Here is a 115,343-nt window from a genome sequence, read left to right on the forward strand (position 1 = left end):
TTATGATAAGCTGCTGCTGCCTTAGAACCACGTTTCAACTTAGAAGGATAAAGTCCCAAACGAAGGGTTCCCCCCATGTCCTCAACATCAATCTGATCACGCATGATATCGATGATCGGATATTTTGTATCAGGATCAAGCTCTGCTGAATTAGCCCCTTCAAGTCCCAAAACATGACGGGCAAACTCGATACAAGTCAATTGCATTCCCAAGCAGACTCCCAACATTGGTACATCATTTTCTCGAGCATAGCGAATCGCTTGAATCTTACCTTCTGTCCCACGTTGACCAAAACCACCTGGAACGATAATTCCATCAGCGTCATCTAATAGTTCCGCTACATTATCAGCTGTCACATCGTTAGCATTGACCCAATCAATCTTGACTTCTGTATCATTGGCATAACCAGAGTGTTTCAAGGCCTCTACGACAGAAATGTAGGCATCTTGCAACTCGACATACTTACCAACAAGAGCAATTTTGACTTGTTTTTTTAGATTCATAACCTTATCAACCATAGCTGACCACTCTGTCATATCTGCTGCCGGTGCATCAATCTTCAAATGGTCACAGACGATTTGATCCATGCCTTGAGCTTGCAGATTAAGCGGAATTTGGTAAAGATGATCTACGTCTAAGGACTCGATAACTGCTTCTGGTGCCACATCACAGAACTGGGCTAGTTTGTTTTTAATCCCTTGTCCTGCTGGTTTTTCTGTACGAATGACTAACATATTTGGCTGGATTCCCAAACCTCGCAATTCTTTGACAGAGTGTTGAGTCGGCTTGGTCTTCATTTCTCCAGCCGCCTTGAGGTAAGGAAGCAAGGTTGTATGGATATACATGACATTTTCTGCACCCACATCAGACTTCATCTGACGAAGCGCCTCTAAGAATGGAAGGGACTCAATATCGCCAACTGTTCCACCAACCTCTGTAATAATAACATCAGAGTCCGTCGTTAGAGCGGCACGCTTGATTTTTTCTTTCAAGGCATCTGTAATATGAGGAATGACTTGGACAGTTGCTCCCAAATACTCTCCACGACGTTCCTTGCGAAGAACTTCACTGTAGATTTTACCAGTTGTCACGTTGGAATATTTGTTGAGATTGATATCGATGAAACGTTCGTAGTGACCCAAGTCCAAATCTGTCTCAGCCCCATCATCTGTCACAAAGACTTCCCCGTGCTGATAAGGACTCATGGTTCCCGGATCGATATTGATATAAGGGTCAAACTTTTGAATGGTTACCTTCAAACCACGATTTTTCAAGAGCCGTCCTAGGCTCGCCGCAACGATCCCTTTTCCAATAGACGACACCACACCACCAGTTACAAAAATATATTTCGTAGACATAGATTCCTCTTTCTAAAATGCTCAAAACCCTGTTTCCTAGAAGGGGAGATCGGAAACAAGATCTTCATCAAATACTACAATCCAAGATAAAAGTTCCCGGAAAAACAAAAATAGCTCCCTAATAACTAGGGAGCTCCGACCTCTAAAAGAGGTGCCCGAACAATATCTTACCTCAATTTGGTACATTTGTCAAATGTCATTCTTTACTAGATTTATAGTTCTACTGCAGAAAAGAAAACAACAAGGAGATTTCCTTGTTGTTTGGTATTATTCTTCTTCTTCCTCAGAATCCTCGTCATCTTCTTCAACAAGATCAACATCTTCCCCAAGATCATCTGGTGCGATTTCGTTGATTTCGGCGTCGTAGGCTTCTACTTCGTTCTTCTCATCGTCTGGATTTTCATCATCATAAGAAAGAGCTGGATCTTCTTCGTAGGCGTCCTCATCCTCTGGATCATCTGCACCGTAATCAATGGCATCAGCATCTCCATCCATAAAGGCATTAACACGTTTTTTCTTAGCCTTAGGTGCTACTTCTTCATCGTCACTTTCTTCAAGAGCAATGATTTCTTCGTCAATTTCATCTACTCCATACCATGAACGAAGGCCCCACTTGTTATCTCCAAGAGAGATGAAGCTACCATCAAAGTTCAACTCTGTATAGAACAAAGGTAGTGCTTCGCGAATATCGCTATTAGAGGTACCAAGATAGTTTTGGATTTCATTGACCAAATCGCTAAAATGCATCTCGTGGTCGCGACCACGTTGTTCCAAGATGGCACGAGCCACCTCAATCATAGATAGTTCACTTTTTTCTTGCCCAGCAAATACTTCTAATTCCAAAGCGTTTCTCCTCTTTTTTTACTACTAATGCCAGAGTATATAAACTCTGGTCTCATTTTATCATGTACTCTTTATTGTACGATAATTTTCTTTATTAGTCAAAGGTTTAGAAGAAATTAATGTGAAATATTTCAGCGAATAAAAAGACCTGGGAGATACACTCACAGGTCCCTTACTTTATTTATAGCTTAAAGCTCGTTTAAAGGTTTTCCAGATACCTAAATCATCTGTTTGAAGGACTAGGCTGGCATACATACGTCCGATAAAGGCTGTTGCAGTCACAGCAAATACAACTGTTATCGCAAGAGAAATCCAAGCCTCGATACTATTTGCATAACCATTAATAGCTCTGAAAGGCATAAAGAAGGTTGAGATGAATGGGATATAAGATCCAATTTTCAAAACCAAATTATCCCCAGAAGCCCCTAAGGCGGTTACCCCTATAAAACCTACCATAATTAAGAGCATCAAAGGAGACAAGGCCTTACCAGAGTCTTCAGGTCGAGAAACCATAGAACCTAAGAAGGCAGCCAAGACAACGTACATGAAAAGACTAACCAAGACAAACAACAAGGTGTTCAGAGAAAAAGCTTCTCCCAAATGACTTAGAATACCTGAATTAGCCAAGAAAGGCATATCCTTAAAGAATAAGATAGCTCCAAGTCCGCCTACAACATAAATACCAATATGAGTCAAAATGACAAGAAGTAAGGCAATCATACGTGCGTAAAAGTAGTGACTAGCACGAATACTTGAGAAGACCACTTCCATAATTTTTGTCCCTTTTTCACTGGCTACCTCTTGAGCAGTGACACTGGCATAAGTAATCAAGATCATATAGAGGAAGAAGCCTAGTCCTGCTGCCGCAAAGGTTTGGACCATCTTTTTACTTTCCTTAGATTCATCAATCTGCTCTGAGAATTGAATCGTTTGTGCCAAGTGCTGTTCCTGTTCCTGAGATAAATGTGCCTCCGAACGATTGAGTTGGTATTGAAGCTCATTCAACTTAGTTGTCACAGCTAACTTAATGCCACTCTCTAGTGAAGTTTCACCGTGATAGACTGCCTTGAGAATACTACCTTCTTGATCAATGGTCAAATAACCTTTTATTTTTTCATCCTTGATGGCTTCTTGGGCGCTTGCTTCATCCTTATAGTCAACATTAATGCCATTGGTCGATTTAAGACTCTCTGTTACAGCAGGCACCGAACTAACTACAGCCACCTTATTATTCTGAGCCAGAGAGGAACCTTGAAGATAGCCAATTCCTCCAGATAAGCCGATAAAGAGAAAGGGCGAGATTACCATAAAGAAGAAACTCCAGGATTTGACATGACGTAGATAAGTTTCTTTGATTACAACCAACATATTTCTCATACTTCCACCCCTGATTCTAGTTTAAAGATTTCATCAATTGTCGGAGCTTGCTGGTCAAAGGTCGCGATATAGTGTCCTTGAGTCAAGATAGCAAAGAGCTCCTGTCCAGCATTTTCGTCATCTAGGATGAGCTTCCAAATTCCCTGCTTGGTCAAGCTAGCATGAATGACATGTGGGAGTTTTTCCAAGTCTTCCTGGCTCCTTTCACTTGCAACAAAGAGTCGCGTTTTGCCGTATTGATTACGAACATCTTGGACTGGTCCATGCAAGACGACACGCCCATCACGAATCATAAGGATATCATCACATAGCTCTTCGACATTGGTCATGACGTGGTCTGAAAAGATAATGGTTGCACCACGTTCTTTTTCTTTGAGGATAACCTGCTTGAGCAATTCAGTATTGACTGGATCCAGGCCACTAAAAGGTTCATCTAGAATGATCAGATCTGGTTCATGCATTAAAGTAATGATCAGCTGAATCTTTTGTTGATTCCCTTTTGAGAGACTCTTAATCTTGTCTGTCAATTTTCCCTTGACTTCCAGCTTCTCCATCCATTGAGGGAGTTTTTCTTTGACTTCTTTGGCATCCATGCCTTTTAACATTGCTAGGTAACGAACTTGCTCTAGAACTGTCAACTTAGGCATGAGACTACGTTCTTCGGGTAGATAGCCAATCCGAGCATAGGTTTCCTGACGAATTTCCTGGCCATCAAACTGAATTTCTCCTTGATAATCCAAAAATTTCAAAATACTGTGAAAAATGGTTGTTTTCCCAGCTCCATTTTTCCCAACTAGACCTAAAATTCTTCCAGGCTGAGCTTGAAAGTCAACGCCAAACAAGACTTGTTTGGAACCAAAACTTTTTTCAAGATTGCGGACTTCTAACATAATCCACCTCCTACTAATCTTACCCTCATTATACTCCTTTTTTTAGTCATTACAAGGATTTATGTACATTTTTATTAGTAGAATTTACTAGGTGTTTTTTATATCAAAACGAATAAGATTCAACTTCATTATTCTTTCCAATATTCGGTATTTACAAAGACAAAAAAATCCATCCCTCAGGATGGATTTTAGACTGTTAACGCACTTCTGCATTCACTTTTTCTTCAAGTGATGCTTGGATTTTTTCCATGTAGCGTGCGACTTCTTCGTCGGTCAAGCTATCTTCTGGATTTTGGAAGGTCAAGCTGTAGGCCATGGACTTCATACCAAGTCCTAGTTTTTCACCTGAGAAGACATCGAAAAGTTTGATATCTGTCAAACGTTTCACGCCAGCAGCTTTGATGGCGTCTACCACATCTTGGTGAGTCACTTCTGCTTTGAGGAGAAGGGCGATATCACGGCTGACTGCTGGGAATTTAGTAATTTCCACAAAGGCTTCTGCTGGTTGAAGGGCTGCCTCAATAGCCGAAAGGTTAAGCTCGGCTACATAAGTTTCAGGGATATCATAAGCCTTAGCAGTGACTGGATGCACTTGCCCAAGGAAACCAAGAACTTGGTCGCCGAGTGAGATCAAGGCTGTACGTCCTGGGTGAAGACTCTTAATCTCTTGCGTTGCTGTATAGGTCGCTACAAGACCCAAACGAGTAAAGAGTGCTTCAAGGATTCCCTTAGCATAGAAGAAGTCAACAGGAACAGCTGCTGTTTGGAAGTCTTTTTCAGCGACTAAACCAGTCAAAGCAAAGGCGAAACTGTTGATTTCATTTGGCAAGTCTTCTTTTGGGTTACCTGTTTGTTCAAAGACTTTTCCAATCTCATAAAGAGCCAAGTTTTTATTCTTACGCGCTACGTTGTAGGCAACTGTATCTAAAATACCTGAAACCATATTTTGACGGAGGACCGAACGATCCACAGTCATTGGCCACATGAGCTCTGTCAAATGAGTTGGTTGAATGGTAAACTCAACCGCTTTTTCAGGAGTTGTCAGTGCATAGGTGATGATTTCAGTTAAGCCTGCCCCTTCTGCAATGGTACGAACTTGACGGCGCAATTTTTGTGTCGCTGTTAATTCACCTGCTGTACCATCGTCTTTTGGAAGACTGGTTGGCAAACGGTCATATCCATAGATACGAGCGATTTCTTCAAAGAGGTCTGCTTCGATAGTGATATCCCAACGGCGACGTGGAACGCTAACTGTGAAGGATTCTGCATTTCCAGAAAGGCCAAATCCTAGACGACGGAAAACATCCTCTACATCCGCGTAGGAAAGCTCAGTACCAAGGACACGGTTAACGTCTGCAAGAGTTGAAGAAACTTCCACATCAGATGTATCCAAGTGGCCTGCTGAAACGATACCCTTCCGCACGGTCGCACCAGCCAATTCCGCAATCATACTTGCTGCCGCATCAAGGGCTTCATTAACGGTTGCCACGTTGATTCCCTTTTCAAAGCGAGAAGATGATTCTGAGCGAAGATTGAGGCGACCACTTGTCTTACGGATAGATTTGCCATTGAAGACAGCAGCTTCAAGAACTACACGAGTAGACTTTTCAGAGATTTCTGTAGCTTGTCCGCCCATGACACCTGCAAGGGCAACAGGTTTATCAGCAACAGTAATGACTAAGTCAGTTGTTTCCAACTCACGCTCTTCCCCATCCAAGGTCACTAATTTCTCACCAGCACGTGCTTCACGCACACGGATGTCGTTTCCTTCAAAGGTATCTAAGTCAAAGGCATGCATAGGCTGACCAAAGTAAAGCAGGATATAGTTGGTCACGTCGACGACATTGTTAATAGGACGAATACCTTCGTTCATGAGGAGGTTTTGCAACCATTGTGGACTTGGTGCGATAGTCACATTGTCCAAGATACGAGCTGCATAGTAAGGAGCCTTGTCCGTATCAATGCTGACAGAAAGAGCATCCGCTGCAACTTGGTCTGTTTCTGTTAAAGTAAATTCTTTAAAATTGACTGACTTGTCATAGATAGCTGCTACTTCGTGCGCCACGCCACGCATAGAGAGGGCATCTGCACGGTTTGGAGTGATGGAAAGTTCGATGATTTCATCATCCAAGTCTAGATAGGAGAAAACTTCCTCACCTGGAACTGCATCATCTGGCAAGATTTGGATTCCATCTGCAAATTCTTTCGGTACAACAGAGTCAGAAATACCCAACTCACCAAGTGAACAGATCATCCCTAGTGACTCTAAGCCACGGATTTTCCCTTTTTTGATTTTGTAGTTGTCCGCAATGCGAGCACCTGGAAGAGCCACCATGACCTTGATGCCTGCACGCACATTTGGTGCTCCACAGACGATTTGACGGGCTTCTTCTTCACCCACATTGACTTGGCAGACATGCAAGTGTGTTTCGGGCACATCTTCACAAGACAAGACCTCACCAACGACAATTTTTGAGAGACCAGCAGCAGGTGATTCCACACCTTCTACCTCGATCCCTGTAGTTGACATTTTTTCAGCCAACTCTTGTGATGGTACATCAATGTCCACCAATTCTTTTAACCATTTATAAGATACAAGCATAATTTAATTCTCCAGAATGACAGTTGTCACTCTAGTTTTTTTCCTTTCCTATCATTTCATTAGAAGAATTATCTTCTTACCTTAATTTCTTTTTCAGTAACCAATCCGTATCTACCTTTTGCCCAACCATAAAACGATGTTGGCTAAATTTTTCAAAACCATATCGATTATAAAATGCTTGAGCTTTTGTATTATGCTCCCAAACACCTAGCCAAGCCCAGGAAAAACCATTTTTTTCTGCAAGTTCCAAAGCGAATTCAAATAGTTGCTTACCAAGTCCAAATCCTTGATATGTTTGTAGCACATAGAGACGTTGAATTTCAAAAGCGTTCTCTAATTCTCTCTCGGTTTGAGCATTTCCCCAGTTGACTTTGAGAAAACCAGCTATCTCCTCTTCATGCATAATGAAATAGGTTTCAGAGTCAGGATCTTCCAACTCAGTTGACAAAACTCTCAGATTATAAGCCTCTTCAAAGTATTCCTGTAACTGCTCTTCCGTATTATCATGAGCAAATGTTTCACGAAAGGTTTGTTTGGCAATTTTTGCCAACACCTCAACATCTGCTATTTCCACTTTTCTAATCATTATTTAAACTGTTCTGAGAAGCGGATATCTCCTTGGTAGAATCCACGGATATCGTTGATTCCGTAACGAAGCATAGCTACACGCTCTTGACCAAGACCAAAGGCAAAACCAGAGTAAACAGTTGCATCGATGCCACTCATCTCAAGGACACGTGGGTGAACCATACCGGCACCCATAATCTCGATCCAACCAGTTTTCTTACATACGTTACAGCCGTCTCCTCCACACTTAAAGCATGAAACATCCACCTCAACAGATGGCTCTGTGAACGGGAAGTAAGATGGACGCAAACGGATTTGACGCTCTTCACCAAACATTTTTTGCACAATCAACTGGAGGGTTCCTTGAAGGTCAGCCATAGAGATGTTTTTCCCAACAACCAAACCTTCGATTTGGTGGAACTGGTGACTGTGGGTTGCATCATCCGTATCACGGCGGAATACACGTCCTGGTGAGATCATCTTCAAAGGACCTTTTGAAAAATCATGGGCATCCATAGCACGCGCCTGAACTGGAGACGTGTGAGTACGAAGCAAGATTTCTTCTGTGATATAGAAAGTGTCCTGCATATCACGAGCTGGGTGATCCTTTGGAAGGTTCATACGTTCAAAGTTGTAGTAGTCTTGTTCTACTTCAAAACCATCCACTACTTGGTAACCCATCCCGATGAAGATATCTTCTATTTCTTCACTAGTTTGTGTGAGGACGTGACGGTGACCAGTCGCAACTGGACGACCTGGAAGTGTAACATCAATGCTCTCACTTGCTAGTTGAGCTTCCACTTTCTTTTCTTCCAAGAGCTTAGCTGATTCTTCAAATGCAGCTGTCAAAACATCACGAGCTTCATTGACGTGTTTCCCGATAACAGGACGCATTTCTGCAGAAACATCTTTCATCCCTTTCAGGATTTCAGTAAGGGAACCTTTTTTACCAAGGACAGAGACGCGCAATTCTTGCAGCTCTTTTTCATTTTCAGCAGAAATCTGCTTCAAGCTAGCTAGCGTTTCTTCACGAAGCGCTTTTAATTGTTCTTCAATAGTTGACATAATTCCTCCATCAGTCACTCGTAAGATAAAAAGAAAACCACATGTCAAAAACTCCACTCGGAGCGTTGACACGCGGTACCATCCGTTTTTATCTGACAAGCCAGACCTTTATTTCTGAATCCATAGGCAAGTGAATTCACCCAGCTTTCATATAGAGAACTTTCAGTCACGGCTCTCCTCCCTGATATACTTCCCCTGAGATACTAGTCTTGCAGATTCCTATTTAATTATTATTCATTTTATCAAATTTCAAGCATTCTTGCAAGGTGTTTTGCGACTAATCAACATAGTCTCCACCTTCAAAGCCATAATACTCTTCCAGACTGAGGCCACTTGCAGCGATTTCTTTGGCTTCTTTGCCAACATAGCGAAGGTGCCATTCTTCAGCCATATAACCCGTTTCTTTTTCCTTACCTTTAAGGTAACGAACGACAAAGCCATAGTCTGCGGCGTGGTCTAAAAGCCATTGAGCAGCCTTTTCTTCTGTCACTAAATCTCCATTTGTTCCTATTAGGTCAAAGGCAAGGCCAGTTTGGTGTTCACTGTAACCAGGTCTTGCAGAATAACGGTCAGCCTCAGCCTTGCCATCTTTATCTACATAGTTTTGATAAAGCTGAGTTTGAGTTTCATAACTTCTAAAACCACTATAGTTGTCGCTAATCGGGAATCCTGCTTGTTGCATAGCTGCAATGAGTTTCAACAGTTCTGCTTTAGCGGTAGGATTTTCCCCTGGATTATAGTCTTTTGACATAGGATAATGCTTATTAGCGACAACAATCTCATCGTACTTGCCTTGAATGCTGTAGTGATCTCCTTTGTCTACTACTTCTGCTTTCTTTTGACTAGCTGCCTGAGACTTACTTCCCGCAGTTCCTTCTTGGACAGTTTTTTCTTCCGTTGAAGTCTGAGTTTCTGAAGTTGCTGGCTTTTCTTGTGAGCAAGCCGCTAATGTCAAGGCTAATAATCCTGATAATACAAGATATCTTTTCTTCATCTTTAATCCTTTCATTTTACTATCTGGTTTAAAGTTTCTGATAATGTCGCAATCAAGTTTTCCAGTCTCCGATCTTTAACGTGATATTCCTCAGCAACCATTTCTTCCCATGGGACCCACCAAACTGGACCACGACCATTAAGACCATGTCCCTTCATATCACCCTCTCGTCTCGGAAAAATATGCCAGTGGACATGGGCATCTCCATTTCCCAACAACTCTACATTCATCTTTTCAGCAAAAAAGGCCTTAGAGACAGCTTCCTGAACTAAGCTCATTTCCTCTAAAAAGCGGAATTTGACAGTTGGATGCAGATGATGTAATTCTGTCACATGTTCTTTTGCCAGGAATAAAGTATAGCCTTCAAAATACTGGTGGTCTCCGATGACAACATAGCCTGTTTCCAGTTCTTTTACAAAGTAGGGATTTTCCCCTGCCTTAATCAATTCAATTCGTTGGCAAATCAAGCACATCTTAGTCTACCAATCCACTCTTGAGATAAGCATCCACCATACGCTCAGTAGCAACTACAGAATCGATATGAGTACGCTCATAAGAGTGACTAGATTCAATACCAGCTCCGAGAAGGGCGTGTTTGACTTCTGCTCCAGCTGACATAGCTGCAGAAGCATCTGAACCATAAAATGGATAGATGTCGAGTTTAAATGGAATGTCTTGGTCTTTTGCTAGGGCAACCAGATGTTGACGGAATTCATAGTGATAAGGGCCTGAAGCATCTTTGACACAGATAGACACTGTGTACTCATCCGTCTGCTGGTCATCTCCCATTGCTCCCATATCTACTGCTAGATATTCAACAACTTGACTTGGGATACTTGAGTTAGCACCATGCCCCACTTCTTCAAAGACTGAGAAGGCAAAATGCGTAGTGACAGGAAGTTCAATCCCTTCTTCCTTATAGACTTTAAGGAGATTTAGAAGGATAGCTGCACTGACCTTATCATCCAAATGACGCGATTTGATAAAGCCTGTCTCAGTTACGACAGTTCGTGGGTCAAAGCTGATAAAGTCACCAACCTCAATACCAAGTGCGCGTGTTTCTTTTTCATTGGTCACTTTTTCATCCAAACGTACTTCCATATTGTCCTGCGTGCGTTCAGCAGTGCCAGCGTCCTTGTATACATGACAAGAAGTCTGGTGGATCAAAATGGTACCTGAAATAGTCTTACCTGTACTAGCCACATGAACTGTACAGTTTTCGCCTTCAATCATGTTCCAAGGATAACCACCGATACGATCCATTTTGAGACGACCGTCTACTTTAACAGTACGAACGATAGCTCCCAAAGTATCCACATGGGCAGTCACATAGCGCTGTTGCTCGTCATTTTTTCCTTTGACAGTAACGTTGACACCACCTTTGGCAGTACGGATTGGTTGATAACCTAGTTTTTCAAGAGTCTCAACCAAATAATTCGTAATTTCACGCGTAAAACCTGTTGGCGATGCGATAGCAGTTAGTTCTTTGATATATTCTACAGTTTGATTCATTTCTTCACCTCTTGCTACCATTATATCATTTTTTACATCTTAGTATGTGTGAAAATAGAAAACTAGGATAATTTGAATACAAAAGTATTTTATGGTATAATAAGAGCAGTTCTTAGGAAGAAAGGAAAAAATATGAATAAATTTTTCAAAATGACGCTTTTCTTAACTCTACCGCTGGCATTCTTGTTGGGATGTTCAAAACAGTCATCAACAACTTCTAACTCTTCAAAAGTAGAGTCAACTGAGGTAAAAACCACTGAGGCTGAAACAAGTGAAAAGAAATCAGAGCTAAAAACTGTAACTTTTGTAAACGATTCTCAGCCTGGTGTCCAGTCAACATTGACCTATACAGTTGACGGTGATAACGTTGTGAAACAAACTGCTCACAATGTCGCTGACCCCGAAGTCCTAAACAATACTGCAGATGATTTAAAAAATCTTGTCGAAGAAACCTACAAAGGATATAAGGGCCTCAAGGGGGTAACTTTATCTGTCGAGATTAAAGATGGTAAAGTCGTACAAGATCTTGAGATTGACCTTTCAGTTGCAAGCATTGACGAACTTAGAAAAGCTTTACCAGAAGAATACTCAGGTGTTGGGAAAAACGTTAGCTTTAAAGCCTCTAAGAAAATGTTAACAGACCTTGGTTATAAGGAAAAAACGAACTAAGAGTAATAGAAAAAAACTTGGCCAACGCCAAGTTTTTTTATTCCATCTCAAAAGCTTCACTCTTTTGCTTATTTGGAAGAACAAGGGAAAGTAAAATCCCAATAATCGCTGGTACTAACCATGGTAAGGAAGCCTTAGCAAATGGTAGAGCATTCACAATGTTTGCAAGGAAGGTCACTTCAAATGAACTTCCTAAGACACTAGCTACGGCAATAGCTGTAACAAGACCCATCGTCAATTGCATGCCTGGTTTTGAAAGTGGTACAAACTTGTTCACAATCACAATCATAACAATCACAATGGTAATTGGATACAAGATAACTAGGACAGGGATAGAATATTTGATGATTGCATCAAGACCAAGGTTGGCAATTGCAAAACCAATCAAGGTAAAGACAGTCGCATAAACCTTATAGCTGAGTTGTGGGAAACGTCCGTTAAAGAACTCCGCAGTTGAAACAATCAAACCTACAGTCGTTGTGAAGCAAGTTACTGTTACCATGGCTGCTAGGAATAATTGAGCTGTTGAACCAAAGATTTCTTGGGTCGCTTGTGACAAGATATAAACCCCTGGAGTTCCACCCTTCATCGCTTCTTCTGTCATTGGGAAGTGATTTCCAAGGAAACCTAGGCCAATGTATAGGGCACTAAAGCCAAGTGCTACGACAATTCCGACTACCCAAATGGTTGAGATGTACTCTTTTTTACTCGAAAATCCAAGTTGTTTCAAGGTTTCAACCGCGATTACACTAAAGGCAACAGATGCGAGAGCATCTAGAGTATTATATCCTTCAAGGAATCCTGCTCCAAATGCTGAAGCTTGATAAGCTGCTGTAGCTACTTGTGGAGCATTCCCACCATATTTAAAGGCTCCAAGAATTACCAAGATGATAATTAAGAGGGCAAAAACTGGTGTCAAAACCCGACCGATACGATCCAAAATCTTTGAAGGACTAAGCGCGATTAAGTATGCTGCTACAAAGTAGATAAGGGTAAAGACAATCAAGCCTAGACCTTTGTCAGCATCTGCCAAGAGGGGACTAATCCCTACTGCATAAGAAGTTGTTGCAGTACGTGGAATGGCAAAAAATGGACCAATCGACAAGTACAAAACTGCTAGATAAATCGTTGCAAACCAAGGGGAAATCTTTGTAGAAATCTCATAGATATATCCCTTAGGATTTAAGGTCCCGATGATCAAGGTCAAGACCGCAAGTCCGACACCCGAAAGTACAAATCCTGCAATGGCAGGGAGAAAGCGTTCCCCAGATTGAGCACCTAGGGTAGGGGGGAAAATCAAATTACCCGCACCAAAAAATATTCCAAACAGGAGTAATCCTGTTAAAGCACCTTTTTTAGCCATAAACTCTCCTTATAAAAAATAAAATACTTTCTTAGTATAACATGATTAAAGGCTTGAAAAGGCTATCTCGGAAAAATTTTAAAATGTTTTCAATTTTCTGATTTTTAGAGAAAATAAATTCTCTTTAAAACCTTTCTTATTTTCGGTCTTAAAGGGAGATTTTCTTATTCTAAGGCATCCATGCCACCTTGGACATTGATAACCTCATATCCTTGTTCTGCTAAAAATTGACAAGCGCGTGCTGAACGCATTCCTGATTTACAAATCACGTAGTAAAGATTATCCTTATCTAGTTGTTTATAAGTATCAGCTAATTGGCTGAGAGGTAAATTACGAGCGCCTTCTAAATGAAGAGTCTCAAATTCCTCTACTTCTCTCACATCTAATACAGAAAGCGACTCTTTCTGGTATAGTTGGTAAAAATCATTAAAAGTAATTTCTTTCATTTTTCTTCTCCGAGAATTTTTTGAATTCTTTCTTTCAAGTCAGGCAAAACATCTGCTTCAAACCAAGGATTTTTTTTCATCCAGATTTGGTTCCGAGGTGACGGGTGCACCAAAGGGTAATAATCAGGCAAATAATCTTTAAATCGATGCACACGGTCTGTCACCTTGCCACTAACTTTCTCATGTAGATAGTAGGCTTGGGCATACTGACCAATCAAGAGCGTCAATTGAATATCTGACAATTCTTTCAAAAGTTTAGGGTGCCATTTTTCTGCAAAACCAGGTCTGGGAGGTAAGTCACCAGATTTCCCATGTCCTGGAAAATAGAAATCCATGGGCATAACTGCAAAGTAACCTGACTTGTAAAAAGTATCCTCATCCACACCCAACCATTCTCGCAAACGATCCCCACTTTTATCCTTCCAGTAAAGTCCTGCTTCTTGGGTTTTTAGACCAGGTGCCTGCCCAATGATATTGATACGAGCAGTTTTTGGAGCAGCAAAGAGAGGTTCGATTCCTTGCTCAGTATAGTGTTGATTTTGTGGGTCAGCCATGATGGCTTGTTTGATTCTTTCGATTTGAGACATCTACTCTCCCTCCAAAAAGAAGTCTAAGCATAACATCTCAGACATCTATAGCATTATTTGATCAATTCATAGATAGCTTCAGCGTAGATGGCTGCTGCACGGAAAAGATCATCCAAGGCGATAAATTCATTGGCTTGGTGCATGGTATCGATAGAATCTGGGAACATAGCACCATAGGCTACACCACGTTCTAAGAGACGTCCGAAAGTTCCGCCTCCGATAACTTGTTCATGCCCTTGAAGACCTGTTTGTTTTTCATAAACATTTAACAAGGTTTGGACAAGCGGATCTTCCATTGGTACATAGTGAGGTGTGTGTCCATGTTCAGAAAGGCTAACTGAAGCAACCGGCAAGGCTTCAAGAACTGACTTGATTTGCTCTGGACTTGTTCCTTTTGGATAACGGAAGTTAAGGGCAATGGTATTGTCAGCACTTGTTTCATTAAAGCGGAAGACACCAGCATTCATAGAAAGGGCACCCATCTTTTCATCCACATGAGCCACTTTCAAGTTTTTCCCTTCGTGGTCATTCAAAAGAATCTTACCAGCAATGTCAAGGAAGTCTTTTGCAGGTCCTTCAAAGGCAAATTGGCTGAGGAAGAGGGCAAGATAAGTCGCACCATTGACACCTGAAGCAGGCATAGCACCATGAGCAGATTTACCGATAATCGTAACCTTGTACTTACCGTTCTCTTCTTGAATGTCTCCTCTAAGCTTGTGCTCTGCAACAAAAGCATCTAGTTTCGCTTGCAAGTCAGCCAAGTCACCTGAAACCACTGCTGTTGCTGATTCTGGCACCATGTTTTCACGCAAACCACCTGTGAAGCTGTGAAGACGAGCTGCACCCTTGTTTTCACCAGCAAAGTGGAGGTATTCTGTGATATTTCCTTTTTCACCATTGATGATAGGGAATTCAGCATCTGGAGAGAAACCAAAGTCTGGTTTTGCTAGTCCTACATGGTCAAAATAGTAGTCCATGTCAGCCCAGCCTGATTCTTCATCAGTTCCGACAATAAAGCGAACTTTTTTAGAAGTTGGAAGGCCAAGCTCTTTAATGATTCTCAAACCATAGTAACATGCTGTAGTTGGACCCTTGTCATCTGAAGCTCCACGCGCATAGAGGCGGCCATCCTTGATAGTTGGCGTGTAAGGATCAGTATCCCAACCGCTACCAGCTGGCACGACGTCCATGTGGGCAAAGATTCCGAGAACTTCTTCCCCTTCACCAAACTCAAAATGTCCTGCATAGTTGTCGACATTTTTTGTTGGGTATCCATCACGGTCTGCGATTTCAAGGAATTTCTCCAAAGCTTTTACTGGACCAGGTCCAAATGGGTGCTCCGCATCTGCCTTACTGTCATCACGTTCTGAGTTGATTTCCAAAAGGCTAAATAAGTCAGCCAAGAGGGCTTCTTTACGTTTTTCTACTTCTGCTGTAAAATCAATAACTGTCATTTTTACTTCCTATCTTTTTTCGATAATTTCATCTACTGGCAAGCGGTAGCTTGGTTCCAACTTCTCGTCTGTGTATCCTACTGTGATCAAAAGTTCTGGACGGAAGCGTTCTTCAACTTCCAAGACTTCATTAGTTTTTGATTTATCAAAACCAAGGATAATGTTTGAACCGATTCCCTGGTCAGTCAATGCAAGGACTAAGTTCATCGCAACCAACCCTGCATTAAGGGCTAGGTAGTCACTGATTTGTTGTTCATTGTAATGCGCAAACTCTGCTGGAAGATTTTTCATAAAGTACTGAAGCTGTTCTTCTGAGAAGTTCTTTGCTCCACCAACACGGGCAATCTTGCGTGCTCGTTTAGCTAGGTCAGTATCTGTAAACAAGGCAATGGTTACAGGGGCAGATGCTACTTGCTCAAAGTTTGAACCGTAAGCCAATTTTGCTAGTTCAGCATTTTTCTCACGAACCACAACAAACTTCCAAGGCTGACTGTTGTGAGCACTCGGTGCCAAGGTTGCGATTTCAATAGCTGTTCGAACATCCTTGGGATCAACTGGTTTATCAATAAAATGCTTAGTCGCATGACGTTTTTTATTTAACTCAAGAAATTTCATAATTGATTTCCTTTTCTATTTCTACTGCTTCCATTTTACCACATTCTGAAAGAGCTTGCAGAGATTTTTCATTAGTGGCCTAAATTATCTTTTTCTTTTCTGATTTAAATTTTAGATTACAAACTCAAACTGAAAATTATAATATTTTTCTATCACTTCCATAAAAAATATATATTGGATATCTAATTGATTGTCTGGTAAGCTAGATACCATTAAGTAAAGGAGACACACATGAAAAAATTATTCTTATTATTAGCCATTAGTCCCTTGTTGGTGGCCTGTGGACAATCTAAACAGGATAGTACTTCAACTTCCACTGCTAGCCCTAAAACCATTGTCGTAGCAACTGCTGGAGACATTCCACCTTTTGATTTTGAAAAAGATGGTCATTTGACTGGATATGATGTTGAAGTTTTAAAAGCGGTCGATGAAAAACTAGATCAATACAAGATTGAATTTCAAAAAACAGCTTGGGAGAGTATCTTCCCTGGAGTTGATGCTGGTCGTTACCAAGCTGCTGCCAACAACTTGAGCTTCACCAAAGAAAGAGCCGACAAATATCTCTACTCCCTACCAATCGCAAAAAATCCTTTGGTTCTCGTGAGCAGAAAAGACAAGGCTCTTACCTCTCTTCAAGACATCGCTGGTAAAACAACCCAGGATGACACTGGAACTTCTACTGCCAAGGTTGTTACGGACTGGAATCAAAATCACTCCGACAATCCTGCCACCATCCAATACTCTGGTGAGGATGTCGCTAAACGCCTGACTGACCTCGCCAATGGTGAATTTGATTTCCTAATCTTTGACAAAATCTCTGTTCAAAAAATTATCCAAGACCGAGGATTAGACTTGAACGTAGTCGACTTGGAGAACAATGACAATCCAAACAACTACATCATCTTCTCAAGCGACGAAAAAGAATTTAAAGAACAATTTGACAAGGTTCTCAAAGAACTCTACCAAGATGGAACCCTTGAAAAACTCAGCAGGACCTACCTCGGTGGTTCTTATCTACCAGATGCATCAGAATTAAAATAAAAGGATTGGCTAGGCCAATCTTTTTTTCTAGCAAAAAATATGTCAAAAATAGTTGACATTTTATTTTCAAAAGAATATACTATAGTCAAATATATGTGACACAATCTAAAAAGGAGGAAGCATGAATCGTGTGAAAGAATTCCGCAAGGAACTGGGCATGTCCCAGCTTGAGCTCGCCAAGGATATCGGTGTCTCGAGACAAACCATCAATATGATTGAAAACGACAAGTACAATCCAACCCTGGAACTCTGTCTCAATCTCGCCCGCAGCCTCCAAACTGACCTCAACAGTCTCTTTTGGGAGGATGATTTTTAAAAAAGGAGCAAACTCATGAAAAAAGAAACCTTTACTGAAAAACTGATCAAACGCACATACGGCATTTCTGAGCCCCTTGACGAATACAAACGGCGCGAGGCCGATCGTATCGGTAACCAAGTCTTTATCATCCTCTTTTATCTGATGATTTTCGGAAATCTTATTCCACTCGTTCTAGCCTATAAATTTCCTCAACTAGTGGCTCTGGTCTATCCTCCTCTGATTTTAGTGATTGCCCTCATCGCTGCTAGCTATCTCACCTACCAAATGCAAAAAACAGGGATTACAACTATTGAACCAGATATGCTGAGTGAGAAAGAAAGTAAGCAACTACACTACCCAGGTCTTAAAGCAGGTTTGTTCTTTGGTCTATGGATGTTTTTTATAACTCCTCTTCTCAGTATACTCATAGGTGAAAGTCCGGACTATTTTAATTCTCTTCTCACTATAAGAAATGGTTTAGCAAGCATTCTCGGTTCTATCTTCTTCGGAGCAAGCATACAGTTCCTCATCTCCCGTCGCATTACAAGAGCTAAAAAAGAGCAGGATAAGGATTAGGAGAAAGCTTATGAAATCACTAGTAACGTTAATTACCTATCATCTTTTGTTCAGTTCTCTACTCGCCTTCATCATCATTTCAGGGAACTTGCCCATCTACGAAATAGTCCTTGTTCTTGTCTTTGTTCCAGCACTCAACAAAGGACTGACTTATCTAAAGATAGATTCCCAAAAAACGCGCATACTCAACTTAGCACTATGCTTTATGATTATATCCTTGCCACAACTGACGGTTATTTCAAGCGATTGGAAATATTATTTATTATTAATTATCGCTAGCCTTTCTTTTACCACTTATCTTTATTATCTCTATCAATTCGTAAAAGAAACAAAATAACATCGTTCATTTAGGAGAAATCACCCATGAAAAAAGAAGACTTAACAACTCGCTTACTTCGAAATTTCTTTCATATACATGGGCCTTTTGACGAATGCCGTCAAGAGGTTATCTACAAGGCTTGCGCCCGTTCCATGATCCAAATCTTTTACTCTTCCTTCTTTCTCTTCCTGTTCTATATCTTGTTCGGACGCTTTATCGAAATTGTTCGATTGCTTATGCCCTACCTCTATTTTGGACTCATTCTGTTCATGAGTATAAAAGCTCAAAGAGCCGTACAAGAGCTTCATCTTGAAAAGGATGACAAATCAGAAATCATCTACAAAACCTACAGCAAACGCCAAATAAAAGTTCGTAGTTGGCTGGTATTTATAAGTATTGAGATTGGCTTATTTGCTCTGTTGCTCTTTCATAAACTCTTCGTTCAACAGATGTCCCTTTCAACTTTCTTGGAAAAAATCATCCAAACAGAGATAATGATCCCCTTACTGGTCTTTGGTCTTAGTATTGGAGCAATCTTTGGGACTATGGTCTACTGCTTTTTATCACTACATAAGGAAAAGTAAGAAACTACTTGGATTATTGTTTATAAGCAGATGGACAAAAGCTCACTTTATTGCAAAAACTCAGTAAATATTTTCATGATAAAACGCATAATATCAATCTTTTTGAATTCCTGACATTATGCGTTTTATGATTTTAAAGACAGTTTGCCTCATTCCTTTTACAAAACGAAAAAGCCATTCTTTACAGATGGTTTTCTAGCAACCGAATCGGTACGCACTTTTCAAGTTGTGTACGGACAAAGTCTTATTTTAACTTGCTGTGTTGTTTTAAATGATTCCAAAACTTATTTTTTGTATGATTATATCAGAATATTTTAAAAATGAAAGGGATTTCTATGGAAAATGATGTGTTTTTTGATTATTATTTAAAATCACTTAGGTTTCATTTTGGTGATAGGTGTAAGGATATTGGATTTATAGAGTTTTTTAAAGATAAAAACAATTGTTTTATTACTATAGAGGATTATGTTTTGGAATCATTTGTAGTATTGTCAAATATTTTGAGTGAGGAGAGGATTGTGTTTTCTTGTGGAATTATTTATAGTAAGGGGGTAGTTACTGGAGTAGAAGTATGTATGAGTGTATTAGAGTTAGAAAGACTAAATAATTTGTTTAAGATATAGTTTTGAAGAATACAAAAAAGATAAGGGAAGCTGTCTAAATGAGATGTGTAGGTTGATAGTATCAATGTTTCCTAGTTTTAGAGCTGTCTTGTTTCGAATGGTTCCAAAATACTTCTCAAACTAAATATAGAATAAACCCCTAACACTTCTCCGTGCTAGGGGTTCTTTTAGTTCCTTAAATATTTCACATATTCTACTAATACGTAGATGAGGATTATTAAACAAATGATAATCTCTAACCAAACGACAAGGTTAAGGACCGGAAACTGCAGAATGCCTTGGGACATTTTCAATGAAGTTGCTGTGATGATGGTTGGAAAGGTTAGGGCTGAGAAGGCTGGTTGGAAACCTTGTTTTAAAATCCTTGGCAAGCGACTAAGGACAAAGAAAAAGAAGGTCTGTGATGCAAGGATCATAACTAGTAAAATCCAACTAGGAAGACTGTATCCTCCTACTCTCACTAATGCTGCCAAAAGAAGAGAAAATGGAGCACAATAGATTCCTTCTTGTCCCAGCAAAGCGAGCGGTAATGGATTTTTCCTTAAATCTTGATAAATTAGAGGGTAAAGGATAAGAGTTAAGATAAAACCAAAAATCCAAGCTCCATAGGCAATCCCAACAATGCCCACCACTGGGTAGGTCAAGGTTGCTACTGCTATTCCTACATAAAGAACCGTCCAAGTTGGTGTTGCACTGGCCCTTTGTTTAACCAAGGCATAGTTCTTTGTAAAGTATAAGATGAGGTAAACATCTAGAAGAAAAGCAAACCACCAGAGAATCTGTGCAACAATGCTCATGTTCGGGGGTAAAATTCGTAATAAATACGTCGATAAAATCATCCCTGCCATGGGAAAGGTTGCCATTCCTGACAAAACAGGGGCTTTCTTTAATTCTTGCTTACTTTCATGCCAGTTATTGAGGTGGCTCACCAAAAAATAAAACCATAAAATCAAGCCTGACAAACTAAAGATGTGTGATAAAAGCGGAAAAATATCCAAGATGAGATTTCCTGCTCCAGCCAATCCCAATAAGCAACCTGAAAAGGCTAAGGGGAGTTTTTTCATACCAACCTCCGAAAATGACGTTACTATCAGTATAGCATAAATAAAGCTCAGCTAGACAAGGCTTCATAAATTTTTTTGGCTATAAAACGATTGTCCCCTTTTAAAATACTCACTAACAATAATGATTAAAATAAATTCATCAAAAAAGTACCTATCACTTGATAGGTACTTTTTTGACATTTCATTCTATAGCTTGGTTAGCCTTTAAAGGTAACGATTGTTGCACCACTTCCACCTGCATTTTGCGGCGCATAACCAAAGCTCTTAACCTGCTTGTTTCTTTGGAGATATTTGGTTACTCCTTCACGGATGACTCCTGTACCGATACCATGGATGATGTCCACTTGAGCCATGTTGTTGAGTAGGGCTTGATCGATAAAGGCATCCAAGGCTTCCATAGCTTCCTCATAACGTTTGCCACGAAGGTCTAGTCGAGCCTGTGGACCTTTACCACCTGCCCGTTTGACAACGTTGACTTGTTTTTTCTTGACTGGCGCTTCTTGCTGAGCCTGAACCAAGTCAAACTCTTTTTCTTCAAGCGTCATCTTAATCAAGCCAACTTGAGCTTCCCAGCGACCATCCTTGAGTTGATTGGTCAAGGTACCTCGTTGACCATAGCTTAAAACGATGATATCATCTCCAATTTTTGGAGCTCGTTTTTTCTTAGCCTTTTGAAGGATCTTGTTTTTAGAAAGATCTACTTTTTCAGGTGCTAACTTCTTGAGTTTGGCCTTGGCTTCGATAATTTCATGTGGTTTTAGTTGAGATTTGCTGTGAAGATTTTTAAGAATATCATCACTTTCTGCCAGAGCTAAGTCAACAATCTCCGAAGCTTGCTCACGCGCCTTATTGAGTTCTGTTTCCTTCTCACGATTGAGCTCGTTGTAGAGTTTTTTAAGCGCACGGTTCATCTTGAGGTTTTCTTGCTCTACTTGGCGAATATTCTCAAGACGTTTACGGCTTTCAAGCGTCTGCTCTTCCAATTGTTCAATAATGCGATTGACATCATTGTCTTGATTAATCTGCTTGCTGGCATCGCCTACAATGACATCTGACAAGCCGAGACGTTTAGCAATCTCAAAGGCGTTGCTTCGACCAGGTACGCCTTGCATAAAGCGATAGGTCGGGCGCAAGCTAGCTGTATCAAACTCCATGCTGGCATTTTGAACATAGGCAGTTTCAATTCCGTAGGCCTTGAGTTCAGGATAATGAGTGGTTGCCATAGTCTTGACCTGACGTAAACGCAAGTCTTCTAGGATAGACATGGCAAGGGCTGCACCTTCTTGGGGGTCTGTTCCTGCTCCAAGCTCATCTAGTAACAAGAGCGAGTTTTGGTTAACCTTACCGAGAATATCAACGATATTAGTCATGTGACTAGAGAAGGTTGAAAGACTTTGTTCGATGGATTGTTCGTCTCCAATATCCGCAAAGACCTCCTCAAAAATCCCCACACGACTTCCCATATCCGCCAAAATCGGCAAACCTGACTGGGCCATCAATTGCGTCAAACCTAAGGTTTTAAGCATAATGGTCTTACCACCCGTATTGGGACCAGTGATGACGATGGCTGTTAGATCTTTACCAAAGTGTACATCATTAGCAACAGCATTTTGCACCAAGGGATGACGAACATGAAGGAGTTGAATCTCCTGTCCTTCAGAGACTTGTGGCACTACTGCTCCTGTCTCTTGGATAAAGCGAACCTTAGCCCGAATTAAGTCCAAATGCCCAATAATCCATGCATCATTTGCGATTTCAGCTGCATGCGGTCTTACTCGTTCAGAGAGTTCCTGAAGGATACGCATCATCTCATAGCGTTCATCTGCACGAAGACTGGCGATTTCTTCGCTCAGCTTGACTACTTCACGCGGTTCGATATAGACAGTGTTCCCGCTGGCAGAAATATCATGAACCACACCAGCAATCTTATTACGATAGGTGTTTTTGACAGGAAGAACCTGGCGACCATTTCTGCTAGCGATGATACCTTCAGTCAACATCTGAGCCTTTTGTTTGAGAAGATCCTGCAAGACGTCACGAACTTGGCTCTCGCTATCATGGATTTTACGACGGATTCGTGCTAGTTCTTCACTAGCAAAATTCTCAATAAATCCAGCTTCATTGATGGCTTGGAGATTGCCCTGCAGATGTGGGAAGTCGTGAAGTTTCTCAAACCAATTTGCCAAGTGGTCCAAGTGTACATTTTCAAGATTATCATAGAAATTTTTCAGTTCACGGCTGGCAAATATGACACGTTTGAGAAGGAGAAATTCCTCTATGTTGAGATCAGCACCCATCTCCAAACGTTTGCAGGTAGCCGCAATATCTTTTGTTGCCGAAATGCTGAAATGAGGATGCTCAACAAAGAGTTCTTGCATCTCCTTCATTTCTGCAAAGGCCTGTCTAATTTTATCAGCTTTATCTGTTGGGACTAGCTCTTTTAACTGTTCTAGTCCTTGTTCCGTCAAAAGATGAGGTTCAAATAAAGCCTTGACCTTGTTAAATTCTAACGTTTCTAGTATTTTAGTATTCATCTTATTTCCTTAGTATTAAAGTTATGGCTTTTCTTATTTTCAACTCTTTAAATCAATCTCTTACTTTTCGAAATTGTAAACAAAAGGCTAGGAATAGTTCCCGCCCTTTTTATCCGATTAATTTAGTTACCCAAAGCTGTTTAATAAAATTAGTTGTGAATGGAATGCTTTGGATGATATGTCTAGCTACAAAGCTATTTTCAAGTGAATTTTGAACAATTTGTAATGGCACAGTCGCGAGAATCGTTAGCATCATCTGGAGGACAAACAAGGTCACACCGATTGATAGCACACCCGCACCGATACGATAGTATTTCCCATCAAGTATCTTACTTGGTACTAGGTTTAGAAAAAGACCAAGCAAACGGCCGATGCAGTAAAAAATCGTAAAGGCCAAGAGGAAGCCGACACCTGCATAAAAAACCTTATCTAGATGGAAAAGTTGATTGGATGGGAAAAAGAAAGTTCCCTGTCCTTCCTGCGGATTAGCATAAGGAATTAATAAATTGAACTTCTGCCCTAAAGCTAGGTAATATTTGCTTGCAAAATAAGCAGAGACAATCGTTGCTACAAGATAATATGCTTGCAAAATAATTCCTCTGCGGTAGCCAATATAAAAGCTCCAAGCAAGGATTAATAAGAGTAGAATGGAAATCATAGGGAATCCTCAATCTTACTCTGCTCTTGTTTAGCCGCAACCACTTTATAACGGAGCGATTCTAACTCTTGCTCCTTATCATCAAATTCAATCTCACGGCTGAGCTGTGTTGACAAGCAGTTAACCGCTAAGAGAATAGCTACTGTCTCATCATCAGCTCCAGGCATTTGTTCTTTGATTGCTTCATACTTTTCCGTCGCAACTTTAGCAATCTCCTCCATGAAAAGATTGTCATGTTCAGTTGTCAGCGTTAATGTTTTTTTCCCAAATGTAAACTTGAATCGATTTAAATTTGCCATAAAATTCACCTCAAGATATTATACCAAATTTCACTTAGTTTGTCAGTTTTTACCAATTCTAGCGCTTTTATGGTACAATAGAGACTATGGCAAGTATCACATTAACTCCGAGTGAAAAGGAAATTCAGGCTTTTATTCAAAAGCATGAACATGCACTCACTCCTAGTAAAAATCCCTATATTCGCTACTTTTTAAAACTTCCTCAAGCCAGTGTTTCCGTCTATACATCTGGGAAAGTCCTCTTGCAAGGAGAAGCCGCTGAAAGCTATGCTAGCTTTTTTGGTTATCAAGTAGCACAAGTAGTTAGCGGGCAAAATTTCCCCTTGATTGGAACAGATGAGGTTGGAAATGGTTCCTACTTCGGTGGTCTGGCTGTAGTGGCGTCATTTGTAACTCCTGATCAGCATGACTTTTTACGAAGACTCGGGGTTGGAGATTCTAAAACACTAACTGACCAAAAGATTCGTCAGCTTGCTCCCCTTCTTAAGGAGAAGATTCAACATCAAGCACTCCTTCTTTCGCCAAGTAAGTATAACGAAGTCATTGGAGAACGCTACAATGCTGTTTCTGTCAAGGTAGCTCTTCACAATCAAGCAATCTTTCTCCTCCTTCAAAAGGGAGTTGAGCCTGAAAAAATTGTTATTGACGCCTTTACCAGCTCACAAAATTATGAAAAGTACCTAAAAAATGAAGCCAATCATTTTCCTAATCCAGTCACGCTAGAGGAAAAAGCTGAGGGCAAGTACTTGGCTGTTGCAGTTAGCTCCATCATTGCGCGTGATCTCTTCCTAGAAAATCTTGAAAACCTAGGACGAGAGCTAGGCTATCAACTTCCAAGTGGTGCTGGAACTGCTTCTGACAAGGTAGCTAGCCAAATCCTTCAAGCATATGGAATGAAAGGGCTCGGCTTCTGTGCAAAGCTGCATTTTAAAAACACTGAAAAAGCTAAGCAACTTCTAGAAAGGTAAAAGTATGAATTATTTTAAAATATTTTTAAAAGAGTGGGGAATTTTCTTCCTGATTATTGCATTAATAGGTCTCAGCCGTCTCTTTCTCTGGAGCAATGTTCGTGTAGAAGGACACTCTATGGACCCTACTCTAGCTGATGGAGAAATTCTCTTCGTTGTCAAACATCTCCCTATCGATCGCTTTGATATAGTTGTCGCTCATGAGGATGAAGGGAATAAAGATATCGTGAAGCGAGTCATCGGATTGCCAGGTGATACCATCCGTTACGAAAATGATAAGCTCTACATCAATAATCAAGAAACCGATGAGCCTTACCTAGCAGATTATCTCAAACGCTTTAAAGAGGATAAACTCCAATCAACCTATACCGGAGATAGCTGGGATGGGAAAAAAGGCGAGTACTTCAGAAGTCTTGCTGAAAAAGCTGATGCCTTTACCTTAGATGTTAACTTCAATACTAGCTTTACCTTCACTGTTCCAGAGGGACAATACCTCCTACTTGGTGATGACCGTCTGGTATCTAGTGACAGTCGACATGTTGGTACTTTTAAAGCAAAAGATATTATTGGAGAGGCGAAATTCCGTTTCTGGCCACTCAAACGTATCGGAACATTTTAAGAACACTAAGAGGCCGAGAAATATAAATCTCAGCCTCTTCTCATTCTATTCTGAATGATAGATTGCATTCAGGAATGTAAAGGAATTATATGGAAGTCTTTTTTACAGGTACGATTGAACGTATTATTTTTGAAAATGTCAGCAACTTTTACCGTATTCTCCTTTTAGATATAGAGGATACCAATGCTGAGGACTTTGATGATTTCGAAATCATTGTTACAGGGACCATGGCTGATGTTATCGAGGGAGAAGAATACACTTTCTGGGGGCAGATTGTCCAACACTCAAAATATGGTGAACAGTTACAAATCACTCGCTACGAGAGAGCAAAACCGACTAGTAAGGGATTGGTCAAGTATTTCTCTAGTAGTCATTTCAAAGGGATTGGTCTCAAAACTGCCCAAAAGATTGTGGAACTCTATGGGGAAAATACTATCGATGAAATCCTAGAACATCCTGAAAAACTTGAGACTATCTCAGGGCTGTCTTCTAAAAGTCGTGAGGCCTTTGTATCTACACTCCGTCTCAACTACGGTACAGAAATGGTCTTGGCCAAACTTGCCAACTACGGAATCCCTAATAAATTAGCTATTCAAATTCAGGATACCTACAAAGAGGAAACTATCGATATCGTTGAAAATTATCCCTACCAGTTGGTAGAAGATATCAAGGGTTTGGGTTTTACCATCGCTGACCAATTGGCGCAAGAATTGGGCATTGAAAGTCAGGCACCTGAACGTTTCCGAGCAGGTCTCATTCATAGCCTTTTAAACGCTTGTATGGAAAGTGGGGATACTTATGTTGAAGCTAGAGACTTATTAGAAAAGACTCTAAATCTACTGGAATCCTCACGTCCTGTAGAACTGGAACCAAGTCAACTTGCTCAAGAATTATCCAATCTCATTGAAGAAGAAAAAGTCCAACAAGTTGACACGAAAATCTTTGATAACAGTCTCTTTTTTGCAGAAGAAGGGATTCACAATCACCTCATTCGTATCCTTGAAAAAGAAGAAACTGATAAACAAGAAACTGAAATCATCCAGGAGCAGATCGCAATTGTTGAGGAAGAATTAGGTATCCAATACGATGCCATTCAAAAACAGGCAATCTGCGATGCTATCCAAAACAAGGTCTTTATCCTGACTGGCGGACCTGGTACTGGGAAAACCACTGTTATCAATGGAATTATTGCCGTCTATGCTCTATTAGAAGGACTGGACCTTCGAAAGAAAAGTAATCTACCGATTCTCCTTGCTGCTCCAACTGGTCGTGCGGCTCGTCGCATGAATGAACTAACAGGCTTGCCGAGTGCAACGATTCACCGCCACTTGGGTATGACTGGTGACGACGACACAAGCCATTTAGAAGATTATCTAGATGCTGACTTTATCATCGTAGACGAGTTCTCTATGGTAGATACTTGGCTAGCCAATCAACTCTTCTCAAATATTTCCTCTACTAGTAAAATTCTCATCGTTGGAGATAGTGATCAGTTGCCTTCGGTTAGCCCAGGTCAAGTTCTGGCTGACTTACTCCAGATTCCAAGTATTCCGCAAACACGCTTGGAAAGAATCTACCGCCAGAGCGAAGAATCAACCATTGTCACACTTGCGAGTCAGATTCGTCAGGGAATCTTACCTGCAGATTTCACTCAGAAAAAAGCAGACCGTTCCTACTTTGAAATCGCTAGTAACCAGATCCCAGCGACCATTGAAAAAATCCTAGACGCTGCCATCAGAAGTGGCATCCCTGCTCGAGATATCCAAGTTCTGGCTCCTATGTATCGTGGTGCAGCAGGAATCGATGCCATCAATCAACTCATGCAAGAACTGCTCAATCCTCTTCAAAAGGGACAGATTAGTTTTGAAGCAAGTCAGTTTCAGTATCGTAGTGGAGATAAGGTCATTCATTTGGTTAACGATGCAGAAGTCAACGTTTTTAACGGAGACCTAGGCTACATCACGGACCTCATTCCTGCTAAATACACTGAATCTAAACAAGATGAAATGATGATTGATTTTGATGGGAACGAGGTTTCCTATCCTCGAAATGAATGGTACAAGATTCGTCTTGCTTATGCCATGAGTATCCATAAATCTCAAGGGAGTGAATTCCCAGTTGTGTTTCTTCCCATCACCAGTGCTAGCAAGCGTATGCTGGAACGTAACCTTATCTACACTGCTATTACTCGGGCTAAAAGCAAACTCATTCTACTCGGTGAACTTCAAGCCTTTGATTATGCGACTAAACATATCGGAACAGCTCGAAAAACCTATCTGATTGAACGTTTCAGCGACTTAACTGAAAGCTCTGAGGAACTAAACGAGCCTATTCTCGAACCCACAAATCAGACTAACCCTCATCAATCTTATAGACTAACTGAAGATAACTGGACTAGTATCCCAGCCATGATTGGGATTAGCCAAGATGACCTTGATGAGTTTTTCGGAAAATAAAGCACCAAAAAAACCACCGAATCCGGTGGTTTTTTATCTTTTCAGATTATTTTACTGTTGCAGTGCTTGTGATCAATTCAACAGCTTTTTTGATTGTGATATCGTGTTTCAACATATCTGCTGAAAGCAAGCTTTGTACTTGGGCAACTTCCATGTTGTAATCTGCAGCCAATTGCTCGATTTCTTTTTGGATTTCTTCTTCAGTAGCGTCAAATCCTTCAGCTTTCGCAACTGCTTCGATAACAAGGTTAGTCTTAGTGCGTGACTCAGCTTCTGCTTCGTATTGTTTGTGAAGGTCTTCTTGAGTAGTTCCAGTGATTTGGAAGTACATGTCAGGGTTGATACCTTGACGTTGCAAGTTTCCAAGGAACTCATTTACTGAGCGGTGAACTTCTTCGTGGATCATTTCTTCTGGAAGTTCTACGATTTCAGCGTTTTCAACTGCTTTATCGATTGCTGCACCTTCAACGGCATCATTGTAAGCTTCTTCTTTAGCAGCAGCTAATTCTTTGCGGTATTTTTCTTTCAATTCGTCAAGAGTTTCAACTTCTTCGTCGATATCTTTTGCAAGTTCATCGTCAAGAGCTGGAACTTCTTTAGCTTTAACTTCGTGGATAGTTGTTACGAATTTAGCTTCTTTACCTGCAAGGTCTTCTGCTTGGTAGTCTTCTGGGAATGTTACGATAACATCAACAGTTTCACCAGCTGAATGTCCAACTAATTGGTCTTCGAAACCAGGGATGAATTGACCTGAACCAAGTCCAAGTGAGAAGTTTTCACCTTTTCCACCGTCAAATTCAACACCGTCGATAGAACCAACAAAGTCGATAACAACAGTATCGCCGTTTTCAGCAGCACCTTCTTTGATCACCAATTCAGCCAAGTTGTTGCGTTCACGTTCGATACGCTCTTCAACATCAGCGTCAGTTACTTCTTTATCTACATCAACTGATACTTCAAGGTTTTTGTATTCACCCAATTTAACTTCAGGTTTTGTAACAACTTCTGCAGTGATAACCCAGTCTTGACCTTTTTCCATAGAAGTTACGTCAATTTTTGGTTGAGCAACTACTTCAAGACCAGCTTCTTTAACAGCTGCTTCATAAGCGTCTGGTAAAAGAGCGTTCATTGCATCTTGGTAAAGTGCTTCTTCACCAAATTTTTGGTCGAAGATAGGACGTGGAAGGTGACCTTTACGGAAACCTGGAACGTTAAGAGTTTTCTTTACTGAGTTAAATACACGGTCCAATTCTGGTTTGATTTGGTCTTGAGAGATAGTGAAAGTCAAGACACCACGGTTTGTTTCTTTGTTTTCAAATGATACAGACATTCTGTCATTTCTCCTTAAAATTTTTAATACAGTCCATTATACCACATAGTAGCGAACTTTTTCAAGTAATGGATGCGCTTTTCGTCCATGCTTCAGTTACATCCTATGTCCCTTAAAATTCATCAGAACCCACCAGATGATGTTGAAAAGCATAAACTGCTGCCTGGGTACGATCACTGACCTCAAGTTTGGCTAGGATATTGGAGACATGGGTCTTGACTGTCTTAAGGGAGATAAAGAGCTCATCTGCAATGCGCTGATTTTCATAGCCCTTGGCAATCAGTTGAAGGACATCGCGTTCTCGCGCAGTTAATTCTTCGTGAAGTTCCATATGATTGCGGTGATATTCTACTTTCTTACTCACCTCTTGTTCGATAGCTAGCTCTCCAGCTGCCACCTTTTGAACAGCATGGAACAATTCATCGGCACTTGATGTCTTGAGCATATAGCCTTTAGCCCCAGCATTCAAGACTGGCATGATTTTTTCATTGTCTAGATAAGAAGTCACAATCAAGATTTTAGCCTCCGGCCATTCTTTGAGAATAGCTAGAGTTGCGTCAATTCCGTTGACTTCAGGCATAACAATATCCATGACGATCACATCTGGACGAAGCTCCAAGGCCATGGAAATCCCTTCAGCTCCATTAGTTGCTTCTCCAACAACCTCTACATCATCTTGTAGTTCAAAATAACTTTTTAATCCAAGACGCACCATTTGGTGGTCATCTACTAATAATAATTTCATTTTATTTCCTTTTGTTAGTCAATCAAGCAAGGGGATCCGAATATCCACTGCCAAACCCTGCTTGGGTGCTGTTAATAGTTGTATGCTCCCTGCCATATCTTCTACTCGTTCTTTGATATTGCGTAATCCATAGCTCAAATCATCTACATCAGCCGGCTCGAAACCTCTGCCATCGTCCACTACTTTCAACTGCAATTCAGTTTCCGTTTGATAAAGATAAACATCTAGACAAGAAGCTTGGGCATGACGGAGAGTATTACTAATCAATTCTTGGACGATACGAAAGACATGCTCCTCAATCTTTTTAGCCAATTCGTCTACCTGATATTTAAAACTGACTTTGAGTTCACTTTTTTCTTCAAGCTCTTTGAGAAGCAACTGAATCCCCTCAACTAGACTCTTTTGTTCCAGTTCAATAGGACGCAAATGCAAGAGTAGAATACGCAAATCTCTCTGGGCTGTCTCCAAAATAGCTGTCACACTCTGGAGTTGTGTCTGCATCTTCTCTTTGTCTAATCTAGAAGCTTGTTGACTGAGTCCTGATAACATCATATGCGCAGCAAAAATTTCTTGGCTAACTGTATCATGCAAGTCACGCGCGATTCGCTTGCGCTCCTTTTCAATTATCTCTTCTTCTTTGACTAAGGCCTGATTGTCTGCTTTTTGAATAGCTTCTGTCAACAAACCAAGCTTTCCTGACAAGTTTCTAAAACTTGCATCTAAATCAGCATCTCCAAGCCTTTTAATATCTTTACCAGCTAGCAGACGTTTAAGATTTGCTTGGATTCTTCTTCTTGAAATTTCGTCAACCATTGTCCAAAATAGGACTAATAAAAAAGCTAGGGCAAGGCTAAACATCAAAGCTAGAAAGAGGACTTTTTCTGTCTTTTCTAAATCTTGGAAGAGAGAAGTCCACTCCAAATCTAAGACCTTAAAAATGCTTCGAAATAGAAAAGCAACAAAGAGAAATGAGGTGAGACCAATTAAAATATACGGTTGTTTTTTCATCCTCGCACCACCTCAACATCTCCCACCATAGTTGTCAAAAGAATCTTAACACTCTTTGGACTCTTGAGATAATCCCTGGTTTCTTGATGGAATTGTTCATTGCGCAAAGCTCGCTTAGGCTGGTCAAAGAAGGTTAAATCTCCGTACAGAGAATTGACGCTTAGACTGACTTCCACATCCACTGGTACAATAATTCTAGTTGTGCCGACTAGTTTTCTCAAGATGATGACATTATCATGATTACTTAAAATCACACGTTCTAGATGAATGGTATCCTTCCCCATGAGACGAAAAAGATTGATATCATCAAAGCGGCAAGTCTGGTAGCTTGAGAAGTGATGAAGATTCCCAAACCAGCGATTTTTCTCCCTCTTTACCGTCACTACTTCCTCAAAAACCAGATTGGTATCTTCTTTTTCTTGGTTCATCATAGGATAAAGCAAGAATAGGCTGTAAATCAGAGCTACAAAGATAGCTAAAATGACAAAGGGATTGAGCATGATGATAAAGAAAAATAGGATGCTCACCGCCACTAAAATGAAGTTATTCCCCTGTCTTCCAGTATAGTATCGAATCAGCAGTAAAAACAAGAGCAATATCAGTAGAAAACGGGAAAAATGCTCTGATACCATCATAATCAGAGCTCCTGTCAATAAACAAGCTTCAATAAATAGAAAAATTTGGAATTTTCGCATGTATCCGTCCTCTCCATTTAATTGTATCACAAATCCCAAAAGTCACATCCGTCTGAGGAATGATAAAGAGACCGGGACTAAAATCCCGACCTCCTTATAGTTGAACTTTTGCTTCTTTTAATTTTCCATAAAGGAGATAGTCGACCTGCTGCAAATCCTCAATTTTTGCACAATTAAGGGCACACATGATTAGACGTAGGTCTTCCTTCCAGCTTTCAACAATGGAAATAACGACATCAACAGAGTAATTTTCAACCAACTCTAACATGGTGCGTGAAAGCCCAACTGCCTTTGCTCCAAAGACCAAGCATTTGATAATGTCTAGTGGATTGCGAACACCTCCACTTACCAGAAGCTCCATCTTATCTTTCCAGTCTTGGGCATTGATAAGAGCCTGCATGGTCGATTGCCCCCAATCATTGAGGTAGTCCCGTTGACCACTACGACGATTTTCGATATAGGCAAAACTAGTCCCGCCACGGCCAGACAAATCAACCGTACGTATCCCCATTTCGTACGCCTTAGCAATAGTCTTCACATCCATGCCAAAGCCGACTTCTTTTAAAACAAGGGGAACTGAGATTTGCTCAGCATAATCTTTCAGATTGCTTTGCCACAATCTAAATTGACGCTCACCTTCTGGCATGAGCAATTCCTGCATGACATTAACGTGAACTTGCAAGAGAAGAGGGTTCATTTCTTTCACTGTTTGTAATCCTAGTTCTACAGGTTTGTCCAAACCAATATTGGTTCCAAGTAGAAGATTAGGGTGACTAACTTTGACTGAGAAAGAATCGTCCGATGGATCCTTGAGTGCAGCGCTGTATGAGCCCGTCACAAATAAAATCCCACAAGCATCTGCCACCTGAGCCAATTTTTGATTAATTTCTCTGCCCTTGTCACTCCCACCCGTCATGGCATTGATATAAAAAGGAAAGTCCCATTTTCGCCCTACAAATTCTGTCGAAAGATCAATTTCATCTAAGTCATATAAGGGTAGCGAAGAATGAATCAGTTCAACTTCATCAAAACTATTATAAGTACTGTTTTGTTCAAGGGCATAGCGGATGTGTTCATCCTTCCGATTTATCGTCATGTCCTATCCTTTCTTGATACAAGAGCTCAATCCCAAGATCAGCCCAGCGTTTTTTCAGTAATGTTGTCGAATCTTGGTAAAAGCTGAGGGCTATCCCACAGTCTCCACCACCAGCACCACTGCTTTTAGCAACAGCTTTTAAGTCTTGGCTAGCATTTTTTAATTGCCTAAGCAAAGGTGTGTAAATATCTGAACTCAAGCCTTCTAAAAGTTGGCTGGCTTGTTCCAGCAAGTCAATAATGGTTTCTTCTTGACCTACCTCCAAAGCCTTTACCAAGTTAGCTACTGTTTCTTTTGAAGCTTGTAAAAAGCTAGAGTTCATATTATCCTTGATTTGCTTGACCATATGACTTGATACAGCCACTTCCTTGGTCCAACCAACCAGAAAATCAAATTTCAACGCTGGTTCAACACTCCTAATAGAAAAGCCCCAGTCACATGCTAATACAGCCTGCAAATCTTCTTTTTCTAGCCATTGTGCCACTTTCTCACGGTCAAATGACTGATAGAGGACGAGGTCTTCTGATACGATACAGGCAATGTCCCCCATGGAGCCATTGTCCCCACGTTTAAGAAGTACTGCACTCGCCAATTTAAACAAGAGTTCTCTGTCAGCTAATCTTTCATAGAAGGCAAGCATGGCCTTGATGACCAAAACAACCACACTACCACTAGAACCCAGGCCGAATTTCTTCCCCTCACGCTCCATTTTCCCACGAATGTCTAAAGAAAAAGGCTGCGGTTCAACTCCTTGGGCAGTTAGATACTCCTCCACCAAGGCAACTGTTTCTTGAATCAAAGCATAAGAAGAATCTGGTCGCATGTCCACACTATAGGTAAACATATCTGAGTAAAGACGATAATCATCAGAGGCTTTAATCTTAGCCATCATATAGATGGGAATAGCCTTGATTAGCGCCAACTGTCCTGGTTCTAAAATGGCATACTCCCCAGCCCAATAGAGCTTCCCACAAGTTTTAACAATCGTCATCTTGGCTCAAATCCTTTGTTTTTGAAACGATTAAGCGATAGCGTTGACCTAAAAGTTCTGATAAGTGTTCCAAGTCTTTTTCTAAACAAAGAACCTTTACATTAGGCCCTGCATCCATGGTAAAGTAGCAAGATTCTCCTCGTTCTCTAAGCTGACGAACAAAATCCATAGCCTCATAACTAGCATCTGTCAGATAAGAGAAGGATGGAGTTGCAGTTTTTGTCGTAGCATGCATAGCCAAGGCGTTCTTCTCTGTCAATTCTCCAACTTTCTTAAAGTCATTTTCCTTGAGGTAGACTAACATATCCTTGTAATCTTGTTCAGATTGACGAATCCACTCATCAAAAGTCGTAGAAGTTTCGACACAAAGCTTCATCCCATCTCGACTGGAAATTGGTTTTTTCTGGTCTTCCAAGACCAACATAATCATAGCTAGTTTCAAGTCAGTCTCAACTGGATAGATCTCTCCACTATCCTTGTCCCAGGCTGCCAAGGGGCCATAAAAACTACGAGATGAAGAACCCGACGCAAACTTAGCTTCCAAGGCCAATTCTCTGCGATTCAGCCCAAGTTGGAAATAGGCATTACAAGCTTTGACCAAGGCAGATAAACCACTGGAACTTGAAGAAAGGCCTGCTGCTGTTGGCATATTGTTCTTGGTATCGATACGAACAAACCCTGCTCCTTCAGGACGGTAGCGGTCAATGATTTTACTCATCTTTTTATGTTCAGCTTCATTTTGCAACTGACCATTGATGTAAAAAGCATCCGCCTTTGCATCTGCTGGTAAAGGAGAAAGGGTCGTCTCCGTATACATATTTTCTAAGGTTAGAGAGATACTGCTAGTCGCAGGAACCATCTCTTTTTCTGCTTTCTTTCCCCAATATTTAATAATAGCAATATTGGCATAGGAACGTACTGTTACAGGCTTTCGATCCATGTCTGAACAGCTCCTTTCTCTTCTAATCTTTCAGCTAAATCTTGAGCTTGGTGATAGTCGGCTACTAAGGCGATGATGCAGCCTCCTAGACCACCACCACTCATCTTGGCACCTAAAGCGCCATGTTCGAGAGCAGTTTCAACCAAGGCATCTGCCTCAGAGCTACTAACTCCAATTTCCTTTAGATTTCCATGTGCTTTGGTAAGAATCTCTCCCAGCTTCACGACATCTTTTGTTTTTATTGCTTCTTCTGCTTGCTGGGTCAACTCTCCTAGCGCATGCAAGAAAGGTAAAGCTTCCTTACCCTTGCTCTCTACAACTTGAATAGCTTCACGAGTATGTCCATAAACTCCAGTATCTGCAATGACCAGATAAGCTGATAAATCCATGGTTAATTCTTCAAAACCAACATTCTTGATAAAACGAATAGGCTGGTCACTAAGGCAGGTCTTAGCATCCAATCCGCTAGGATTCATATGAGCAATCATCTCTGCCCGATTGACTAGGATTTCTAGCACATCATGTGGAAGTTCTGCTTGGTAATAACCAAATACCGCTCGAATGGCTGCAATGCTAATGGCCGCCGAAGAACCCATCCCCCGTTTTTCTGGGATAGCCGAGTCAATTTGACAACGGATGCAAGCATCTTTGATATTTAGATACTCGAGAGAAGCATAAACAGCCATGGACAAGGTGTCCTCTTCAAAAAGACGCCATGGTGTCGCTGCTGGAACCACCCGACAAGTCACTTCAACCTCTAAAAGAGGCAAAGAGATGGCTGGATAGCCATAGACTACTGCATGCTCTCCTATTAAAATAATTTTACTATGTGCCTGACCGACACCAACTTCTTTTGTCATTTAATCCTTCTATCAGACGAAAAGCGTCTTTTTCTAGATAAAATTTTAGAACTTTATTCCTTTCTATTTTATTATATTTTCACAAAAAAAGCGATTGTTTCCTTTCACAATCGCTTGTTTTCATTATTGTACCCACTCACCATTATAGTTGACCTGGTAGCCACCTACTGTGGTATTCACAGCTAGGGCACCTGAACTATAGGCATAGTACCATTTACCGTTAACTTGGAACCAGCCTGTCACCATAGCTCCTGACGAACGAAGATAATACCAAGTATTATCGACATAAATCCAGCCAGTTTTCATATCACCATTTTGAGCATCTAAATAATACCAAGTTGAACCATCTAGATACCAACCGGTCGCCATAGCACCTGATGAACGGAGATAGTACCACTTGTTACCAAGATACTGCCAACCAGTTTGCATTGCAGCGGTTGTTGGATCGAGATAGTACCAAGTCGAATTGTCGTTAATCCAACCAGCACGTCTTTCTCCACCAAGGTAGTCTTTTCCTGAAGAACCTGTTTTTGCTAGGTAATACCATTTAGACTGATCATAAAGCCAACCTGTTTTTAATGAGTGATCTTGATCAAAGTAGTAGTTTGCTAATTTAAGAACTTCTGGGCCTTCAAAGCCTTCACCATGCTTTTTGCCAACAGTTAACGAATACTTAGCCTCTAATTGTTGCCAGCCAACAAACTCTTGTAGTACGCCATCTTTATCAAAATAGTACCACTTGTGTTGAAGACCGATTTCATTAACTGGTTGGTTATCTAATAAATCATCACGATAACCTGTTCCAGGAATTTCTATATATTGCCAGCCAACTACCATTTCTCCTTTATCACCAAAATAGTAAGTTTTACCGTCTATTTTATGCCAATAGATTGCTTTATGGTCATCTTTTATATAATATTTTCTATTGTCCTTATCGACAAACTGTCCACCTGTAGTGTCCGCAAATACTGTATTTGTTGCTAACAGACCAAAGAAAAATACTGCTAGTCCAACTTGCATCATTTTTTTCAAAAATTTCATTCTTGCTTCCTCCAAAATGATTGTAGCAAAGACTAAACTATATGTCAATATATAATGATTTCAAAAAAACAGTTACACAAGGTAAGTGCTTTTCTATTCTTGCATGGTGTAACCCACACCACGCACGGTTTTAATGTAGCTCTTTTGACCTTTTACGTCAAGCTTGCTACGTAGATAACGGATATAAACATCCACAATATTGGTTTCGGTCGCACTTTCATACTTCCAAACACTTTCCAGCAACTGCTCACGAGTTAAGACCTTTTTGCTTCCCATAAGGGTTGCTAAAAGATCATACTCACGCCGAGTCAAAGCGATCATCTCATCGCCACGATAGACAGTGTGGTTTTCTAAATCCATACGCAGATTGCGATAGGATGTAGGAACCTTCATCTGACTACAATGTTGATCAATGAAGTCCCGACCTCGGAAAATCGCTGCAATACGATTGACCAAATCATCGATAATGACTGGTTTATAGATATACGAAACAGCGAAACGCTGGATTGTTTCAAGTTGGCCTTGCAATTCTTCTCGATGATCCAAAATCATGATAACCGACGCTGGCTTGGTGCGACTCAACTTATCTGCAAAATCCTGAGCTGTCATATCCCCTAGATGAGCATTCAGTAAAATCAAGTCATAGTCTGTCTGAAGAGCCATGGAAAGGGCTTTTTGTCCCTCTTCTACCTGATCAACTCGGTATTGCTCTTTTTGGAGTTCCAGACTTAAAAAATGAGCTAGATTTCTTTCTTTCTCAAGTAATAAAATCCGTTTCCCCATGGCTGACCTACTTATTTTTCGTCATACCAAGAGTAGTGGAATGTTCCTTCTTTGTCTTTGCGTTTGTAAGTGTGAGCACCAAAGTAGTCACGTTGCGCTTGAATCAAGTTTGCTGGAAGATCAGCTGAACGGTAGCTATCAAAGTAAGTAATGGCTGCTGAGAATGTTGGTACTGGTACACCAGCTTGAACAGCAAGAGCTACGATGTCACGAACAGATTGTTGGTACTTAGCAGTAACATCCAAGAAGTACTCATCCAAAAGAAGGTTAGGAAGGTCTGCATCACGGTTGTATGCATCTGTAATCTTTTGCAAGAAACGAGAACGGATGATACATCCATCGCGCCAGATAGAAGCGATGTCAGCAAATGGTAAGTTCCAGTTATTCTCTTTAGAAGCTACTCGCAATTGCGCAAAACCTTGTGCATAAGAAATGATTTTTGAGAAGTAAAGAGCTTGGCGGATTTTTTCGATCAACTCAGCCTTGTCACCCTCAAATTTGAAAGCAGCTGGTTTTGGAAGAACTTTGCTAGCATGAACACGTTCTTCTTTGTAAGTAGAGATGTAACGCGCAAATACTGACTCAGTGATAAGAGACAATGGCACACCAAGGTCAAGTGCTGATTGGCTAGTCCATTTACCAGTTCCCTTGTTACCTGCAGCATCAAGGATATAGTCTACAATTGGTCCTTCATGACCTTCATCATCTTTACGGCTCAAGATATCAGCTGTGATTTCAATCAAGTAGCTGTCCAATTCACCCTTGTTCCACTCAGTAAAGATTTCAGCCATGTCTTCTGCTGAAAGACCAAGCAAGTGTTGCATAAGATCGTAGCTTTCTGCGATCAATTGCATGTCACCGTACTCAATCCCATTGTGGACCATTTTCACGTAGTGACCAGCTCCATCAGGACCGATGTATGTTACACATGGTTTTCCATCTTCTGGTGCTTTAGCAGAGATTTCTTCAAGAACATCTGCTACCAAGTCATAAGCTTCTTTTTGTCCCCCAGGCATGATAGAAGGACCTTCAAGGGCACCTTTTTCACCACCAGAAACACCTGTACCGATAAAGTTGATACCTGAGTTCGCCAATTCTTCATTACGACGAATAGTATCTTTATAGAAAGTATTCCCTCCATCGATCAAGATATCACCTTTATCCAAGTGTGGAAGAAGGGCTTGGATTGTTGCATCTGTACCAGGTCCTGCTTGAACCATAAGCATAATACGACGTGGTTTTTCAATAGAGTTTACGAAGCTTTCGATATCATAGCTTGGCACAAAGTTTTTATCAGGATGGCAAGCAATCACATCTTCAGTTTTTTCTTTACTACGGTTATAAATAGCAACTGTATAACCACGAGATTCGATATTAAGGGCAAGGTTACGACCCATTACGGCCATACCAACAACACCAAAGTTAGCTTTTGTCATGTGACACTCCTCTTATTTAATATGTTTTATTTTATCATGTTTATCTGTGAAAAGAAAGAATTTTATAACAATTTAACTAGTAGTCTAAATCATCAGCATGGCCAGAACCATTCCCTACAAAGTAACCTGTCTTACAGTTAAGGGTAAAGAGATAAGTTCCATCTGGTTTATAAAGATTGTAGTAACCATTGCCATTAACAATATTCACACGTTCCAAGATATATTTGTTTCCAGTGATGTATCCACGCGCACGTGATGTCTCAAGAATTCTTTCAAGGACACCATCTGCAAATGTCCAAGCAGGGTTACTGCTGTCATTAACAGCTGATTGATTGTACGGTACTCGGCTCACACCTCTTTGCAAATTAACGCCTTCACTCGATAAGCCACCATTAGTAGATGCAGAAGAATCGCTTATTGAAGTAGAGGGACTGCTTTCTGTAGTTGGACTTGACACTTCCTGGCTCGCTGCTGTTGTCGAATCTGTCGTCGTACTTGCTAGTTGACTCTTACCAAGACTGATTGCTTTATCTAGCAATTTATCAATTTCTGTATTTCCAGTTTTGATATCTGTAAATTTCGCGTCTGCTTTGATTTTTGCGTTTGTATCCAAGACACCATCTGTAATAGCTGGAGTTTCAAATTGAGAATTAACTTCTTGAATTGCTTTTATCTGAGTTTCCAAGCTATCATATTTTGATTTGGCAAGAGTATATTCTCTCGCTCCCTCAAGTTTATCCAGAAGCTCCTTCAATTGATTCAGTTGACTAAACTGGCTATTTTTAAGAGCCGTTTTGTTTTCATCGGTATAGAATGTATCGTAGAGAGTATTAAATTGTTCCAAAACTGACTGATTACTTACCAGACCTGAATCTGCCGCTTTCGTTTGAATTTCTTGAGAAGAACGAGAAATTTGGCGATAAACGTAATATGAACCTCCCAAAATTAAGAGGAAGACTAAAATAATGACTGACAGGATTGCCAATTTTTTCTTACTTTTTGGCTTCTCAATAGGCTGATCAGAACGAGACAAGGGTTGCAGTTGTTCGTCAGTTTCTTCATCAACTACTGCAGCTTGCGAATTAGCAACTTCAGCCATTTCAACAGCATCCAATTCGTCTTTAAAAGGTTGCTCGAGAACTTTTGTTTCTTCAGCATCAACTTCTTGAGCTACAATCTCCGTGGTCTCTGCAGCTACTGCATCTGCAATTGTTTCCCCTTCTGAACTTGATGTATTTTCTTTTTCAGTCGTTTCTCTCACTTCTTGAATCATATCATCCAAGCTTTGAGCAGGCTGGTCTTTTTTTGTTTGTAAATTTTCAAACTTATCAGCTTCGATTTCTTCACGATGTTGTTTAATATATTTGTCCAAGACCGTATCTTCTGGAGTTACACCTGCCTCAACTTCTTCGTTCTTACGAATGGCCTGACCAACCGTTAAATCTTTCGCTTCTTCAAATTCAAATTTAGGTTCTTGCTCACCCTTATGATGGTGGTTACGTCTTTTCTTACTCATTTGCATTCCTTTCTAATTTGACATCTTGTCTTTTCACTCGTTGACCAAAATATTGATATAAATCAACTTTCAAGGTACCGTTATAGAGTTTCCGTTTTTTATCTGCCTGACTACCATATTTACTTTCAAAAGCTTCATCACTAGTCAGGATAAATTTACTCCATGTTTTAAGGGGGGCAAATACTTTTCCCATCTCAGTATAGAGCTTGGTTACTCCTGCATCATCTGACAAGCGTTCTCCATACGGTGGATTCGAAATAATAACTCCATTGATCTTGTCCGTTCGCAAATCCTGCACGCGCATCTGCTTAAAGTGGATATCCTTAGAAACTCCCGCAGCCTGAGCATTTGCCTTCGCAATTTCTACCATACGACCATCAATATCGCAGCCCATGATATCTAGTTCAATCTCACGATTAATCTTCTTGCTAGCTTCCGTACGAATTTGCTGAATTAACCGGTCGCTAACCCAGTTCCAATCCTCGAAAGCAAAGGAACGGCGTAAGCCTGGCGCCATATTACGAGCAATCATAGCCGCCTCAATACAGAAGGTTCCTGAACCGCAGGTCGGATCAATCAAGGGTTTATCAGGATACCAGTTTGATAATTGCAGAATTGCTGCTGCCATGTTCTCTTTAATAGGAGCACCACCTTTTTCAGTACGATAACCTCGTTTGAAAAGACTAGAGCCACTTGTGTCAATCATGATAGTCGCAACATCTTTAAGAATTGAAACCTCTATTTTAAACTCTGGACCATTTTCCATCAGCGGAACACCTTCTGGTCGAGCATAATGTTTCTGCAATTTCTTGACAACTGCCTTTTTAGAAATAGCCTGGACACTAGGTTCGTTATGAAGTTTTGATTTGACACACTTAGCCTTAGAGATTGGGAAACGTGCTCCGAGTGGAAGATAGTTTTCCCAATCTAAGGCAAAAACTCCTTGAAAAAGCTCTTCAAATGTTTTTGCGGGAAAAGTCCCAACAACAATCTTGATCCTATCTGTAGCTCGTAGCCACAAATTAGTTTCGATAATTGTCTTTACATCCCCTTCAAAGCGAACGCGACCATTCTCAACTTGACAATCATAGCCAAGTGCACGCACTTCACGACCTACAACAGCCTCTAAGCCTGCTGCAGCAGTCGCTATTAAGTTAAATGTTTGTTTCATGTCAGTCTTTAAAGACCTTTCTCTTGTTCACCTTTAAAAAATGAGGTTGAGAAAATTTCTCAGCCCCAACCTATATGCAATTTTCTATAAGCCATGTTTTGTTCCAGAAGTGACTAGGACCACTTCTTTCGATAATCATCTGTCTACCACTAACAGCTAGAAGCTGCTAGCAGTCAGAGTACTACGTTCGTTTCCGTGCACTCCATGCCCCGACCAAAATTTGGGTTGCTAGCTTGAGGGGTTTACCGCGTTCCACTCTCTCTGTTTCCAGAGAGACTTCGTCACTGTGGCACTTTCAGAGCTACTAAAACATATCCGAAAACTTAGTCTATTCACTCGCCGTAACGATTTCTCGTCCCTAGGCTTATGGTTTCGCCTAGCACAAACACTACAGGCATCACAGCCTGTGCTAGCATGGACTTTCCTCATAAAAAGATAAACTCTCCACGCGATTATCCAAAAATTGCACAACTGTATGATTCTTAGAAATCAGAATTTTCTACGATTTGTTTGCCAAATACTTCTTTTTCAAGACGATTCAAGCGTTTCAGGATATCAAAATTAGTCATAGAAGTCGTACTTCCAAGCTCAGCAGGTTCAGACGTTACAGATACAGGTGCCGCCTGAGGTTTGTTCGCCAATTGCTCTTTCAATTCTGCGACTTCCAAACGTAGTGATTTAACCAACGCTGCATAGGTTTCATAGTCCTTGATAACGTCATCTAAGAATTCATCTACCTCTGCTTTACTGTATCCACGTACTTCTCTTCCGAAATCCTGCTCAAAAATATCCTTTGCTGTAAAAATAATACTTGCCATGTCTCTCTCCATTCTCAGTTACTAGTATTATTATATAAAAAAAAGCAAACAAAAAGCAAGGTCAAAGCCTCAATTTTCGGAAAAATTTTCGGCCACTTCATTTAAATCCTCAAATGTTAATATTTTTGTCATATAGTTGTCTTTCTTTTTCATCAGTTCGTAAAAAAATCTCATTTTTGTTTCGTTATCTTCGTCGTAAAAAATATAGGCGCCATCCGTATTTTCGAGTAAAAAAATCTGATAATCTCTCAATTGGCCTTTGTGCTCATAAGTTGGATAGGCATATTTGACAAAATCGACCTGTTTAAAATCACTCAATTTGATCTGATTAGCTTCATTCCAATTCGAACCATGTGTCTCAAAGTCAAAAATAGTCGCTAGTTGAAATCCATAGTCTTCTTTCATTTCCTTGGCGACTTCTAAAACCCAATGTTCAAAACCAAGAGTCCCCGTAAAAACGAGCCATTTCAGGCCTTCCTCAACCATTCTTTCCAAATCTCTACGAATAGCTTTTTTGATAATTTTTAAACGAACATCCTTTTCATTAAATAATCCCAAATCAAAAGCTGAGTATCCCAAAACCAAGGCTGTATGCATTTTTTCACCCTTTCTGTTGACCTTTGTGGTATAATAGAGTGATGTTATTGTACCAATAAGGAGGACTATGGTCAACTATCCACATAAACTTTCATCTAAACCAAGCAAAACTTCTCTACCTCAAACTAAAAATTTCGCAAATCGAGGTATGAGCTTTGAAAAGATGATTAATGCTACCAATGACTACTATCTATCACATGGAATGGCAGTCATTCATAAAAAGCCAACCCCGATTCAAATTGTACGAGTCGACTATCCTCAGCGTAGTCGTGCTAAAATTGTCGAAGCCTATTTTAGACAGGCATCAACAACTGACTACTCGGGTGTTTATGAAGGATTTTATATCGATTTCGAAGCCAAGGAAACTAAACAAAAAAGAGCTTTTCCGATGAAGAACTTTCATTCTCATCAGATTCAGCATATGGAACAGGTCCTTGAACAAAAAGGAATTTGCTTCGTCTTAATCCATTTTTCTTCTTATCAGGAAACGTATTTATTACCGGCAATTGACCTCATCCGTTTTTATCGTCAGGATATGGGGAAAAAATCAATGCCGCTTGATTATATTCGAGAGCACGGTTTTGTAATTGAACAACAAGCCTTTCCTCAAATACCTTATCTCGATATCGTCAAACAACATTTACTAGGTGGTAAAACAAATGAATAAACAACTTATCTGGCGCATTGCTAAATATCTAGGAATTGGAATCTTAGCTGCCTTTATCGCTTCGATACTAATCGGTGGAAGTGTCTTCTTCTATTATGCATCTAAAGCGCCTGAACTTACGGAAAGCAAACTAGTCGCAACAACTTCAAGTAAAATTTACGACAGTAAAAATGAATTGATTGCAGACTTAGGTGCGGAGCGTCGTGTAAATGCTCAAAGTAGTGAAATTCCAACAAATCTTGTTAATGCAATTGTCTCTATTGAAGACCATCGTTTTTTCAACCACAGAGGGATTGATAGCATCCGTATCATGGGCGCCTTCTTACGAAATCTTCGAAGCAACGGTCTTCAAGGTGGTTCAACCTTGACCCAGCAGTTGATTAAATTAACATATTTCTCAACATCTTCGTCAGATCAAACTATCTCTCGTAAGGCCCAAGAAGCATGGTTAGCCATCCAGCTAGAAAGAACTGCAACCAAACAAGAAATTTTGACATATTACATCAATAAAGTATACATGTCAAATGGTAACTATGGTATGCAGACTGCTGCGCAAAACTACTATGGTAAAGATTTAAAAGACTTATCTATTCCACAACTTGCACTGCTCGCTGGCATGCCTCAAGCACCGAACCAATACGATCCTTATTCCCATCCAGAAGAAGCTACAGAACGTCGTAATCTAGTCCTATCAGAGATGCAAAAACAAGGTTATCTGACAGCTGAGCAATACGAAACAGCTATCAACACACCAATCACTGATGGTTTACAAAGCCTCAAAAGTAGCAACAGTTATCCTCCATATTTAGACAATTACCTCAAAGAAGTCATTGAACAAGTTGAAAACGAAACAGGTTACAATCTTTTAACTACTGGTATGGATGTCTATACTAACGTGGACCAAGACGTTCAAAAACGACTCTGGGATGTTTACAATACTGATGAGTATGTAAATTATCCTGATGATGAAATCCAGGCTGCTTCTACTATCGTTGACGTTACAAATGGCAAAGTCATCGCACAGCTTGGTTCTCGTCACCAAGCTAGTAACGTATCTTTCGGTATTAACCAAGCCGTTGAAACCAACCGTGACTGGGGTTCTACCATGAAACCAATCACAGACTATGCCCCTGCATTAGAATATGGCATTTATGACTCTACTGCCTACATGCTGAAGGATGTTCCGTACAACTATCCAGGCACTAACATTCCTGTTTATAACTGGGATAGGGGGTATTATGGTAATATTACCCTTCAAACTGCTATCCAACAATCTCGTAACGTACCAGCCGTTGAAACTCTCGATAGAGTTGGACTCGATAAAGCAAAAGGTTTCCTAAATGGTTTAGGCATTGATTATCCAACCATGGTATATGCAAACGCAATTTCAAGTAATACGACCGAATCAGGTAAACAGTACGGTGCAAGTAGTGAGAAAATGGCTGCTGCCTATGCTGCTTTCGCTAACGGTGGTATCTATTATAAACCAATGTACATCAATAAAATTGTCTTCAGTGACGGTAGTTCAAAAGAGTTCTCTGATCAAGGTACTCGCGCTATGAAAGAAACAACTGCCTATATGATGACAGAAATGATGAAAACAGTATTATACTCTGGTATAGGTCGAGATGCTTATATTTCATGGCTTCCTCAAGCAGGTAAGACAGGTACATCAAACTATACAGATGATGAAATTGAAAATTACATTAAGAGATACGATTATGTCACACCTGATGAAAATTTTGTAGGATATACCCGTAAATATTCAATGGCCGTTTGGACCGGTTATTCAAACCGTCTCACTCCAATCGTAGGAGATGGATTTAGAGTAGCTGCAAACATCTACCGCTCAATGATGGCATATCTCTCAGAGGATGATAACCCAGGTGATTGGACAATGCCTGATGGGCTATACCGTAGTGGTGACTATATATTCAAAAATGGAGCTCGTAGCAACTGGATTCCTCAAACTACCCAACAAGCCACAACAGAAGCTGCTACTACAACGACCGAAAATCCAACTTCAGTTGTTGAAACGACTAATCCAAATACCGCACAGAACCCAACTGCTCCAAATACAAATCAAAATCCTCCACAAAATCAAAATTCTCAAAGACAACAATAATCAATAAAAACCTAGGAAACATCTTCCTAGGTTTTTATTTACCAAAAGATGGAGTTAATCACTAACTCCATCTTCTTTTATTTTACATGGTTTGCAAGATCTTCTTGCGCTTTTTTATTAGATTCTTCTTTTTCCTTCTTCCATTTATCTTGAGCTTTTTGATATTCATCAGCAGTTACTGGTTTATCTTGAAGTTCAAGGTATTTGTACAAGAGAGGTTCAGTTGTTCCCTTGTTACCTGAGTAAGCAAATGGAAGCGTAAATGGTACCATCTTAGACAACATTGGACGTCCAGTTTGAGAAGATGTTGGAATAATCAAAGCGCTATCTGTCAACCAAGCTTGAGCTGCAGCATATTTGTCATAACGTTTTGAAACGTCAGTGTTTTCATTTCCAGCTTCAACAACCATCTTTTCGTAGTCTTCCAAACCAACTTGTTTGGCAGCAGCGTTGTTTGTACCTGCATCAAATCCTAGGTAAGTTTTAGTGTTTTCACCGACTGATGGTTTGATAATATCAAGGTAAGTAGATGGGTCTGCAAAGTCTGGAGTCCAACCAACGTTATCTGAAAGGTCCCAATCTTCCCCAGCAGCTGATTCTGCATGGTAGGTAACATTGAGAACTTCATCTTTTTGAAGTTGTTGGATATCAACGACTACGTTATCAGTTCCTAATGTTGCTTCAAGTGATTGTTTCAATGATTGAACACGTTGTACTTTTGTAGTACTTGTTTGGTCAACCGGCATATCCAAGTGAATTGGGAATTGAACACCTTCTGCTTGGAGAGCTGTCTTAGCTTTAGCAAATTCTGCTTTTGCTTTTTCTGGACTGTAAAGACCGTCTTGAGCATCGTCTAGGTTAACATCTTTCCACTCGTCACCATAGGTCACCAATTTTTCTTTAACTAAGTCACCAAAGTTTTTACCATCTGCTTGAACAAATGTTGGTGGTACGAACAAGTTACGAAGAAGTTTGCTTGCTCCACTTTCTCCATTGATTTGAGAAGTATAAGCTGTTCTATCAATACCGAAGGCAATCGCTTGACGGAAGTCTTTGTTAAGGAGAGCTTTCTTAGTAGAAGTTTTTTGTTCGTCTGTAGTCTTAGAAGTATATTTATAAGACTGGCGATCAATATTAGTACCGATTAAGTAAGTTGAAGAATCTTGTGGTGTATATACAATGTTATCCTTAAACTCTTTTTCAACTTCAGGATAACTCGCACTTGTTGGGAAAAGACGAGCCGTTGAGAAACCACCAGCCTTAAAGGTTTCTGCAGGTTTATTTGTATCTTGACCATCCCAGAATGATAGTTTTACTTTATCAATATGAACATTGTCCTTATCCCAGTAGTTTGGATTCTTTTCGAATTCTACTGAAGATTTAGCTACCACTGATTTCAACAAGTAAGGACCGTTATAAAGGATACTGCTTGGATCTGTTGCTTTGGCAAAGTCACTTCCTTTTGAAGTAAGAAATTCTTCATTGACCGGTGCAAGAACACCCATAGTTGTCTTAGAGTTCCAGAAGCTTTCTGGTTTGTTCAAAGTGTATTGAACTGTCTGATCATCAATTGCCTTAATTCCAACTTCTGAGAAGTCTTTAACTTCACCTTTCACATATGCATCAAGACCCTTAATAGAATCTTGGACGAGATAAAGGGCTTCTGATTTATTGTCAGCTGCATATTTAAGACCTGTTACAAAGTCTTGAGCTTTCACAGCAGCATACTCTTCACCCTCAGAAGTGTACCACTTGGCATCTTTACGGATTGTATAAGTGTAAGTCAAACCATCTTTAGATACTGACCAGTCTTCTGCCATAGATGGCACAAAGTTTCCATAGCGGTCATTTTCCATCAAACCGTCAATGACGTTACTAGTGATATTAGCAGTTGCAGCCTTACCTGTTGTCAAATAGTTGAGGTTATCTGGGTCAGTTTCATAAATGTAAGAAAACGTATTTCCACCTTTTGCGCTCGAACCTGAACAAGCTGCCAAAACACCTGACGCTAACAGAGTCACTCCTGCTAAGGCCATTACTTTTGATAATTTCATAATAAACTCCTTTATGACTTTTTATACATTATAATCCCTTTTTAGCTCAGTGTCAATACAATTTTCAGAATTTTTCAAATTGATTTGAAAATATTTTCTTCCTCTATTACTAATATGAAAATCTTTTTAGGAAAATCTCAATCATTGACATTTATCAACTATATCTTTATGATATAATGAAAGAAGAAAGTTGAAAGGAAATACCATGTCAAAAGAAGTTATTGTTGAAAGTTTTGAACTAGATCATACGATTGTAAAAGCACCTTATGTCCGCTTGATTGGAGAAGAGACTGGACCGAAAGGAGATATCATTTCTAACTTTGATATCCGCTTGGTTCAACCAAATGAGGACTCTATCCCTACTGCTGGACTTCATACTATTGAGCACCTCTTGGCTAAGCTAATCCGTACTCGCATCGACGGTATGATCGATTGTTCACCATTTGGTTGTCGTACAGGGTTCCATATGATTATGTGGGGACGTCATTCTAGCGCTGAAATCGCAGCTGTCATCAAGGATTCACTGAAGGAAATCGCTGAAACAACAACTTGGGAAGATGTCCCAGGAACAACTATTGAATCTTGTGGAAACTACAAGGATCACAGCCTCTTTTCTGCTAAGGAATGGGCAAAATTGATTCTCCAACAAGGAATCTCAGACGATGCCTTTGAACGTCATGTCATCTAATAATAAAAAAAGAAACCAGCTTTTGAACTGGTTCCTTTTTTTATTTTCTAAATCTTGATTTAGGCTTTTTCACGAATGACCAAAACACCATCTTCCATGTCAGCTTCTAGGTGTTTAGCCTCAAGGTTATCCAAGTGGAAGTCTGTGACTTTGTCACGGATTTGTTGTTCAACCACACGACGGAGTGGACGAACACCCATGACTTCATCGTAGCCTTCTTCAGTCATGTATTCTTTAGCAGCTTCGCTCACTACCAAGTCAATGTCTTTCTTAGAAAGCGTCTTGTTAACTTCAACCAACATAAGGTCTACAATCTTAGAAAGATCTTCTTTGCTCAAGTGTGAGAATTCGATGACAGCATTGAAACGGTTCAAGAATTCTGGGCGGAAGTAAGGTTTCAAACGATCCATAAGTTCTGGTTTATCAGCATCTTCTGTCAAGTTAGCTTCGTAACCAAAGCCTGCGTTTGAAGTTGCGATAATCACCGTATTCTTGAAGTTGACAGTGTTACCTTGACCATCTGTCAAACGACCATCGTCCAAAACTTGGAGAAGAAGAGTGATGACTTGAGGGTCAGCCTTTTCAATCTCATCCAAAAGTACGATTGAGTATGGATTGCGGCGAACACGTTCTGTCAAGGTATTGTTGTTGTCATCGTATCCAACATAACCTGCAGTTGTACCAATCAATTTAGATACGGCTGTACGGTCGCTATATTCTGACATATCTAAACGGATGATGGCATCTTTAGTACCGAACATATCAAGAGCTAATTGTTTAGCCAACTCAGTTTTACCAACACCAGTAGGTCCTACAAAGAGGAAGCTACCGATTGGACGGTTACCTTCATCAAAACCAGCACGGTTCCGACGGATAGCTTTTGCTACTGCTTCAACAGCCTTATCTTGACCGATAACTTTAGTTTGCAAACGGTGCCCCATATCTTTCAATCGTTCGATATCGGTTGCACCCATTTGTGATACTGGGATACCAGTCATACGTTCTACAGACTCAGCTACATCATTTACAGTAGCTGTAACCTTGTGATCTTCTGTATGATTAGCAATTTGCTTTTCAAGCTCTTCGATACGGACTTTTGCATTTAGAGCTGCTTCGTAATCTTCTTTAGCCGCAGCTTCTTCTTGTTTAGTTTTTTCCGCTTGAATTTCGTGCTCAACTGCATGTACATCTGTAACTGGGTGTTGTGCTGCCAAGTGAGCAGCTGTCACATCCACAAGGTCAATAGCCTTATCCGGCAAGCTACGTTGTGGAATATATTGAACAGAGTAATCAACGGCAGCTTTCAAGACTTCATCTGGCAAAATAACATTGTGGTGTTGTTGATAAAGATCTCGAATACCTTGAAGAATCTTGAAAGTATCTTCAGCAGATGGAGCATTAACTTTTACTTCATTAAAACGACGAGCAAGGGCTGCATTTTTCAAGATGGTATTACGGTATTCATCTTGAGTTGTTGCCCCAATCACTGTCAATTCCCCACGTGAAAGAGCTGGTTTCAAGATATCAGCAAGACCTTTAGACCCTTGACCATCACCTGTGCTACCAGCACCAAGAATTTGGTGAATTTCGTCGAAGAAAAGGATAATATTCCCAGCTTCTTTGACTTCGTTTACCAAGTTTTGAATGTTTTCTTCAAAGCTACCACGGTATTGAGTACCAGCTTCAAGTCCAGAAATATCAATCGAGATGATCTCTTTATTCTTGATAGCTGCAGGAACGTCACCGTTCACGATAGCTTGGGCCAATCCTTCTACTACTGCAGTTTTACCAACACCAGCATCACCGACAAGAACTGGATTATTCTTTGTGCGACGAGAAAGAATTTCAGAAGTTTCTTGGATTTCTTTATTACGTCCAATCACTGGGTCCAACTTCCCTTCACGAGCTTCTGCTGTTAAGTTACGTCCAAGTTTTGCAAGAATCCCATCTTGTTTCATACCTTTACCTTGAACGTACTGAGCTTGTTCACTTCCTTCGCTTGGAAGTTGACCGGTTTGACGATAAATAGCGAATTCTTCAGGTGTTACTTCACGGCCGTTAATCAAGTAACGACGATTTTCTGAACTGTATCCACGCATACCGCCCATCAATTGGTTAAATAAATCATCCATGTTGTTAAAGTTATTAAAGTTGTTATTCATATTTCATACCTCGTTTGTTTTCAAATTTACTTAGTCAAAATAATTTGACTTTCTCTGACCTTTGTTTCAAAAAATTTAGACTAGCTATTTGCTACTCTACGTATAATTTCAGGTTTTTCTTTATCCAATACAGGTTTTTCGATTGGACTTCTAAAAATACTAATGTTAACCATAGGTTGTACCTCTTTTCTAGGTTTTACCCATACTTTGATCTTAAGATAGTATATACAATCATCTTAAAATCAAGGTTTTCTAAGGACTTTCCTTATCCTTATGTTCTTAGTATATCACTTTGGTCAGTTTTAGTCAAGAGGTTTGACCAAATTTGACTAATTTTTTTTAAAAAATTTTATAACAAAAAAACCAGTCAGAGTGACTGGTTTTTGATTTACTATTTATAAATCTTAGCTCAATGCATCATCCATTGAAAGAACTTCGTGGAAGACACGTTGTGTTAATTCAGTTTTTTGTTCTGGAGTGAGGTATTTAGTGTTTACACAGTATCCAGAGATACGTACGATTACGTCTTCACCTGACATGATCTTTTCGTAAACATCGTTCAAGTCCATAACGTTCAAGTTAACGTGTTGTCCACCGTTTTCGAAGTAACCATCAAGGATTGTTACCAAGTTATCAACTTGTTCGTCACGAGTTTTACCAAGAGCACGTGGTGAAACTTGAGTTGTCAATGAGATACCATCAGCTGCATAACCAAAGTCAAGGCTAGCAAGTGAGTTCAAGTTTTGCAACCATCCACCTTTAGCTTTGTTAGATGGGTTAGCACCTGGTGAGAAGAATTCAAGTTTAGACAAGTTCACAGAACCATCTTCGTTGAGGTATACACCTTTGTGGACTGGTGAGTTACCAGTTTGTTTAGAGTAAGCAACGTTAGATGTGATTGTCAAAAGTGATACAGTAGCTTCTGCGTCTTTGTAAAGTTTGTGGCTACGTAGACGAGTTGTGTAAGCTTCGATCAACCATTCTGCCAATTCGTTTGAACGTGGGTCATCTTCACCCCAACGTGGGTATTCACCGATTGTTTCGTAATCGTAGATGTAGCCATTTTCGTCACGGATTGGTTTAACTGTAGCGTACTTGATAGCTGACAATGTATCAACAGTGTTAGCAAATCCACAGATACCGAATCCCATGTTAGCACGTTGTTTAGTTGGCAAGAAGGCCATTTGAACAGCTTCGTAGTTGTACTTATCAGTCATGTAGTGGATGATGTTCAAAGCATCTACGTAAGTGTCAGTCAACCAGTCAAGAGATTTTTCAAAGTTTGCTTTAACTGATTCGAATTCAAGAACTTCGTCGCGGATTGGTTCGATGTCAAATACTTTGTAGTCTTTATGAACATCGTCGTAACCACCGTTCAAACCAGTAAGGAGAGCTTTAAGAACGTTAACGCGAGCACCGAAGTACTGGATGTTGTGACGTTGTTCTTCGTTTTCTGGGTCAAGTGGAGACACACAACATGAGATACAGCTCATTTCACCATATCCATCTTTAGCCATTGTTGTAACACCTTCGTATTGGATTGAAGAGTGTTTGTGACTCATGTGCATACAGTAGCGACGGAAGTTGTATGGCAACTTGTCAGTCCAAAGAACTGTCAAGTTTGGTTCTGGAGAGTTACCGATGTTATCAAGAGTGTTCAAGAAACGGTAGTCCATTTTAGTAACACGGTGACGACCGTCGTTACCCATACCAGCCATAGAAGTTGTGATGAAGGTTGGGTCACCTGAGTACAATTGGTCATAAGCTTTTGTACGAGCAAATTTAACTGTACGAAGTTTCATAACGAAATCATCAATAAATTCTTGGATTTCTGATTCAGTAAATGTACCACGAGCAAGGTCACGTTCTGCGTAGATATCCAATACGATTGGCACACGTCCTAGAGATGTAGCTGCACCGTTGATAACACGGCAGACAGCCATGAAGGCAATGTTTACCCATTGGATAGCTTCTTTAACGTTCATCGCTGGTTTGCGAACGTCAACTCCGTAAAGATCACCCAAGCGTACAACTTGTTGCAATGCTTGATATTGAAGGTTGATTTCTTCACGAAGACGGATTGTTTCTTCATCGATTTCTTCGATTGAGTTCCAATCGTTCACTTTTTCTTGCATCAAGTAGTCTGCACCGTAAAGAGCAAGACGCGCATAAACACCGATGATACGTCCACGTGAGTATGCATCTGGAAGACCAGTTACAGTGTGAGCGTGGCGAGCACGACGGATGTTTGAAGTGTAAGCACGGAAGATACCGTCGTTAACAGTTGTTACATATTTTGTGAAAATTTCGTGAACAGCTGGGTCTGGCTCGTATCCATTTTCTTTCAAAGTAGTTTCAGCCATACGGATACCACCTTTTGGCATGAAGTTCAATTTGAAGAGTTCGTCATTTTGGATACCAAAGATAACTTCGTTTTCTTTGTCGATGAATCCTGCAGGGATGTCAGCGATAGACGTTGGACGAGTGTCCATTGGGAAACGAGTTTCTTCGTAGTGTGCTTTAGTTTCTTCTACGATTTTTTTGATGTGAAGTGAACGCTCTGTTGGTCCTGCAAGGAAGCTTTCGTCTCCATCATAAGGTGTGTAGTTAGCTTGTACAAAGCGTGATACACTTGCTTTTTCTTTCCAGTCAACACCTTTAAAGCCTTCCCAGGCTTTGTCAAAAATGTCCTGTGCTTCAACAACTGTCTTAACAACCATGTTAATGTCCTCTTTTATCTTTCTAGTAACAGTAATCTGTTACATTCATGTATTCAGTATAACACACAGTAAACGATTTCAACAAGTGAAATTACTATTTTTCAACACTTTCTTTTATAATACAGTTGTTATTTTAGTACAAACTGTAGTATATTTTTGAAAAATAATTAGCTATTTCCTATTTTTTCAGAAAAAAGGTATAATAAGGCTAGAAAAACTACTAAAGAAAGGCCATTTCATGCTGATATTTCCACTGATGAATGATTTATCCCGTAAAATTATCCATATTGACATGGATGCCTTTTTTGCTGCTGTAGAAATTCGTGACAATCCTAAACTTAAAGGCAAACCCGTTATTATTGGTAGCGACCCTAGGAAAACAGGTGGTCGGGGTGTTGTTTCAACCTGTAGTTATGAAGCCAGAGCATTCGGCATTCACTCAGCTATGAGTTCTAAAGAAGCTTATGAACGCTGTCCTCAAGCTATTTTTATTTCTGGGAACTACGAAAAATATACTACTGTTGGCCAACAGATTCGAGCTATTTTTAAACGATATACGGATAAAATTGAACCTATGAGTATCGATGAAGCTTATCTAGATGTAACTGAAAACAAGCTTGGTATCAAATCTGCTGTTAAAATTGCTCGTTTAATTCAGCAGGATATCTGGAATGAATTACAATTAACAGCTTCTGCTGGTGTATCATACAATAAATTTTTAGCTAAAATGGCAAGTGACTATCAAAAGCCTCGTGGTTTGACAGTCATTCTTCCTGATGAAGCTGAAGATTTTCTCAAACAAATGGATATCGCTAAATTCCACGGTGTGGGCAAGAAAACAGTTGAAAAACTCCATCAAATGGGTGTATATACAGGTACTGACCTTTTAGAGATTTCTGAAATCACTCTCATTGATCGTTTCGGAAGACTTGGCTTTGATCTATATCGTAAGGCTCGAGGTATAGATAACTCTCCTGTCAAATCAAATCGTATCCGTAAGTCTATTGGTAAAGAAAAAACTTACAGTAAGATTCTAAGTCTAGATGAAGATATTAAAAAAGAGCTAACTCTCCTTTCGGAAAAAGTTGCTCTTAGTCTTCAAAAATATGAAAAAAGTGGTAAGATCGTCATTTTGAAAATCCGCTATGCTGACTTTTCTACTTTGACAAAACGAAAAACACTGAATCAACAAACACAAGACTCTGAAAAAATTGCTCAAAGTATTATCCAACTCTACGAAACACTGAGTGATAAAGACAAGGGAGTCCGTTTATTAGGAGTCACTGTGACTGGATTTTAAAAACCTTGAAGGAATCTACCCTCAAGGTTTTTTCTTATACAAATAATCGAACAAAGCTATAAAGTAGTAACACACTACCGAGTACAATACGGTATTTACCAAACACTGTAAAGTCGTGTTTTTTGACATAGCTGGTCAAGAAACGAATGGCAACCATGCTGACTGCAAAAGCCACTACCATTGCTACCAAGAGCAAGAAGAATTGACCAAAACTCAAGACTTCTCCAGCCTTGATGAATTTAAAAATCTTCAAAGCGCTGGCTCCAAACATAACTGGAATTCCTAAATAGAAGGTAAATTCTGTCACCACTGAACGACTAGTACCGTTTAACAAACCACCAATGATTGTGGCACCAGAACGACTAGTTCCTGGTAAAAGGGACAAAACTTGGAAAAATCCAATATAGAGGGCTGTTTTATAAGGTAATTTATCTAACTCAGTAACTGTTGGCTCAATCGCTTGCGCTTTGTTACGTTTTTCAAGATAGATAAAGGCAACCCCATAAACAATCAACATAACGGCTACTGAAACCTTGTTATGGAAATAGGTATCAAACCAATCATCAAACTTAAAGACTAAGAGAAGAGGAAGAGTCGCCACAAAAACTTTGGACCATAACTGCCAAGTTCTACGAACTTGAACTTTATCCTTACCTGGTTTGAAAGGATTAAGTTTATTAAAGTAGATAACCACAACTGCAAAGATGGCACCAAGTTGAATGACTACGTTAAACAAAGACTTGAAAGCTTCAGTTTGGTCTTTATATTTTACGAATTCTTCCGCTAAAATCAAGTGACCAGTACTTGAAATCGGCAACCATTCCGTAATTCCTTCAACAATACCAAAAAAGATTGATTTTAAAATTTCAAAAAAATACATAGATTACTCCTTTTTCTATCCTCCATTATATCATACTTTTAAAGGCTGTGTTGAGTTTTCTTTAGAAAGCACCAACACTTCCACCACCGCCACCGCCTGAGAAACCACCACCAGAGCTACCGCTTCCGGATGATACAGAAAAGGTACTTGCTGTATTTGCGACACTGGCGTAATGGCTCATTTGCGCTGTTGAATGGTAAAATATACTATGCCAACCATAGGCTACATAGAGATTGATATCTGGATTTTCAACTTTGATCTGGTGAACCTTCATCAAATGACTAACCTTGTCAGCATATCCAAACAAAGTTGCGTACACTAATAGACGATTCCAAACAACAATACTTTCCAATTCAGCCTGATCCAGTCGTGCAATCTCACGTAACATATTTTCAAAACTCGTCCAAAGATAATAGACCTCCGCTCCTACTTCATTTAGAACACCATCACGATTATCTAGTCGAAGCTTCCAATAATAGAAAACAGCCAAAACTAAACCTAGAAAACCAAGTACTGACAAAGGGAGGTAAAAATAAGCATGAACATCTAAACTGTACAAAAACAAACCAAATCCGATAAATAGAGGTAGGATAGTAGAAAGTCCCATACCCACTTGCAAGGCCTTTTCCACACCAGTTAAAGGACGATAGTAATCTGGGAGTCCCAAGAAAGCGACTCGGTCCTTGACCCCTTCTTGCATCTCTTTCAATGATCTTTCAAAAGAATATTTGAGCTTACGACCTTTTGTTTGAATCCGTTTTTCATCAGCAGCTTTGGCTCCACGATAAAGACTGTCAGATACCTTGTAATCTGCGAACAAATCGGAAAGAGTGGTTTCTTTTTTGCCTGAAAAGGCCAGATTTAGGCAGTCTTTTTCAAAGCTTGATAAACCATCTTCTTTTACCAGCCTCAAACCAACTGCGTCTCCCTCTGAAATAATAGAGACATTCCCACGGTCAATCACATCTAACAAGGTAGCTTGAATAAGTTGGTCAAAGGTGAATTTACCTGCTCCTTTGGTTAGAGGACTCACTTCCTCCAAGGAGGTCGAGTAGACAGTCTCTGATAAAACCATAGGCTCTAATTCCATCGGCGGTTCATAGAGACGATGATTTTTAGCATATTCGACTGAAGGAGTGGTTTTTCTTCTATAGATATAATAGAAGCAGATACTCAATAACAAGGAGATGGAAAGTATTGAAGGAAATACCCAAGTAACGAGTTGTTTACTCTGATCTTTTTCTCTAACAATCGACTCTTCTATATTGTTAAACTCTTCTAAACGATTTCCTTTTAAGCCCTGATCTGTAGCGCTAGCAAAATCAGTTCGAGGCCAGTAGGCATGCAACTCAACTCCGCGCTTAGACGGAAGATTGTCTAAACGAATAGTATAGTCATGACCACTCTGTTCAATCCTTCCATCTCTATAGAGTTGCCCTGTGTGGAAAAAGAGTTTTTCGGCCCCATTATCTCCCATCACATGAAACTCAAATTTTTCAATAGATTCTGAACTATCTGTTAAGGGTTGCCAATTTAATTCAGCGATATCATCATATAAAAAAAGAAGATTTTTCAATTGCCAGGTAAGTTCCACTTCGACCCTGTCCCCTTCCTGACCTGGATTATAGACTTTAACAGTATAACCATTCGTTTCTTCTGTCACTTCGCTAATAAGATTTTCGATTTTATGACCATTTTTAGATGCCTCAACCTTTGGCTGAGGATCAATATAAAATCCGCTAGGCATCTTGCCAGCACGTCCAAGCCCCACGATTTGGCCCTTAAAGTCCTCCTCAAACTGATAAACTATCTTCTGTCTAAATTCTGCTGTATTATCTGCATGAATATTCAAATCACCCTTATAGGATAGAATATCGAAGTCTACTGCAAAAACTAGACGAGGTACAAATAGCAAGCAGGTAAATACCAGAACAAGAAGCCATCTCTTTTTCATTTTACACTCCCTTTCATGTTTTTTCACTATTATATCATTTTTTAGAAGTTAAGGTTTACTTGTATTGAAAATCTTACCATTTTTAGATACAATAGAGGGAGCCATTTTTAGACTAGAAATAGGAGAAAACATGAAAAAATTATGCTTATCTATCCTTGCTAGCTTAGCCCTTACTCTAGGACTAGTTAGCCAGGTCCAAGCCGATGAATATTTACGCATCGGAATGGAGGCAGCTTACGCACCATTTAACTGGACTCAAGATGACGACAGTAACGGCGCTGTCAAGATTGATGGAACAAACCAATATGCTAACGGTTACGATGTTCAAATTGCAAAAAAAATCGCTAAAGATCTGGGTAAAGAACCACTCATTGTAAAAACAAAATGGGAAGGACTTGTTCCAGCCCTTACTTCTGGTAAGATTGATATGATTATTGCAGGTATGAGTCCAACCGCTGAACGTAAGCAAGAAATTGCCTTCTCAAGCAGTTACTATACCAGTGAACCAGTACTTTTAGTCAAAAAAGATTCTGCCTATGCAAACGCCAAAACACTAGATGATTTTAAAGATGCAAAAATCACTTCTCAACAAGGGGTTTACCTTTACGACTTGATTTCTCAAATTCCAGGCGCTAAAAAAGAAACTGCCATGGGGGATTTCGCTCAAATGCGTCAAGCTCTTGAAGCTGGTGTCATTGACGCTTATGTTTCTGAACGACCAGAAGCCCTAACTGCTGAGTCAGCAAATGCAAAGTTCAAAATGATTCAGCCTGAACCTGGTTTTAAAACCGGGGAAGAAGATACCTCTATCGCTATCGGTCTTCGTAAGGATGACGAACGTATCAGCCAAATCAATGCTAGCATCGAAACCATCTCTAAAGATGAACAAGTTGCCCTAATGGACCGTATGATTAAAGAGCAACCTGTAGAAGCTACAACTACTGAAGAAAACAGCAGTAATTTCTTTAGCCAAGTTGCTAAAATTCTAACTGAAAACTGGCAACAACTCTTGCGTGGTGCTGGAATCACACTTTTAATTTCAATTATCGGTACCATCGTTGGTCTCGTTATTGGTCTTGCTATCGGTGTTTTCCGTACTGCGCCTCAATCTGAAAATCAATTTATATACGTCATTCAAAATATAGTTGGTTGGATTCTCAATATCTATATTGAAATTTTCCGTGGAACTCCTATGATTGTACAATCTATGGTTATCTACTATGGAACTGCCCAGGCTTTCGGAATCAACCTAGACCGTACTCTGGCTGCTATCTTTATCGTTTCTATCAATACCGGTGCTTACATGACCGAAATCGTTCGTGGTGGTATCCTAGCTGTTGACAAGGGACAATTTGAAGCAGCTACTGCACTTGGTATGACTCATAATCAAACCATGCGTAAGATTGTTTTACCTCAGGTAGTTCGAAATATCCTACCTGCTACTGGTAATGAGTTCGTCATCAACATCAAGGATACTTCTGTATTGAATGTTATCTCTGTTGTAGAACTTTACTTCTCAGGAAATACGGTAGCAACACAGACTTACCAGTACTTCCAAACCTTTACTATTATCGCAGTTATCTACTTTGTCCTCACCTTTACAGTAACACGTATCCTACGCTATATCGAAAAACGGATGGATATGGATACTTACACTACAGGTGCTAACCAAATGCAAACGGAGGATTTGAAATAATGAATCAACCCATTCTTGAAATCAAACACCTCAAAAAATCCTATGGACAAAACGAGGTTCTAAAAGATATCTCTCTCACTATCCATAAAGGAGAAGTTATTTCAATTATCGGTAGTTCTGGTAGTGGTAAATCAACCTTCCTACGTTCTATCAACTTACTTGAAACACCCACTGAAGGTAAAATCCTTTATCACGGTGAAAATGTCCTCGAAAAAGGCTATAACCTCACTCACTATCGAGAAAAACTAGGAATGGTCTTCCAGTCCTTCAACCTTTTTGAAAATCTAAACGTGCTTGAAAATACAATCGTTGCCCAAACAACTGTACTCAAACGTGATCGCTCAGAAGCAGAGAAAGTCGCTAAAGAGAACCTTGAAAAAGTTGGCATGGGAGAACGTTACTGGCTAGCTAAACCTAAACAACTTTCTGGTGGGCAAAAGCAGCGTGTTGCTATTGCTCGTGCACTTTCCATGAATCCTGATGCCATTCTCTTTGATGAGCCTACATCAGCCCTTGACCCTGAAATGGTCGGTGAAGTTCTCAAAATCATGCAAGATTTAGCTCAAGAAGGCTTGACCATGATCGTCGTAACCCACGAAATGGAATTTGCTCGCGATGTATCACACCGTGTCATCTTTATGGATAAGGGTGTCATTGCAGAAGAAGGCAAACCAGAAGACCTATTTACTAATCCCAAAGAAGAACGTACAAGAGAATTTTTACAACGCTATCTTCGATAAGAAAAAAGACTGCCATTGCAGTCTTTTTATATTCCAAAAAATTAAAAGGCAGATTCTTTTCGAACCTGCCTATATCCAAAGACTAATCTTCAAATTTTTCATGATTTTTATTGTAGAAATCAATTAAGCCGAGGGCTGTTTCAAAGGAAATGTTTTTAACTTTTGCACGTCCTTGAGCCAAAGCAATGATAGACATCTCACGCGCATTCGTTTCCTTAGAAATACGATACCCTGTGATCTTCTTATCACGAACCCAGCTAACAACTGCTTCTACTTTTTCAAAGTTAGACTTAGCCATGTTATTCTCCTATTTTTTTCTTTACGCAACTTCATTCTATATGTTTTTATAGTATTTGTCAATTGAAACACATATATTAATAAAGTTATTGCGTTAAGATTATAATTATTTAGCTTTCAAAGCTGATAATATATGGGTTCGAATATCTTCAACTCCATTAGGATTTGCTGGCAAGAATATTGTATTATTTCCTTGTTTATCTGCAAAATTATTCAATGTATCCAAATACTGATTAGTTAGTAGGATTGACATAATTTGTTCTTCAGTTAATTCGACATTGGCTCCTTTTAACTCTTTAATAGAATCAGCAAGTCCATCAACAATTGCTTTCCGCTGCTCTGCGATCCCCACACCATGGAGGCGATCTTTTTCTGCCTCAGCTTCTGCCGCTGTAACGATCTTAATTTTATCTGCTTCAGCCAATTCTTGAGCTGCCACTCTCTTACGTTGGGCAGCATTAATTTCGTTCATTGATTGTTTGACTTCTGCATCCGGCTCAACTTTGGTAATGAGCGTCTTAACGATAATATACCCATACGTTGACATTTCTTCCGCTACTTGTTTTTGAACTTCTAATGCAATTTCATCTTTTTTCTCAAACAATTCATCCAAAGTTAACTTAGGAACAGATGAGCGCAATGCATCTTCAATATAAGATTTGATTTGAGCTTCAGGTCTCATCAATTTATAGTAAGCGTCTGTAACGTTTAACTCATTTACACGATACTGAGTTGCGACATTCATAGTCACAAAAACGTTATCTTGGGTTTTGGTTTCAACCACGATCTCACTTTGTAAAAGGCGTAGCTGCACACGAGCTGCAATTTTGTCAATGCCAAATGGTGCCCGTAGATGAATACCACTATTACTTAACTTTTGATACTTACCAAATCGTTCGATAATTGCAACAGACTGTTGACGAACGACATAAACAGAGCTCACTAACATAGCTCCTACAATAAGCATTAGAATCACTAGAACAAGTAAAACTTGTAAAACCATGGGAATCTCCCCCTTTCTTCACTTACATTATAGCACTCGTATATAGGTTAGGCAAATGATATGATAAAAATTTTATAGGATATTAAACAAGCATATTATATAGAGTTTCATTTCCATTCAAGTTAATATAAGACGGGTCAAATTTCTCCATTCGGTGAATCAAGCCCGCATAATCATGCTTGTTAGCAAGAGCAATACCGATTAAGACTGGTCCTGTTCCCTTGCTGGCACGTTTAATATACTCAAAACGTGTGATGTCGTCATTCGGTCCTAAAATATCATTTACAAACTCGCGAAGTGCTCCTGGACGTTGTGGGAAGTTTACCACAAAGTAATGCTTGATGCCATCATAAATCAAGGCACGCTCTTCCATCTCTGGCATACGGTTGATATCGTTATTTCCTCCAGAGATAATACAACAAATAGTCTTACCCTTTATATAATCTGACAGTACTTCCAAGGCCGCCACACTAGCAGCACCTGCAGGCTCAGCTACAATCCCCTGTTTAGAGTATAGATCTATCAAGGTCTCAGAGATTAAACCTTCATCCACTCCGATAAGCGTTTCAACATTTTTACGGGTTGCTTCATAGGTCAATTGTCCAACCTTCTGCACAGCAATCCCGTCTGCAAACTTATCAATTTCTTTGAGTTTAACCGGACCTCCAGCCTCAAATGCTGCCTTCATGGAACGAGCTCCGTTAGCTTCTACACCCAGAACTTCAATAGCCGGATTCGTTTCCTTTATATAAGTAGAAACTCCTGCAATGAGTCCTCCACCTCCTACAGGCACCAAGACGGTATCAAAATCAATGGATTCTTTTTGCGCTTCTTTTAAAATTTCATAAGCCACTGTTCCTTGACCAGCTTGAACATAGGGATCATCAAAAGGATCAATAAACGTACGATTTTCAACAACTGTATAGTCTTGAGCTGCCTTGGCCGAAGCATCAAAGGTATCTCCTACCAATTTGATAGTTACAAAATCTCCACCAAAGAAACGAACCTGCCCAATTTTCTGTTGAGGCGTTGTAATTGGCATAAAGATTGTTGCAGGAATCTTCATCTCGTTACAAGTGTAAGCAACACCTTGAGCGTGATTTCCCGCTGATGCGCACACTACTCCACGTTCACGTTCTTCCTTAGTCAATTGTGAGATGGCATAATAAGCTCCACGAATTTTAAAAGAGCGGACTCGCTGAGCATTTTCTTTTTTGAGATAAATTTTAGCTCCGTATTTTTCTGATAAATAATGATCGTAGTCAAGTGGTGTATTGGCTACGACACCACTCAGAACCTTGTGGGCCTTCACCACATCTTTTGCACTAAGCATAATCTTCTCCTTGATTCTTTTTCAAGATAAAAAGCGGGTTAGGTACCCCCCAACTCGCCTTCTATTTTTATTCTCAAAAATTAGTTGTAGATTTTGAATGCGTCATCGTCGTTCTTACCAACGAATGGCATTGCTTTACGCAATTCTGCACCAACCTTTTCAATTTCAAGGTTAGCTGCTTGTTCACGGTAGGCAGTTAATTTTGGACGTCCAGCTTTGTAGTCGTTGACAAAGTCATTAGCAAATGTACCATTTTGGATGTCCGCAAGAACGGCTTTCATGTTTTCTTTAACTTGTTCAGTAATCACACGTGGACCTGAAACGTAGTCACCGTATTCAGCTGTGTTAGAAATTGATTGACGCATTTTCTTGAATCCACCTTCGTAGATCAAGTCAACGATGAGTTTCATTTCGTGAAGCACTTCAAAGTAAGCCAATTCTGGAGCATATCCAGCTTCAGTCAAGACTTCAAAACCAGCTTCAATAAGGGCAGTCAAACCACCACAAAGAACGGCTTGTTCACCAAACAAATCTTCTTCAGTTTCTTCTTTGTAAGTTGTTTCCAAAAGACCAACGCGTGCTGCACCAACACCTTTACACCAGTCCATAGCGATGTCTTTAGCATTTCCTGTAGCATCTTGGTATACAGCGTAAAGTGCTGGAACACCAAATCCTTCTTCGTAAGTACGACGTACCAAGTGTCCTGGTCCTTTAGGAGCACACATGAAGACATCTACATCTGCAGGAACTTTGATGAATTCGAAGTGGATGTTAAAACCATGGGCAAATCCAACTGCATTCCCAGCTTCCAAGTTTGGAGCAATTTCTGCTTCGTACAATTCTTGTTGGATTTCGTCTGGTGCCAAAATCATGATAACATCAGCCAATTTAGTTGCTTCTGCTACTGTATAAGTATCAAAACCATCTTCTTTTGCCTTATCAAAAGATTTACCTGGACGAACACCGATGATCACATCGTGACCTGAATCACGCAAGTTTTGAGCGTGAGCATGACCTTGTGAACCATAACCGATAACAGCGATTTTTTTACCATCAAGCGCTGCTACTTTTACATCTTTTTCGTATTCCATTTGAACTGCCATAGTTTTTCTCTCTTTTCTATTATTTATTGCCTGATAGGCTAGATTAACAAATTTAGGTTGGATTTTTAATCGCGGGTAAATCCAGTTGCTCCCGTCCGAGCGATATTCTTGATACCGTATGGTCGAATAACCCGAATCAAAGCTTCACTCTTTTCCGCATTCCCAGTCATCTGAACAGTAATGGAGCTCGGAGCCACATCAACAACAGTTGCACGGAAAGGCTGGATAATAGCTAAAATTTCTGCTCGCTTCTCTGCAGGCGCTGAGACCTTGATCAGAATCACTTCGCGCTCCAAGTGCGGTTTATCTGTGATATCACGGACACGAATCACGTCGACCTGACGGTTGAGTTGTTTGATGATTTGCTCCACCTCATCATTCGATGCAACATCAATGATAATGGTAATTCTAGACACATTAGGATTTTCTGTTGCACCTACCGAGATACTCTCAATATTGACTTGGCGTCTAGACAAAACACCGGTAAAACGATTGAGAACTCCTGACCGGTTTTGAAGTTTGGCTGTTAACATTCTACGCATTAAACTTCACCCCCAACATCTCATGATTACTCTTACCAGCTGGTACCATTGGTAAAACATGCTCTTTACGAGAAATATCTACCTCGATAAACATTGGTACATCTTCCAAGATGACTTCCAAATCCTTCTCTAAGGTTTCAGGATTATCAAATTTATAATTCTTAATTCCATAGGCTTGAGCCATCAATTGGAAATCTGGGAGGCTGTCAAAGACTGACTCTGATGTTCGACCATCGTAGAAGGCTTCTTGCCATTGACGAACCATCCCAAGTGAATGGTTATTAAGCATGATGACCTTGATTGGAATCTTGTAGATGTTCAAGATTGCCAATTCCTGATTGGTCATTTGGAAACCACCATCACCGACAAAGAGCACGACCTCCTTATCTGGATTAGCAATTTTTGCTCCGATAGCTGCAGGAACTCCGAATCCCATGGTTCCTAGTCCACCTGAAGTTACGAGTTGACGCTCGTTTTGGTATGGATAGTATTGAGCTGTCCACATTTGGTGTTGTCCGACGTCAGTTACGACAATGGCATCACCCTTAGTCAATTCACCAATTCGTTCAATAACTGCTTGTGGTTGGACGACACGTTCCTTTTTATCATAAGAACGAACACGATTCTTATCTTTGGTAACTTTTTCAATCCATTTTTCAGTATTGTTACGAACGATTGGCTCCGCTAGCAACTGCTGCAAGGCCTTTTTCGCATCACCAACAACTGGGATATCAACAGCGATAATCTTACCAATCTCTGCTGGATCGATATCAATATGCGCTACTTTGGCATTCTTCGCAAATGTCTTAGGATTACCAGTCAAACGGTCATCAAAACGACACCCAATCGAAATCATAAAATCAGCTTCTGTCATAGCAATATTAGCTGCAAAGGAACCATGCATCCCACCCATTCCCAAAAACAGTGGATGGCTAGTTGCAATTGTTCCCTGTCCCAAAAGACTTGTCACAACCGGAATTTGATAACGCTCTGCAAATTCATTTAACTCCGCAGCAGCCTCTGCATAGCTAATACCACCACCAGCTAACAAAACTGGCTTCTTAGCCTTAGAGAGTTGCTTCAAGATCTTCTTGATTTGCATCTCATTAGGTTCTAGAGTTGGTTGATAACTTGGTAAATCTATCTCTGAAGAATAGACAAAGTCCGTTTCAAGAGCTGAAACATCTTTTGGCAAGTCAATAACAACTGGTCCTGGACGACCGGTAGTCGCAATGTGCACAGCCTCTGTAATCACACGTGGAATATCCGCCGTCTCTCGAACCTGGTAGTTGTACTTGGTAATTGGCATGGTAATACCAACAATATCTGCTTCTTGGAAAGCATCCTTACCGATTCCCGCTCTTGCTACCTGACCTGTGAAGACCAAAAGGGGAACACTGTCACTCATAGCATCTGCAATCCCAGTAATGGCATTGGTAGCTCCTGGTCCACTTGTGACGACTGCGACACCAAGTTTCCCTGTTGATTTAGCATAACCTTCTGCTTCATGAAGACAACCTTGTTCATGGCGACCTAGAATATGGCGGATGCCTTTAAAATTATAAATAGCATCATATAAAGGCAATACAGCCCCGCCTGGATAACCAAAAATCGTATCGATTCCTAGGTCACGGAGCGTTTCCAAAACGAGTTCCGAACCTGACTTTGGTGAGTCTAAAATGAGTTTCTCCATCGTTCCCCTTTCTCTTCTCTAAAAATGACTTGTTTCTATAATACCATTTTTTCAAAAATTTTCAAGACAAAAGAAACAATTTTCTGAATTTTCTATCTAGATACTTTACAATATCAAATAGATTAGAAAGTTTATACGTATTTTTACCTTTTAATAGAAAAAAGGTTGAGACAAAATGTCCCAACCTTTTGATTTTTTACTTATTAAAGTGAGTTAACGTCAACCTTGATACCAACACCTTGAGTAGTTGTGATTGTCAAGCTTGTTACGTAAGTTCCTTTAGCAGTAGCTGGTTTAGATTTTTGGATTGTTTCGTTGAATGCTTTGAAGTTTTCAACTAACTTGTCAGCTTCAAATGAAACTTTACCGATGATAGCTTGTACGATACCTGCACGGTCAGCACGGTAAGTGATTTTACCACCTTTAGACTCTTCAACTGCTTTAGCAACGTCCATTGTTACAGTACCAGTTTTAGGGTTTGGCATCAAGTTACGTGGTCCAAGGACACGTCCAAGACGTCCAACAAGAGCCATCATGTCAGGTGTAGCGATAACTACGTCGAAGTCCAACCAACCGTCGTTGATTTTAGCAACAAGGTCGTCTTCACCAACGAAGTCTGCACCAGCAGCTTTAGCTTCTTCAGCTTTTGCACCACGTGCAAATACAAGAACGCGAGCTGTTTTACCAGTACCGTTTGGCAATACCATTGCTCCACGGATTTGTTGATCAGCTTTTTTCACGTCGATGTTCAAGTTGTATGCAACTTCTACAGTTGCGTCAAATTTTGCAAAGTTAGTTTCTTTTGCAAGAGCTACAGCTTCTTCTACGCTGTATGCTTTTGTGCTGTCGATTTTCTCAAGAGCAGCACGAAGTTGTTTGCTTTTTTTAGCCATTTTCTATTCTCCTTGTAAGTGGTTCAATCGATTTTCATCTCCCACGTCACTTCTCGAAATGATGAAGTCTTGCGGGTTATATAGGGAAGTTATTGATTAGTCAACAACAGTGAATCCCATAGAACGAGCAGTACCTTCGATCATACGCATTGCAGACTCAATGTTTGCAGCGTTCAAATCTGGCATCTTAGTTTCTGCAATTTCTTGTACTTGTGCACGAGTAACTGTAGCAACTTTAGTTTTGTTAGGTGTACCTGATCCTTTTTCAACACCTGCAGCTTTTTTCAAAAGAACAGCAGCTGGTGGTGTTTTAGTAACGAAAGTAAATGATTTATCTTCGTATACTGAGATAACAACTGGAATGATCATACCAGCTTGATCAGCTGTACGAGCGTTGAACTCTTTTGTGAATCCCATGATGTTGATACCAGCTTGACCAAGAGCAGGTCCAACCGGTGGAGCTGGTGTAGCTTTACCAGCAGGGATTTGCAATTTTACAAGTTTTTCGACTTTTTTAGCCATTTTTAAATCCTCCTTTGTGGTTTTGGCGGTAATTTAGAGATTTTTACCTCCCACAAGTATGTTTTACACATACCCTACTATTATACACTAATCTATCTCAAATGCAAGAGAAAAATTCTAATTTTAGAGAAAATTTATTACTGAATTTGACTGTCATTTCTTTTGTGAAAGAGTCCTGAACTACAAATAAAAAACCGCTCTGTTTTGAGCGATTATAAGGGATACTAAATTTAGTAGGAGTCCAGTTTTAAGTACAGGCTTGTCCCTTTTTCAGCACTTCCACTTTCTACAAATCCAAGGGTTCAAAACATTGTCTGGAGGCGTGATTGAAATCAAAGAACTATCTATTTGAATGATTTGTTTCACTTTAACTTCCTTTTCAATAAGAGAGTTACTGCTTGATTAAAACCATTACACCAGTTGTACCATTTTGCTTCATACTCATCTTCAGGCAAGATATGATTTTTTAAATCCAGAATAGAATAAATCTTTCTTTCCTCGCAAGCTTGCATATAGAGATGATATAGTTCATCACCACCATCTTTATCCCACTCAGCAGAAATCGTATTTTGACCTGCTAACAAAGCTTGGTAAGCTCTGTGATGCCCATCTGTAATCAGCAAACAATCTCCAGATGCAAGAACACTAATTGGGTTTATATTTGGCCTCTCTACCGAGTGATAAAGCATCTGGATATAATGCAACTTCTTTTCTGATAAGTATAGTTGAGTCGGATGAAGATCTGTAATATTGACTTTCATTTTTATCTCCTCAAGAAGAGTTAATAACTACTTTTGCTTGCCTGTAAAGCGCCATTGAAAGCGAAGTTTGTCATAAAATGGGAATTCAATGAATAGAATTCCAAGACCCAGACAGAGACTGGCAAGAACATCTGATGGGTAATGAACTCCCAGATAGACTCTGGAAATGATTACGCTTACTAGATAGATTCCCAGTAAAATCTGGAGAATGAGCTTTACAGTCCTATCTTTCACTCTCTGTCCCACAATGATAATTAGAGAACCGATTAGGAGGGTTACTGCTAGCGAGTGACCACTAGGGAAAGAAAATCCTTTTTCTTCGACCAAGTGTAAAATTTCAGGTCGCGGACGTTGATAGAGGTGTTTTAAGGACACAATTAAAATTCCAGCCAAACTAAGATTGCCAGCTACTAAAAGGCTTTCTGACTTCCACTTTTTCAGATAAAAAATAACAGTCAATAGAATTGCCCAAGAAATAACGATTGGTATGTCAATCAGACGAGTAATCCCTCGAAAAATAGTTGTCAATATAGCTGGTAAATCTCCACGGATTGCTGTCTGGATAGACGAATCAAATGGTATCAATTGTTCTGGATAAAACTTAACGACATAACCCAGAATTACAAATAGTAAAAGGGCAAAAGAGCCCTTTGTTAAATATGTTTGTTTATCTTTCATAGTATTTCAAAGTTGGTTTCAAGAGGACAAATAATAACCAGAATGAGATGGCAAAGATGACTCCTTCAATCAAATTAAATGGTAAGACCATTGCCAACAAGTAATTACTAAGTCCTAGAATATTCTCTATATCGAAGTTAGCAAATTTTGCGTACAAAGGTACAGCATAAACGTAGTTTAGAACTAACATGGCTAAAGTAAGACCAATCGTCCCTGCTAATGAAGCTAGGACAAAACGCATGGTTGTACGCTCTTTTTTCCAAATCAGACCAAAAGCAAGAACAAAGACTCCTAAGGCTACGATATTCATCGGCAAACCAATGTAGGTACTAACTCCTTGATTGTTCAAAAGGATTTTCAACAAGGACCGAAGGAATAGTACTCCTAAAGCCGCTGGTAAATCCAAGACTACCAAACCTACAAGAACTGGTAAGATACTGAACTCAACCCTTAAAAAGGGTGCTGCCGGTAGAAGCGGAAAGTCAAAGTACATCAACACAAATGAAAGTGCTGATAAAATTGCAATGGTCGAAAGTCGACGTGTGTTTGTCATAACAGGTTCCTCCAATTTTCTATAAAATCAGAAGAAGTTGGAAAGTTTCTCTCTATCTACTCTCTTAACTATCTCAAAAAACAACCTAAGCTTACAAAGAAACTGGTTTTATTTCTATTATAATGAAGCAGCATAGACAAAGCCATCCTTTCGTCTTCTCCCATCCAGACTATACTGTCGGTTGTGGAATCTCACCACATCAGCTTGCGCTCGCGGACTTATTTGGCTAAGATATTTTAGATTTATCTAGACGTCGCAGTCGAAGATAATACTTAAAGTATATCGAGACAAGACAACGAAGAGAATGCTAAAATAGCTAGTCAAATTTACCGCCGGTCGGGAATCACACCCTGCCCTGAAGACCTTCTAATGATAACAAAAAAAGCTTGCAAGCGCAAGCATTTTATCTCTTATCAGTGTTTATTTCAACTTATCCGTTTCGTAAGTATGAACCAGTTCGAGACCCGCAAAATTTTGTTGACGAAGGGCCTCATAGACAATCATACATACTGTATTGGATACATTGAGGCTACGAACATGTTCATCATTCATAGGAATTCTGAGAGCTTTTTCAGGATGTTCCCGCATAAATTCCTCAGGCAAACCTTTATCTTCACGTCCAAAAAGAAAATAATGGTTTCCTTTTATCGTGAAGTCAGCATCTGAATAGACCTTTTCTGCAAACTTGGAAATCAAGTAGACTTGACCATCCATTTTTTTCATAAATTCATCTAAACTATCATAAAAATAGATCTCAAGTTTGTCCCAATAGTCTAGCCCGGCTCGCTTCATTTTACGATCATCAATCGGAAAGCCCATCGGTTTGATAATATGAAGGGGCGCATTCGTCGCCGCACAGGTTCGTGCAATATTTCCCGTATTTTGTGGAATTTGTGGTTCAAACAATACAATATGATTGGCCATGCCTTGCTTCCTCTCACTAGTGCAAAAAAATAGCCACACTGCCCGGAGTCAAGCTCAGCAAACAGCGTGGTTAAGGCATCGTTAACTTACCTCACAACAGGTTTGAAGTAAATCAGCGAAACTACTTTTTTAGTATAACACTTTCAGCCTGATTGTCAATAGAAATGACTTGATTTTTTCATTTTTTTTACAAGCATATTTACAAAAGTTAAAATTTCAACTTTCAGCAAGCAATATCATAGAATTTACATAGATTAAGAATTTTCTGAACAAGTTTTTTTCATAAGCATATGATGTTTAAAGCAAAATATTTATTCGAATTCCCCTAATCCCTTTATTAAAGAAGGAAACAGTCGGTTGTTGAGTGCATTTTTTTCTAAAAAAAGGTATGATAGAGACATATTGAAAAAGTAGGTTAACTAACTATGAAGATTATTCTTGTCGGAGGGGGAAAAGTAGGTTCTGCCCTCTGTCGTTCACTGGTTGCTGACAACCATGATGTTGTCTTAATTGAACAGAACGAAACTGTTCTAAAATACTTGACCAGCCGTTTTGATATTATGGGAATCGCAGGTAACGGAGCTGACTTTGCTATGTTAGAAGCAGCCAATGTTCAAGATTGTGATATTTTCATTGCCATGACTCAATACGACGAAGTCAATATGGTTTCGGCTGTTTTAGCCAAAAAAATGGGAGCAAAGGAAACCATTGTTCGTGTACGAAATCCTGAATATTCCAACCCTTACTTTAAAGAAAAAAATATTCTTGGATTTTCACTCATTGTAAACCCTGAACTCCTAGCAGCTCGTGCTATCGCTAATATTATAGACTTCCCCAATGCTCTTTCTGTTGAGCGTTTTGCAGGTGGATTAGTCAGCTTAATGGAATTCAAGGTACGAAATTTCAGTAATATTTGTCAGATGTCTATTGCTGATTTCCGTAAAAAGTTTGGCAATGTTATTGTCTGTGCTATCGAACGCGACCACAAACTCATGATTCCTAGTGGAGATATGATTTTAGAAGATAAAGACCGTATCTTTGCGACAGGACATCGTGTCGATATGATGCTCTTCCACAACTATATTAAGTCCAGAGTTGTTAAGAGTTTACTCATCATAGGAGCTGGGAAAATTGCTTACTATCTCTTAGGTATGTTAAAAGACAGTCGTATCGATACCAAGGTTATTGAGGTCAATCCTGAAAGAGCTGCCTTTTTCAGTCAAAAATATCCAAAACTCTATATTGTACAAGGGGACGGAACTGCAAAAGATATTCTCCTAGAAGAAAGTGCCCAACACTACGATGCGGTCGCAACCCTTACTGGAGTTGACGAAGAAAACATTATTACATCTATGTTCTTGGATAGTGTGGGTGTTCAGAAAAACATCACTAAGGTCAATCGAACTAGTCTCTTAGAGATTATCCATGCGCCTGAGTTTTCTAGTATCATCACACCAAAAACCATCGCTGTTGATACGATTATGCACTTTATCCATGGTCGTGCCAATGCCCAATATTCAGATCTTCAAGCGATGCACCACCTAGCAAATGGACAGGTTGAGACTCTTCAATTCCTTATCAAGGAAGCTAACAAGATGACTGGTAAACCTTTGTCTCAATTGAAACTCAAAAAAGATATTTTAATTGCTGCTATTATTCGCAATGGAAAAACAATCTTCCCCACAGGTGAAGATAGCCTTCAAGTCGGTGATAAGTTAGTTGTCATCACACTATTATCAAATATCACCAAGATCTATGATCTGTTAGAGAGGTAAGCTATGAATAGAAGTATGGTACGATTTCTTCTTGCAAAGCTACTCTTGATCGAGGCTGGTCTACTCTTAGTTCCAGTTAGCATTGCTCTTTATTATCGAGAATCGAGTCAAGTTTTTACAGCTCTTTTCTCTACCATCGGAATCCTTGTTGTTCTAGGTCTTCTGGGAATTATCAGTAAGCCTAAAAAACAGCGAATCTATGCAAAAGAAGGGGTCTTAATTGTAGCTCTCTGTTGGATTCTCTGGTCATTCTTTGGTGCCCTTCCATTTGTCTTTTCAGGACAAATTCCCAATATGATAGACGCCTTCTTTGAGATTAGTTCTGGCTTCACAACAACGGGAGCAACCATTTTAAATGATGTTTCTGTCTTAAGCCGTTCCCTTCTATTTTGGAGGAGTTTTACTCACCTTATCGGAGGGATGGGGGTGCTGGTTTTTGCCCTAGCTATCATGGACAATGCAAAAAACAGTCACTTAGAGGTTATGAAGGCCGAGGTCCCTGGACCAGTATTTGGTAAGGTTGTGTCTAAGCTAAAAAATACAGCACAAATCCTCTACATCCTGTATCTGGCAATGTTCGCCCTCTTTGTAGTGATTTATTATCTTGCTGGTATGCCACTCTACGACAGTTTTGTCATCGCTATGGGAACTGCTGGGACTGGTGGTTTCACTGTTTACAATGATGGAATCGCCCACTATAATAGTTCTCTCATTACCTATCTGACGAGTGTTGGGGTCTTGATGTTTGGTGTCAACTTCAACCTCTACTACTATCTCATGCTTCGTCGAGTCAAGGAATTCTTTTTCGATGAGGAGCTTCGTGCTTATCTCTTGATTGTCGTTGTTTCTACCGGCTTAATTACTCTCAATACACTCCACCTTTATAGTGGCGTTTCACAAAGTTTTGAGATGGCCTTCTTCCAAGTTTCTAATATCATTACGACAACTGGTTTCGGTTACGGAAACATTACAAATTGGCCTTTATTTTCTCAGTATATCCTACTGATGCTGATGGCGATTGGTGGTTCTGCTGGATCTACTGCTGGTGGTCTCAAAGTGATGCGTGGAGTTATTCTAGCTAAAATTGCTAAAAATCAATTTTTGTCTACCATATCACCTCACCGTGTTTTAACTCTCCATGTTAACCAAACAGTAATTGATAAGGATACCCAGCACAAGATTCTCAAGTACTTTGTAGTTTACGTCATGATTCTACTCAGTTTAATCTTCATTATCAGTTTAGATGCTGACAATTTAATGATTGTTACGAGTGCCGTTTTCAGTTGCTTTAACAATATCGGCCCAATTCTCGGAACAACTGCAAGTTTCTCAATTTTTAGTCCATTTTCAAAACTCCTCCTATCCTTTGCAATGATTGCAGGACGTCTTGAAATTTATCCAATCATATTACTCTTTATGAAGCGAACCTGGTCTAAGCGTTAGCAATGTTATTATCAAAAAGCACATCCCTCATTTTTTGAGGGATGTTTTTTTCTGTTGATAAGATTTTTAAAAGACAGTTGAGAGTCAAAAAATAACACTTGGGAAAAAGATGATTTTTCATGAATCATTTTAGTTATAATTTTTAAAAAAACGTGGGGGGTTTATATGGAAAAAATGAACAAATCAATCCAACTTCTTTTATTGATTTCCTTGGTCTACTTAGGCTGCTGTAGTTGCTTAGTTTGGCCTGGTATTGCTTTAACACTCAAACAATCCTGCTTTTACTTTTTACTCCTCTTAATGTTATTAGCAGGTATCTGTACATTTATCCACTATCTTTCAGGACATGATCACGTGAATAGTCAGCTACACAATCGTAGTCGATCCTTCTTTTTATTGTATAGCAGCATGGTTATCATTAACCTTGCTGGAGTCTGTTTTATTTTATTTGAAAGCATAAGCACTGACACTCTACTACAAAAAGAAATCGTTGACTTGTTACTCATCTCTTTCTTTTTCCTTTTCGGACTTGATATTGCTACCTTTCTGCCGTTAAACAAATGGAGAAAATTACCAACTCATAAAAAGACAGGCAGGCTAACAACTCTTATCTTTCTTAGTTTATTTTTTCTGCACAATCCTTTAACCATATTTTCTGTCAGTTTTTATATCCTTTTGGGAGTCAGCTTTCTAAACTTTTTATTTCCTAAAACCTTAAGACAAGATTTATCCTTCTATAGTCATTTAATTCGAAACATCTTACTTGTTTTATCTACGCTTATGTTCTAGTAATTAATAGAATTCCTATCCAAAGTATGCTATAATGAAATAAATTTTTTAGGAGATATATGAATGAATTTTTTTAAAGATTATCGTAAACGATTGATTTGGCTAGGAATCTTTCTTGTCGCTATGTGCCTATCGCAAGTTCCTATCGTGACTGTAATGTTACTTCAAAAAACTCAACTTGGATCTATCTGGTCATCTCTAATAGTGGGGCTTGTCTCTACCGCTATTGTTACACTCTTTTTATATGGTGCTCACAAAAGTAAGTTATTAAATCTAAAATCAAAACTCTTTACTATTAATGACGCCCCTCGAATCGCTCTTAGTTATGTAGCCATTATCACAGGAAATCTGATTGGTGCGATTTGGTTACAACTTCTGAAGCAAACAACTACTTCGAATCAAGAGGCTATCAATAGCATCATGTCAGAAAGCTCTCTAATTTCCAGCATTTTCGTGGTTGCAATAGTGGCACCTATTTGTGAGGAAGTTATCTGTCGAGGTATCATCCCTACTAAACTCTTCGAAGGATACGAAAAAATTGGGTATATTTTCGGTTGGTTTCTCTTCACTATAGCCCATATCCCAAATAATCTTCCTTCTTTCTTGATCTATGGATGGATGTCTGCAGTCCTAACTTGGACTGCTTATCGCACCAAACGACTAGAGATGTCTATCCTACTGCACCTAGTGAATAATGGAGTCAGCATTCTATTGCTTATCCTCCTTACATTCCTTATCAAGGTTGTTGGTATAGAGGCTTTTCAATAAATGAAGGTTCCACTACTAATATAATTTAAAATAAAAAGACTAGAAATATATCTAATTTCTAGTCTTTTTGTTTATTCTTTGAGTGATTCCAAACTAAGTTAATGAGGCAGGTAGCTAATCCACTTTTTAACTGTTACCGTTTATTAGATTACGACACAGAGTTTGGCAAATCGATTATATTTGCCAAACGTAGTTAGTAAGGCAGTTAGCTAGTTCGCCGAATAGCGACTAGCGTCCAACAATTAGGAACTTTAGTTCCAATTGTTGGTACTGAGTTACATTTTTTCTTCCAACTCCACATCTGGATACTTGTCCGCAAACCAGCGGAGGGCAAAGTCATTTTCGAAAAGGAAGACAGGTTGGTCAAAGCGGTCCTTTGCCAAGATGTTTCGACTTGAAGACATGCGTTCATCTAAATCTTCTGGTTTAATCCAACGAACTGTCTTTTTACCCATTGGAGTCATGACAACTTCAGCGTTATACTCGCCTTCCATACGGTGTTTAAAGACTTCGAACTGGAGTTGTCCAACAGCACCTAGCATATACTCACCTGTTTGGTAATTCTTATAAAGCTGGATGGCTCCTTCTTGTACCAACTGTTCCATTCCCTTGTGGAAGGATTTTTGTTTCATAACGTTCTTAGGCGAAACTTTCATGAAAATCTCAGGCGTGAAGGTTGGTAGTGGTTCAAACTCAAACTTGTTTTTGCCAACAGTAAGCGTATCTCCAACCTGGTAGGTCCCTGTATCATAAACTCCGATGATATCTCCTGCTACGGCATTGGTCACATTTTCACGACTTTCCGCCATAAATTGGGTGACATTAGAAAGTTTAGCTCCCTTACCAGTACGAGGGAGATTGACACTCATACCGCGCTCAAATTCACCCGATACAATTCGAACAAATGCGATGCGGTCACGGTGTCGAGGGTCCATGTTGGCTTGAATTTTAAAGACAAATCCTGAGAAGTCTTTGTCATAAGGATCAACAATTTCTCCGTCTGTTTTCTTGTGTCCATGAGGTTCTGGAGCAAACTTAAGGAAGGTTTCAAGGAAGGTCTGCACCCCAAAATTAGTCAAGGCCGAGCCAAAGAAGACTGGTGTCAAATCACCTGCAAGAATGGCTTCCTCTGAGAATTCATTTCCTGCTTCATTCAAGAGTTCGATATCCTCTTTCACTTGTTCGTAGAATGGGTTGCTGGCAAAGAGTTTATCGCCATCTTCTAGGCTGGCAAAACGTTCATCCCCTTTGTAGAGTTCCAAACGTTGGTTATAGAGATCATAGAGCCCCTCAAAGGCCTTCCCCATCCCGATTGGCCAGTTCATTGGATAACTTGCAATACCCAAGACTTCTTCCAATTCTTGCAAGAGATCTAGTGGTTCACGACCGTCACGGTCCAGCTTGTTCATAAAGGTAAAGACTGGAATCCCGCGGTGTTTGACAACCTCAAATAATTTTTTGGTTTGGGCCTCGATACCCTTGGCAGAGTCCACTACCATGACCGCAGCATCCACCGCCATCAAGGTACGATAGGTATCTTCTGAAAAGTCCTCGTGTCCTGGAGTGTCTAGGATGTTTACCCGTTTCCCATCGTAGTCAAACTGCATGACAGATGAGGTTACCGAAATCCCACGTTGTTTCTCGATATCCATCCAGTCTGACTTAGCAAAGTTTCCTGTTTTCTTCCCTTTTACAGTACCTGCCTCACGAATCTCTCCCCCAAAATAGAGCAATTGCTCAGTAATGGTTGTTTTCCCCGCGTCCGGGTGAGAGATGATGGCAAAGGTACGGCGTTTCTTAATTTCTTCTTGAATACTCATAAGTTCTCTTTCTTTCTACTTTTTTAATGATTTCAATTTATAATCACTCTTTATTACATCGGACCCTAACATTCCTTTCAACACTCCATTATATCGGATTTTAGAGAGTTTTTCAATTGCTTACACAAGAAAAAGCAGGTCAAGATACTAGACCTGCTCATAAGATTCTTTTATTCAATATTTATTTTGTATCGCTAGTTACAATCTCTTCAAAATTTTATTTTTTCTAGAGCAATTTTCTTTTCCCAACGTTTTTTAAACAAAATATCAAAGAGCACTAAGGCTGAAGAAAGAATGATTGAAACCAGAAGATACTTTATCCATATAGGGGCATCTGGAATAAACGGCGTCGTATTCAAGAGTCCGTAATTCCCACCTGTTACTTGATTGACCCCAACTAGGAAAATGTTGAGAATAAAAGTGTAGGCGATAATTCGATACTTTTTAAGTAGGTTTTTATCGTAGTGATTCATGAGATAGACCAGGGAATTGACCAAGAGAGCATAATGGCCAATCAGGAAAGAAAAGCTGGTAATATGAGGGAAATCATAGGGGTCAAAAACAGGATAGCCTAAAGCAAATACTGCGCCGCTGGCTCCCATAAGGGCAAAATACTGCTTGGTTTTCCATTTGTCAGGTAAGAAAACAACCGCGAACATGGCCAAACGGCAATGGTAAAGAGGCAGGCTGTTCGAAAATGGAATGCTAAAACCTATATACCAAGTATAAAGAGCTAGCAATTGCGCTATTTGAATCCACTTAAACAATCGAACAAATTTGGGATTTTTGTAGTAAGTAAGAGAAGCATAAATAGACAAGGCGAGAAGGCCTATCATAACTCCATACCAAAAAATCGGAATAGGCGGTGGCGTCGTTTGGGTTCTTGTAATAAAATGATGCATAAAGTCTCCTTAAGGTAACGAATTCAGTTGTATATTAACTATTCTTATGTTTATATTTAACGAGTTGATTGATAAGGATGAGAATACCTGTCATCAAACTGGTCACTATCAAATAGTTAAGCAAACTACCATGATCTCCAATCACAGGTGGCTTGCTCATAAAGCCATAATTTCCTCCTGTCAAGAGGTTGGCAAGAAAGATAATGGCATTAACCCCAAAAGTCATCTGGCATATTTTCCAAGTATCCCCTTTTTCAACTTTATAATATCTAACAAGATAAATCAAGCAGTTAGCCAAGAGGGCCCAGTGTCCGAAAACATTGTTCACAGACGAAACATGAGGGAAAGGAAAAGGATAAAAGACTGGATAAACCAAAGCCATGATAGAACCAAAAACTCCCACTAAGGCAAAATATTGCTTGAAAAAGGTCTTATTAGGGGCAAAAAGAATCATCCACATAGCCATGCGACTATGGTAAAAAGGGAGAGCCTCAGATAGGGGCAGACGTGCAGCAATATACCAAGCGTTGATAATGAGCAACTGAATCAATTGTCCCCAATACCAAAAGTTTCTGTAACCTTTAGATGATGCGAAACGAATCGATAAAACAGCTATGATTACCAAAGAAGTAGGTAATAAAAAGTACCAGGCTCCCAAATGAGGAGGAACTGTCTTTTTACTGGTAAAAAGCAACTCCCAAAGCGTCATATGTCATCCTTAACGTGTTCTAGTTGAGTCAATGCTACATCCTTTTTACCAACTAAAAACGACTGTTATTCTTTCTTCTAATTTCAACCATTATATCGAAATAAAAAGTATTTTTCAATTTCTGTTTCTTTTTAGCTTGGCTTGCCTTATTTATAGGAAAATATGGTAAAATAGAACAGATAAAGAATCATCATTTCACGAAAGGATATCCGATGAAAATTACGCAAGAAGAGGTAACTCACGTTGCCAATCTTTCAAAATTAAAATTCTCAGAAGAAGAAACTGCAGAGTTTGCGACAACACTCTCAAAAATTGTTGATATGGTCGAATTGCTCAGTGAAGTCGACACTACTGGTGTCGCACCTACTACAACGATGGCTGACCGTAAAACTGTTCTCCGACCTGATGTGGCCGAAGAAGGAACAGATCGTGATCGCTTATTTAAAAATGTACCTGAAAAAGATAACTACTATATCAAGGTGCCAGCTATCCTAGATGATGGAGGAGACGCCTAATGACTTTTAACAATAAAACGATTGAAGAGTTGCACAATCTCCTTGTCTCTAAGGAAATTTCTGCAACAGAACTAACACAAGCAACTCTTGAAGATATCAAATCTCGTGAGACAGCACTCAATTCTTTTGTTACAATCGCTGAAGACCAAGCTCTTGCTCAAGCTAAAGCTATTGACGAAACTGGAATTGACGCTGACAATGTTCTTTCTGGGATTCCCCTAGCTGTTAAGGACAACATTTCTACAGATGCTCTCTTAACAACAGCAGCTTCAAAAATGCTCTATAACTACGAACCTATTTTTGATGCCACAGCTGTTGCCAATGCAAAATCTAAGGGCATGATCGTTGTTGGGAAAACCAACATGGACGAATTTGCCATGGGTGGATCAGGTGAGACTTCTTACTACGGTGCAACCAAAAATGCTTGGGACCACAGCAAGGTTCCTGGTGGATCATCAAGTGGTTCAGCTGCAGCTGTAGCTTCAGGGCAAGTCCGTTTATCACTTGGTTCTGATACTGGTGGTTCTATCCGCCAACCTGCTGCCTTTAACGGGATTGTTGGTCTCAAACCAACCTATGGAACAGTTTCACGTTTCGGTCTCATTGCTTTTGGTAGCTCATTAGACCAAATTGGACCTTTTGCACCAACTGTTAAGGAAAATGCTCTCTTGCTCAATGCGATTGCCTGCGAAGATGTCAAAGACTCTACTTCTGCCCCTATTCGCATTGCTGACTTTACTTCAAAAATCGGTCAAGACATCAAGGGAATGAAAATTGCTTTGCCTAAAGAGTATCTTGGCGAAGGGATTGACCCAGAAGTTAAGGAAGTCATTCTGAATGCTGCTAAGCACTTTGAAAAACTTGGTGCTATCGTCGAAGAAGTTAGCCTTCCCCACTCTAAATACGGTGTAGCGGTTTACTACATCATCGCTTCATCAGAAGCTTCATCAAACTTGCAACGCTTTGATGGTATCCGTTATGGCTACCGTGCAGAAGATGCAACTAATCTTGATGAAATCTATGTAAACAGCCGCAGCCAAGGTTTCGGTGAAGAAGTTAAACGTCGTATCATGCTAGGTACTTTCAGCCTTTCATCAGGTTACTATGATGCCTACTACAAGAAGGCTGGACAAGTTCGCACCCTTATCATCCAAGATTTCGAAAACGTCTTTGCGGATTACGACTTGATTTTGGGACCAACTGCTCCTAGCGTTGCCTACGACTTGGATTCACTCAACCACGATCCAGTTGCTATGTACTTAGCTGACCTCTTGACAATTCCTGTCAACTTAGCTGGTCTCCCAGGTATTTCTATTCCTGCTGGATTTGTTCAAGGTCTACCAGTAGGACTCCAATTGATTGGTCCTAAGTATTCAGAAGAAACTATCTACCAAGTTGCTGCTGCTTTTGAAGCAACAACAGACTACCACAAACAACAACCCGTGATTTTTGGAGGTGATAACTAATGAACTTTGAAACAGTCATTGGACTTGAAGTCCACGTAGAGCTCAACACCAATTCAAAAATCTTCTCACCTACTTCTGCCCACTTTGGGAATGACCAAAATGCCAACACTAACGTGATTGACTGGTCTTTCCCAGGCGTACTACCAGTTCTCAATAAAGGTGTTGTCGATGCTGGTATCAAGGCAGCTCTTGCCCTCAACATGGACATCCACAAGAAGATGCACTTTGACCGTAAGAACTACTTCTATCCAGATAATCCTAAAGCCTACCAAATTTCTCAGTTTGATGAACCAATCGGTTACAATGGATGGATTGAAGTGGAGCTAGAAGACGGTACAACTAAGAAAATCGGTATTGAACGTGCTCACTTGGAAGAAGACGCCGGTAAAAACACGCATGGTACAGATAGTTACTCTTATGTTGACCTCAACCGTCAAGGGGTGCCTTTGATTGAGATTGTATCTGAAGCAGACATGCGTTCACCAGAAGAAGCTTATGCTTATCTAACAGCCCTCAAAGAGGTTATCCAATACGCTGGCATTTCTGACGTTAAAATGGAAGAAGGTTCTATGCGTGTGGATGCCAACATCTCGCTTCGTCCTTATGGTCAAGAGAAATTCGGTACCAAGACTGAGTTAAAAAACCTCAATTCCTTCTCAAACGTTCGCAAGGGTCTTGAATATGAAGTCCAACGTCAAGCTGAAATCCTTCGCTCAGGTGGTCAAATCCGCCAAGAAACACGCCGTTATGATGAAGCCAACAAGGCAACTATCCTCATGCGTGTTAAGGAAGGGGCTGCAGACTACCGCTACTTCCCAGAGCCAGATCTACCACTCTTTGAAATCTCAGAAGAGTGGATTGATGAAATGCGCACTGAGTTGCCAGAGTTTCCAAAAGAGCGCCGTGCACGCTATGTCTCTCAACTCGGATTATCAGACTACGATGCTAGCCAGTTGACTGCCAACAAAGTCACTTCTGACTTCTTTGAGAAAGCAGTTTCACTTGGTGGTGATGCTAAGCAAGTCTCTAACTGGCTCCAAGGTGAAGTCGCTCAATTCTTGAACGCTGAAGGCAAGACACTGGAACAAATCGAATTGACACCAGAAAACTTGGTTGAAATGATTGCCATCATCGAAGACGGCACTATCTCATCTAAGATTGCAAAAAAAGTCTTTGTTCACCTAGCTAAAAATGGTGGAGGCGCTCGTGAATACGTGGAAAAAGCTGGTTTGGTTCAAATCTCAGATCCAGATATCTTGATTCCAATTATCCACCAAGTCTTTGCCGATAACGAAGCAGCTGTTGCTGACTTCAAGTCAGGAAAACGTAACGCCGACAAGGCCTTCACAGGATTCCTCATGAAAGCGACTAAAGGACAAGCCAACCCACAAGTAGCCCTCAAACTACTTGCCCAAGAATTGGCTAAGTTGAAAGAGAACGAGTAAATATACTTTCGCTAATAGACTTTTCTACTAAAAAATAGAAAGGAGAATAAATGAACAAATTTTTACGAGTACTATTTATTTTAGTTATCGTCGCCATGTTGGGTGCTTCTATTCTACAAATCTTTCTCCCATCATATATGGGAGAGCATTCTGGTTACGGTGTTTCTGCAGGATGGCAAAGAGAAATTGGAATTTGGAATCTAGCTGTCTTAATTATTATTCTTGCCGTTAATATTAAGTACGATTGGTTTTACCTGAGAATTGCCCTTCTTGCCCTCATTATTGGTGGTATAGGAATAGGAACAAATCATTTGTTAAATTTTATTGAATTTCATTCTCCTGTTAATGCGATTGGTGCTATCGAGAATTATATACTCGTATTTGGTTGGATTATAGGGTGGTTTATTGAAAATAAAACTATAAAACTCCAAAACTCTTTATAGACATAAATTTAGCAAAAACTATTTTTGTACTCACATAGTTAGGAGACATATGAAAAAGTTATATACTCTTATCACTACTTGCTTGCTTCTTCTATTTGTGACACCCCTACAATCCATCGATGCAGGTGTTGGACATTCTCGAAGTGGTAGCTCTAGTCGCAGTAGCTCACGAAGCAGTAGCAGTTCTCGAAGTAGTAGCTCTAGCCGAAGCCGTTCAAGTGGTAGTTCTTCTTCTAGAAGCAGCTATCGTTCTGGTGGTAGTTACTCGAATTTGGGAGATTCTTTAAGCACTGGCATGAACATTCTGATTATGTTTGGTGTCGGAGGTTTCATACTCTTCATGCTTATCAAATATCTGAATGACCAGAATTCATCATCTGGTAAATCTTATGGAAGTTCTACTAGCTACCAACCACAACCAACTATCCATCGTCGAGTTGAAAATAATATACAAGCCATTGATCGACTTAGATACTATGATCCAAACTTTGATGCCTCTGCTTTCACTTCATGGGCTAAAGAAGTTTATATCCAGTTGCAGGCTGCTTGGACTAAAAAGGATTGGAACTTGGTGCGTTCTCTTGAAAGTGTTAGTCTCTATACTCAACACAGTGCTCAACTGGAAGACTATATCCAATCTCAAACAACGAATGTTTTGGAACGCGTTTACGTTGAAAATGTCCGAATCAAAGATTTCAATAGTAATCCAGATGGAAATGATACTTTAGTCGTCATCTTATCATCTACCTTGAGAGACTATGTCATCGACGACAAGACTCGTAAGGTTATTGAGGGAGACCCTCAAAAAGATCTATTTACAGTTTATCAAATGAACTTCATCCGTAAACATGGCAGTCAAACTGAAAGCTCTGTCCAAGATGAAGCCGTTAGCGACCGCTGTCCAAACTGTGGTGCTCCACTGAAAATATCAGCTATCAGCAAATGTGACTATTGCGGATCTGATATCACCCGTAGTCCTAACCAATGGGTTCTTGACACCTATGACGTTGTGGATGAAGACGAACTATATAATTAGGAGGAAATTATGGGATTTATTCGTATGGCCAAAGAGCAAATTAAGGGAGTTGTTGATGTTGCCAAAACTGCTGGTATTAATAGTTTTAATGACAGTAAATTTAAGGAAGCCGTTGTACTTCCCGAACACGTATCATCAGAAGCATTAGCTGTTAAAGGAATTCTTCTTACAAAAGACCCTGACGGAGTTTCTAGACAAGGTAATCAACATACAGGACTTTTAACAGATGGTTCTGTCGTAATTGTGCCACAAGGTTATGTTGCTATCCTTGTAAATAATGGTACTTTCCTTGGTGATGTCTTAGAAGCTGGTAGCCATGAATGGCGCTCTGGCGACAACGCTTGGCTTCTAGAAAAAGGTGGAATAAGAGGAACTTGGGAAAACTTCAAGCACCGCTTTTCATTCGCTGGTCAAGTCGTTACTCAACAAGAAATCATCTTTGTCCGTGTCCAACCGATTGCGGGTAATAAATTTGGTACACAAAACGCTGTAGAATACTTCAGTGAACGTTACCAACAATTGCTCAATATCCGTTTCTATGGTTTGTTTGATATCAAGATTTCTGACCCAGTACTTTTCTACGTTAGCTCGATCAGTCAACAAATTGACGAACATAAACCATTTACACTCCAAGATATTGCTCAAGGAACTCTTCGACAAAATATTTCTCCTAAAATTGCGATCGCAATTGCCAAATTTACTAATGAGTACCGAGTTGATATCTATAGCCTAAATGCTAATCAAGATACCTTCAATGAAATCGCTAAACAAGAAGTCAACAAGGTATGGACTGGTCTTTACGGTATTGAAGCAACCAATATCCTTCTTGAGGATTTGAGCTACGACCAAGAAAGCTTGGAACTTGTTCGTAAACTTGATAGCGAACTCGTTGCTATGAAATACAATACCATCGAAATTGAAGAACGTCGTGCTCGTAACGAAGCTCTTATTGCTGCAGCTAATAACGAAGGTAATGGCAATGGTATGAACATGTTTATGGGTATGAATCTCGGTCAAACTCTCGGTGGCCAACTCACCCAACAAGCTCAACCTGTTAACCCAAATCAAACTGTTCCCCCAGTACAACCCGCTGATCCAAACCAAGCATTTACTCCGGTACAAACTGCAAGTCCTGAGCAAGTTGCTAGCCCAGTAGAGACTGTTAGCCCTGAACAAACCGCTAACTCAGTAGAATCTACTAATCCAGAAATGACAACTCCTGCACAAGAATCTACAACTCAAGAAGCAACAAGTTCTGCACAGGAATCTACTAGTCCTGAACAAACTACCAACTCTAAACAAACCGCTAATAAAAACTTCTACATCGAAGTCGATGGTAAGTACGTATTGGTAACCAAAGACGAAGAAGGAAACATCGTTCCTGTCAACTAATTTCACTTCCCTGATATTTGAGAAATCTTACGACTTATGATACAATAAAGAGTAAATTATTTTATTAAAGAGGTAAAAACATGATCGAAGCAAGTAAATTAAAGGCTGGTATGACCTTTGAAACAGCTGACGGAAAATTGATCCGCGTTTTGGAAGCTAGCCACCACAAACCAGGTAAAGGAAACACTATCATGCGTATGAAATTGCGTGATGTCCGTACTGGTTCAACATTTGAAACTAGCTACCGTCCAGAGGAAAAATTTGAACAAGCGATTATCGAAACTGTGCCAGCACAATACTTGTACAAAATGGACGATACAGCTTATTTCATGAACACTGAAACTTACGACCAATACGAAATTCCTGTTGTAAATGTTGAAAACGAATTGCTTTACATCCTTGAAAATTCTGAAGTTAAAATTCAATTTTATGGAACTGAAGTAATCGGTGTAACAGTACCTACAACTGTTGAATTGACAGTTGCTGAAACTCAACCATCTATTAAAGGTGCTACTGTTACCGGTTCTGGTAAACCAGCTACAATGGAAACTGGACTTGTCGTTAACGTTCCAGACTTCATCGAAGCAGGACAAAAACTCGTTATCAACACCGCAGAAGGAACTTACGTTTCTCGTGCCTAATCTCTAGAAAGAGGTCATTCTATGGGAATTGAAGAACAATTAGGCGAAATCGTTATCGCCCCACGTGTACTTGAAAAAATCATTGCAATCGCTACAGCTAAAGTTGATGGTGTCCACTCTTTTTCAAACAAATCAGTGTCTGACACCCTTTCAAAACTTTCACTCGGCCGTGGCGTCTATCTAAAAGAATCTGAAGAAGAACTAATAGCTGATATCTATCTCTATCTTGAGTATGGTGTCAAGGTTCCTAAGGTTGCAATGGCTATTCAAAAAGCTGTCAAAGATGCCGTTCGTAATATGGCTGATGTTGAACTCAATGCTGTGAATATTCACGTTGCTGGTATTGCACCAGATAAAACACCAAAACCAGCATTAAAAGATTTGTTTGATGAGGACTTCCTCAATGACTAGTCCATTATTAGAATCTAGACGCGAACTACGAAAATGTGCTTTCCAAGCACTGATGAGTCTTGAATATGGTTCTGATATTGAAACTGCTTGTCGCTTCGCTTATACTCATGATCGAGAAGACGACGAGGTAAAACTCCCTAGCTTCCTAATCGATCTTGTATCTGGTGTTCAAGCTCAAAAAGAGGAACTAGACAAACAAATCACTCAGCATTTAAAGTCTGGTTGGACGATTGAACGTTTAACCTTAGTTGAAAAGAATTTATTGCGTTTAGGAGTTTTCGAAATCACTTCCTTTGATACTCCTCAACTTGTAGCTGTGAATGAAGCTATTGAACTTGCAAAAAGCTTTTCAGATCAAAAATCAGCCCGTTTCATTAACGGACTGCTCAGTCAATTTGTAACTGAAGAAAATTAAATATAAAAAGTGTTTGATAGATATCAAACACTTTTTATTTGTCTCCTCAAATGCTATCTAAAAAAACGATTATAGATTAAATTAGAAAGCAACAACCAGATGAAATCTGCATGAATGAGAAAGTTAATAAAACTATGGCACAGGATGGTGATTTTTAGATTCTTTGTCCATCGGTAAACTAAAGCAAAGAAAAGACCGGAAAAACTATAAACCATCAAACTGATGGGGTCGCGATGGGACAATACCAAATGACTGAGCCCAAATATAAGAGCTGATAAGATGACATCCAAGTAGTATTTGGACTGGGGAAAGAAGGTGTTCATAAAATATCCCCTATGAACAATCTCCTCCAATATAGGCCCCAAAATGACAACGGAGATAAAAGAGAAGCAAGTCGTTAAAATAGTAGATTGCTCACTGAAGGATAGGACCGAAAGAAGGTCTTCAAAGATATAGTTGTTATTAATGAAGCGACTAAACTGTAAGTAAAAAGCACTTAACAACTGACGGACAAAATAAGTAGCCACTAGACTAACTACAAGGTAAAAGAATCTGGATTTTTTCGAGCCCCTTTTCTCAAAAATATAGAGCATTTTTTTCTTTTTAAGCCAATAGATAAATAGCCCTAAAAGAGCTAGTTGCTCTACTGCTACAATAATAGAATAGCCATCCATACCCCAGACAAACATCTTAGCCAGATAAAGACTACTGAAATCTAGTAGATAAATTGATAGGAATACCAGTAATGTATAGATTCCCAAATGCCCTAGTTTTTTCATACTCACTCCCAAAAATGTTTGTTGACTTATTTTTATAGCACACGCATCCCTTGTTATATTAACAGATATTTTTACAAGAGTCAATTTTTCATACTGAAATGTATTTTATAGAATCGAAAAAGCTAGAACTATATCTTAGTCCTAGCTTACTTTTTAATATTTTCTAAAGCGTTGGTAACGTTCCTCAATGAGTTGATCTAATGGAAGTTTCCCAAGTTCATTGAGTTTTTCCTGAAGTTGTTCTTTGACTTGCTTGATTAAATCTTTGCTTGATAGACCTACCTCAGAGATAACCTTATCTACAATCTTCATATCTAGCAATTCGAAAGAAGTAATTTTCATCAACTCTGCAGCTTCCATGGCACGACTGCCATCCTTCCAAAGGATAGAAGCAAAACCTTCAGGACTGAGAACTGCATAGATAGAGTTCTCTAACATCCAGACACGGTCAGCTACGGCAAGAGCGAGGGCTCCACCAGAACCACCTTCACCAATAATAATAGCGATTATCGGCACCTTAAGATCGCTCATCTCCATGAGGTTACGAGCAATAGCTTCACCTTGACCACGCTCCTCTGCTCCGACACCAGGATAGGCACCTGCCGTGTTGATAAAAGTTACAACAGGACGGCCAAATTTTTCAGCCTGCTTCATCAAGCGAAGGGCTTTTCGATAACCTTCCGGATGAGGTTGTCCAAAGTTACGGTTAAGATTATCTTGTAAGCTTTTACCTTTTTGGATTCCAACAACAGTTACTGCTTGGTTTCCCAACCAACCGATACCACCAATAACAGCACCATCATCTCGGAAGGAACGATCTCCATGCAATTCAACAAATTCATCAAAAATTCCTGTCGCAAAGTCCAAGGCAGTTAAGCGGGTTTGTTCACGTGCTTCTCTGACGATTTTTGCAATATTCATCAACAATCCCCCTTATGTAACCTTACTAATCGTGCAATCATATCTGGCAATTCTCTCCGTTTAACAATCGCATCCACAAAGCCATGTTCTAACAAAAACTCTGCCTTCTGGAAATCCTCTGGCAAATCTTCCCTTACGGTATTTTCAATGACACGACGTCCAGCAAATCCTACCAAACTTTGAGGCTCTGCCAAGATAATATCACCTTCCATGGCAAAGGAAGCTGTAACACCTCCGGTTGTTGGATCTGTTAGGATAGTCAGATAAAAGAGACCTGCATTGGAATGACGTTTAACTGCTGCAGAGATTTTAGCCATCTGCATCAAACTCATGATTCCTTCTTGCATACGTGCTCCACCAGATGCTGTAAACAAGACGACTGGTAATTTTTCAGCTGTCGCGTATTCAAACAATCGGGTGATTTTCTCACCAACGACCGTTCCCATAGACGCCATGATAAAGTTGGAATCCATGATTCCGAGGGCTACCTTTTCCCCCTTGATCAAAGCATTTCCTGTAACAACAGCCTCATCAAGCCCTGTTTTTTCACGCATAGAGGCTAATTTTTTCTGGTAGCCTGGAAATTCCAATGGATCCTGCGTCTCAATCCCAGTAAACATCTCTAAGAAGCTTCCCATATCGATGGTCAAAGAAAGACGCTCTTGAGCTGAGATACGGAAGGTATAGCCACAGTGAGGACAAATACGCTCACTCCCTAGATCTTTTTGGTAAATGGTGTGTTTACAACCTGGACATTTTGAGAAGAGTTCGTCTGGAACCTCAGGTTTAGCTTGGGGCTTTTCTCTAAGTGAACGATTGGGATTAATTCGTATATATTTATCTTTTTTACTAAATAGAGCCATACATCCCCCTTTTCAGTCTCATACTCTTTTTATATTATTCTTTTTCTTGATAGTGTGGTAAGAAAGTTTCCATCAAGAATGAAGTATCGTAGTCTCCTGCTATCACTCGACGATCAGAAATCAAATCGAGCTGAAAATCAGCATTGGTGACAACCCCTTCAATTTCGAGTTCATAAAGAGCTCGTTGCATTTTCATGAGTGCATCAAATCGATTTTCACCATGAACAATAATTTTAGCAATCATACTATCATAGTATGGCGGAATGCTATAACCAGGATAAACTGCTGAATCCACACGCAAGCCCACACCACCACTTGGTAGATAAAGATTGGTAATCTTCCCTGGGCTTGGTGCAAAATTAAAGGCTGGGTTTTCTGCATTGATACGGCACTCAATGGAATGTCCTTTTAGAACAATGTCTTCTTGTTTCAAAGTCAATGGTTGACCCGCTGCGATACGGATTTGTTCCTTGACAATATCTACACCTGAAACAAATTCGGTTACCGGGTGTTCCACTTGGACACGCGTATTCATCTCCATAAAGTAGAATTTGCCACTTGCTTCATCTAGTAGGAATTCAATCGTACCAGCATTTTCGTAGCCTACAGACTCCGCTGCACGAACTGCCGCAGCACCAATTTCATTACGAAGGGTTTTTCCAATAGCAATCGAAGGACTTTCTTCTAAAACCTTTTGGTTATTCCGTTGAAGCGAACAGTCACGCTCACCAAGGTGAATAACATGTCCCATTTGGTCAGCAAGAATCTGTACTTCAATATGGCGAGCAGGATAAATCACACGCTCAAGGTACATAGCTCCATTACCAAAGTTGGCTTTGGCTTCTCTAGAGGCTGTTTCAAAGGCTGACACGAGATCTTCTGCTTTTTCAACCTTACGAATCCCTTTTCCACCACCTCCAGCTGAAGCTTTCAGCATAACTGGATAACCAATTTTTTCAGCAATAGCAAGAGCCTCTTCTGCTGTATGGACCTCTCCATCTGATCCTGGAATGACAGGCACATTGGCCTTAATCATTTGAGCACGGGCGTTAATTTTATCTCCCATGACATCCATGACACGAGCTGATGGTCCGATAAATTTGATCCCAACTTCTTCACACATGGTTGCAAATTTGGAATTTTCACTTAAAAAACCAAATCCAGGGTGAATAGCTTCAGCTTCAGTCAAGACTGCAGCTGATAGGATGGCATTGATGTTCAGATAAGATTCTGTAGCCTTCCCAGGGCCGATACAGATAGCCTCATCAGCCAAAAGCGTGTGGAGAGCTTCCTTGTCAGCAGTCGAATAGACAGCGACTGTTGCAATTCCTAATTCTCGTGCCGCACGAATAATACGAACAGCGATTTCACCACGATTGGCAATTAAAATCTTACGAAACATGGAAAACCTCCCTAGTTTCCAATAGCAAAGGTTAGAGTACCGCTTGCTGCAAGCTTACCATCTACTTCTGCCTTCGCTTCTACTACGGCGATTGTGCCACGACGCTTGACAAAAGTTGCTGTCATGACAAGCTGATCACCAGGAACAACTTGTTTCTTAAACTTAACCTTATCCATGCCAGCATAGAAAACAAGCTTCCCTTTGTTTTCAGGTTTTGATAATTCCAAGACACCTGCTGTTTGTGCCAAAGCTTCCATGATCAAGACACCTGGCATTACAGGATAGGCTGGAAAGTGTCCGTTGAAGAAAGGTTCGTTAATCGTTACATTTTTAATAGCAACGATTGTATCTTCACTGACTTCCAAGACACGATCCACTAAGAGCATGGGATAGCGGTGGGGCAAAGCTTCTTTAATTCCTTGAATATCAATCATTTGATACGTACCAAGCCTTTCCCGAACTCAACCATTTCTTCATTGGCAACAAGAATTTCTGTTACGACACCATCTTTAGGTGCTGGAATTTCGTTCATGACCTTCATGGCTTCAATGATAACCAAGGTTTGGCCTTTTTTAACAGTATCACCAACTGAAACAAAATTAGGTTTATCAGGTCCGGCAGCCAAGTAAGCAACTCCGACAAGTGGACTTTCTACAAGGTCTCCTTCAGCTACAGACTCAGTAACACTTGATTCTGAAGCTGCTTCTGCAGCTGGTGTTGTAGTTGGAACTTGTGGTGCAACTGTAGGTGTAGTTGCTGGAACCACAGGTTGAGGTGTTGGACTTGTTTCTGCAACAAGTTTTGCTTCATTCTTACTGAAGACCAACTCATCCGTTCCATTTTTATAAGAAAATTCTTTCAAGCTTGACTGGTCAAATTGTGCCATCAAGTCTTTGATTTCATTTAAATTCATCTTTACTTATTCTCCCAACGTTTGAAAGCAAGAACTGCATTATGTCCACCAAATCCAAAGGTATTTGAGATAGCATAAGGAATTTCACGTTCCACTCCTTGCCCATAAATTACGTTTGCTTCAATGTAGTCTGACACTTCTGTGGTTCCGGCTGTCATTGGAACATAGTTGTTACGAATTGCTTCAATTGTTGCAATAGCCTCAACTGCACCTGCTGCACCGAGCAAGTGGCCTGTAAATGACTTGGTTGAAGATACAGGTACTTCCTTACCAAGAACCGCTACGATAGCACCACTTTCTCCCTTTTCATTAGCAGGAGTTGATGTACCGTGAGCATTGACATAAGCTACTTGGTCTGGTGTGATTTCAGCTTCATCCAAGGCAAGTTTGATAGCTTTAATAGCACCTTGGCCTTCTGGATGTGGTGAAGTCATATGGTAGGCATCACAAGTGTTCCCGTAACCAACGACTTCCGCTAGGATAGTTGCTCCGCGTTTTTCAGCATGTTCTAAGCTCTCAAGAACCAACATCCCTGAACCTTCACCCATGACAAATCCATTACGGTCTTTATCAAATGGAATAGAAGCACGTGTTGGATCCTCTGTTGTTGAAAGAGCTGTTAAGGCTTGGAAACCAGCGATTGCAAATGGAGTAATTGAGGACTCTGATCCACCAACTAACATGATATCTTGGAAACCAAATTTGATAGAACGGAAGGCATCTCCGATAGCATCATTTGATGAAGCGCAAGCTGTGTTGATAGATTTACAGATACCATTAGCACCAAAGCGCATAGCTACATTTCCTGCAGCCATATTTGGCAAGGCTTTTGGAAGTGTTAATGGTTTAACTCGTTTTGGTCCTTTGTCGTGAAGTCGGAGGACTTGGTCTTCGATTTCTCTGATTCCACCGATACCAGATGCAACGATGACACCAAAGCGGTCTTTATCAAGTGCTTCTACGTCAAGATTAGCATGGTCAACTGCTTCTTGAGCTGCATACAAGGCATATAAAGAATAATCATCGAAACGATTGGTATCTTTTTTTACAAAATATTTGTCAAAAGGAAAATCATTAATCTCTGCTGCATTATGAACGTCAAAAGTACTGTGATCAAACTTGGTGATTTCACCAATCCCAATCTTTCCATTCTTTAAACTGTTCCAAAATTCTTCTGGCGTATTCCCAATTGGAGATGTTAATCCATAACCTGTTACTACTACACGATTTAGTTTCATTTTCATACCTCTATTTTAACTCTTATTGCATGGTAAGTCCACCATCAATTGCAATGACTTGTCCCGTTAGATAATCTTGGCTTGCAAGAAAGGCTGTGACCTCTGCCACTTGCTCAGCTTGACCAAATTGTTTCATCGGAATTTGTGCCAGCATGGCATCTTTTACCTTATCAGATAGGACTGCAGTCATATCTGATTCGATCATTCCTGGTGCAATGGCATTGACACGTACATTACGGTTGGCTACCTCACGTGCTACTGATTTGGTAAATCCAATTAGACCAGCCTTAGAAGCAGCATAGTTTGCTTGACCGATATTTCCCATCAAACCAACGACACTGGACATATTGATAATGGCCCCTTCACGAGCTTTTATCATCTGCTTCAAGACTGCTTGCGTCATATTGAAGGCTCCCGTTAAATTGACTTTCAAGACCTTCTCAAAATCTTCTTCTGTCATCTTCAGCATGAGAGTGTCTTGAGTAATCCCGGCGTTATTCACTAGGACGTCAACTGAACCTAGTCCTTCAATGGCTTGGTCCACCATTCGTTTTGCATCCGTAAAATCAGAAACATCACCAGAAATAGCAAGGACCTTCACCCCGTAAGGTTTAAATTCGTTTAGAAGCTCCTCGGAGATTTCACCACGACTATTCAAGACAACATTGGCTCCCAAGCTGGCAAATTTATGAGCAATGGCAAGACCAATTCCTCGACTTGAGCCTGTAATAAAGACATTTTTCTGTTCTAGTTTCATTTTTCTCCTTTCAGAACTTCTACCATTTTATCTAATTTTCTAAGAGTGCTTGTAAACTTGCTTGATCTTCCACATTTGCAAGTTGAGCAGTTTTATCAATCTTTTTAACAAATCCTGACAAGACTTTCCCAGGACCAATTTCGATAAAACGAGTCACACCAGCTTCTTGCATGACTGAAATGCTTTCATAGAAACGAACAGGTTCCTTGACTTGACGAGTCAAGAGTTCTGCAATTCGTTCTTTTTCCATGACTTTTGCTTCTGTATTACCAACAAGTGGACAAGCAAAGTCGTTAAACTCAACATCTTCTAGGACTTGAGCTAATTTTTGACTAGCAGGTTCCAATAAAGCTGTATGGAAAGGTCCAGAAACATTTAGCGGAATTAAGCGTTTTGCTCCTGCTTCTTGCAAGAGTTCAACTGCACGATCCACAGCAACCACCTCACCACCAATAACAATTTGACTTGGGGTATTGTAGTTAGCTGGAGTCACAACGCCAAGTTGAGAAGCTTCTTGACAAGCTTGTTCAATAACTTCAACTGGAGTATTGAGTACGGCTACCATTTTACCAGATCCAGCAGGTGCCGCTTCTTCCATATAAGCACCACGTTTAGCAACTAGAGCCACCGCATCTTCAAAATCCAAGGCGCCACTAGCTACAAGGGCAGAATATTCACCAAGAGACAGACCTGCCACTATATCTGGTTGGTAACCTTTCTCCTTTAGTAGTCGGTAAATGGCAACGGATGTAGCCAAAATAGCTGGTTGTGTGTAACGAGTCTGATTTAGCTTCGTTTCATCGTTATCAATCAAGTCACGAAGATTATAACCTAAGACTTGGCTAGCTTGGTCGATTGTTTCCTTGACGATAGCATATTGGTCGTATAGTTCACGACCCATTCCAAGGTACTGGGCTCCTTGACCTGCAAATAGAAAGGCTGTTTTAGTCATTTCTTGTAACTCCTGCCCAACGAGCGGCTTCTTTTTGAATTTTCTCAGCTGCACCATAGTAGATATCTTTTAAGATTTCTTCAACAGTTTCTTCTTTAGAAACCAAACCTGCAATCTGGCCGGCCATAACTGAACCACCATCCACATCACCATGGACAACAGCTTTAGCTAGAGCTCCCGCCCCCATTTGCTCAAAGATTTCCAAATCTGGATTTTCTTGTTTGAAGGCATCTTTTTCAGCTTGTTCGAAATCACGAGTCAATTGATTTTTGATGGCACGAACTGCGTGTCCAAAGTGTTGTGCTGAAATCGTTGTATCAATATCACGAGCTTTTAAAATTTTAGCTTTATAGTTTGGATGGGCGTTTGATTCTTTAGCAACTACAAAACGAGTTCCTACTTGCACAGCTTCCGCACCAAGCATAAATCCAGCAGCAGCTCCCTCACCATCTGCAATACCACCAGCAGCGATAACAGGAATTGAAACAGCCGCTGCAACTTGACGAACCAAGGTCATGGTTGTTAATTTACCAATGTGTCCACCGGCTTCCATACCTTCACAAATGACAGCATCTGCACCGATTTTTTCCATACGTTTAGCCAAAGCTACGCTAGGAACTACAGGAATAACGGTGATTCCTGCTTCATGAAATCGCTCCATATATTTACTTGGGTTTCCTGCACCAGTTGTGACTACCTTAACCCCTTCTTCAATCACAAGGTCCACAATATCATCAACAAATGGAGACAAGAGCATGATATTGACACCAAAAGGCTTGTCTGTTAAAGATTTAATCTTATCGATGTTGGCTTTAACCACTTCTTTAGGTGCGTTTCCTCCACCAATGATACCGAGACCACCAGCTTTTGAAACAGCTCCAGCCAAATCGCCATCTGCTACCCAGGCCATTCCACCTTGGAAGATAGGATATTTAATATTTAATAATTCAGTGATACGTGTTTTCATATTGCCTCCATAAGTCTTGCTTACGTAATAGTTCGACTTTATTATAATTTGACGGTCAAACTATTACCTAAACAAGAGGGAGCGGGTCTCCCCTACTCCTTCTTTATTTATTCTAATTATTTAGTTTGCTCTTCAACGTAAGCAACCAAGTCGCCAACTGTTTTCAAGTTGTCTTCAGCTTCGATTTGGATATCAAAAGCGTCTTCGATTTCTGAGATTACTTGGAACAAGTCCAATGAATCTGCATCCAAATCATCAAAAGTAGATTCAAGTGTTACTTCTGATGCATCTTTTCCAAGTTCTTCAACGATAATTTCTTGTACTTTTTCAAATACTGCCATGATAGACTCCTTTAAAATAAATAGTTTTTTTATAACAATGTGATCACCACATGATTACCTAAATTGTAACAATAAGTGTGCCCCATGTCAAACCTCCACCGAAACCTGACAAGAGAATTTTTTGGCTACCATCCAAATGGATGAGCCCTTCTTCTACACACTCAGAAAGTAAAATCGGGATACTTGCCGCACTAGTATTTCCATACTTCATCATATTAGCAGGAAGCTTGTCACGATCGACACCGATTTTTCTAGCCATCTTATCTAAAATTCGAATATTAGCTTGATGAAGCAAGAGATAATCGAGTTCATCTGCTGATATTGGACTTTTTTCGATGGTCTGTTTAATAGATTTAGCCACGTCTCGAATTGCAAAGTCAAAAACTGCTCTCCCATCCATTTTCAAGAAAATATCTGGTTCTTCTTGAATCGAAAATGGTGAAATCAATCCTGTCTGTCCATAAGTGAGACACTCACCACGAGAACCATCGCTATTGAGACTTTCAGCTAAGAAATGTTTTTGGTCACTTGCCTCAAGTAGTACACCACCAGCTCCATCTCCGAACAAGACAGCTGTTGAACGGTCAGACCAATCCAAAGATTTTGACATGGTCTCACTACCGATAACAAGACCCTTTCGATATGTTCCTGAAGAAATGAACTTTTCTGCAGTCGATAGGGCAAAAACAAATCCACTACAAGCAGCTGTTAAATCATAGGCAAAAGCCTTATGAGCGCCAATCTTTGCCTGAACACGAGCTGCGGTTGAAGGCATCATCGAGTCAGGTGTCATCGTCGCTATAATGATGAAGTCTAGCTCTTCAGCAGAAATCCCTGCCTTCTCTATAAGTTGTCTTGCAACCTCTGTAGCCAAATCTCCTGTTGATTTCGTCTTAGAAATATGGCGTTCTTTAATCCCTGTCCGACTTGAGATCCATTCATCACTCGTATCCATGACCTGAGCCAAGTCTTCGTTAGTGATAATCTGCTCTGGAGCATAATGAGCGACCTGGCTTATTTTTGCAAAAGCCATTACTTCAAATCCTCCAAAAAGTGATAAAGATTAGTCAAGCCTTTTCCCATAACTTCAATCTCTTCAGGACTCATGCCCTCGATAATTCTTTCGACCATGGCCTTATGGAAACGTTTATGAAGACGGTGAACGAGACGACCTTTCTTTGTCAAATGCAGATGTACTACACGACGATCTTGATCTGAGCGGATACGTTCGATGTATCCTTTTCTCTCCAAATTATTTAAACTCGTTGTCACAGTCCCTAGAGTTACCATCAACTCTTTGGACACTTGACTTGGAGTCACTTCTGGATACTTACCGATAACATCAATCGTGTGCATTTCTTTGATAGAGATGTCTTTGAAACGACTACCTCGCAAACTTACTTCCTCGATCACTAGGACGTTGTTAAAAATTGATGTTAAATAGTCATTGACTTGTTGGTAGTCCATTTCTCTTCCCTCCTTTATCAAAAAAAGTTTAATAATCAAAACATTTGACAAAAAAAGTATATCAAACTTCAAAGAATAGTGCAAGTATTTTTTATTTCCCGATAAATTTTGGACGTCTTCTTTCAGAATGTGCACGAACACCTTCTTTAAAATCTTCCGTATAGGATAGTGATTTTTGTAGTTCCAATTCAAGTTGAGCATATTCATGCCATTGCTTGAACTCACTTTCCCAAACAAGTTTCTTAATCGCAGCATAGGAATTTGAAGAGCCACGTCTCAACTTCTTCAACAATTGTTCTCTAGTTTTTTCTAATTGTTCACTAGTACATAGACGATATAGAGCTCCTGCCTCCATTGCCTTTTCAGCGGTGAAAGCTTCTCCAGTCATAGCTAATTGAGTTGCTATAGTTGCACCGAGCGATCTTGTCAACAAGAATAAGCCACCTGCGTCAGGAGCCAATCCTACACCTACAAAAGCCTGGATAAATTTAGACTTGTCAGATGCGATACAGAAATCAACTGCCAAGGCCATATTGGCTGCAGCTCCAGCAACTGCTCCATCCACCTCCATGATAACAGGCTTAGGAATCTGTTTAATCTTATAAGAAATAGTATTGACCAATTCAGCAATTCGAGTTAAGGAATCAATATCATCCTCATCGACAGCACGTTTCATTTCAACTAAATCACCACCGACAGAAAACACCTTACCAGCAGCATTGATGAGAATAAATGAAACAGAATCGTCTTTTTCAGCTAATTCCAGTGCTTCTAAAATTTCTTCACACATAGGAATATGGAAACCATTTGCCACCTCGGGACGATTTAAAGTAATCACCGCTAAATCGTCTTGAATTTGAAAGATAATATGATTCATAGCCACTCCTTTAATTTAAAAAGCTGATTAAATTATTTTATCTTCAAAGTATATCTTTTTCTTTTTAGTTATACAAGTAAAAATTGTATAAAAGTGTATCAGCCGATTTTTAAAGAGTCTTTTCTATACTAAAAATAACTAAGTTAAGCTAATCAGGTCCAGACCTCTAATAAGATGTAGCCTTTCCTATTGTAGATTGAAAAAAGCCCTTCTTTCTGCTATAATCGTATAAAATACAAACTGAGGAGTTTTTATGAAGGTTGTAAAATTTGGGGGAAGTTCACTCGCCTCTGCAAGCCAATTGAAAAAGGTTTTAAACATTGTAAAAAGTGACCCTGAACGTCGTTTTGTAGTTGTATCTGCACCAGGAAAGCGCGATGCTAAAGATACCAAGGTTACGGATGCTTTGATTAAATATTATCGTGATTATGTAGCAGGAAATGATATCAGTGCTAGTCAAAATTGGATTATCGATCGTTACGCTGCAATGGTTAGCGAACTAGGACTTAAACCAGCTGTTTTAGAACGAATCTCTAAAAGCATCCGAACTCTCGCTACCCTTCCAATTGAAAACAATGAATTTCTTTACGATACCTTCCTTGCTGCAGGGGAAAATAACAACGCTAAACTCATTGCAGCTTACTTTAACCAAAATGGATTAGAATCTCGCTATGTTCATCCACGAGAGGCTGGTATTGTTGTTACAAGCGAACCTGGAAATGCTCGCATCATTCCTTCAAGTTATGATAAAATCGAAGAGCTCAATAATGGAACGGAAGTCCTGGTTATTCCGGGATTCTTCGGTGTGACTAAAGAGAATCAAATCTGTACCTTCTCACGTGGTGGATCAGATATTACTGGTTCAATTATCGCAGCTGGAGTTAAAGCTGACCTTTATGAGAACTTTACTGATGTTGACGGAATTTTTGCTGCCCACCCTGGTATCATTCACAAGCCACACTCAATCCCTGAATTGACTTACCGTGAAATGCGGGAATTGGCCTATGCAGGTTTCTCTGTACTACATGACGAAGCACTCCTTCCAGCCTACCGCGGAAAAATTCCTCTTGTTATCAAAAATACCAATAATCCTGACCATCCAGGTACTCGCATCGTTCTGAAACACAGTAGTGATGAATTCCCAGTAGTGGGGATTGCTGGTGATTCTGGTTTTGTCAGCATCAATATGTCTAAGTACCTCATGAACCGCGAAGTTGGTTTTGGTCGTAAAGTACTTCAAATTCTAGAAGACCTGAATATTGGTTGGGAACACATGCCTACAGGTATCGATGACCTTTCTATCATCCTTCGAGAGCGCGAGCTTACACCAATCAAAGAGGAAGAAATCCTCCGTCAATTAGTTCAAAAAGCTGAAGTTGACCATGCTGAAATCGAACATGACCTGTCTATCATAATGATAGTTGGCGAAAAAATGAAGCGCCATATCGGGGTAACTGCTACAGCCACTCGTGCCTTATCTGAAAACAATATCAACATTCAAATGATGTCACAAGGTTCTAGTGAAGTTTCTATCATGTTCGTTGTCCACAAAGACCAAGAAAAAGCGGCTCTTAAGGCTCTCTACCAAGCATTTTTCGGCGAAAGTAAGGAAGACTAAACATGGCACAATCTCTCAATAAAGTCGTTGACTTACAAACTACTGGAACTTCTTACCTCTCTATACAAGGAAAAGTTGGAAAATTTCTGGTAGGAGACCAAGCCTTGGAGTTTTACTCGGATCGCAATATTGAGGATTATATTCAAATCCCATGGTCTAGCGTTAATCAAATCGGAGCCAATGTTTCAGGCCGTAAGGTTAGTCGTCATTTTGAAGTTTTTACAGACCAAGGAAAATTCCTCTTTGCCTCAAAAGACTCCGGAAAAATTCTTAAAATTGCTCGGGAAAAAATCGGAAATGAAAAGGTTGTGAAGCTTCCGACCTTACTCCAAATCATCGGTCGTAAAATCAAAAATCTATTTGCAAAAAAATAGAAAGTTTAGTATAATCATAGAAACGGATAAGTAGGTTATCCTCTTCTTCCAGAAAGTCTGCGGATGCTGCGAGCAGATAGGAGAGATAGGTGAAATTCTACCGTTGTTTTAAATCAAATACAGAATCAAGTGCACACCTGTGAAGTTGGATGGAACCGTGGCTCTGCCACTCCAACGCTTTGTCAGGTGTGCTTTTTCATAAAGGAGTTTATATGCTAGATATCAAACGTATTCGTACAGACTTTGATGCTGTCGCAGAAAAATTGGCTACACGTGGTGTAGATGCTGCTATCTTGAACGAGATGAAAGAAATCGATGCTAAACGTCGTGACATCTTGGTTAAGGTTGAAACTCTCAAGGCTGAGCGTAACACTGTCTCTGCTGAAATCGCCCAAGCTAAACGCAACAAGGAAAATGCCGACGACAAGATTGCTGCCATGCAAACCCTATCTGCTGAAGTCAAAGCACTAGATGCGGAATTAGCGGAAATCGATGCTAAATTGACAGAATTTACCACTACTCTTCCAAACATCCCTGCTGATAGCGTTCCAATTGGTGCCGATGAAGATGATAACGTAGAAGTTCGCCGTTGGGGAACTCCTCGTGAGTTTGACTTTGAACCAAAAGCCCACTGGGATCTCGGAGAAGATCTTGGTATTCTTGACTGGGAACGTGGTGGAAAAGTCACTGGAGCTCGTTTCCTCTTCTATAAAGGCCTCGGAGCTCGCTTAGAACGTGCCATCTACAACTTTATGCTAGATGAGCATGGTAAGGAAGGTTATACTGAAGTCATCACCCCTTACATGGTTAACCATGATTCTATGTTTGGTACTGGTCAATATCCAAAATTCAAGGAAGATACTTTTGAATTGAAAGACACTAATTATGTCCTCATTCCTACAGCTGAAGTTCCTCTAACTAACTACTACCGTGATGAAATTCTTGACGGAAAAGACTTGCCAATCTACTTTACTGCTATGAGTCCATCATTCCGTTCTGAAGCTGGTTCTGCTGGTCGCGATACTCGCGGTTTGATTCGTTTGCACCAATTCCACAAAGTTGAAATGGTTAAATTTGCTAAACCTGAAGAATCATACGAAGAACTAGAAAAGATGACAGCTAACGCTGAAAACATCCTTCAAAAACTCAACTTGCCATACCGTGTAGTTGCTCTTTCTACAGGAGATATGGGCTTCTCAGCTGCTAAGACTTACGACTTGGAAGTTTGGATCCCAGCACAAAATACCTACCGTGAAATCTCAAGCTGTTCAAATACAGAAGATTTCCAAGCACGTCGTGCCCAAATCCGTTATCGTGACGAAGCAGATGGTAAGGTTAAACTTCTTCACACCTTGAACGGTTCTGGACTTGCAGTTGGACGTACCGTTGCGGCAATTCTTGAAAACTATCAAAATGAAGATGGTTCTGTCACTATTCCAGAAGTCCTTCGTCCATACATGGGTGGAGCTGAAGTTATCAAACCATAAAATAAACAAGAGGAAGCATAACTTCCTCTTTTACATTTCATGTAAAAAAACAAGTAGAAAATCTTTCATTCTACCTGTTATTTTTATATTCTCTAGTAACCACCCATCATTGATGGATCCATAGCTGGAGCAGGGGCTACTGGTTCTGGTTTGTTAGCTACAACTGCTTCGGTTGTCAAGATGAGACTTGCTACTGAAGCGGCATTTTGAAGGGCTGAACGACTTACCTTAACAGGATCGATAATTCCTGCTTCAATCATGTTAACCCATTCACCTGTTGCAGCGTTGAAGCCTGTTCCAAGCTCTGCATGCTTCAAACGATCGATAACGATTGAACCTTCATAGCCTGCGTTGTAGGCAATTTGGCGAACCGGCTCTTCTAAGGCACGAAGAACAATGCTACGTCCTGTTGCTTCATCACCTGTCAATTCTAAAGCTTCAACAGCTGGAATGACATTCACTAAGGCAGTACCACCACCTGCAACGATACCTTCTTCAACAGCTGCACGAGTCGCATTAAGAGCATCTTCGATACGGAGTTTCATTTCTTTCAACTCAGTTTCAGTTGCAGCACCAACCTTGATAACAGCTACTCCACCTGACAATTTAGCCAAGCGTTCTTGAAGTTTTTCACGGTCGAATTCTGAAGTTGTTGTTTCAATTTGAGACTTGATGACAGCGACACGGTTAGCAATTGCTTCAGGATTACCTGCGCCTTCTACAATAACAGTGCTATCTTTATCTACAGACACTTTAGCTGCTTGACCTAAAGCTTCGATGGTAGCATCTTTCAACTCAAGACCAAGGTCTTCGGTAATAACAGTTCCACCTGTCAAAATCGCAATATCTTCCAACATCGCTTTACGACGGTCACCGAAACCAGGAGCCTTAACAGCAACTACGTTGAAAGTTCCACGAATCTTGTTCAAGACAAGAGTTGGAAGAGCTTCACCGTCAACGTCATCTGCAATAATCAAGAGCGGACGGCTACTTTGAAGAATACTTTCTAGAAGTGGCAAAATTTCTTGGATGTTTGAGATTTTCTTATCAGTGATTAAAATGTATGGATTTTCAAGGTCTGCAACCATTTTTTCATTGTCAGTGACCATGTACTGTGATAGATAACCACGATCGAATTGCATTCCTTCTACAACTTCAAGCTCTGTTTCCATACCACGTGATTCTTCAATAGTGATAACTCCATCTTTACCAACTTTTTCCATGGCTTCAGAGATGTATTCACCCACTTTTTCAGAGCGAGAGGATACGGCAGCGACTTGTGCGATTGCTTCCTTGCTTGATACTGGAATGGCATTGTTCTTCAAGGCTTCTACAGCAGTTGCAACTGCTGCTTCAATCCCACGACGGATACCGATTGGGTTTGCTCCTGCTGTAACGTTCTTGATTCCTTCACGAACGATGGCTTGGGTCAAGACAGTTGCAGTGGTTGTCCCGTCACCAGCAATATCGTTGGTTTTAGAAGCTACTTCTGATACCAATTTGGCACCCATATTTTCAAAATGGTCTTCTAGTTCAATTTCTTTAGCGATTGTCACCCCGTCATTGGTAATCAATGGTGAACCAAATGATTTTTCAAGAACGACATTACGTCCTTTAGGGCCTAAGGTTACTTTAACTGTATCAGCTAGGATATCAACCCCACGGACCATTGCTGAACGTGCATCAGATGAAAATTTAATTTCTTTTGACATACTTACTTCCTCCTATTATTCTTCAACGATTGCTAAAATATTAGCTTCACCCACGATGATATATTTTTCATCACCATCTTTGACATCAATACCTACATGAGCTTCAACTAAAACTTGATCTCCAACTTTTACACTTGGAGCAACAAGTTCACCACTCAAGGTGCGAACACCTTGTCCAATAGCTACTACTTTAGCTGTTTTTGTTTTTTCTTGGGCTGATCCTGCAAGGACAAAGCCACCAACTGTTTGTTCTTTTTCTTCAATTTTCAAGACCACGCGGTCTCCTAATGGTTTCAACATCTGCTTTCCTCCATAAGATAATCATATTATTAGCACTCTTTGTATACGAGTGCTAAACCATAGTTCTATTGTATCACTTAGTCAGAAATAGTCAAGAAAAAAACACCTCAAAAATGAAAGAGATGTTCCTTTAATATTAATTGAGAATCGTCAACTTTTGATTGAAATCATCGATAACCTTTTGGAGATTGATCCGCCCGCGGTAGATACCATATCCAAAAACCACCATTCCTAATATTCCAATCAAGGCAAGTAAAATTCCGAAAATTAAGAGTGGGAGGAAGGTTTTATGAAAAAGATAAATCAATACCACACCAATACTAGCAGTGATAAAGAGCAAACTGAACCAACGACCCAAATTTTCAAGCATGTGGCGTTGATACTTAATTTCTGTTTCATATCCATTAACAAGTTCTTGTTTTGTAACCATGAAAATCCTCCTGATAAAAATTGAGAATGAAGTGTAAGAGAAGGAGATTAGTCTACTTCATTCTCAAAATTTTTACTAGTAAATATTGGGTTCTCTTGACCTTAGTAATTAAGATGTGGGTCAAAGATACCTAGAGCAACACCAATTAAGGCAACAACAACTAGAATTAACATGACTTTGTTTGGTGAAACTTTTTTCTTAGACATCAACCACCAGCAAATAGTGATGAAGGTTGCTGTCAAGAGACCTGGATAAACACCATCAATCTTTTCTTGAATTTTAAGGAAGGCTTCTCCATTAGCATTTTTGAATTCGAGTGCTGTTGTAACAGAGACCCAAGTCGCTGCTACGGCACCAATAACCATACCACCGACAACGCTGATTGCTTTACGAAGAGCTTGTCCTTTTGGTCCTACTAGGAATTCAACGGCTTTATCCCCTAATTGATATCCTTTGAAGAAGGCAAAGCGCATACCAAAGTAGACTAGGAAGTTCCATACGACGATGTAGAAGATAGCACCAGCGACGTTACCACCTTTAGAAAGACCAAGTGCAATCCCCAAAAGAACTGGAATCAAGGTACCAACGATCAAAGAGTCACCAATACCAGCGATTGGTCCCATCAAACCGGCACGCATCCCATTGATGGTTTCACCATCTACTGCATCTCCATTTGCACGTGCTTCTTCCAAACCAGCTGTAATCCCTACAACAAGAGATCCAAGTTGCGGTTCAGTATTGAAGAAAGCAGTATAGGTTTGCATAGCATCTTTTTGTTCTTCTTTTGTATCATACATTTCTTCTACGATTGGAAGCATAGAAGTCAAGTACCCAAAGGTTTGCATGTGTTCTTGAGAGAAACAAGTCAAATGACCATAATACCAATGATGAAATGCTTTTGCTAATGTTTTCTTTGAAATTTTCTTTCTATCAGCCATTTTAAATATCCTCCTCATCATCGTCTACGTAAACAGCCCCAGCTGGAACAGCTTTCATAGATTTGATTACTTCAAGTTCATAGTAGATTACTGCAAAGATCAATGAAACAACCGCACTCGCTACCAAGTTCAAGCCGAGAGATTTAGCCAAGGTAAATCCAACAAAGAATGGAATGAAGTCAGTTGCTTTTGTAACAATTTGTTTCAACAAGATAGCAATACCGACACATGGGAGAAGAGCTCCGACTGTAAAGAGAGCTTTCATCCAGAAACCATCCATAGGAAGGTAAAGTTTCATCAAATCAACCATGTTTTCACCATATTTAGTGATAATCATAGTTGGAAGGAAAGAGAAGAGGAAGTGAGAGATCCATGGGTAAACCCAGTCAACTGCGTAGAGTTTTTTGAAGTTTCCTTCTTCAACGGCTTTCCAACCAATGTGTTGCCAAAGCAAGTTCATGGTAGCTGTTCCGTAGAAAAGAACAGTACCGATTGTCCCAACGGCCGCACCGATTGGGGCTGCAGCTGCTGCAATTCCAGCTTCATCTGTGATGTGATTTGCATGCACAAACAAGATAGCAAGAGGAACACCGATATAAGAAATGGCACGAACATCCGCAGATACGGTTCCACCAGGTGTTACCAAGGCGATATAAACGACTTGAAGGGCAACCCCTACCATAATACCGGTTGTCACATCTCCAAGAATTAAACCTGAGATCAACCCACCAATCAAGGGACGACCGAGTGTATAGTTCCCGATACTGGAACCTCCCATACCAGGCATTGAAGACAAGCTGGCGAAAACTGCAAGCAAGATTGCTTGAATCCATGAAATTGTCATAACAAACGCTCCTTTTTGTTTGTAAATTTATTTACCTAATTAATAAAATTGTTAGGTTTAAAAGCCAAATTTAGATTTGAAATCATCCCAGTAACCAATCGAAACATCAGGCAACAACTGGAATTTCACCTTATAGCCTGCTGCTTGAATGGCTTGGAAGGCTTCTGCTTCTTCCTGTGTGATGGATTGGTTATTACCCAATTTCACTGCACCAGGACGATCATTTGCAGGGCCTACGATGATTTCTTTAACATCCCCTGGAACAAAACCTTGGTCCACCAAAATTTCCTTCATATCGATTGGATTTTTGGTGATCAAGAAGTAACGACTATCTGATTCTGTTACTTTTGCTGATTTTTCTTTAAATGCTTCTTTTGTCCATACAAAGGTTTTTTTGTCTGATGCGCCTTTGTAAGCTTGGATCAAAACCTTGTTTGATGCTGCTGCATCGTTTACGGCAATCAAACCATCACATGGTTTTTCTTTTGCCCAGCGTGTGACTGTTTGACCGTGAATCATGCGGTCATCAATCCGTACAAATGTTACTACCATAAGGTACCTCCCTATTAAATATCGTCATCATCTTCTTCAGCACTAGTGGCTGAAACTTCAAAAGGCTGTAGTGCAGTTCGTGCTTCTGATAAGATGGTGGCTGACAAATCGTCTCCATCCAACACATCCTTCATCACTACTGCTGTTAAAGCCATGGTAAGATTCATTCCACCAAGGATCAAAGCTTCATCTAGCTTCCCAACTTCTTCTAGGACAGTTGCTGCTGTGGTTAGTGGACTACCGCCTACAATATCTGCCAAGACCAGTACAGAATCATCTGCTGTCAATTCTAAAATGCTTTCTCTAAAATCAACTGCAAAATCATCGACCGACTTTCCTTCTTTGAGTCCAACTGCAATGACCTGGTTCATCTTATCACCAGCAAACATAGCTAGTGATGTTTTTAGGCCTTCTGCCAATCCTCCATGACTGACTAAAATGAGGTATTTCATTTTGCTACGCCTCCTTTATTTGACTCTATTGTAGATTATTTGAAAGCGTTTTTACATTGTCAAATGTCACATTATAAACATGACATTTAGCAATAAAAAAATGACATCTGTCACTTGACACGATGTCATCTTTTTTTCTTTAAAATCCTACCTGGAGACTACTTTCAATCTCCCTTTGAATTTGCGGCAGGCGGTTCTCAACATCTTGATTGCGCAAGGCATTGCCAATCAAGTAGTCCAGTTTTTCTAACACTTCTTTCGAGACATTCTTGGGACTACTTTCTACAGCTTGTTCCATGATTCGGTTCAAGGTCTGATTGGTTAAGGAATCTGCCCCAAAATCATCCACTTGCAGAAGGTCTTTACTAGAACGACTCTTGACTACATCAGGCATGACAGAAATCCCTTGAGATTCAGCAAAAAGAGTTTGTTGGATTTCTGGATCCTCTGTCAACACTTGCATCAACTCCCAAGCCAACTTTGAATGAGGAGTCCGAGCAGACATGGCAAAAGAAGTCGTCGTAACCAAGGTCGCCTTAGTGGTTTTTGACTTAGCAGGCATAGGAATACAGGTCCAGGTGAAGTTTGAATATTTGGAAACATGATAGGGATAAGGTTTATAAGTCCTATATTGAGCCAAAGTCATGGGGTAAAACGCTACTTTCCCCTGGTCAAAATCTTTGGAACTCACCTTATAATTTTTATTTAACTCTTCCAATTTTTGCAGAAAAGTCAAAGATTCTTTGACTTCTGGAGCCGTAAGTTTGAGCATCCCACCTTGAAAGAGACTACCCCCATTTGCTGCCAAAGCTTCTTTCCAGGTGTATTCTGTACTCCCAAACTGATCCAATTGACCATCTCCATTGGTATCTTTGGTTAGTTTTTTACAAATTGTATAGAACTCTTCCAAGCTCCAACCTTCTTTGGGAACCTCAATGCCTTCTTTATCCAGCAAATCTTTATTGACACACATCAAAATAGGATTACTTTCATATGGCAAGGCATAGGTTTGCCCCTGATAAACACCTGATTCAAATGCAACAGGATAAAAAGCAACTTGGTCTTCTTTATTCATATAGCCGTTTAACTTTTCTAAAACGCCACGTGCCGCCAATAAGGACAAATCTTTCTCAGAAACCATAAACACATCAGGGGTCTTTCCTGATACAATTTTTTCTGAGAGCCAGTTTGAATATTCCGACTGCGGAATTCCATTTTCATATTCCACACGGACATTAGGATGGGACTTTTCAAATTTTTGGATCGCAAGATCCAATGCATGAGAACGTTGACTGGTCGGTACATCCCAACTAGAGCCTGCATAAACTCCTATATGAAGGACGGTCGGTTGCTGTTTCCACCAATAAAAACCAGCACTCAAAGAGAGCATAAAAAGGAGACAAATCCCTAAACAAAGTTGCTTTCGCTTCAATTTCATTCCGTATTTCCTTTTGAAAAATCACGTCGGGTCACTCCTGTTTGGACTGACCAAATCGCTAATTGCGTTCGATCTCTTAGGTTTAATTTCGACAAAATCGTTGATAAGTAATTACGAACAGTTCCTTCTGATAAGAAGAGTTTAGCCGCAATCTCTTTATTTGACTCACCATAGCCAATCTCTTGGATAATGCGCCATTCCGTCGTGCTCAAATCCTTAACGTTATCCTCATCCACAGCAATAGAGAAATTTGATTTGGCCATTTGCGAGAAAATTTGAAAGACCTTGCTTGCGATATCAGGGTTGATCATTGCTCCTCCCTGATGCACCACCTTAATAGCTTCATAAAGCTCCTCTGTCGAGGCTCCTTTTAAGAGATACCCTGAAGCACCATACTTGAGCGCACTATAGATAAATTCATCATCGTCAAAGGTTGTTAAAATAATAATTTTGATATCCGGATAGTGCTCTTTTACTTCTTTTGTAGCCAAAACCCCATCCATGCCTGGCATCCGAATATCCATTAAGATTAAATCCGGATGCGAGTGTGGAATGCTAGACAAGACATGATTCCCATCTTCCACTGTGGCTACCACTTCAATATCTGAGTAGGCCGACAAAATAATTTTCAGAGATTCTCGAATCAAGGACTGGTCATCCGCCACCATTACTTTTATCATCATCTATTATCTCCCTTCTTTATATTTTGGTAAACTAACACGTGTGAAAAATCCATCGCGACTTTCAAATTGAAGCTGGCCTCCTAGAATTGAAATACGCTCCATCATCTGTTTGAGTCCGTAGCCATAGGTCAAGGTTTCAAACCCAACTCCATTATCCTGCAACTCAATCATGTAATCTTCTTCGTCCTCAAAAAAATGGAGGTCCATGTGGCTGGCATGACCGTGGCGAACCGCATTAGTCATAGACTCTTGTATCACACGAAAGATTGTATCTTCAATCATGACGTCCATATCGACATCGATCCATTCATAGTTGAGATCAACTTGCAAGTTTGAAAGAATTTGGTACTCGCGGATTGTCTTTTCTAAAGCATCTTTGAGAGTTCGCTCCTCAAGGGCTCCTGGACGAAGGCGATTGAGAGAGCCTCTCACATCCTGGATTCCTTCACGGACGACTTCTGATACGTTTTTTACCTGCTCTTTGGCACGACTTGGATTGATATCAATCAAGACCCCGACAGCATCTAAACCTGCTGAAATCCCTGTTAACGCGTGTCCCAAGGTATCGTGAATCTCCCGAGCAATCCGCTTGCGCTCCCGATCCTCTGCAATCTTCTCAGATAAGGCCATATAGTTGTTCAACTCGGTATTAACCTTGGACACCATGGCCAGCTCTTGTTCAACTTCATGGTTTTCCGCAAGGACATTCATGATATAAAATAAAAGTGAAATAATGAAGAGTACCATATTCAAGGCGTAGAGGGAATTCTTTAAGAAAAAGGCCAAAATACGGATAGATTCAGGATAAAAATGAATATAGGTATCAAGAGAAGGAATTGGGAAGAAAAGCGAAAAGACGTCTGAATTGGTTACAAGGAGCATCAAGAAGCTCACTAGGATAAAGGCAAACCAATACTTCCGATCTCTCTTGGTATTCAACTCTTTGGAGCCATAGAAGATATCTGCAAAAACCAAGAGAATGAGCCCGTTATAAGCTATGTTCTGAACCCACATCAACAGTAACATCAGGAGAATCTCTAGAAGATTCCTCTTATCAAAAATGGACCATCGACTTGTTTGAGGTCTATAACGACTCATTGAGATTAAGGCAATCCCAGCAAATAAGATTGCTGACAACCAAAAAGTCGTAGATGGAGCAAAAGGAATACGCTCTAGGCGCTCCAATAATAGAGAGGCTTGGCGTTGAGCAATGATATAGTTGGTTGCTTGAAGATAGATGATGCTGTTGAGCATAACAGCAATAAAATTCACGACCATAAGAATGGCCAAACTGTATCGAACACCTCTAAACTTTCTCATTACTGCCACCCATTCACATCAAACTGATCAATGTTTTCCTTTGTCATCATTTCAACTGGAATGATCACCTCTTTGGTATAGCTCTTCCCTTCAGAAATATCTTGGATAACTTCCATAACACGGTCTCCCATCTTCAAGGGAGATTGAGCAACGGTTCCCACTACATCATCCGTCGAGTGCAACAAGGATTTCATATCTGGTGAGCCATCGATTCCATAAATTGCAATGGACTGGCTATTTCCTTGCTCCTTAATTGCAGCTAAAGCTCCTATAGCCGAGCGGTCATTTAAGGCAACCAAGGTATCAATTTCAATCCCTGATTGTAAAAAATTCTGGACAGCCGGCATGGCGATCTCCGTTTGCCCCTTGGTTTCTAGTTCCGATACAATCTGATAAGAACTGTGCCCCTCTATAGTGTCTTTAAACCCCTGAATCCGCGTATCTGCTGAGACAGTCCCTTTATGCTCCAAAAGGAGGACTCGAGCGCTAGAAGAACGTTTCATGAGCTCTTTAGCAATCATTACTCCCGCTTGGTAGTTATCAGATACAATACTTGCATCGGGCTTAAAATTTTTCAATTGGGTATCGACTGCAATGATTTTAATTCCTTGTTTTCTAGCTTTTTCAAGAGCAGTTAAAATGGACTGGCTATCCCCCTTGACCGGATTGATCACAATCACATCAACTTTTTGAGCACAAAAATCATCAATCTGCTGGCTCTGCCTTTCTTCATCCAATTCTGGATCTCGGACGCAAACAAGAGCTCCTCTTTCATCGGAAATTCGACTAATTTCCGAATGAATACTTTTATAGAACTCATTGTTCATGGTCATATAGGTTACACCAATTTTAGTCTGATCCTTGATGCCACTTGTTTGACAACGGCCAAAAATCCAAAAGAGAATACAGACAACTGGAATCAGCAGTAATATACGCTTTATCATCCATTTCAACAATTCTTTTTTCTCTTTATTTTCCTTCAAATTTCATTCCTTTTCTGAAAATTTTGAATATATATTACTTTATTCTACTACTTTTTCAAAAAAAATGCTTGATTTTATTGTACAAGGACATTTATTTGACCTATTTTAAGAAGTAATTTCCGAACAATAAAACTAGAAACAATAGAAAAAGCCAGTCTATAAACGAACCAGCTTTTTTCTATAATTGATTCTAGAAAGGAAGCTCCTCCTCTTCCAAAACCAGATCTGCTAAGTCTTGACCAGCATTATTTTCACGCATAGCACGTTGAGCACGACTTTCCAAAAGTTGGAAGCCTGTAGCGAGAACTTCGGTCACATAGTTGGTCTGACCATTTTTCTCGAACTTACGGGTACGAAGCTCCCCATCGACAGAAATGAGACTGCCTTTAGTCGCGTAGCTAGCTAAGGTTTCAGCAAGTTTCCCCCAAACAACAATATTGATGAAGTCAGCTTCACGTTCCCCATTTTGGTCCTTGAAACGACGATTAATAGCAATAGTCGCACGAGCCACTGACTTGTCATTGTTGGTTTTGTGCAATTCTGGTGTAGACGTTAAACGTCCAATCATAATAACTTTATTATACATTTTTCATCCTCCTACTTATCTATTCGAAGGAAAAGAAAAAAAGTTACAAGATTTGTAACTTTTTTAAAAATAATATTAATCTCTATGAATCATAAATCCAGTTGCTTGTTGATTGGCCATGATGGTCATATCTGTGATTTGTACTCGTCGTGGTTGACTGGTCACATAAACTACAGTATCTGCGATATCTTGCGCCTGTAAGGCTTCAAGTCCCTGATAGACCGTCGCCGCCCGTGCCTCATCTCCATGGAAACGAACTTTTGAAAAATCAGTTTCTACAATTCCTGGCTGAATAGTGGTCACCTTGATATCTGTCGCAATGGTGTCAATCCGAAGCCCGTCTGAAAAGGTTTTGACTGCAGCCTTGGTTGCTGAATAGACTGCTGCACCAGCATATGCGTAAATCCCTGCAGTAGAACCCATATTGATAATATGCCCTTGATTAGTTGCTACCATGGAAGGCAAGAGACAGCGTGTAACCGCCATTAAACCCTTGACATTGGTATCCAGCATGGTCAATATATCCAACTCTTCATAATCCTGATAAGGAGCCAAGCCTAGAGCCAGTCCAGCATTATTGACCAAGATATCAACCTGACCAACAGTTTCTAAAATTTCTGAACAAACAGTTTTTACCATGCACATATCTGTAACATCTAACGGAAAGGTCCAGATTTTTTGATTTGGAAAGGCTTCTGTAAACTCGTTTTTTAGAACCTCGAGTCTTTCTGTTCGACGCCCTGTGAGTACAACATTCTCACCTTTTTCTAGATAGGCACGCGCAATTGCTTCACCAATACCTGATGTTGCACCTGTAATGACTACATTTTTTGCCATCTTATTTCCCTCAAGCAAAGATTATAAACCACTTTTAGTGATTAAGCAGTCCAGTGTGTAGCTGGGTCAAAGGGTGTTCCAACTACCTGGTCGTCTGATAATTCAATGACACCACGTTTTTGGGGAGCATTTGACAAGGCAAGTTCACGAGGACTACACATCATACCAAAACTCTTTTCCCCACGAAGTTCCCCTGGGAAAATGAGATTGCCTTTTGGCATCATGGTTCCAGGAAGAGCAACAATGGTTTTCAAACCAACACGTGCATTGGGAGCACCAGCAACGATTTGTACTGTTTTGTCATTCCCAACAGCAACTTGGCAGATATTGAGGTGGTCACTATCTGGATGCGCAACCATTTCTACAATCTCTCCAACCACAAATTTGGGTTCCTTGTCGTTGATGATTTCTTCAGCAAATCCTTCTTCTTGCAATTCTTGGTTCAAACGTGCTACTTGGTCGTCAGTTAAAAAGACTTGACCGCGCTCAGCGATCTCAAACATGCTAGAAACTTCAAAAATGTTCCATGCGACAGTTTCACCAGTTTCTTTTAGGAAAACACGCGCTACATTACCTTTACGCTCAACATCTAGCTTGGCATCTCCACTGTTTTTCACGATGACCATAAGGACATCGCCGACATGTTCTTTATTATATGTAAAAATCATTCTTTTCTCCTATTTCAAACTTGCTAAAAAGTCATTGATTTGCCCCTTGGTTTTACGGTCACGATTGACAAAACGTCCAATCTCCTTGTCCTTGTCTAAAACAACAAGACTTGGAATCCCGTATACATCCCAAAGTTTAGCAAGTTCCATGTACTCATCTCGGTCTACCCGTATAAAAGTGAACTCCGGATTTGCCTCTTCAATCTCTGGCAAGGCAGGATAGATATAACGGCAATCGCCACACCAATCCGCAACAAAAAGGAAGACCTTCTTGCCATCCTGCTCTACTAGATTTGCTAATTCTTCTATACTTTTAGGAGAAATCATAAGACTTCCTCCTCGTAGATGAGATCTTCATCTTCATAGACAAAGGTATAGTGACGACCATCTTCAAAAATGACACCACCAACAAGACGTTCTAAGCTACTTTCGTATACTTGAACATAGAGAGTCCCAATCTCACCCATTTCTGAGAAATAGTCACGCACAATAGCAGTTAACTCTTCCTGTGTCTTCATGAGTTTATGATCATCAGCTACTTTCTTAGCACCAAAGGCAAGCGCTCCAAGCCCTGCCACGACTAAACCTGTTTTAATAATATTTTTCGTTTTCATGCTAACATTGTAACACAAAAAGGCTCAAGGAACAATGAAAAAGAGAGTGGGACAGAAATCGGTAAATCGTTAGAATTCGATTTCGTCGTCCCACCTCCGCACAGTTGAGTAGGGCTGTAAAAGCTGATGAAATTAGCGTAGTAGAGCCCACTCAACCACTGCGTCTTGCTCGACAATCCAAAGACAATTGAGAGGCTAGGACTTTTGTCCCAGCCTCCTTTCTAATTTCTAAACATTAATAATTTCTCTCGCCAAACAAACCTTCTGGTAAATCATGGAATCCCTTGCCTGCCTTGAAGTTTTCAAATTTACCTAGTAAGAACTGGTAGGCATCCAAGCGACTCTCGTAGCGAATCATGGCATCTTTAGCGCGCTCATCTTGATCTTCTTCATAGACCTTTTGACTTTCCTTAAGAGCCATTTCGTTGATCATAATCTGGGTATTAACCCAGGCTTCAAATTCCTTCATAAATTCTTGCTCGTAACTCATTTTTTCTCCTTATTCTAATCCACGGAAAAAGTCTGTATCAATCTCACGGTAGGGTTGGATGTCCTGAACATATTCCAAGACTCCTTGAAACTCTCCTGCTTGATCGTGGACAGCTGCGTAAGTGACATGGACAAACTTCCCACGTGATTCTGACTTGAACCACATCTCGTACTTGTCTTTTTTCCCTTCACGAAGACCTTGCATAATCGCTTTGACCTTCTCCAAATATTTTGGTGGATGGCATAGTTCGACATTTCGTCCAACCTGAGACGGTGTCCGCTTGAAAATCATTTCATCCGCTGGAGTATTGTCATTATAATACTGGAAGATATCATCCTTATTAACAAAGGTAATCTCCATAGGTAGATGGTTGAGGATTAGATTTGCCTGTTCAACTGAGAGATAGCCATTGCCAAAAGCCTGCTGGCTATTGCGATCTAGCACCGATTCCTTTTCCTTTGGTGTAAAGGTGATAGTAAACTGACCTTCTGGTGTATCAATCACTTGCTGAACTTGTCCATCTACAGTTTCTGGCTGAGTTGGTTCTTCTACACTTTTTTCCTCAACAAAAGGTTGACGTTCAGGAACCCATTTCTCAGACGGACGGATAATAGCATATCCATAGGCATCACTTTCCTCAGCAATCTGAATCCAGTCATCCTGGGTAAAGGATTCAAGCAGAATCATGAGAAGGATTGATTCTTCCTTAAAAATCATACTTTCAAACTCTGTCGCAAAAGCTTCAAAAGCTTCCTTCACAGCGGAAATTGGCACTTCTGGGAGCGACTTAGTTGCCACTAAGGCTGTTTGAAAGAGATCCCTAATCTGATCATCCACTCCCCACATGACTTTGGGAGGTGAATCATGCCCATAA

Annotated in this window: 117 protein-coding genes, 1 other RNA gene and 1 riboswitch (2 of these 119 cut by a window edge); of the genes, 31 read left to right on the forward strand and 87 right to left on the reverse strand. The window is 40.1% G+C overall.

What is annotated here, in order from left to right; genetic code table 11:
- The 10 genes from NML75_RS01760 to NML75_RS01805 form a co-directional block, all read right to left on the reverse strand.
- A protein-coding gene (locus tag NML75_RS01760; RefSeq protein ID WP_004252126.1) for a CTP synthase crosses the window boundary here: on the reverse strand, nucleotides 1-1,358 show its 5' portion. It extends 250 nt beyond the left edge of the window; the window shows 1,358 of its 1,608 coding nt (coding positions 1-1,358); its start codon is at nucleotides 1,356-1,358; its stop codon lies beyond the left edge, outside the window.
- Nucleotides 1,359-1,625: 267 nt separating this feature from the next.
- The gene (rpoE, locus tag NML75_RS01765) at nucleotides 1,626-2,201 is read right to left on the reverse strand and encodes a DNA-directed RNA polymerase subunit delta (RefSeq protein WP_004252124.1); all 576 of its coding nucleotides are present in this window, start codon (nucleotides 2,199-2,201) and stop codon (nucleotides 1,626-1,628) included.
- Nucleotides 2,202-2,378: 177 nt separating this feature from the next.
- Nucleotides 2,379-3,578: an ABC transporter permease gene (locus tag NML75_RS01770; RefSeq protein WP_025170548.1), complete on the reverse strand. Its 1,200-nt coding sequence runs from the start codon at nucleotides 3,576-3,578 to the stop codon at nucleotides 2,379-2,381.
- The gene (locus tag NML75_RS01775; protein ID WP_070677103.1) at nucleotides 3,575-4,468 is read right to left on the reverse strand and encodes an ABC transporter ATP-binding protein; all 894 of its coding nucleotides are present in this window, start codon (nucleotides 4,466-4,468) and stop codon (nucleotides 3,575-3,577) included. The genes NML75_RS01770 and NML75_RS01775 overlap by 4 nt, the downstream gene beginning before the upstream one ends.
- Nucleotides 4,469-4,664: 196 nt before the next feature.
- Nucleotides 4,665-7,070 (reverse strand): phenylalanine--tRNA ligase subunit beta, encoded by a 2,406-nt coding sequence (gene pheT, locus NML75_RS01780; RefSeq protein WP_070677102.1) that lies wholly within the window; start codon nucleotides 7,068-7,070, stop codon nucleotides 4,665-4,667.
- A 76-nt stretch (nucleotides 7,071-7,146) separates the two neighbouring features.
- Nucleotides 7,147-7,656, reverse strand: coding sequence for a GNAT family N-acetyltransferase (locus tag NML75_RS01785; RefSeq protein ID WP_070677101.1), 510 nt, complete (start codon nucleotides 7,654-7,656; stop codon nucleotides 7,147-7,149).
- Nucleotides 7,656-8,702: a phenylalanine--tRNA ligase subunit alpha gene (pheS, locus tag NML75_RS01790; RefSeq protein ID WP_070677100.1), complete on the reverse strand. Its 1,047-nt coding sequence runs from the start codon at nucleotides 8,700-8,702 to the stop codon at nucleotides 7,656-7,658. The genes NML75_RS01785 and pheS overlap by 1 nt, the downstream gene beginning before the upstream one ends.
- A gap of 277 nt (nucleotides 8,703-8,979) precedes the next feature.
- Complete coding sequence (gene ldcB / locus NML75_RS01795; protein WP_004252109.1) at nucleotides 8,980-9,696, reverse strand: LD-carboxypeptidase LdcB/DacB; 717 nt, start codon at nucleotides 9,694-9,696, stop codon at nucleotides 8,980-8,982.
- A gap of 11 nt (nucleotides 9,697-9,707) precedes the next feature.
- Nucleotides 9,708-10,169, reverse strand: coding sequence for an HIT family protein (locus NML75_RS01800; RefSeq protein WP_004252106.1), 462 nt, complete (start codon nucleotides 10,167-10,169; stop codon nucleotides 9,708-9,710).
- Between the two features lies 1 nt (nucleotide 10,170).
- The gene (locus tag NML75_RS01805; protein WP_004252105.1) at nucleotides 10,171-11,208 is read right to left on the reverse strand and encodes a M42 family metallopeptidase; all 1,038 of its coding nucleotides are present in this window, start codon (nucleotides 11,206-11,208) and stop codon (nucleotides 10,171-10,173) included.
- Between the two features lie 132 nt (nucleotides 11,209-11,340).
- On the opposite strand from NML75_RS01805, the gene NML75_RS01810 reads away from it, so the two are divergent.
- Complete coding sequence (locus NML75_RS01810; RefSeq protein WP_004252101.1) at nucleotides 11,341-11,877, forward strand: DUF1307 domain-containing protein; 537 nt, start codon at nucleotides 11,341-11,343, stop codon at nucleotides 11,875-11,877.
- Nucleotides 11,878-11,914: 37 nt separating this feature from the next.
- Here the strand turns inward: NML75_RS01810 and brnQ are convergent, their stop codons facing one another.
- From brnQ to NML75_RS01835, 5 genes are all read right to left on the reverse strand, one after another.
- Nucleotides 11,915-13,240 (reverse strand): branched-chain amino acid transport system II carrier protein, encoded by a 1,326-nt coding sequence (gene brnQ / locus NML75_RS01815; RefSeq protein ID WP_254733588.1) that lies wholly within the window; start codon nucleotides 13,238-13,240, stop codon nucleotides 11,915-11,917.
- A 164-nt stretch (nucleotides 13,241-13,404) separates the two neighbouring features.
- Complete coding sequence (locus NML75_RS01820; protein ID WP_006152169.1) at nucleotides 13,405-13,686, reverse strand: rhodanese-like domain-containing protein; 282 nt, start codon at nucleotides 13,684-13,686, stop codon at nucleotides 13,405-13,407.
- Nucleotides 13,683-14,273, reverse strand: a complete 591-nt coding sequence (locus NML75_RS01825) for a uracil-DNA glycosylase family protein (RefSeq protein WP_254733589.1) — start codon at nucleotides 14,271-14,273, stop codon at nucleotides 13,683-13,685. Before NML75_RS01825 ends, NML75_RS01820 begins: the two co-directional genes overlap by 4 nt.
- 53 nt (nucleotides 14,274-14,326) lie before the next feature.
- A complete protein-coding gene (gene pepV / locus NML75_RS01830; RefSeq protein ID WP_254733590.1) occupies nucleotides 14,327-15,727 on the reverse strand; it encodes a dipeptidase PepV in 1,401 nt (466 codons plus the stop codon).
- A gap of 9 nt (nucleotides 15,728-15,736) precedes the next feature.
- Nucleotides 15,737-16,342 carry a nitroreductase family protein gene (locus NML75_RS01835; RefSeq protein ID WP_254733591.1) on the reverse strand — a complete coding sequence of 202 codons (606 nt, stop codon included), beginning with the start codon at nucleotides 16,340-16,342 and terminating at the stop codon, nucleotides 15,737-15,739.
- 231 nt (nucleotides 16,343-16,573) lie between these two features.
- Here NML75_RS01835 and NML75_RS01840 point away from each other — a divergent pair, with 231 nt between their 5' ends.
- The 6 genes from NML75_RS01840 to NML75_RS01865 all read left to right on the forward strand — a co-directional run bounded on the left by NML75_RS01840 (nucleotide 16,574) and on the right by NML75_RS01865 (nucleotide 19,783).
- Nucleotides 16,574-17,383 carry an amino acid ABC transporter substrate-binding protein gene (locus tag NML75_RS01840; RefSeq protein ID WP_254733592.1) on the forward strand — a complete coding sequence of 270 codons (810 nt, stop codon included), beginning with the start codon at nucleotides 16,574-16,576 and terminating at the stop codon, nucleotides 17,381-17,383.
- 121 nt (nucleotides 17,384-17,504) lie between these two features.
- Entirely contained in the window at nucleotides 17,505-17,699 is a 195-nt protein-coding gene (locus NML75_RS01845; RefSeq protein ID WP_001082478.1) for a helix-turn-helix transcriptional regulator, read from the forward strand.
- 15 nt (nucleotides 17,700-17,714) lie between these two features.
- Nucleotides 17,715-18,257: a DUF3278 domain-containing protein gene (locus NML75_RS01850; protein ID WP_004252080.1), complete on the forward strand. Its 543-nt coding sequence runs from the start codon at nucleotides 17,715-17,717 to the stop codon at nucleotides 18,255-18,257.
- A 10-nt stretch (nucleotides 18,258-18,267) separates the two neighbouring features.
- Nucleotides 18,268-18,594 carry a hypothetical protein gene (locus tag NML75_RS01855; protein ID WP_025170547.1) on the forward strand — a complete coding sequence of 109 codons (327 nt, stop codon included), beginning with the start codon at nucleotides 18,268-18,270 and terminating at the stop codon, nucleotides 18,592-18,594.
- Nucleotides 18,595-18,620: 26 nt separating this feature from the next.
- Entirely contained in the window at nucleotides 18,621-19,160 is a 540-nt protein-coding gene (locus NML75_RS01860; RefSeq protein ID WP_004252078.1) for a DUF3278 domain-containing protein, read from the forward strand.
- Between the two features lie 320 nt (nucleotides 19,161-19,480).
- Entirely contained in the window at nucleotides 19,481-19,783 is a 303-nt protein-coding gene (locus NML75_RS01865; RefSeq protein ID WP_247921830.1) for a hypothetical protein, read from the forward strand.
- A 167-nt stretch (nucleotides 19,784-19,950) separates the two neighbouring features.
- Here the strand turns inward: NML75_RS01865 and NML75_RS01870 are convergent, their stop codons facing one another.
- The 4 genes from NML75_RS01870 to zapA form a co-directional block, all read right to left on the reverse strand.
- Nucleotides 19,951-20,847: a TDT family transporter gene (locus NML75_RS01870; protein WP_254733593.1), complete on the reverse strand. Its 897-nt coding sequence runs from the start codon at nucleotides 20,845-20,847 to the stop codon at nucleotides 19,951-19,953.
- 197 nt (nucleotides 20,848-21,044) lie between these two features.
- Nucleotides 21,045-23,381: an endonuclease MutS2 gene (locus NML75_RS01875; protein WP_254733594.1), complete on the reverse strand. Its 2,337-nt coding sequence runs from the start codon at nucleotides 23,379-23,381 to the stop codon at nucleotides 21,045-21,047.
- A 109-nt stretch (nucleotides 23,382-23,490) separates the two neighbouring features.
- Nucleotides 23,491-24,039 (reverse strand): CvpA family protein, encoded by a 549-nt coding sequence (locus NML75_RS01880; RefSeq protein ID WP_254733595.1) that lies wholly within the window; start codon nucleotides 24,037-24,039, stop codon nucleotides 23,491-23,493.
- Nucleotides 24,036-24,338 (reverse strand): cell division protein ZapA, encoded by a 303-nt coding sequence (gene zapA, locus NML75_RS01885; protein ID WP_004252047.1) that lies wholly within the window; start codon nucleotides 24,336-24,338, stop codon nucleotides 24,036-24,038. Before zapA ends, NML75_RS01880 begins: the two co-directional genes overlap by 4 nt.
- Nucleotides 24,339-24,424: 86 nt before the next feature.
- On the opposite strand from zapA, the gene rnhC reads away from it, so the two are divergent.
- The 3 genes from rnhC to recD2 all read left to right on the forward strand — a co-directional run bounded on the left by rnhC (nucleotide 24,425) and on the right by recD2 (nucleotide 28,381).
- Nucleotides 24,425-25,306 carry a ribonuclease HIII gene (gene rnhC, locus NML75_RS01890; protein WP_254733596.1) on the forward strand — a complete coding sequence of 294 codons (882 nt, stop codon included), beginning with the start codon at nucleotides 24,425-24,427 and terminating at the stop codon, nucleotides 25,304-25,306.
- 4 nt (nucleotides 25,307-25,310) lie between these two features.
- The gene (gene lepB / locus NML75_RS01895) at nucleotides 25,311-25,925 is read left to right on the forward strand and encodes a signal peptidase I (RefSeq protein ID WP_223333567.1); all 615 of its coding nucleotides are present in this window, start codon (nucleotides 25,311-25,313) and stop codon (nucleotides 25,923-25,925) included.
- Nucleotides 25,926-26,014: 89 nt separating this feature from the next.
- Nucleotides 26,015-28,381, forward strand: a complete 2,367-nt coding sequence (gene recD2 / locus NML75_RS01900; protein ID WP_254733597.1) for an SF1B family DNA helicase RecD2 — start codon at nucleotides 26,015-26,017, stop codon at nucleotides 28,379-28,381.
- Nucleotides 28,382-28,427: 46 nt separating this feature from the next.
- Here the strand turns inward: recD2 and tig are convergent, their stop codons facing one another.
- The 16 genes from tig to NML75_RS01980 all read right to left on the reverse strand — a co-directional run bounded on the left by tig (nucleotide 28,428) and on the right by NML75_RS01980 (nucleotide 43,408).
- Complete coding sequence (gene tig / locus NML75_RS01905) at nucleotides 28,428-29,711, reverse strand: trigger factor (RefSeq protein ID WP_247912737.1); 1,284 nt, start codon at nucleotides 29,709-29,711, stop codon at nucleotides 28,428-28,430.
- Nucleotides 29,712-29,823: 112 nt separating this feature from the next.
- Complete coding sequence (locus NML75_RS01910) at nucleotides 29,824-30,456, reverse strand: response regulator (RefSeq protein WP_254724477.1); 633 nt, start codon at nucleotides 30,454-30,456, stop codon at nucleotides 29,824-29,826.
- 18 nt (nucleotides 30,457-30,474) lie between these two features.
- Nucleotides 30,475-31,464: a sensor histidine kinase gene (locus NML75_RS01915; RefSeq protein ID WP_254733598.1), complete on the reverse strand. Its 990-nt coding sequence runs from the start codon at nucleotides 31,462-31,464 to the stop codon at nucleotides 30,475-30,477.
- Nucleotides 31,461-32,159, reverse strand: coding sequence for a cell wall-active antibiotics response protein LiaF (gene liaF, locus NML75_RS01920; protein WP_049494206.1), 699 nt, complete (start codon nucleotides 32,157-32,159; stop codon nucleotides 31,461-31,463). The genes NML75_RS01915 and liaF overlap by 4 nt, the downstream gene beginning before the upstream one ends.
- Nucleotides 32,160-32,253: 94 nt before the next feature.
- Nucleotides 32,254-33,255 (reverse strand): type 2 isopentenyl-diphosphate Delta-isomerase, encoded by a 1,002-nt coding sequence (gene fni, locus NML75_RS01925; RefSeq protein ID WP_254733599.1) that lies wholly within the window; start codon nucleotides 33,253-33,255, stop codon nucleotides 32,254-32,256.
- The gene (locus NML75_RS01930) at nucleotides 33,233-34,246 is read right to left on the reverse strand and encodes a phosphomevalonate kinase (protein ID WP_254733600.1); all 1,014 of its coding nucleotides are present in this window, start codon (nucleotides 34,244-34,246) and stop codon (nucleotides 33,233-33,235) included. The genes fni and NML75_RS01930 overlap by 23 nt, the downstream gene beginning before the upstream one ends.
- Nucleotides 34,233-35,186: a diphosphomevalonate decarboxylase gene (mvaD, locus tag NML75_RS01935; protein WP_254733601.1), complete on the reverse strand. Its 954-nt coding sequence runs from the start codon at nucleotides 35,184-35,186 to the stop codon at nucleotides 34,233-34,235. Before mvaD ends, NML75_RS01930 begins: the two co-directional genes overlap by 14 nt.
- The gene (mvk, locus tag NML75_RS01940) at nucleotides 35,168-36,046 is read right to left on the reverse strand and encodes a mevalonate kinase (RefSeq protein ID WP_049494210.1); all 879 of its coding nucleotides are present in this window, start codon (nucleotides 36,044-36,046) and stop codon (nucleotides 35,168-35,170) included. The genes mvaD and mvk overlap by 19 nt, the downstream gene beginning before the upstream one ends.
- A 123-nt stretch (nucleotides 36,047-36,169) precedes the next feature.
- Nucleotides 36,170-37,087: an N-acetylmuramoyl-L-alanine amidase family protein gene (locus NML75_RS01945; RefSeq protein WP_254733602.1), complete on the reverse strand. Its 918-nt coding sequence runs from the start codon at nucleotides 37,085-37,087 to the stop codon at nucleotides 36,170-36,172.
- 93 nt (nucleotides 37,088-37,180) lie between these two features.
- Nucleotides 37,181-37,870 carry a response regulator transcription factor gene (locus NML75_RS01950; protein WP_235083846.1) on the reverse strand — a complete coding sequence of 230 codons (690 nt, stop codon included), beginning with the start codon at nucleotides 37,868-37,870 and terminating at the stop codon, nucleotides 37,181-37,183.
- Between the two features lie 11 nt (nucleotides 37,871-37,881).
- Complete coding sequence (gene gndA / locus NML75_RS01955; protein ID WP_006150418.1) at nucleotides 37,882-39,306, reverse strand: NADP-dependent phosphogluconate dehydrogenase; 1,425 nt, start codon at nucleotides 39,304-39,306, stop codon at nucleotides 37,882-37,884.
- 76 nt (nucleotides 39,307-39,382) lie between these two features.
- Nucleotides 39,383-40,822 carry a cell division site-positioning protein MapZ gene (gene mapZ / locus NML75_RS01960; protein ID WP_254733603.1) on the reverse strand — a complete coding sequence of 480 codons (1,440 nt, stop codon included), beginning with the start codon at nucleotides 40,820-40,822 and terminating at the stop codon, nucleotides 39,383-39,385.
- Complete coding sequence (locus NML75_RS01965; protein WP_254733604.1) at nucleotides 40,815-41,993, reverse strand: THUMP domain-containing class I SAM-dependent RNA methyltransferase; 1,179 nt, start codon at nucleotides 41,991-41,993, stop codon at nucleotides 40,815-40,817. The genes mapZ and NML75_RS01965 overlap by 8 nt, the downstream gene beginning before the upstream one ends.
- An 82-nt stretch (nucleotides 41,994-42,075) precedes the next feature.
- Nucleotides 42,076-42,457, reverse strand: an RNA gene (rnpB, locus tag NML75_RS01970) — RNase P RNA component class B.
- A gap of 18 nt (nucleotides 42,458-42,475) precedes the next feature.
- Nucleotides 42,476-42,811, reverse strand: coding sequence for a cell division regulator GpsB (gpsB, locus tag NML75_RS01975; RefSeq protein ID WP_006150353.1), 336 nt, complete (start codon nucleotides 42,809-42,811; stop codon nucleotides 42,476-42,478).
- A gap of 69 nt (nucleotides 42,812-42,880) precedes the next feature.
- On the reverse strand, nucleotides 42,881-43,408 hold the full coding sequence (locus NML75_RS01980; RefSeq protein WP_254733605.1) for a DUF1273 domain-containing protein: 528 nt from the start codon (nucleotides 43,406-43,408) through the stop codon (nucleotides 42,881-42,883).
- A 67-nt stretch (nucleotides 43,409-43,475) separates the two neighbouring features.
- On the opposite strand from NML75_RS01980, the gene recU reads away from it, so the two are divergent.
- Complete coding sequence (recU, locus tag NML75_RS01985) at nucleotides 43,476-44,075, forward strand: Holliday junction resolvase RecU (RefSeq protein WP_254733606.1); 600 nt, start codon at nucleotides 43,476-43,478, stop codon at nucleotides 44,073-44,075.
- Nucleotides 44,068-46,200: a penicillin-binding protein PBP1A gene (gene pbp1a, locus NML75_RS01990; RefSeq protein WP_254733607.1), complete on the forward strand. Its 2,133-nt coding sequence runs from the start codon at nucleotides 44,068-44,070 to the stop codon at nucleotides 46,198-46,200. The genes recU and pbp1a overlap by 8 nt, the downstream gene beginning before the upstream one ends.
- A 77-nt stretch (nucleotides 46,201-46,277) precedes the next feature.
- Here the strand turns inward: pbp1a and NML75_RS01995 are convergent, their stop codons facing one another.
- Complete coding sequence (locus tag NML75_RS01995; protein WP_254733608.1) at nucleotides 46,278-48,254, reverse strand: peptide ABC transporter substrate-binding protein; 1,977 nt, start codon at nucleotides 48,252-48,254, stop codon at nucleotides 46,278-46,280.
- Nucleotides 48,255-48,459: 205 nt separating this feature from the next.
- On the opposite strand from NML75_RS01995, the gene NML75_RS02000 reads away from it, so the two are divergent.
- Nucleotides 48,460-48,942, forward strand: coding sequence for an S-ribosylhomocysteine lyase (locus NML75_RS02000; RefSeq protein WP_004251981.1), 483 nt, complete (start codon nucleotides 48,460-48,462; stop codon nucleotides 48,940-48,942).
- A gap of 59 nt (nucleotides 48,943-49,001) precedes the next feature.
- On the opposite strand, the gene NML75_RS02005 is transcribed toward NML75_RS02000, so the two are convergent.
- Nucleotides 49,002-51,104 (reverse strand): AAA family ATPase, encoded by a 2,103-nt coding sequence (locus tag NML75_RS02005; RefSeq protein ID WP_254733609.1) that lies wholly within the window; start codon nucleotides 51,102-51,104, stop codon nucleotides 49,002-49,004.
- A gap of 404 nt (nucleotides 51,105-51,508) precedes the next feature.
- Nucleotides 51,509-53,824 (reverse strand): formate C-acetyltransferase, encoded by a 2,316-nt coding sequence (pflB, locus tag NML75_RS02010; RefSeq protein WP_004251975.1) that lies wholly within the window; start codon nucleotides 53,822-53,824, stop codon nucleotides 51,509-51,511.
- 238 nt (nucleotides 53,825-54,062) lie between these two features.
- On the opposite strand from pflB, the gene dinB reads away from it, so the two are divergent.
- A complete protein-coding gene (gene dinB, locus NML75_RS02015) occupies nucleotides 54,063-55,124 on the forward strand; it encodes a DNA polymerase IV (RefSeq protein WP_254733610.1) in 1,062 nt (353 codons plus the stop codon).
- Nucleotides 55,125-55,158: 34 nt separating this feature from the next.
- Here dinB and NML75_RS02020 read toward each other — a convergent pair whose 3' ends face one another.
- Both NML75_RS02020 and NML75_RS02025 read right to left on the reverse strand, forming a co-directional pair.
- Nucleotides 55,159-56,004, reverse strand: a complete 846-nt coding sequence (locus NML75_RS02020) for an undecaprenyl-diphosphate phosphatase (protein ID WP_254733611.1) — start codon at nucleotides 56,002-56,004, stop codon at nucleotides 55,159-55,161.
- Nucleotides 56,005-56,065: 61 nt separating this feature from the next.
- A complete protein-coding gene (locus NML75_RS02025; RefSeq protein WP_254733612.1) occupies nucleotides 56,066-57,958 on the reverse strand; it encodes a DUF2207 domain-containing protein in 1,893 nt (630 codons plus the stop codon).
- Between the two features lie 130 nt (nucleotides 57,959-58,088).
- Here NML75_RS02025 and NML75_RS02030 point away from each other — a divergent pair, with 130 nt between their 5' ends.
- Nucleotides 58,089-59,654, forward strand: coding sequence for an ABC transporter substrate-binding protein/permease (locus NML75_RS02030; RefSeq protein WP_225750674.1), 1,566 nt, complete (start codon nucleotides 58,089-58,091; stop codon nucleotides 59,652-59,654).
- The gene (locus NML75_RS02035) at nucleotides 59,654-60,394 is read left to right on the forward strand and encodes an amino acid ABC transporter ATP-binding protein (RefSeq protein WP_036756958.1); all 741 of its coding nucleotides are present in this window, start codon (nucleotides 59,654-59,656) and stop codon (nucleotides 60,392-60,394) included. The genes NML75_RS02030 and NML75_RS02035 overlap by 1 nt, the downstream gene beginning before the upstream one ends.
- Nucleotides 60,395-60,476: 82 nt before the next feature.
- Here the strand turns inward: NML75_RS02035 and NML75_RS02040 are convergent, their stop codons facing one another.
- The 12 genes from NML75_RS02040 to NML75_RS02095 all read right to left on the reverse strand — a co-directional run bounded on the left by NML75_RS02040 (nucleotide 60,477) and on the right by NML75_RS02095 (nucleotide 70,696).
- Nucleotides 60,477-60,692, reverse strand: coding sequence for a capsule biosynthesis transcriptional regulator (locus tag NML75_RS02040; protein WP_004251963.1), 216 nt, complete (start codon nucleotides 60,690-60,692; stop codon nucleotides 60,477-60,479).
- A 105-nt stretch (nucleotides 60,693-60,797) separates the two neighbouring features.
- Nucleotides 60,798-61,694, reverse strand: coding sequence for an SPFH domain-containing protein (locus tag NML75_RS02045; RefSeq protein WP_004251962.1), 897 nt, complete (start codon nucleotides 61,692-61,694; stop codon nucleotides 60,798-60,800).
- Nucleotides 61,695-61,776: 82 nt separating this feature from the next.
- A complete protein-coding gene (gene ilvA, locus NML75_RS02050) occupies nucleotides 61,777-63,027 on the reverse strand; it encodes a threonine ammonia-lyase IlvA (protein ID WP_254733613.1) in 1,251 nt (416 codons plus the stop codon).
- 80 nt (nucleotides 63,028-63,107) lie between these two features.
- Entirely contained in the window at nucleotides 63,108-64,130 is a 1,023-nt protein-coding gene (gene ilvC / locus NML75_RS02055; protein WP_004251959.1) for a ketol-acid reductoisomerase, read from the reverse strand.
- 65 nt (nucleotides 64,131-64,195) lie between these two features.
- Nucleotides 64,196-64,672 (reverse strand): acetolactate synthase small subunit, encoded by a 477-nt coding sequence (ilvN, locus tag NML75_RS02060; protein ID WP_223333610.1) that lies wholly within the window; start codon nucleotides 64,670-64,672, stop codon nucleotides 64,196-64,198.
- Nucleotides 64,665-66,365 (reverse strand): acetolactate synthase large subunit, encoded by a 1,701-nt coding sequence (locus NML75_RS02065; protein WP_254733614.1) that lies wholly within the window; start codon nucleotides 66,363-66,365, stop codon nucleotides 64,665-64,667. Before NML75_RS02065 ends, ilvN begins: the two co-directional genes overlap by 8 nt.
- A gap of 203 nt (nucleotides 66,366-66,568) precedes the next feature.
- Nucleotides 66,569-67,258 (reverse strand): 50S ribosomal protein L1, encoded by a 690-nt coding sequence (gene rplA / locus NML75_RS02070; RefSeq protein ID WP_254733615.1) that lies wholly within the window; start codon nucleotides 67,256-67,258, stop codon nucleotides 66,569-66,571.
- Nucleotides 67,259-67,354: 96 nt separating this feature from the next.
- Nucleotides 67,355-67,780, reverse strand: coding sequence for a 50S ribosomal protein L11 (gene rplK, locus NML75_RS02075; RefSeq protein ID WP_001085808.1), 426 nt, complete (start codon nucleotides 67,778-67,780; stop codon nucleotides 67,355-67,357).
- Nucleotides 67,781-68,142: 362 nt separating this feature from the next.
- Nucleotides 68,143-68,541, reverse strand: a complete 399-nt coding sequence (locus tag NML75_RS02080) for a chromosome partitioning protein ParB (RefSeq protein ID WP_070677071.1) — start codon at nucleotides 68,539-68,541, stop codon at nucleotides 68,143-68,145.
- Between the two features lie 27 nt (nucleotides 68,542-68,568).
- Complete coding sequence (locus NML75_RS02085; RefSeq protein ID WP_070677070.1) at nucleotides 68,569-69,219, reverse strand: phosphatase PAP2 family protein; 651 nt, start codon at nucleotides 69,217-69,219, stop codon at nucleotides 68,569-68,571.
- Nucleotides 69,209-69,772: an ECF transporter S component gene (locus tag NML75_RS02090; protein WP_070677069.1), complete on the reverse strand. Its 564-nt coding sequence runs from the start codon at nucleotides 69,770-69,772 to the stop codon at nucleotides 69,209-69,211. The genes NML75_RS02085 and NML75_RS02090 overlap by 11 nt, the downstream gene beginning before the upstream one ends.
- 148 nt (nucleotides 69,773-69,920) lie before the next feature.
- A riboswitch (FMN riboswitch) is annotated at nucleotides 69,921-70,139 on the reverse strand.
- A gap of 53 nt (nucleotides 70,140-70,192) precedes the next feature.
- Nucleotides 70,193-70,696, reverse strand: a complete 504-nt coding sequence (locus NML75_RS02095; RefSeq protein WP_004251940.1) for a tRNA (cytidine(34)-2'-O)-methyltransferase — start codon at nucleotides 70,694-70,696, stop codon at nucleotides 70,193-70,195.
- A 425-nt stretch (nucleotides 70,697-71,121) separates the two neighbouring features.
- Between NML75_RS02095 and trkA the strand changes: the two genes are divergently transcribed.
- The 3 genes from trkA (at nucleotide 71,122) to NML75_RS02110 (ending at nucleotide 75,471) form a co-directional block, all read left to right on the forward strand.
- On the forward strand, nucleotides 71,122-72,471 hold the full coding sequence (gene trkA / locus NML75_RS02100) for a Trk system potassium transporter TrkA (RefSeq protein WP_254733616.1): 1,350 nt from the start codon (nucleotides 71,122-71,124) through the stop codon (nucleotides 72,469-72,471).
- Nucleotides 72,472-72,474: 3 nt separating this feature from the next.
- On the forward strand, nucleotides 72,475-73,914 hold the full coding sequence (locus NML75_RS02105; protein WP_254733617.1) for a TrkH family potassium uptake protein: 1,440 nt from the start codon (nucleotides 72,475-72,477) through the stop codon (nucleotides 73,912-73,914).
- An 852-nt stretch (nucleotides 73,915-74,766) separates the two neighbouring features.
- Nucleotides 74,767-75,471 (forward strand): CPBP family intramembrane glutamic endopeptidase, encoded by a 705-nt coding sequence (locus NML75_RS02110; RefSeq protein WP_254733618.1) that lies wholly within the window; start codon nucleotides 74,767-74,769, stop codon nucleotides 75,469-75,471.
- Between the two features lie 275 nt (nucleotides 75,472-75,746).
- On the opposite strand, the gene NML75_RS02115 is transcribed toward NML75_RS02110, so the two are convergent.
- The 3 genes from NML75_RS02115 to NML75_RS02125 all read right to left on the reverse strand — a co-directional run bounded on the left by NML75_RS02115 (nucleotide 75,747) and on the right by NML75_RS02125 (nucleotide 78,902).
- Nucleotides 75,747-77,291: a peptide chain release factor 3 gene (locus tag NML75_RS02115; RefSeq protein WP_006147949.1), complete on the reverse strand. Its 1,545-nt coding sequence runs from the start codon at nucleotides 77,289-77,291 to the stop codon at nucleotides 75,747-75,749.
- 209 nt (nucleotides 77,292-77,500) lie between these two features.
- Complete coding sequence (locus NML75_RS02120; protein WP_006147948.1) at nucleotides 77,501-78,193, reverse strand: YwaF family protein; 693 nt, start codon at nucleotides 78,191-78,193, stop codon at nucleotides 77,501-77,503.
- 34 nt (nucleotides 78,194-78,227) lie between these two features.
- Nucleotides 78,228-78,902 carry a YwaF family protein gene (locus tag NML75_RS02125; RefSeq protein ID WP_006147947.1) on the reverse strand — a complete coding sequence of 225 codons (675 nt, stop codon included), beginning with the start codon at nucleotides 78,900-78,902 and terminating at the stop codon, nucleotides 78,228-78,230.
- Nucleotides 78,903-79,114: 212 nt separating this feature from the next.
- Between NML75_RS02125 and gatC the strand changes: the two genes are divergently transcribed.
- From gatC to nusB, 9 genes are all read left to right on the forward strand, one after another.
- A complete protein-coding gene (gatC, locus tag NML75_RS02130; RefSeq protein ID WP_006147946.1) occupies nucleotides 79,115-79,417 on the forward strand; it encodes an Asp-tRNA(Asn)/Glu-tRNA(Gln) amidotransferase subunit GatC in 303 nt (100 codons plus the stop codon).
- On the forward strand, nucleotides 79,417-80,883 hold the full coding sequence (gene gatA, locus NML75_RS02135; RefSeq protein WP_254733619.1) for an Asp-tRNA(Asn)/Glu-tRNA(Gln) amidotransferase subunit GatA: 1,467 nt from the start codon (nucleotides 79,417-79,419) through the stop codon (nucleotides 80,881-80,883). Before gatC ends, gatA begins: the two co-directional genes overlap by 1 nt.
- On the forward strand, nucleotides 80,883-82,328 hold the full coding sequence (gene gatB, locus NML75_RS02140) for an Asp-tRNA(Asn)/Glu-tRNA(Gln) amidotransferase subunit GatB (RefSeq protein WP_254733620.1): 1,446 nt from the start codon (nucleotides 80,883-80,885) through the stop codon (nucleotides 82,326-82,328). Before gatA ends, gatB begins: the two co-directional genes overlap by 1 nt.
- Before the next feature lie 50 nt (nucleotides 82,329-82,378).
- Complete coding sequence (locus NML75_RS02145; protein WP_004251919.1) at nucleotides 82,379-82,771, forward strand: hypothetical protein; 393 nt, start codon at nucleotides 82,379-82,381, stop codon at nucleotides 82,769-82,771.
- 49 nt (nucleotides 82,772-82,820) lie between these two features.
- A complete protein-coding gene (locus NML75_RS02150; RefSeq protein WP_025170545.1) occupies nucleotides 82,821-83,807 on the forward strand; it encodes a zinc-ribbon domain-containing transport protein in 987 nt (328 codons plus the stop codon).
- A 9-nt stretch (nucleotides 83,808-83,816) separates the two neighbouring features.
- Nucleotides 83,817-85,199 (forward strand): SPFH domain-containing protein, encoded by a 1,383-nt coding sequence (locus tag NML75_RS02155; protein WP_004251915.1) that lies wholly within the window; start codon nucleotides 83,817-83,819, stop codon nucleotides 85,197-85,199.
- 80 nt (nucleotides 85,200-85,279) lie between these two features.
- A complete protein-coding gene (gene efp, locus NML75_RS02160; RefSeq protein WP_004251910.1) occupies nucleotides 85,280-85,840 on the forward strand; it encodes an elongation factor P in 561 nt (186 codons plus the stop codon).
- 21 nt (nucleotides 85,841-85,861) lie between these two features.
- Complete coding sequence (locus NML75_RS02165; RefSeq protein WP_004251907.1) at nucleotides 85,862-86,251, forward strand: Asp23/Gls24 family envelope stress response protein; 390 nt, start codon at nucleotides 85,862-85,864, stop codon at nucleotides 86,249-86,251.
- Nucleotides 86,244-86,666 (forward strand): transcription antitermination factor NusB, encoded by a 423-nt coding sequence (gene nusB / locus NML75_RS02170; protein ID WP_004251901.1) that lies wholly within the window; start codon nucleotides 86,244-86,246, stop codon nucleotides 86,664-86,666. The genes NML75_RS02165 and nusB overlap by 8 nt, the downstream gene beginning before the upstream one ends.
- A 53-nt stretch (nucleotides 86,667-86,719) precedes the next feature.
- On the opposite strand, the gene NML75_RS02175 is transcribed toward nusB, so the two are convergent.
- From NML75_RS02175 to NML75_RS02240, 14 genes are all read right to left on the reverse strand, one after another.
- Nucleotides 86,720-87,445 carry a CPBP family intramembrane glutamic endopeptidase gene (locus tag NML75_RS02175; RefSeq protein WP_004251898.1) on the reverse strand — a complete coding sequence of 242 codons (726 nt, stop codon included), beginning with the start codon at nucleotides 87,443-87,445 and terminating at the stop codon, nucleotides 86,720-86,722.
- A gap of 153 nt (nucleotides 87,446-87,598) precedes the next feature.
- Nucleotides 87,599-88,366 (reverse strand): acetyl-CoA carboxylase carboxyl transferase subunit alpha, encoded by a 768-nt coding sequence (locus tag NML75_RS02180; protein WP_254733621.1) that lies wholly within the window; start codon nucleotides 88,364-88,366, stop codon nucleotides 87,599-87,601.
- On the reverse strand, nucleotides 88,366-89,229 hold the full coding sequence (gene accD / locus NML75_RS02185) for an acetyl-CoA carboxylase, carboxyltransferase subunit beta (protein WP_254733622.1): 864 nt from the start codon (nucleotides 89,227-89,229) through the stop codon (nucleotides 88,366-88,368). Before accD ends, NML75_RS02180 begins: the two co-directional genes overlap by 1 nt.
- 34 nt (nucleotides 89,230-89,263) lie before the next feature.
- Nucleotides 89,264-90,631, reverse strand: a complete 1,368-nt coding sequence (gene accC, locus NML75_RS02190) for an acetyl-CoA carboxylase biotin carboxylase subunit (RefSeq protein ID WP_254733623.1) — start codon at nucleotides 90,629-90,631, stop codon at nucleotides 89,264-89,266.
- Nucleotides 90,632-90,642: 11 nt separating this feature from the next.
- On the reverse strand, nucleotides 90,643-91,065 hold the full coding sequence (gene fabZ, locus NML75_RS02195) for a 3-hydroxyacyl-ACP dehydratase FabZ (RefSeq protein ID WP_006145014.1): 423 nt from the start codon (nucleotides 91,063-91,065) through the stop codon (nucleotides 90,643-90,645).
- Nucleotides 91,062-91,544 (reverse strand): acetyl-CoA carboxylase biotin carboxyl carrier protein, encoded by a 483-nt coding sequence (accB, locus tag NML75_RS02200; RefSeq protein ID WP_235083809.1) that lies wholly within the window; start codon nucleotides 91,542-91,544, stop codon nucleotides 91,062-91,064. Before accB ends, fabZ begins: the two co-directional genes overlap by 4 nt.
- Nucleotides 91,545-91,546: 2 nt before the next feature.
- A complete protein-coding gene (fabF, locus tag NML75_RS02205) occupies nucleotides 91,547-92,782 on the reverse strand; it encodes a beta-ketoacyl-ACP synthase II (protein ID WP_254733666.1) in 1,236 nt (411 codons plus the stop codon).
- A gap of 22 nt (nucleotides 92,783-92,804) precedes the next feature.
- The gene (gene fabG / locus NML75_RS02210; protein ID WP_049494243.1) at nucleotides 92,805-93,539 is read right to left on the reverse strand and encodes a 3-oxoacyl-[acyl-carrier-protein] reductase; all 735 of its coding nucleotides are present in this window, start codon (nucleotides 93,537-93,539) and stop codon (nucleotides 92,805-92,807) included.
- Between the two features lie 31 nt (nucleotides 93,540-93,570).
- Nucleotides 93,571-94,491 carry an ACP S-malonyltransferase gene (gene fabD, locus NML75_RS02215; protein WP_049494244.1) on the reverse strand — a complete coding sequence of 307 codons (921 nt, stop codon included), beginning with the start codon at nucleotides 94,489-94,491 and terminating at the stop codon, nucleotides 93,571-93,573.
- Nucleotides 94,484-95,458, reverse strand: coding sequence for an enoyl-[acyl-carrier-protein] reductase FabK (fabK, locus tag NML75_RS02220; protein ID WP_004251880.1), 975 nt, complete (start codon nucleotides 95,456-95,458; stop codon nucleotides 94,484-94,486). Before fabK ends, fabD begins: the two co-directional genes overlap by 8 nt.
- 116 nt (nucleotides 95,459-95,574) lie before the next feature.
- On the reverse strand, nucleotides 95,575-95,799 hold the full coding sequence (locus NML75_RS02225) for an acyl carrier protein (RefSeq protein ID WP_000257840.1): 225 nt from the start codon (nucleotides 95,797-95,799) through the stop codon (nucleotides 95,575-95,577).
- Nucleotides 95,800-95,857: 58 nt separating this feature from the next.
- Complete coding sequence (locus tag NML75_RS02230) at nucleotides 95,858-96,832, reverse strand: beta-ketoacyl-ACP synthase III (protein ID WP_049494246.1); 975 nt, start codon at nucleotides 96,830-96,832, stop codon at nucleotides 95,858-95,860.
- On the reverse strand, nucleotides 96,832-97,266 hold the full coding sequence (fabT, locus tag NML75_RS02235; RefSeq protein ID WP_004251873.1) for a fatty acid biosynthesis transcriptional regulator FabT: 435 nt from the start codon (nucleotides 97,264-97,266) through the stop codon (nucleotides 96,832-96,834). The genes NML75_RS02230 and fabT overlap by 1 nt, the downstream gene beginning before the upstream one ends.
- A 91-nt stretch (nucleotides 97,267-97,357) precedes the next feature.
- Nucleotides 97,358-98,143: an enoyl-CoA hydratase gene (locus tag NML75_RS02240; RefSeq protein ID WP_004251871.1), complete on the reverse strand. Its 786-nt coding sequence runs from the start codon at nucleotides 98,141-98,143 to the stop codon at nucleotides 97,358-97,360.
- Nucleotides 98,144-98,396: 253 nt separating this feature from the next.
- On the opposite strand from NML75_RS02240, the gene NML75_RS02245 reads away from it, so the two are divergent.
- The 3 genes from NML75_RS02245 (at nucleotide 98,397) to serS (ending at nucleotide 101,622) form a co-directional block, all read left to right on the forward strand.
- Nucleotides 98,397-99,761 carry an aspartate kinase gene (locus NML75_RS02245; RefSeq protein WP_004251870.1) on the forward strand — a complete coding sequence of 455 codons (1,365 nt, stop codon included), beginning with the start codon at nucleotides 98,397-98,399 and terminating at the stop codon, nucleotides 99,759-99,761.
- Between the two features lie 2 nt (nucleotides 99,762-99,763).
- Nucleotides 99,764-100,135 carry a DUF956 family protein gene (locus tag NML75_RS02250; RefSeq protein ID WP_004251868.1) on the forward strand — a complete coding sequence of 124 codons (372 nt, stop codon included), beginning with the start codon at nucleotides 99,764-99,766 and terminating at the stop codon, nucleotides 100,133-100,135.
- A 212-nt stretch (nucleotides 100,136-100,347) separates the two neighbouring features.
- Nucleotides 100,348-101,622 (forward strand): serine--tRNA ligase, encoded by a 1,275-nt coding sequence (gene serS, locus NML75_RS02255; protein WP_000884217.1) that lies wholly within the window; start codon nucleotides 100,348-100,350, stop codon nucleotides 101,620-101,622.
- Between the two features lie 92 nt (nucleotides 101,623-101,714).
- Here serS and groL read toward each other — a convergent pair whose 3' ends face one another.
- The 18 genes from groL to NML75_RS02345 all read right to left on the reverse strand — a co-directional run.
- A complete protein-coding gene (groL, locus tag NML75_RS02260) occupies nucleotides 101,715-103,334 on the reverse strand; it encodes a chaperonin GroEL (protein WP_049494251.1) in 1,620 nt (539 codons plus the stop codon).
- 15 nt (nucleotides 103,335-103,349) lie between these two features.
- The gene (gene groES, locus NML75_RS02265; RefSeq protein WP_049494252.1) at nucleotides 103,350-103,634 is read right to left on the reverse strand and encodes a co-chaperone GroES; all 285 of its coding nucleotides are present in this window, start codon (nucleotides 103,632-103,634) and stop codon (nucleotides 103,350-103,352) included.
- A 136-nt stretch (nucleotides 103,635-103,770) separates the two neighbouring features.
- A complete protein-coding gene (locus NML75_RS02270) occupies nucleotides 103,771-104,064 on the reverse strand; it encodes a hypothetical protein (protein WP_000256768.1) in 294 nt (97 codons plus the stop codon).
- Between the two features lie 101 nt (nucleotides 104,065-104,165).
- Nucleotides 104,166-105,020 (reverse strand): PTS system mannose/fructose/sorbose family transporter subunit IID, encoded by an 855-nt coding sequence (locus tag NML75_RS02275; protein WP_029689583.1) that lies wholly within the window; start codon nucleotides 105,018-105,020, stop codon nucleotides 104,166-104,168.
- Nucleotides 105,004-105,846, reverse strand: coding sequence for a PTS mannose/fructose/sorbose/N-acetylgalactosamine transporter subunit IIC (locus NML75_RS02280; protein ID WP_000156207.1), 843 nt, complete (start codon nucleotides 105,844-105,846; stop codon nucleotides 105,004-105,006). The genes NML75_RS02275 and NML75_RS02280 overlap by 17 nt, the downstream gene beginning before the upstream one ends.
- Before the next feature lie 57 nt (nucleotides 105,847-105,903).
- Nucleotides 105,904-106,398 carry a PTS system mannose/fructose/N-acetylgalactosamine-transporter subunit IIB gene (locus tag NML75_RS02285; protein ID WP_000261775.1) on the reverse strand — a complete coding sequence of 165 codons (495 nt, stop codon included), beginning with the start codon at nucleotides 106,396-106,398 and terminating at the stop codon, nucleotides 105,904-105,906.
- A 14-nt stretch (nucleotides 106,399-106,412) separates the two neighbouring features.
- A complete protein-coding gene (locus NML75_RS02290) occupies nucleotides 106,413-106,850 on the reverse strand; it encodes a PTS sugar transporter subunit IIA (protein WP_254733625.1) in 438 nt (145 codons plus the stop codon).
- 139 nt (nucleotides 106,851-106,989) lie between these two features.
- A complete protein-coding gene (locus tag NML75_RS02295) occupies nucleotides 106,990-108,288 on the reverse strand; it encodes an ABC transporter substrate-binding protein (protein WP_006150426.1) in 1,299 nt (432 codons plus the stop codon).
- Nucleotides 108,285-108,968 carry a response regulator transcription factor gene (locus NML75_RS02300; RefSeq protein ID WP_004251853.1) on the reverse strand — a complete coding sequence of 228 codons (684 nt, stop codon included), beginning with the start codon at nucleotides 108,966-108,968 and terminating at the stop codon, nucleotides 108,285-108,287. The genes NML75_RS02295 and NML75_RS02300 overlap by 4 nt, the downstream gene beginning before the upstream one ends.
- A gap of 6 nt (nucleotides 108,969-108,974) precedes the next feature.
- The gene (locus NML75_RS02305) at nucleotides 108,975-110,291 is read right to left on the reverse strand and encodes a sensor histidine kinase (RefSeq protein WP_004251849.1); all 1,317 of its coding nucleotides are present in this window, start codon (nucleotides 110,289-110,291) and stop codon (nucleotides 108,975-108,977) included.
- Nucleotides 110,291-111,235 (reverse strand): substrate-binding domain-containing protein, encoded by a 945-nt coding sequence (locus tag NML75_RS02310; RefSeq protein WP_398577643.1) that lies wholly within the window; start codon nucleotides 111,233-111,235, stop codon nucleotides 110,291-110,293. Before NML75_RS02310 ends, NML75_RS02305 begins: the two co-directional genes overlap by 1 nt.
- Nucleotides 111,236-111,464: 229 nt before the next feature.
- Nucleotides 111,465-111,860, reverse strand: a complete 396-nt coding sequence (locus NML75_RS02315) for a single-stranded DNA-binding protein (RefSeq protein WP_006144984.1) — start codon at nucleotides 111,858-111,860, stop codon at nucleotides 111,465-111,467.
- A 75-nt stretch (nucleotides 111,861-111,935) separates the two neighbouring features.
- Entirely contained in the window at nucleotides 111,936-112,697 is a 762-nt protein-coding gene (locus NML75_RS02320) for an SDR family NAD(P)-dependent oxidoreductase (protein WP_070677048.1), read from the reverse strand.
- Nucleotides 112,698-112,738: 41 nt separating this feature from the next.
- Nucleotides 112,739-113,365, reverse strand: coding sequence for a YtpR family tRNA-binding protein (ytpR, locus tag NML75_RS02325; RefSeq protein WP_254733626.1), 627 nt, complete (start codon nucleotides 113,363-113,365; stop codon nucleotides 112,739-112,741).
- Nucleotides 113,366-113,374: 9 nt separating this feature from the next.
- Complete coding sequence (locus tag NML75_RS02330) at nucleotides 113,375-113,692, reverse strand: thioredoxin family protein (protein WP_254724527.1); 318 nt, start codon at nucleotides 113,690-113,692, stop codon at nucleotides 113,375-113,377.
- Nucleotides 113,689-113,979, reverse strand: coding sequence for a DUF4651 domain-containing protein (locus tag NML75_RS02335; RefSeq protein WP_024053819.1), 291 nt, complete (start codon nucleotides 113,977-113,979; stop codon nucleotides 113,689-113,691). The genes NML75_RS02330 and NML75_RS02335 overlap by 4 nt, the downstream gene beginning before the upstream one ends.
- A gap of 235 nt (nucleotides 113,980-114,214) precedes the next feature.
- Entirely contained in the window at nucleotides 114,215-114,469 is a 255-nt protein-coding gene (locus NML75_RS02340; RefSeq protein WP_070677046.1) for a DUF1912 family protein, read from the reverse strand.
- Nucleotides 114,470-114,478: 9 nt separating this feature from the next.
- Nucleotides 114,479-115,343, reverse strand: the 3' portion of a protein-coding gene (locus tag NML75_RS02345; protein ID WP_254733627.1) for a DUF438 domain-containing protein. It continues 470 nt past the right edge of the window; only the last 865 of its 1,335 coding nucleotides appear in the window; its start codon lies beyond the right edge, outside the window — the gene reads right to left on this strand; it ends in the stop codon at nucleotides 114,479-114,481.

The sequence above is a fragment of the Streptococcus sp. CF4-3 genome, from assembly GCF_024295385.1.
GTDB classification, from domain to species: domain Bacteria; phylum Bacillota; class Bacilli; order Lactobacillales; family Streptococcaceae; genus Streptococcus; species Streptococcus infantis_I.

Coding starts and splice junctions, on each gene's coding strand:
- NML75_RS01770 (WP_025170548.1), bottom strand. CDS start 3,578: ATGAGAAATATGTTGGTTGTAATCAAAGAAACTTATCTACGTCATGTC.
- NML75_RS01775 (WP_070677103.1), bottom strand. CDS start 4,468: ATGTTAGAAGTCCGCAATCTTGAAAAAAGTTTTGGTTCCAAACAAGTC.
- pheT (WP_070677102.1), bottom strand. CDS start 7,070: ATGCTTGTATCTTATAAATGGTTAAAAGAATTGGTGGACATTGATGTA.
- NML75_RS01785 (WP_070677101.1), bottom strand. CDS start 7,656: ATGATTAGAAAAGTGGAAATAGCAGATGTTGAGGTGTTGGCAAAAATT.
- pheS (WP_070677100.1), bottom strand. CDS start 8,702: ATGTCAACTATTGAAGAACAATTAAAAGCGCTTCGTGAAGAAACGCTA.
- ldcB (WP_004252109.1), bottom strand. CDS start 9,696: ATGAAGAAAAGATATCTTGTATTATCAGGATTATTAGCCTTGACATTA.
- NML75_RS01800 (WP_004252106.1), bottom strand. CDS start 10,169: ATGTGCTTGATTTGCCAACGAATTGAATTGATTAAGGCAGGGGAAAAT.
- NML75_RS01805 (WP_004252105.1), bottom strand. CDS start 11,208: ATGAATCAAACTGTAGAATATATCAAAGAACTAACTGCTATCGCATCG.
- NML75_RS01810 (WP_004252101.1), top strand. CDS start 11,341: ATGAATAAATTTTTCAAAATGACGCTTTTCTTAACTCTACCGCTGGCA.
- brnQ (WP_254733588.1), bottom strand. CDS start 13,240: ATGGCTAAAAAAGGTGCTTTAACAGGATTACTCCTGTTTGGAATATTT.
- NML75_RS01820 (WP_006152169.1), bottom strand. CDS start 13,686: ATGAAAGAAATTACTTTTAATGATTTTTACCAACTATACCAGAAAGAG.
- NML75_RS01825 (WP_254733589.1), bottom strand. CDS start 14,273: ATGTCTCAAATCGAAAGAATCAAACAAGCCATCATGGCTGACCCACAA.
- pepV (WP_254733590.1), bottom strand. CDS start 15,727: ATGACAGTTATTGATTTTACAGCAGAAGTAGAAAAACGTAAAGAAGCC.
- NML75_RS01835 (WP_254733591.1), bottom strand. CDS start 16,342: ATGAAATTTCTTGAGTTAAATAAAAAACGTCATGCGACTAAGCATTTT.
- NML75_RS01840 (WP_254733592.1), top strand. CDS start 16,574: ATGAAAAAATTATTCTTATTATTAGCCATTAGTCCCTTGTTGGTGGCC.
- NML75_RS01845 (WP_001082478.1), top strand. CDS start 17,505: ATGAATCGTGTGAAAGAATTCCGCAAGGAACTGGGCATGTCCCAGCTT.
- NML75_RS01850 (WP_004252080.1), top strand. CDS start 17,715: ATGAAAAAAGAAACCTTTACTGAAAAACTGATCAAACGCACATACGGC.
- NML75_RS01855 (WP_025170547.1), top strand. CDS start 18,268: ATGAAATCACTAGTAACGTTAATTACCTATCATCTTTTGTTCAGTTCT.
- NML75_RS01860 (WP_004252078.1), top strand. CDS start 18,621: ATGAAAAAAGAAGACTTAACAACTCGCTTACTTCGAAATTTCTTTCAT.
- NML75_RS01865 (WP_247921830.1), top strand. CDS start 19,481: ATGAAAGGGATTTCTATGGAAAATGATGTGTTTTTTGATTATTATTTA.
- NML75_RS01870 (WP_254733593.1), bottom strand. CDS start 20,847: ATGAAAAAACTCCCCTTAGCCTTTTCAGGTTGCTTATTGGGATTGGCT.
- NML75_RS01875 (WP_254733594.1), bottom strand. CDS start 23,381: ATGAATACTAAAATACTAGAAACGTTAGAATTTAACAAGGTCAAGGCT.
- NML75_RS01880 (WP_254733595.1), bottom strand. CDS start 24,039: ATGATTTCCATTCTACTCTTATTAATCCTTGCTTGGAGCTTTTATATT.
- zapA (WP_004252047.1), bottom strand. CDS start 24,338: ATGGCAAATTTAAATCGATTCAAGTTTACATTTGGGAAAAAAACATTA.
- rnhC (WP_254733596.1), top strand. CDS start 24,425: ATGGCAAGTATCACATTAACTCCGAGTGAAAAGGAAATTCAGGCTTTT.
- lepB (WP_223333567.1), top strand. CDS start 25,311: ATGAATTATTTTAAAATATTTTTAAAAGAGTGGGGAATTTTCTTCCTG.
- recD2 (WP_254733597.1), top strand. CDS start 26,015: ATGGAAGTCTTTTTTACAGGTACGATTGAACGTATTATTTTTGAAAAT.
- tig (WP_247912737.1), bottom strand. CDS start 29,711: ATGTCTGTATCATTTGAAAACAAAGAAACAAACCGTGGTGTCTTGACT.
- NML75_RS01910 (WP_254724477.1), bottom strand. CDS start 30,456: ATGAAATTATTATTAGTAGATGACCACCAAATGGTGCGTCTTGGATTA.
- NML75_RS01915 (WP_254733598.1), bottom strand. CDS start 31,464: ATGAAAAAACAACCGTATATTTTAATTGGTCTCACCTCATTTCTCTTT.
- liaF (WP_049494206.1), bottom strand. CDS start 32,159: ATGCGAAAATTCCAAATTTTTCTATTTATTGAAGCTTGTTTATTGACA.
- fni (WP_254733599.1), bottom strand. CDS start 33,255: ATGACGATAAATCGGAAGGATGAACACATCCGCTATGCCCTTGAACAA.
- NML75_RS01930 (WP_254733600.1), bottom strand. CDS start 34,246: ATGACGATTGTTAAAACTTGTGGGAAGCTCTATTGGGCTGGGGAGTAT.
- mvaD (WP_254733601.1), bottom strand. CDS start 35,186: ATGGATCGAAAGCCTGTAACAGTACGTTCCTATGCCAATATTGCTATT.
- mvk (WP_049494210.1), bottom strand. CDS start 36,046: ATGACAAAAGAAGTTGGTGTCGGTCAGGCACATAGTAAAATTATTTTA.
- NML75_RS01945 (WP_254733602.1), bottom strand. CDS start 37,087: ATGAAATTTTTGAAAAAAATGATGCAAGTTGGACTAGCAGTATTTTTC.
- NML75_RS01950 (WP_235083846.1), bottom strand. CDS start 37,870: ATGGGGAAACGGATTTTATTACTTGAGAAAGAAAGAAATCTAGCTCAT.
- gndA (WP_006150418.1), bottom strand. CDS start 39,306: ATGACAAAAGCTAACTTTGGTGTTGTTGGTATGGCCGTAATGGGTCGT.
- mapZ (WP_254733603.1), bottom strand. CDS start 40,822: ATGAGTAAGAAAAGACGTAACCACCATCATAAGGGTGAGCAAGAACCT.
- NML75_RS01965 (WP_254733604.1), bottom strand. CDS start 41,993: ATGAAACAAACATTTAACTTAATAGCGACTGCTGCAGCAGGCTTAGAG.
- gpsB (WP_006150353.1), bottom strand. CDS start 42,811: ATGGCAAGTATTATTTTTACAGCAAAGGATATTTTTGAGCAGGATTTC.
- NML75_RS01980 (WP_254733605.1), bottom strand. CDS start 43,408: ATGCATACAGCCTTGGTTTTGGGATACTCAGCTTTTGATTTGGGATTA.
- recU (WP_254733606.1), top strand. CDS start 43,476: ATGGTCAACTATCCACATAAACTTTCATCTAAACCAAGCAAAACTTCT.
- pbp1a (WP_254733607.1), top strand. CDS start 44,068: ATGAATAAACAACTTATCTGGCGCATTGCTAAATATCTAGGAATTGGA.
- NML75_RS01995 (WP_254733608.1), bottom strand. CDS start 48,254: ATGAAATTATCAAAAGTAATGGCCTTAGCAGGAGTGACTCTGTTAGCG.
- NML75_RS02000 (WP_004251981.1), top strand. CDS start 48,460: ATGTCAAAAGAAGTTATTGTTGAAAGTTTTGAACTAGATCATACGATT.
- NML75_RS02005 (WP_254733609.1), bottom strand. CDS start 51,104: ATGAATAACAACTTTAATAACTTTAACAACATGGATGATTTATTTAAC.
- pflB (WP_004251975.1), bottom strand. CDS start 53,824: ATGGTTGTTAAGACAGTTGTTGAAGCACAGGACATTTTTGACAAAGCC.
- dinB (WP_254733610.1), top strand. CDS start 54,063: ATGCTGATATTTCCACTGATGAATGATTTATCCCGTAAAATTATCCAT.
- NML75_RS02020 (WP_254733611.1), bottom strand. CDS start 56,004: ATGTATTTTTTTGAAATTTTAAAATCAATCTTTTTTGGTATTGTTGAA.
- NML75_RS02025 (WP_254733612.1), bottom strand. CDS start 57,958: ATGAAAAAGAGATGGCTTCTTGTTCTGGTATTTACCTGCTTGCTATTT.
- NML75_RS02030 (WP_225750674.1), top strand. CDS start 58,089: ATGAAAAAATTATGCTTATCTATCCTTGCTAGCTTAGCCCTTACTCTA.
- NML75_RS02035 (WP_036756958.1), top strand. CDS start 59,654: ATGAATCAACCCATTCTTGAAATCAAACACCTCAAAAAATCCTATGGA.
- NML75_RS02040 (WP_004251963.1), bottom strand. CDS start 60,692: ATGGCTAAGTCTAACTTTGAAAAAGTAGAAGCAGTTGTTAGCTGGGTT.
- NML75_RS02045 (WP_004251962.1), bottom strand. CDS start 61,694: ATGGTTTTACAAGTTTTACTTGTTCTAGTGATTCTAATGCTTATTGTA.
- ilvA (WP_254733613.1), bottom strand. CDS start 63,027: ATGCTTAGTGCAAAAGATGTGGTGAAGGCCCACAAGGTTCTGAGTGGT.
- ilvC (WP_004251959.1), bottom strand. CDS start 64,130: ATGGCAGTTCAAATGGAATACGAAAAAGATGTAAAAGTAGCAGCGCTT.
- ilvN (WP_223333610.1), bottom strand. CDS start 64,672: ATGCGTAGAATGTTAACAGCCAAACTTCAAAACCGGTCAGGAGTTCTC.
- NML75_RS02065 (WP_254733614.1), bottom strand. CDS start 66,365: ATGGAGAAACTCATTTTAGACTCACCAAAGTCAGGTTCGGAACTCGTT.
- rplA (WP_254733615.1), bottom strand. CDS start 67,258: ATGGCTAAAAAAAGCAAACAACTTCGTGCTGCTCTTGAGAAAATCGAC.
- rplK (WP_001085808.1), bottom strand. CDS start 67,780: ATGGCTAAAAAAGTCGAAAAACTTGTAAAATTGCAAATCCCTGCTGGT.
- NML75_RS02080 (WP_070677071.1), bottom strand. CDS start 68,541: ATGAAAGTCAATATTACAGATCTTCATCCGACTCAACTATACTTATCA.
- NML75_RS02085 (WP_070677070.1), bottom strand. CDS start 69,219: ATGAAAGATAAACAAACATATTTAACAAAGGGCTCTTTTGCCCTTTTA.
- NML75_RS02090 (WP_070677069.1), bottom strand. CDS start 69,772: ATGACAAACACACGTCGACTTTCGACCATTGCAATTTTATCAGCACTT.
- NML75_RS02095 (WP_004251940.1), bottom strand. CDS start 70,696: ATGGCCAATCATATTGTATTGTTTGAACCACAAATTCCACAAAATACG.
- trkA (WP_254733616.1), top strand. CDS start 71,122: ATGAAGATTATTCTTGTCGGAGGGGGAAAAGTAGGTTCTGCCCTCTGT.
- NML75_RS02105 (WP_254733617.1), top strand. CDS start 72,475: ATGAATAGAAGTATGGTACGATTTCTTCTTGCAAAGCTACTCTTGATC.
- NML75_RS02110 (WP_254733618.1), top strand. CDS start 74,767: ATGAATTTTTTTAAAGATTATCGTAAACGATTGATTTGGCTAGGAATC.
- NML75_RS02115 (WP_006147949.1), bottom strand. CDS start 77,291: ATGAGTATTCAAGAAGAAATTAAGAAACGCCGTACCTTTGCCATCATC.
- NML75_RS02120 (WP_006147948.1), bottom strand. CDS start 78,193: ATGCATCATTTTATTACAAGAACCCAAACGACGCCACCGCCTATTCCG.
- NML75_RS02125 (WP_006147947.1), bottom strand. CDS start 78,902: ATGACGCTTTGGGAGTTGCTTTTTACCAGTAAAAAGACAGTTCCTCCT.
- gatC (WP_006147946.1), top strand. CDS start 79,115: ATGAAAATTACGCAAGAAGAGGTAACTCACGTTGCCAATCTTTCAAAA.
- gatA (WP_254733619.1), top strand. CDS start 79,417: ATGACTTTTAACAATAAAACGATTGAAGAGTTGCACAATCTCCTTGTC.
- gatB (WP_254733620.1), top strand. CDS start 80,883: ATGAACTTTGAAACAGTCATTGGACTTGAAGTCCACGTAGAGCTCAAC.
- NML75_RS02145 (WP_004251919.1), top strand. CDS start 82,379: ATGAACAAATTTTTACGAGTACTATTTATTTTAGTTATCGTCGCCATG.
- NML75_RS02150 (WP_025170545.1), top strand. CDS start 82,821: ATGAAAAAGTTATATACTCTTATCACTACTTGCTTGCTTCTTCTATTT.
- NML75_RS02155 (WP_004251915.1), top strand. CDS start 83,817: ATGGGATTTATTCGTATGGCCAAAGAGCAAATTAAGGGAGTTGTTGAT.
- efp (WP_004251910.1), top strand. CDS start 85,280: ATGATCGAAGCAAGTAAATTAAAGGCTGGTATGACCTTTGAAACAGCT.
- NML75_RS02165 (WP_004251907.1), top strand. CDS start 85,862: ATGGGAATTGAAGAACAATTAGGCGAAATCGTTATCGCCCCACGTGTA.
- nusB (WP_004251901.1), top strand. CDS start 86,244: ATGACTAGTCCATTATTAGAATCTAGACGCGAACTACGAAAATGTGCT.
- NML75_RS02175 (WP_004251898.1), bottom strand. CDS start 87,445: ATGAAAAAACTAGGGCATTTGGGAATCTATACATTACTGGTATTCCTA.
- NML75_RS02180 (WP_254733621.1), bottom strand. CDS start 88,366: ATGAATATTGCAAAAATCGTCAGAGAAGCACGTGAACAAACCCGCTTA.
- accD (WP_254733622.1), bottom strand. CDS start 89,229: ATGGCTCTATTTAGTAAAAAAGATAAATATATACGAATTAATCCCAAT.
- accC (WP_254733623.1), bottom strand. CDS start 90,631: ATGTTTCGTAAGATTTTAATTGCCAATCGTGGTGAAATCGCTGTTCGT.
- fabZ (WP_006145014.1), bottom strand. CDS start 91,065: ATGATTGATATTCAAGGAATTAAAGAAGCTTTGCCCCACCGCTATCCC.
- accB (WP_235083809.1), bottom strand. CDS start 91,544: ATGAATTTAAATGAAATCAAAGACTTGATGGCACAATTTGACCAGTCA.
- fabF (WP_254733666.1), bottom strand. CDS start 92,782: ATGAAACTAAATCGTGTAGTAGTAACAGGTTATGGATTAACATCTCCA.
- fabG (WP_049494243.1), bottom strand. CDS start 93,539: ATGAAACTAGAACAGAAAAATGTCTTTATTACAGGCTCAAGTCGAGGA.
- fabD (WP_049494244.1), bottom strand. CDS start 94,491: ATGACTAAAACAGCCTTTCTATTTGCAGGTCAAGGAGCCCAGTACCTT.
- fabK (WP_004251880.1), bottom strand. CDS start 95,458: ATGAAAACACGTATCACTGAATTATTAAATATTAAATATCCTATCTTC.
- NML75_RS02225 (WP_000257840.1), bottom strand. CDS start 95,799: ATGGCAGTATTTGAAAAAGTACAAGAAATTATCGTTGAAGAACTTGGA.
- NML75_RS02230 (WP_049494246.1), bottom strand. CDS start 96,832: ATGGCTTTTGCAAAAATAAGCCAGGTCGCTCATTATGCTCCAGAGCAG.
- fabT (WP_004251873.1), bottom strand. CDS start 97,266: ATGGACTACCAACAAGTCAATGACTATTTAACATCAATTTTTAACAAC.
- NML75_RS02240 (WP_004251871.1), bottom strand. CDS start 98,143: ATGAATCATATTATCTTTCAAATTCAAGACGATTTAGCGGTGATTACT.
- NML75_RS02245 (WP_004251870.1), top strand. CDS start 98,397: ATGAAGGTTGTAAAATTTGGGGGAAGTTCACTCGCCTCTGCAAGCCAA.
- NML75_RS02250 (WP_004251868.1), top strand. CDS start 99,764: ATGGCACAATCTCTCAATAAAGTCGTTGACTTACAAACTACTGGAACT.
- serS (WP_000884217.1), top strand. CDS start 100,348: ATGCTAGATATCAAACGTATTCGTACAGACTTTGATGCTGTCGCAGAA.
- groL (WP_049494251.1), bottom strand. CDS start 103,334: ATGTCAAAAGAAATTAAATTTTCATCTGATGCACGTTCAGCAATGGTC.
- groES (WP_049494252.1), bottom strand. CDS start 103,634: ATGTTGAAACCATTAGGAGACCGCGTGGTCTTGAAAATTGAAGAAAAA.
- NML75_RS02270 (WP_000256768.1), bottom strand. CDS start 104,064: ATGGTTACAAAACAAGAACTTGTTAATGGATATGAAACAGAAATTAAG.
- NML75_RS02275 (WP_029689583.1), bottom strand. CDS start 105,020: ATGAGGAGGATATTTAAAATGGCTGATAGAAAGAAAATTTCAAAGAAA.
- NML75_RS02280 (WP_000156207.1), bottom strand. CDS start 105,846: ATGACAATTTCATGGATTCAAGCAATCTTGCTTGCAGTTTTCGCCAGC.
- NML75_RS02285 (WP_000261775.1), bottom strand. CDS start 106,398: ATGGTAGTAACATTTGTACGGATTGATGACCGCATGATTCACGGTCAA.
- NML75_RS02290 (WP_254733625.1), bottom strand. CDS start 106,850: ATGAAATACCTCATTTTAGTCAGTCATGGAGGATTGGCAGAAGGCCTA.
- NML75_RS02295 (WP_006150426.1), bottom strand. CDS start 108,288: ATGAAATTGAAGCGAAAGCAACTTTGTTTAGGGATTTGTCTCCTTTTT.
- NML75_RS02300 (WP_004251853.1), bottom strand. CDS start 108,968: ATGATAAAAGTAATGGTGGCGGATGACCAGTCCTTGATTCGAGAATCT.
- NML75_RS02305 (WP_004251849.1), bottom strand. CDS start 110,291: ATGAGAAAGTTTAGAGGTGTTCGATACAGTTTGGCCATTCTTATGGTC.
- NML75_RS02310 (WP_398577643.1), bottom strand. CDS start 111,235: ATGATAAAGCGTATATTACTGCTGATTCCAGTTGTCTGTATTCTCTTT.
- NML75_RS02315 (WP_006144984.1), bottom strand. CDS start 111,860: ATGTATAATAAAGTTATTATGATTGGACGTTTAACGTCTACACCAGAA.
- NML75_RS02320 (WP_070677048.1), bottom strand. CDS start 112,697: ATGGCAAAAAATGTAGTCATTACAGGTGCAACATCAGGTATTGGTGAA.
- ytpR (WP_254733626.1), bottom strand. CDS start 113,365: ATGATTTTTACATATAATAAAGAACATGTCGGCGATGTCCTTATGGTC.
- NML75_RS02330 (WP_254724527.1), bottom strand. CDS start 113,692: ATGATTTCTCCTAAAAGTATAGAAGAATTAGCAAATCTAGTAGAGCAG.
- NML75_RS02335 (WP_024053819.1), bottom strand. CDS start 113,979: ATGAAAACGAAAAATATTATTAAAACAGGTTTAGTCGTGGCAGGGCTT.
- NML75_RS02340 (WP_070677046.1), bottom strand. CDS start 114,469: ATGAGTTACGAGCAAGAATTTATGAAGGAATTTGAAGCCTGGGTTAAT.